98 protein-coding genes and 1 pseudogene are annotated in these 113,436 nt (G+C 72.2%); 49 read left to right on the top strand and 50 right to left on the bottom strand.

The genetic code is table 11. The features are described 5' to 3' along the window. On the top strand, positions 1–383 hold a 383-nt coding region (locus BL253_RS23965; protein WP_198946375.1), incomplete at its 5' end, for a transposase. Between the two features lie 50 nt (positions 384–433). On the opposite strand, the gene BL253_RS23960 is transcribed toward BL253_RS23965, so the two are convergent. The 3 genes from BL253_RS23960 to BL253_RS23950 form a co-directional block, all read right to left on the bottom strand. Next, positions 434–2,062 carry an LCP family protein gene (locus BL253_RS23960; RefSeq protein WP_198946374.1) on the bottom strand — a complete coding sequence of 543 codons (1,629 nt, stop codon included), beginning with the start codon at positions 2,060–2,062 and terminating at the stop codon, positions 434–436. A 187-nt stretch (positions 2,063–2,249) separates the two neighbouring features. Further along, positions 2,250–3,185, bottom strand: a complete 936-nt coding sequence (locus BL253_RS23955; protein ID WP_076819345.1) for a phytanoyl-CoA dioxygenase family protein — start codon at positions 3,183–3,185, stop codon at positions 2,250–2,252. A gap of 205 nt (positions 3,186–3,390) precedes the next feature. Next, on the bottom strand, positions 3,391–3,747 hold the full coding sequence (locus BL253_RS23950; protein WP_076819344.1) for a hypothetical protein: 357 nt from the start codon (positions 3,745–3,747) through the stop codon (positions 3,391–3,393). 136 nt (positions 3,748–3,883) lie between these two features. On the opposite strand from BL253_RS23950, the gene BL253_RS23945 reads away from it, so the two are divergent. After that, positions 3,884–4,723, top strand: coding sequence for an urease accessory protein UreF (locus BL253_RS23945; RefSeq protein ID WP_076819343.1), 840 nt, complete (start codon positions 3,884–3,886; stop codon positions 4,721–4,723). Here BL253_RS23945 and BL253_RS23940 read toward each other — a convergent pair. The 3 genes from BL253_RS23940 to BL253_RS23930 form a co-directional block, all read right to left on the bottom strand. Next, the gene (locus tag BL253_RS23940; RefSeq protein WP_076819370.1) at positions 4,713–5,417 is read right to left on the bottom strand and encodes a response regulator transcription factor; all 705 of its coding nucleotides are present in this window, start codon (positions 5,415–5,417) and stop codon (positions 4,713–4,715) included. The two genes, BL253_RS23945 and BL253_RS23940, sit on opposite strands and share 11 nt — an antisense overlap. Further along, a complete protein-coding gene (locus BL253_RS40435) occupies positions 5,386–7,134 on the bottom strand; it encodes an ATP-binding protein (RefSeq protein ID WP_076819369.1) in 1,749 nt (582 codons plus the stop codon). Before BL253_RS40435 ends, BL253_RS23940 begins: the two co-directional genes overlap by 32 nt. 156 nt (positions 7,135–7,290) lie before the next feature. Next, entirely contained in the window at positions 7,291–7,767 is a 477-nt protein-coding gene (locus BL253_RS23930) for a hypothetical protein (RefSeq protein WP_076819342.1), read from the bottom strand. A 209-nt stretch (positions 7,768–7,976) separates the two neighbouring features. On the opposite strand from BL253_RS23930, the gene BL253_RS23925 reads away from it, so the two are divergent. Both BL253_RS23925 and BL253_RS23920 read left to right on the top strand, forming a co-directional pair. Continuing rightward, a complete protein-coding gene (locus tag BL253_RS23925) occupies positions 7,977–8,426 on the top strand; it encodes a hypothetical protein (protein ID WP_076819341.1) in 450 nt (149 codons plus the stop codon). Continuing rightward, entirely contained in the window at positions 8,423–9,112 is a 690-nt protein-coding gene (locus BL253_RS23920; RefSeq protein ID WP_081438625.1) for a class F sortase, read from the top strand. Before BL253_RS23925 ends, BL253_RS23920 begins: the two co-directional genes overlap by 4 nt. A 16-nt stretch (positions 9,113–9,128) precedes the next feature. Here the strand turns inward: BL253_RS23920 and BL253_RS23915 are convergent, their stop codons facing one another. Both BL253_RS23915 and ureG read right to left on the bottom strand, forming a co-directional pair. After that, a complete protein-coding gene (locus BL253_RS23915; RefSeq protein ID WP_076819340.1) occupies positions 9,129–10,106 on the bottom strand; it encodes an urease accessory protein UreD in 978 nt (325 codons plus the stop codon). Beyond that, a complete protein-coding gene (ureG, locus tag BL253_RS23910) occupies positions 10,103–10,924 on the bottom strand; it encodes an urease accessory protein UreG (RefSeq protein WP_076819339.1) in 822 nt (273 codons plus the stop codon). Before ureG ends, BL253_RS23915 begins: the two co-directional genes overlap by 4 nt. Positions 10,925–11,471: 547 nt before the next feature. Here ureG and BL253_RS23905 point away from each other — a divergent pair. After that, complete coding sequence (locus BL253_RS23905; RefSeq protein ID WP_241835058.1) at positions 11,472–13,052, top strand: MFS transporter; 1,581 nt, start codon at positions 11,472–11,474, stop codon at positions 13,050–13,052. Positions 13,053–13,241: 189 nt separating this feature from the next. Then, positions 13,242–13,943 (top strand): TetR/AcrR family transcriptional regulator, encoded by a 702-nt coding sequence (locus BL253_RS23900; protein WP_076819338.1) that lies wholly within the window; start codon positions 13,242–13,244, stop codon positions 13,941–13,943. 197 nt (positions 13,944–14,140) lie between these two features. On the opposite strand, the gene hpnH is transcribed toward BL253_RS23900, so the two are convergent. After that, positions 14,141–15,142, bottom strand: coding sequence for an adenosyl-hopene transferase HpnH (hpnH, locus tag BL253_RS23895; protein ID WP_076819337.1), 1,002 nt, complete (start codon positions 15,140–15,142; stop codon positions 14,141–14,143). 625 nt (positions 15,143–15,767) lie between these two features. Here hpnH and BL253_RS23890 point away from each other — a divergent pair. After that, positions 15,768–16,328 carry a winged helix-turn-helix transcriptional regulator gene (locus BL253_RS23890; RefSeq protein WP_081438616.1) on the top strand — a complete coding sequence of 187 codons (561 nt, stop codon included), beginning with the start codon at positions 15,768–15,770 and terminating at the stop codon, positions 16,326–16,328. A gap of 196 nt (positions 16,329–16,524) precedes the next feature. Further along, positions 16,525–18,981 carry a protein kinase domain-containing protein gene (locus tag BL253_RS23885; protein ID WP_158230403.1) on the top strand — a complete coding sequence of 819 codons (2,457 nt, stop codon included), beginning with the start codon at positions 16,525–16,527 and terminating at the stop codon, positions 18,979–18,981. A gap of 145 nt (positions 18,982–19,126) precedes the next feature. Here the strand turns inward: BL253_RS23885 and ispH are convergent, their stop codons facing one another. From ispH to BL253_RS23840, 8 genes are all read right to left on the bottom strand, one after another. Then, positions 19,127–20,875 (bottom strand): 4-hydroxy-3-methylbut-2-enyl diphosphate reductase, encoded by a 1,749-nt coding sequence (ispH, locus tag BL253_RS23880; protein ID WP_081438615.1) that lies wholly within the window; start codon positions 20,873–20,875, stop codon positions 19,127–19,129. After that, positions 20,872–23,055, bottom strand: coding sequence for a squalene--hopene cyclase (gene shc, locus BL253_RS23870; RefSeq protein WP_096336072.1), 2,184 nt, complete (start codon positions 23,053–23,055; stop codon positions 20,872–20,874). Before shc ends, ispH begins: the two co-directional genes overlap by 4 nt. A gap of 84 nt (positions 23,056–23,139) precedes the next feature. Further along, positions 23,140–24,156: a polyprenyl synthetase family protein gene (locus BL253_RS23865; RefSeq protein WP_076819334.1), complete on the bottom strand. Its 1,017-nt coding sequence runs from the start codon at positions 24,154–24,156 to the stop codon at positions 23,140–23,142. Continuing rightward, positions 24,153–25,916 carry a hydroxysqualene dehydroxylase HpnE gene (gene hpnE / locus BL253_RS23860; protein ID WP_274535244.1) on the bottom strand — a complete coding sequence of 588 codons (1,764 nt, stop codon included), beginning with the start codon at positions 25,914–25,916 and terminating at the stop codon, positions 24,153–24,155. Before hpnE ends, BL253_RS23865 begins: the two co-directional genes overlap by 4 nt. Further along, the gene (gene hpnD, locus BL253_RS23855; RefSeq protein ID WP_076819333.1) at positions 25,913–26,812 is read right to left on the bottom strand and encodes a presqualene diphosphate synthase HpnD; all 900 of its coding nucleotides are present in this window, start codon (positions 26,810–26,812) and stop codon (positions 25,913–25,915) included. The genes hpnE and hpnD overlap by 4 nt, the downstream gene beginning before the upstream one ends. Further along, positions 26,809–28,149 (bottom strand): squalene synthase HpnC, encoded by a 1,341-nt coding sequence (hpnC, locus tag BL253_RS23850; protein WP_081438614.1) that lies wholly within the window; start codon positions 28,147–28,149, stop codon positions 26,809–26,811. The genes hpnD and hpnC overlap by 4 nt, the downstream gene beginning before the upstream one ends. 227 nt (positions 28,150–28,376) lie before the next feature. After that, the gene (locus BL253_RS23845) at positions 28,377–29,207 is read right to left on the bottom strand and encodes an SDR family NAD(P)-dependent oxidoreductase (RefSeq protein WP_076819332.1); all 831 of its coding nucleotides are present in this window, start codon (positions 29,205–29,207) and stop codon (positions 28,377–28,379) included. A 1,113-nt stretch (positions 29,208–30,320) separates the two neighbouring features. Beyond that, a complete protein-coding gene (locus BL253_RS23840; protein ID WP_241835056.1) occupies positions 30,321–31,343 on the bottom strand; it encodes a TetR/AcrR family transcriptional regulator in 1,023 nt (340 codons plus the stop codon). Between the two features lie 279 nt (positions 31,344–31,622). Here BL253_RS23840 and BL253_RS23835 point away from each other — a divergent pair, with 279 nt between their 5' ends. Next, complete coding sequence (locus BL253_RS23835) at positions 31,623–33,878, top strand: MMPL family transporter (protein WP_076819331.1); 2,256 nt, start codon at positions 31,623–31,625, stop codon at positions 33,876–33,878. 130 nt (positions 33,879–34,008) lie between these two features. Here BL253_RS23835 and BL253_RS23830 read toward each other — a convergent pair whose 3' ends face one another. Beyond that, positions 34,009–35,814 (bottom strand): DUF222 domain-containing protein, encoded by a 1,806-nt coding sequence (locus tag BL253_RS23830; protein ID WP_081438623.1) that lies wholly within the window; start codon positions 35,812–35,814, stop codon positions 34,009–34,011. 869 nt (positions 35,815–36,683) lie between these two features. On the opposite strand from BL253_RS23830, the gene BL253_RS23825 reads away from it, so the two are divergent. Next, complete coding sequence (locus BL253_RS23825) at positions 36,684–37,409, top strand: Clp protease N-terminal domain-containing protein (protein WP_158230402.1); 726 nt, start codon at positions 36,684–36,686, stop codon at positions 37,407–37,409. 320 nt (positions 37,410–37,729) lie between these two features. On the opposite strand, the gene BL253_RS23820 is transcribed toward BL253_RS23825, so the two are convergent. The 9 genes from BL253_RS23820 to BL253_RS23780 all read right to left on the bottom strand — a co-directional run bounded on the left by BL253_RS23820 (position 37,730) and on the right by BL253_RS23780 (position 49,348). Then, positions 37,730–39,073: an aspartate aminotransferase family protein gene (locus BL253_RS23820; RefSeq protein ID WP_076819328.1), complete on the bottom strand. Its 1,344-nt coding sequence runs from the start codon at positions 39,071–39,073 to the stop codon at positions 37,730–37,732. A 371-nt stretch (positions 39,074–39,444) separates the two neighbouring features. After that, positions 39,445–40,602 carry an ABC transporter substrate-binding protein gene (locus BL253_RS23815; RefSeq protein WP_076819327.1) on the bottom strand — a complete coding sequence of 386 codons (1,158 nt, stop codon included), beginning with the start codon at positions 40,600–40,602 and terminating at the stop codon, positions 39,445–39,447. Positions 40,603–40,896: 294 nt separating this feature from the next. Further along, a complete protein-coding gene (locus BL253_RS23810; protein WP_241835055.1) occupies positions 40,897–41,676 on the bottom strand; it encodes an ABC transporter permease in 780 nt (259 codons plus the stop codon). Between the two features lie 197 nt (positions 41,677–41,873). Beyond that, on the bottom strand, positions 41,874–43,025 hold the full coding sequence (locus BL253_RS23805) for an ABC transporter ATP-binding protein (protein WP_241835054.1): 1,152 nt from the start codon (positions 43,023–43,025) through the stop codon (positions 41,874–41,876). Further along, on the bottom strand, positions 43,022–44,053 hold the full coding sequence (locus BL253_RS23800; protein ID WP_076819326.1) for an ABC transporter permease: 1,032 nt from the start codon (positions 44,051–44,053) through the stop codon (positions 43,022–43,024). The genes BL253_RS23805 and BL253_RS23800 overlap by 4 nt, the downstream gene beginning before the upstream one ends. After that, on the bottom strand, positions 44,050–45,201 hold the full coding sequence (locus tag BL253_RS23795) for a TIGR03842 family LLM class F420-dependent oxidoreductase (RefSeq protein ID WP_241835053.1): 1,152 nt from the start codon (positions 45,199–45,201) through the stop codon (positions 44,050–44,052). Before BL253_RS23795 ends, BL253_RS23800 begins: the two co-directional genes overlap by 4 nt. Before the next feature lie 199 nt (positions 45,202–45,400). Continuing rightward, positions 45,401–46,891 carry a CoA-acylating methylmalonate-semialdehyde dehydrogenase gene (locus BL253_RS23790; protein ID WP_076819361.1) on the bottom strand — a complete coding sequence of 497 codons (1,491 nt, stop codon included), beginning with the start codon at positions 46,889–46,891 and terminating at the stop codon, positions 45,401–45,403. Positions 46,892–47,079: 188 nt separating this feature from the next. Continuing rightward, positions 47,080–48,492, bottom strand: coding sequence for a dihydropyrimidinase (hydA, locus tag BL253_RS23785; RefSeq protein ID WP_076819325.1), 1,413 nt, complete (start codon positions 48,490–48,492; stop codon positions 47,080–47,082). 16 nt (positions 48,493–48,508) lie between these two features. After that, complete coding sequence (locus BL253_RS23780) at positions 48,509–49,348, bottom strand: nitrilase-related carbon-nitrogen hydrolase (protein WP_076819324.1); 840 nt, start codon at positions 49,346–49,348, stop codon at positions 48,509–48,511. 267 nt (positions 49,349–49,615) lie between these two features. On the opposite strand from BL253_RS23780, the gene BL253_RS23775 reads away from it, so the two are divergent. Both BL253_RS23775 and BL253_RS23770 read left to right on the top strand, forming a co-directional pair. Beyond that, positions 49,616–50,962 (top strand): aminotransferase-like domain-containing protein, encoded by a 1,347-nt coding sequence (locus BL253_RS23775; RefSeq protein WP_076819323.1) that lies wholly within the window; start codon positions 49,616–49,618, stop codon positions 50,960–50,962. Between the two features lie 67 nt (positions 50,963–51,029). After that, the gene (locus tag BL253_RS23770; protein ID WP_076819322.1) at positions 51,030–51,491 is read left to right on the top strand and encodes a nitroreductase family deazaflavin-dependent oxidoreductase; all 462 of its coding nucleotides are present in this window, start codon (positions 51,030–51,032) and stop codon (positions 51,489–51,491) included. Between the two features lie 60 nt (positions 51,492–51,551). Here the strand turns inward: BL253_RS23770 and BL253_RS23765 are convergent, their stop codons facing one another. The 3 genes from BL253_RS23765 to BL253_RS23755 all read right to left on the bottom strand — a co-directional run bounded on the left by BL253_RS23765 (position 51,552) and on the right by BL253_RS23755 (position 55,842). Then, positions 51,552–52,379 (bottom strand): alpha/beta fold hydrolase, encoded by an 828-nt coding sequence (locus BL253_RS23765; RefSeq protein WP_076819321.1) that lies wholly within the window; start codon positions 52,377–52,379, stop codon positions 51,552–51,554. 110 nt (positions 52,380–52,489) lie between these two features. Further along, positions 52,490–53,995, bottom strand: a complete 1,506-nt coding sequence (locus BL253_RS23760) for an ATP-binding protein (protein WP_241835052.1) — start codon at positions 53,993–53,995, stop codon at positions 52,490–52,492. Further along, entirely contained in the window at positions 53,992–55,842 is a 1,851-nt protein-coding gene (locus BL253_RS23755) for an NAD(P)/FAD-dependent oxidoreductase (protein WP_476644121.1), read from the bottom strand. The genes BL253_RS23760 and BL253_RS23755 overlap by 4 nt, the downstream gene beginning before the upstream one ends. A gap of 570 nt (positions 55,843–56,412) precedes the next feature. Between BL253_RS23755 and BL253_RS23750 the strand changes: the two genes are divergently transcribed. Both BL253_RS23750 and recQ read left to right on the top strand, forming a co-directional pair. Beyond that, entirely contained in the window at positions 56,413–57,483 is a 1,071-nt protein-coding gene (locus tag BL253_RS23750; RefSeq protein WP_076819358.1) for an aquaporin, read from the top strand. A 162-nt stretch (positions 57,484–57,645) separates the two neighbouring features. Further along, positions 57,646–59,568, top strand: a complete 1,923-nt coding sequence (gene recQ / locus BL253_RS23745) for a DNA helicase RecQ (protein ID WP_081438612.1) — start codon at positions 57,646–57,648, stop codon at positions 59,566–59,568. Positions 59,569–59,611: 43 nt separating this feature from the next. On the opposite strand, the gene BL253_RS23740 is transcribed toward recQ, so the two are convergent. Then, positions 59,612–60,796, bottom strand: coding sequence for an FAD-dependent oxidoreductase (locus BL253_RS23740; RefSeq protein ID WP_076819320.1), 1,185 nt, complete (start codon positions 60,794–60,796; stop codon positions 59,612–59,614). 112 nt (positions 60,797–60,908) lie between these two features. Between BL253_RS23740 and BL253_RS23735 the strand changes: the two genes are divergently transcribed. The 10 genes from BL253_RS23735 (at position 60,909) to BL253_RS23690 (ending at position 72,460) form a co-directional block, all read left to right on the top strand. Further along, positions 60,909–61,748, top strand: coding sequence for a phosphonatase-like hydrolase (locus tag BL253_RS23735; RefSeq protein WP_241835051.1), 840 nt, complete (start codon positions 60,909–60,911; stop codon positions 61,746–61,748). Between the two features lie 148 nt (positions 61,749–61,896). Continuing rightward, positions 61,897–62,385 (top strand): VOC family protein, encoded by a 489-nt coding sequence (locus BL253_RS23730; RefSeq protein WP_076819355.1) that lies wholly within the window; start codon positions 61,897–61,899, stop codon positions 62,383–62,385. A 361-nt stretch (positions 62,386–62,746) separates the two neighbouring features. After that, on the top strand, positions 62,747–63,697 hold the full coding sequence (locus BL253_RS23725; protein ID WP_076819319.1) for an SDR family NAD(P)-dependent oxidoreductase: 951 nt from the start codon (positions 62,747–62,749) through the stop codon (positions 63,695–63,697). Next, positions 63,672–64,352, top strand: a complete 681-nt coding sequence (locus BL253_RS23720) for a 2'-5' RNA ligase family protein (RefSeq protein ID WP_081438611.1) — start codon at positions 63,672–63,674, stop codon at positions 64,350–64,352. Before BL253_RS23725 ends, BL253_RS23720 begins: the two co-directional genes overlap by 26 nt. 74 nt (positions 64,353–64,426) lie before the next feature. Continuing rightward, a complete protein-coding gene (locus tag BL253_RS23715; protein WP_241835050.1) occupies positions 64,427–65,326 on the top strand; it encodes an SDR family NAD(P)-dependent oxidoreductase in 900 nt (299 codons plus the stop codon). A 161-nt stretch (positions 65,327–65,487) separates the two neighbouring features. Then, positions 65,488–66,354, top strand: a complete 867-nt coding sequence (locus BL253_RS23710; RefSeq protein WP_241835049.1) for an ABC transporter ATP-binding protein — start codon at positions 65,488–65,490, stop codon at positions 66,352–66,354. Then, complete coding sequence (locus BL253_RS23705; RefSeq protein ID WP_076819318.1) at positions 66,351–68,951, top strand: FtsX-like permease family protein; 2,601 nt, start codon at positions 66,351–66,353, stop codon at positions 68,949–68,951. Before BL253_RS23710 ends, BL253_RS23705 begins: the two co-directional genes overlap by 4 nt. A gap of 102 nt (positions 68,952–69,053) precedes the next feature. Then, positions 69,054–70,439: an FAD-binding protein gene (locus BL253_RS23700; RefSeq protein ID WP_076819317.1), complete on the top strand. Its 1,386-nt coding sequence runs from the start codon at positions 69,054–69,056 to the stop codon at positions 70,437–70,439. A 429-nt stretch (positions 70,440–70,868) separates the two neighbouring features. Further along, complete coding sequence (locus tag BL253_RS23695; RefSeq protein WP_076819316.1) at positions 70,869–71,942, top strand: MHYT domain-containing protein; 1,074 nt, start codon at positions 70,869–70,871, stop codon at positions 71,940–71,942. 77 nt (positions 71,943–72,019) lie between these two features. After that, positions 72,020–72,460 carry a TIGR03618 family F420-dependent PPOX class oxidoreductase gene (locus tag BL253_RS23690; RefSeq protein ID WP_076819315.1) on the top strand — a complete coding sequence of 147 codons (441 nt, stop codon included), beginning with the start codon at positions 72,020–72,022 and terminating at the stop codon, positions 72,458–72,460. Between the two features lie 128 nt (positions 72,461–72,588). Here the strand turns inward: BL253_RS23690 and BL253_RS23685 are convergent, their stop codons facing one another. Then, positions 72,589–73,218 carry a TetR/AcrR family transcriptional regulator gene (locus BL253_RS23685; protein WP_081438610.1) on the bottom strand — a complete coding sequence of 210 codons (630 nt, stop codon included), beginning with the start codon at positions 73,216–73,218 and terminating at the stop codon, positions 72,589–72,591. Between the two features lie 65 nt (positions 73,219–73,283). Here BL253_RS23685 and BL253_RS23680 point away from each other — a divergent pair, with 65 nt between their 5' ends. The 8 genes from BL253_RS23680 (at position 73,284) to BL253_RS23645 (ending at position 81,038) form a co-directional block, all read left to right on the top strand. Beyond that, a complete protein-coding gene (locus tag BL253_RS23680) occupies positions 73,284–74,852 on the top strand; it encodes an MFS transporter (RefSeq protein ID WP_076819314.1) in 1,569 nt (522 codons plus the stop codon). A gap of 99 nt (positions 74,853–74,951) precedes the next feature. Then, positions 74,952–75,683, top strand: a complete 732-nt coding sequence (locus BL253_RS23675) for a response regulator transcription factor (protein ID WP_076819313.1) — start codon at positions 74,952–74,954, stop codon at positions 75,681–75,683. A 13-nt stretch (positions 75,684–75,696) separates the two neighbouring features. After that, positions 75,697–77,094: a sensor histidine kinase gene (locus tag BL253_RS23670; RefSeq protein WP_076819312.1), complete on the top strand. Its 1,398-nt coding sequence runs from the start codon at positions 75,697–75,699 to the stop codon at positions 77,092–77,094. Between the two features lie 199 nt (positions 77,095–77,293). Continuing rightward, positions 77,294–77,869 carry an LmeA family phospholipid-binding protein gene (locus BL253_RS42995; protein ID WP_198946373.1) on the top strand — a complete coding sequence of 192 codons (576 nt, stop codon included), beginning with the start codon at positions 77,294–77,296 and terminating at the stop codon, positions 77,867–77,869. A gap of 142 nt (positions 77,870–78,011) precedes the next feature. Continuing rightward, the gene (locus BL253_RS23660; protein WP_076819310.1) at positions 78,012–78,533 is read left to right on the top strand and encodes a histidine kinase; all 522 of its coding nucleotides are present in this window, start codon (positions 78,012–78,014) and stop codon (positions 78,531–78,533) included. A 121-nt stretch (positions 78,534–78,654) separates the two neighbouring features. Then, complete coding sequence (locus BL253_RS23655) at positions 78,655–80,109, top strand: cytochrome P450 (RefSeq protein ID WP_081438608.1); 1,455 nt, start codon at positions 78,655–78,657, stop codon at positions 80,107–80,109. Positions 80,110–80,386: 277 nt separating this feature from the next. Then, positions 80,387–80,677: a nucleotidyltransferase family protein gene (locus BL253_RS23650; protein WP_076819309.1), complete on the top strand. Its 291-nt coding sequence runs from the start codon at positions 80,387–80,389 to the stop codon at positions 80,675–80,677. Continuing rightward, positions 80,667–81,038, top strand: a complete 372-nt coding sequence (locus BL253_RS23645) for a HepT-like ribonuclease domain-containing protein (RefSeq protein ID WP_076819308.1) — start codon at positions 80,667–80,669, stop codon at positions 81,036–81,038. The genes BL253_RS23650 and BL253_RS23645 overlap by 11 nt, the downstream gene beginning before the upstream one ends. Here BL253_RS23645 and BL253_RS23640 read toward each other — a convergent pair. Beyond that, positions 81,032–81,748, bottom strand: a complete 717-nt coding sequence (locus tag BL253_RS23640) for a GNAT family N-acetyltransferase (protein WP_198946372.1) — start codon at positions 81,746–81,748, stop codon at positions 81,032–81,034. The two genes, BL253_RS23645 and BL253_RS23640, sit on opposite strands and share 7 nt — an antisense overlap. A gap of 290 nt (positions 81,749–82,038) precedes the next feature. Continuing rightward, the gene (locus BL253_RS23630; protein ID WP_076819305.1) at positions 82,039–82,635 is read right to left on the bottom strand and encodes a TIGR03086 family metal-binding protein; all 597 of its coding nucleotides are present in this window, start codon (positions 82,633–82,635) and stop codon (positions 82,039–82,041) included. Between the two features lie 176 nt (positions 82,636–82,811). On the opposite strand from BL253_RS23630, the gene BL253_RS23625 reads away from it, so the two are divergent. Next, the gene (locus tag BL253_RS23625; protein ID WP_076819304.1) at positions 82,812–83,699 is read left to right on the top strand and encodes a LysR family transcriptional regulator; all 888 of its coding nucleotides are present in this window, start codon (positions 82,812–82,814) and stop codon (positions 83,697–83,699) included. Between the two features lie 30 nt (positions 83,700–83,729). Continuing rightward, positions 83,730–83,975, top strand: coding sequence for a hypothetical protein (locus BL253_RS23620; protein WP_076819303.1), 246 nt, complete (start codon positions 83,730–83,732; stop codon positions 83,973–83,975). Between the two features lie 16 nt (positions 83,976–83,991). On the opposite strand, the gene BL253_RS23615 is transcribed toward BL253_RS23620, so the two are convergent. Further along, on the bottom strand, positions 83,992–84,957 hold the full coding sequence (locus BL253_RS23615; protein ID WP_076819302.1) for a zinc-binding dehydrogenase: 966 nt from the start codon (positions 84,955–84,957) through the stop codon (positions 83,992–83,994). Continuing rightward, a complete protein-coding gene (locus BL253_RS23610; RefSeq protein ID WP_076819301.1) occupies positions 84,945–86,435 on the bottom strand; it encodes a DHA2 family efflux MFS transporter permease subunit in 1,491 nt (496 codons plus the stop codon). Before BL253_RS23610 ends, BL253_RS23615 begins: the two co-directional genes overlap by 13 nt. 53 nt (positions 86,436–86,488) lie before the next feature. On the opposite strand from BL253_RS23610, the gene BL253_RS23605 reads away from it, so the two are divergent. The 5 genes from BL253_RS23605 to BL253_RS23585 all read left to right on the top strand — a co-directional run bounded on the left by BL253_RS23605 (position 86,489) and on the right by BL253_RS23585 (position 90,714). Continuing rightward, positions 86,489–86,989 carry a MarR family winged helix-turn-helix transcriptional regulator gene (locus tag BL253_RS23605; protein WP_241835048.1) on the top strand — a complete coding sequence of 167 codons (501 nt, stop codon included), beginning with the start codon at positions 86,489–86,491 and terminating at the stop codon, positions 86,987–86,989. Positions 86,990–87,218: 229 nt separating this feature from the next. Beyond that, positions 87,219–87,683, top strand: a complete 465-nt coding sequence (locus BL253_RS23600) for a MarR family transcriptional regulator (RefSeq protein ID WP_076819299.1) — start codon at positions 87,219–87,221, stop codon at positions 87,681–87,683. A 120-nt stretch (positions 87,684–87,803) separates the two neighbouring features. Further along, positions 87,804–88,745, top strand: a complete 942-nt coding sequence (locus BL253_RS23595; RefSeq protein WP_081438620.1) for an alpha/beta fold hydrolase — start codon at positions 87,804–87,806, stop codon at positions 88,743–88,745. A 271-nt stretch (positions 88,746–89,016) separates the two neighbouring features. Beyond that, a complete protein-coding gene (locus BL253_RS23590; RefSeq protein ID WP_076819297.1) occupies positions 89,017–90,024 on the top strand; it encodes an LLM class flavin-dependent oxidoreductase in 1,008 nt (335 codons plus the stop codon). A 72-nt stretch (positions 90,025–90,096) separates the two neighbouring features. Next, the gene (locus BL253_RS23585; protein ID WP_076819296.1) at positions 90,097–90,714 is read left to right on the top strand and encodes a class I SAM-dependent methyltransferase; all 618 of its coding nucleotides are present in this window, start codon (positions 90,097–90,099) and stop codon (positions 90,712–90,714) included. 13 nt (positions 90,715–90,727) lie between these two features. Here BL253_RS23585 and BL253_RS23580 read toward each other — a convergent pair whose 3' ends face one another. After that, the gene (locus BL253_RS23580; RefSeq protein WP_076819295.1) at positions 90,728–92,071 is read right to left on the bottom strand and encodes a UDP-N-acetylmuramoyl-tripeptide--D-alanyl-D-alanine ligase; all 1,344 of its coding nucleotides are present in this window, start codon (positions 92,069–92,071) and stop codon (positions 90,728–90,730) included. A gap of 89 nt (positions 92,072–92,160) precedes the next feature. Between BL253_RS23580 and BL253_RS23575 the strand changes: the two genes are divergently transcribed. Genes BL253_RS23575 through BL253_RS23560 form a run of 4 tightly spaced genes read left to right on the top strand, consistent with a single transcriptional unit; the run spans position 92,161 to position 95,997 of the window. After that, a complete protein-coding gene (locus tag BL253_RS23575; protein WP_076819294.1) occupies positions 92,161–93,207 on the top strand; it encodes an NAD(P)-dependent oxidoreductase in 1,047 nt (348 codons plus the stop codon). Next, positions 93,195–94,235: a D-alanine--(R)-lactate ligase VanA-Sc gene (gene vanA-Sc / locus BL253_RS23570; RefSeq protein WP_076819293.1), complete on the top strand. Its 1,041-nt coding sequence runs from the start codon at positions 93,195–93,197 to the stop codon at positions 94,233–94,235. The genes BL253_RS23575 and vanA-Sc overlap by 13 nt, the downstream gene beginning before the upstream one ends. Next, positions 94,232–94,840: a D-Ala-D-Ala dipeptidase VanX gene (vanX, locus tag BL253_RS23565; protein ID WP_076819292.1), complete on the top strand. Its 609-nt coding sequence runs from the start codon at positions 94,232–94,234 to the stop codon at positions 94,838–94,840. Before vanA-Sc ends, vanX begins: the two co-directional genes overlap by 4 nt. 47 nt (positions 94,841–94,887) lie before the next feature. Beyond that, entirely contained in the window at positions 94,888–95,997 is a 1,110-nt protein-coding gene (locus BL253_RS23560; protein ID WP_076819291.1) for a UDP-N-acetylglucosamine--N-acetylmuramyl-(pentapeptide) pyrophosphoryl-undecaprenol N-acetylglucosamine transferase, read from the top strand. A gap of 39 nt (positions 95,998–96,036) precedes the next feature. Here BL253_RS23560 and BL253_RS23555 read toward each other — a convergent pair whose 3' ends face one another. From BL253_RS23555 to BL253_RS23535, 5 genes are all read right to left on the bottom strand, one after another. Beyond that, entirely contained in the window at positions 96,037–97,140 is a 1,104-nt protein-coding gene (locus BL253_RS23555) for a sensor histidine kinase (RefSeq protein ID WP_274535242.1), read from the bottom strand. A gap of 10 nt (positions 97,141–97,150) precedes the next feature. Then, positions 97,151–97,846: a response regulator transcription factor gene (locus BL253_RS23550; RefSeq protein WP_076819289.1), complete on the bottom strand. Its 696-nt coding sequence runs from the start codon at positions 97,844–97,846 to the stop codon at positions 97,151–97,153. A 123-nt stretch (positions 97,847–97,969) separates the two neighbouring features. Further along, entirely contained in the window at positions 97,970–98,686 is a 717-nt protein-coding gene (locus tag BL253_RS23545; protein ID WP_076819288.1) for an ABC transporter permease, read from the bottom strand. Continuing rightward, the gene (locus tag BL253_RS23540) at positions 98,683–100,221 is read right to left on the bottom strand and encodes a DUF1349 domain-containing protein (protein WP_076819287.1); all 1,539 of its coding nucleotides are present in this window, start codon (positions 100,219–100,221) and stop codon (positions 98,683–98,685) included. The genes BL253_RS23545 and BL253_RS23540 overlap by 4 nt, the downstream gene beginning before the upstream one ends. Next, positions 100,218–101,177 (bottom strand): ABC transporter ATP-binding protein, encoded by a 960-nt coding sequence (locus tag BL253_RS23535; protein ID WP_076819286.1) that lies wholly within the window; start codon positions 101,175–101,177, stop codon positions 100,218–100,220. The genes BL253_RS23540 and BL253_RS23535 overlap by 4 nt, the downstream gene beginning before the upstream one ends. Before the next feature lie 87 nt (positions 101,178–101,264). Here BL253_RS23535 and BL253_RS23530 point away from each other — a divergent pair, with 87 nt between their 5' ends. After that, the gene (locus BL253_RS23530; protein ID WP_076819285.1) at positions 101,265–101,927 is read left to right on the top strand and encodes a response regulator transcription factor; all 663 of its coding nucleotides are present in this window, start codon (positions 101,265–101,267) and stop codon (positions 101,925–101,927) included. Next, positions 101,924–103,057 (top strand): sensor histidine kinase, encoded by a 1,134-nt coding sequence (locus BL253_RS23525; protein ID WP_081438605.1) that lies wholly within the window; start codon positions 101,924–101,926, stop codon positions 103,055–103,057. The genes BL253_RS23530 and BL253_RS23525 overlap by 4 nt, the downstream gene beginning before the upstream one ends. A 772-nt stretch (positions 103,058–103,829) precedes the next feature. Here BL253_RS23525 and BL253_RS42990 read toward each other — a convergent pair. The 3 genes from BL253_RS42990 to BL253_RS39505 all read right to left on the bottom strand — a co-directional run bounded on the left by BL253_RS42990 (position 103,830) and on the right by BL253_RS39505 (position 105,160). Next, positions 103,830–103,985: a hypothetical protein gene (locus BL253_RS42990; protein WP_198946371.1), complete on the bottom strand. Its 156-nt coding sequence runs from the start codon at positions 103,983–103,985 to the stop codon at positions 103,830–103,832. A gap of 78 nt (positions 103,986–104,063) precedes the next feature. Beyond that, entirely contained in the window at positions 104,064–104,483 is a 420-nt protein-coding gene (locus BL253_RS23520; protein ID WP_076819284.1) for an ATP-binding protein, read from the bottom strand. A gap of 278 nt (positions 104,484–104,761) precedes the next feature. Next, positions 104,762–105,160, bottom strand: a complete 399-nt coding sequence (locus BL253_RS39505) for a WhiB family transcriptional regulator (protein WP_241835046.1) — start codon at positions 105,158–105,160, stop codon at positions 104,762–104,764. Positions 105,161–105,522: 362 nt separating this feature from the next. On the opposite strand from BL253_RS39505, the gene BL253_RS23510 reads away from it, so the two are divergent. The 4 genes from BL253_RS23510 (at position 105,523) to BL253_RS23490 (ending at position 109,169) form a co-directional block, all read left to right on the top strand. Next, positions 105,523–105,993, top strand: a complete 471-nt coding sequence (locus BL253_RS23510; protein WP_076819283.1) for a response regulator — start codon at positions 105,523–105,525, stop codon at positions 105,991–105,993. A 952-nt stretch (positions 105,994–106,945) separates the two neighbouring features. Continuing rightward, the gene (locus BL253_RS23500; RefSeq protein ID WP_131831553.1) at positions 106,946–107,287 is read left to right on the top strand and encodes a hypothetical protein; all 342 of its coding nucleotides are present in this window, start codon (positions 106,946–106,948) and stop codon (positions 107,285–107,287) included. A gap of 77 nt (positions 107,288–107,364) precedes the next feature. Then, a complete protein-coding gene (locus BL253_RS23495; protein WP_076819280.1) occupies positions 107,365–107,847 on the top strand; it encodes a cation:proton antiporter regulatory subunit in 483 nt (160 codons plus the stop codon). Positions 107,848–107,870: 23 nt separating this feature from the next. Continuing rightward, positions 107,871–109,169 carry a cation:proton antiporter gene (locus tag BL253_RS23490; protein ID WP_081438619.1) on the top strand — a complete coding sequence of 433 codons (1,299 nt, stop codon included), beginning with the start codon at positions 107,871–107,873 and terminating at the stop codon, positions 109,167–109,169. Positions 109,170–109,303: 134 nt separating this feature from the next. Here BL253_RS23490 and BL253_RS23485 read toward each other — a convergent pair whose 3' ends face one another. The 5 genes and pseudogenes from BL253_RS23485 to BL253_RS23470 all read right to left on the bottom strand — a co-directional run. Then, positions 109,304–109,942: a hypothetical protein gene (locus BL253_RS23485; RefSeq protein WP_076819348.1), complete on the bottom strand. Its 639-nt coding sequence runs from the start codon at positions 109,940–109,942 to the stop codon at positions 109,304–109,306. A gap of 148 nt (positions 109,943–110,090) precedes the next feature. Next, on the bottom strand, positions 110,091–111,302 hold the full coding sequence (locus BL253_RS23480) for a PP2C family protein-serine/threonine phosphatase (protein ID WP_241835045.1): 1,212 nt from the start codon (positions 111,300–111,302) through the stop codon (positions 110,091–110,093). Positions 111,303–111,726: 424 nt separating this feature from the next. After that, positions 111,727–111,984 (bottom strand): Orn/Lys/Arg family decarboxylase, encoded by a 258-nt coding sequence (locus BL253_RS45900; RefSeq protein ID WP_274535245.1) that lies wholly within the window; start codon positions 111,982–111,984, stop codon positions 111,727–111,729. Positions 111,985–112,308: 324 nt separating this feature from the next. Beyond that, positions 112,309–113,025, bottom strand: a pseudogene (locus BL253_RS45895) (aminotransferase class I/II-fold pyridoxal phosphate-dependent enzyme); the annotation flags it as partial. 45 nt (positions 113,026–113,070) lie between these two features. After that, a partial coding sequence (locus BL253_RS23470; RefSeq protein ID WP_198946370.1) for a transposase occupies positions 113,071–113,436 on the bottom strand: 366 nt, incomplete at its 5' end.

Below are 113,436 nucleotides of genomic sequence, written 5' to 3'. Positions count from 1 at the left end.
CCCTGGCCGCCTTCCAGTCGATCCGAGCGGCCCGCCCCGACAACGCCCCGGTCTACGTCATCTGCGACAACCTGTCGGTCAACACCACCCCGAAGATCCTGCGCTGGGCGGCGCGCAACGACGTGCACCTGTGCCTGACCCCGACCTACGCCTCCTGGGCCAACCCGATCGAGGCCCAGTTCGGCCCGGTCCGGTCCTTCGTCATGAACAACTCCAACCACCCCAACCACCCCGCGCTGGCCCGCCACCTGCAGGCATACCTACGCTGGCGCAACACCCACGCCCGCGACCCCTCCGTCCTGGCCGCCCAACGCCGCGAACGCGCCCGCGTCCGCTCCGAACGCCAACAACGATGGGGACGACCACGACCACACGCCGCCTGACCCACCCCGGCACACGTTCGCGGTCAGCGCACTAGCTCGTGGTGCGGCGGCTAGTAGGTGCAGTTCGGAGCGGCGGGGGCCTGCGGGGCCGCCGCCGTGGGGGCTGGTGCCGGGCTGGAGGTGGCGCCGCCCGAGGCACCCCCGGCTCCAGCCATGACAGGAGCCACGACCTCGGTGAACTCCGAGCCGACGATGAGGTGGATCCCGGTGACGGTCGGGTCGGCGCGCAGGACGGAGCCGGGAACGGCTGCCTGTACCGTACGCGCGGCGTCATCCTTGCCCGCGCCATAGAGCACCCGAGACGCGGTGTAGGTAAGGGACTCGGCGGTGAGAGTGCCGGAGACGTGGAAGCCCTTTTCTGTCAGGTCCTTGGTGACCTGAGCCGCGAGCCCCGACCGGTGGGAGCCGTTGTAGACCGCGACGGTCACCTGCGACGGCGGGACCGTGACCGGGCCTGGGGCCGGCTCGGTGGTCGGGGACGCCGTGTCCTCGACGCCGTCGACATGACCGCCGAGCGGGGTGACGAGTCGGGCGAGGTCGACCGGGTTGTAGATCTGCACGGAGGTCTCGACGCCGTGCAGCATGATGTTGCCGCTGTTCCCGATCCCGCCCTCGGCCTTGGTGGGCGCGTGCGTCGGCAGGGTCTCCATGTGAATCGAGCCGGCGGCCACGCCGCGCAGCTGGGTGGCCAGGTCACGCAGGTCGTTGATGCTGGTCTTGTCGTCCAGGGTGAGCGCGGACGTGGCCGTGGAGAGCAGGCCCTGCAGCTTGACCGGGTTCGTCAGCACGTCGCCGGTCATCGCCTTGTGGAACACCGCTCCGATGAACTKCTGCTGGCGCTTGATGCGGTCGATGTCGCCGGTCGGCAGGCCGTGGCGCTGCCGGACGAACGCCAGGCCCTGGCTGCCGTTCACATGGATGTTCTCCCCGGGCCCGCCGCGCCAGCCACTCATCGGGTCGTTCGTGTTGGTGCTAACCCTCGGCCTGCCGTTGTCGTCCTTGAAGTGGTCCCGGAAGCTCGAGGCCAGGACGCAGACGTCGACGCCACCGATCGCGTCCGTGATCGCCTTGAAGCCCTCGAGGTCCATCGAGACGTAGTGGTCGACCCGGACGCCGGTCAGGTCCTCGATCATGTTCACCAGCAGCGACGGCCCGCCGTCGGAGATCGCCGAGTTGAACTTGTCCTTGTGTGCCGCGTGGTGCTTGCCGGCGGAGTCGGTGTACTCGGGGACCGTCACGAGAGTGTCGCGGGGGAAGGACACCATCGTCGTGGTGCCGTCCTCCGCGAGATGGACCAGGATCGTCGTGTCCGATCGCTGGCCGGGGGCGTTGCCGAACTCGCCGTCGGACCCCGCCCGGCTGTCCGTACCGACGACCAGGTAGTTCTCCACGCCGTGCTTCTCGCCCGGCCGGTCGTCACCCAGGTCGAGCCCGATCCGGTTGATGTTCCCGTTGGCGTAGGTGTACGTCACCCAGCCGCCCACACTCACCAGCAGCACCAGCGTCGACACCGTCCCGAGCAGCGCACGCAGCGCCCGGCGACCGCCCGAGGCAGGCTTCGCCCTCGGCCCACCCGGGCCGTCTGGACGTGGGTCCAGGTGGGGAGGAAGTGACGCCCGTGCCAAAGCCGCCCGCCTCCCTCGCAGCTGCCGCTCTCGCGGATCCGCTCGACGGGCCATGATAAATCGCGCTAATTCCGTCCAGCGACCCATGTCGGCGTCAACCGGCGGTGGCACCCTGACGATGAGTGAGCACGGAGCGCGTCCGGCCAGCTGCCCGGCTGGGAGCCGCGGAGCGGGCGCCACGTCTGATGAGCTCTCACCAGGCGAAGGGCGCAGATCAGACGGGCGAGACGGGCGAGACGGGTCAGCGGGCGGCGTTCTTGAGGAACTGGGGACGGTAGTTGGYCTCGTCGCCGCCGAAATAGCCGCCGCGGACGTGCCGGCGGATCCCGGCGTCGTCGGTGGCGCGCGACGCGGAGTGCCACAGGTAGCCGTCGTGCAGGATCACGTCGCCGCGCTCGGCGTAGACGGCGACCTCGCCGGGGACCTTGTCGAAGCCGAGCGGCATCGGGAACGGGGCCGGCGTGTCGGTGTAGCCCCCGGCGGGCCGGGCGTCCTCGGGCACCGCGACGTTGTTGACGTTGCGGTACGGCGCCGGGGTCGCCCAGTTGTGGCTGCCGGGGACGACGCGCAGGAAGCCGTTCGCCGGGCTGGTCGCGTCCAGGTGGAAGGTGAACGCGAGCCCCGGCCAGACGTCGACGCTGGGCATCGCCTGCCAGTCGGAGTGCCAGCCGATCCGGGTGTAGCCGGACTCGCGGCCGGGCCGGGAGTCCTGGTAGACGACGCCGGCCTTGTCGGACGAGTTGAGCCAGGCACCGTCACCGATCAGCCGGCGGATCACGGCGAGCAGCGGCGGCAGGGCGACCGCCTCCAGCACGGCCGGCGAGAGCTCCTGGACGTGCTCGACGTAGTTGACGAACCTCTCGGCCTTCTCGACGTCGTCCAGATACTTCGTCGACCCGTGCCGTTCCGGCACCCTGCCGGCGAGCACGTCGTCCTGGACGGCCGCGCACTCCGTCTCCATCCGCGCGGTCAGCTCGTCGCCAGCCAGCCCGCGCAGCAGTACGAAACCGAAGGCCCGGTAGAACTCCTCGATCTCGGCGAGCCCGGACAGCTCGCCGGCGGAGGCCGGCGTACGCGACGGCCAGTCGACCTCGGCCCAGTCGACGTCGAACACACCGAACGTCGCCGGTGTGACCAGCAGGGTCGCCGGCGTCGCCAGCACGGTGGCCGTCTGCATGCGGCTGCCCTCCCGCGTCTCGGTACCCGCCGGTGGCGCGGCGCGGCCGCGTTCCGTGGACGGATGGACAACCCCTGACGCTAGGTCGCTCCTGTTACCACCGCGTTGCCCGCCGCCGTGACCAGCGGCGACGTAAGTCGGATCACCAGCGTGGCCCGGACCCACCAGAGCGGCCTGGGCGCGTCGCCGCCGCGCGGACGCGCCGCTACTTCTTCTTTTTCCTCCCCGACGAACCGTCGGAGGAGCCGCCGCTGGACTTGGGCACGCACACCCACCGCTTCTCCTTGTCCGACCACTCCGCCTTGGAGTTGGCCGCGCAGGAGAAGTTGGCCGGCTTGGGCGGGTGCTTGTGCCCGCACGCGGTGAGCGAGCCGACCGCGAGGGCAGCGGCGATGGCCACGGCGGCCGCGCGGGACCGCCGCTGCCGCCCAGGGCCGGGCCGGGTGGTTGGCTGGGCGAACAGCCGCGCGGTCCGCGCCGCGTCCACGACGGTGCTAGGGCCGGCCTGCGCCGCCTCACCGCGGGCGGGCSGGTGCGCGAGGCTGGATAACTCCGTGGGCACGGGACTGCCTCCTCGGGGACCGCGGCTCTGGGGAACTGCGGCTCTAGGGGAACTGTGGCTCTGGGGGACCATGACCAGGCCGGGCTCTTGGGGACCATGACCAGGCCGGCGGCGACGCTAGCGCATCGGAGGGGCCGTGATCACAGGTTTGTCAGGCGAGCGACGGCCCGGAGCCCGCGCCGCGCTGCTGGTGCTGGCGGACGGTCGGCTGCCGGCCGGCGGGCACGCGCACTCAGGCGGCGTCGAGGCGGCCGTGGTGGACGGCGGCGTGACCGACCTGGACGACCTGGCCGCCTTCCTGCTCGGCCGGCTCGGCACCGCCGGCCTGGTGGCCGCGTCGTTCGCCGCCGCGGCCTGCCAGACCTGCCTGGTCGCCGTCACCGACCTGGCGGGAGCCCCGGGCACTCCGGCCGCTCCCGACACTCCGGACATCCCGGCGGCCGGGCAGGACCGCGCGGCCCGACTAGCGGCGCTGGACGCCGAGCTCGACGCCCGTACCCCGTCGCCGGCGCAGCGGGACGCGAGCCGGGCGCAGGGCCGGACGCTGCTGCGCGCGGGCCGCGCCGCCTGGGACCTGTCGAGGATCTTCCAACCCGACGGCCGGCGTCCGGACGGCCAGGGTCCGGCGGGCGGCGCCGAGCTGCCCGCCGCGCCCCATCACCCGATCGCGCTCGGCGTGGTCGCCGCCGCGGCCGGGCTCGAGCCGGCGGACGCGGCGCTCGCCGCCGTCTACGGCGCGGTCGGCGGCCCCGCCTCGGCCGCCACCCGGCTGCTCGGGCTCGACCCGCTCGCCGTCACCGGCCTGCAGGCCAGGCTCGCCGGCGCCATGGAGACCACCGCCGCCGACGCCTGGGCCGCGGCCGAGGCCGCGATGGCCGCGGGCAGGCCCGACCTGCTTCCCGCCCCGTCCGCCGTCCGCCTCGACCTGCTCGCCGAGCGCCACCGCGCGGCACCGGTCCGGATGTTCACATCGTGATCCCGGCGGCGTCGGCGGCAGGCGGCGTCGAGGCTTCCAGGCGATAGCCCATGCCACGGACCGTGCTGATGTGGGCGGCGCCCAGCTTGCGGCGCAGGTAGCCGACGTAGACGTCGACGATGTTGCTGCCGGGGTCGTAGTCGTAGCCCCAGACGGCGGAGAGCAGCTGCTCGCGGGCGAGCACCTGGCCGGGGTGGCGCAGGAACGTCTCGGCCAGGACGAACTCGCGCGCCGTCAGGTCGACCATCCGGTCGCCGACGTGTGCCCGGCGGGTACGCAGGTCGAGTGCGAGGTCGCCGCTGCGCAGCACGGTCGGCTCGGCGGTGGCCGGCCCGGKCCGCAGCCGTAGCCGGACGCGGGCCAGCAGCTCCTCGAACCGGAACGGCTTGCTCATGTAGTCGTCGGCCCCGCCTTCGAGGGCGGCGACCGTGTCGCGCACGCCGTCGCGGGCCGTCAGCACCACCACGGGGAGCCTCGATCCGGCGGCGCGCAGCCGGCGCAGCACCGCGAAGCCGTCCAGGTCCGGTAGTCCGATGTCGAGGACCAGCAGGTCGACCTCCCCGGACAGGGCCACCTCCAGCGCCGACTCGYCGTCGCTCACGCAGGTCGGGACGAATCCGTTGGAACGCAGACCCTTCGCGACGAACGAGGCGATCCGTCGCTCATCCTCGGCTATGAGCACCCGATTCGTCACCACCGCCTCCCCTCTCGGCACTCGGTTCGGCGCCGCCCGGTTCGGTACCGCGCGGCGTGGGACGACGCGGCTCGTGATCGCGAGCGCCCTGGTCCAGCAGGCCCAGCTCCAGGATGAAGGTCGCGCCCTCGCCGGGCTCACCACTCACCCGGACGGCACCGCCATGCGCCGTCGCGATCGCCCGCACGATCGCGAGCCCGAGCCCCGCGCCGCCGCCGGCCGCCGACGGTGGCCGCGTGGGGGCACCGCGGGCGAAGCGCTCGAAGATGCGCGCCCGGTCGGCCGGGGCCACGCCGGGACCGGAGTCGGTCACCCAGAAGCGCGCGATGTCGTCGTCCACCGCCGAACCGATCCCGATCGCGCCGCCGGCCCTGGTGTGCTGGGTCGCGTTCTGCGCGAGCTGCAGCAGCGCCTGCGTCAGCCGCTGCCGGTCGGCGAGCAGGCGGCCGTCGCCGGCCCCGTCCAGCCGCCACGCGCGCGGCGCCAGTGCCCGCGCCTTCACGAACAGGTCCGTGGTGAAGACGGCGAGATCCACCGGTTCACGGCGCAGGAAGTCGGGCTGCTCCGCTTTCGCGAGCACCAGCAGGTCGTCGACCATCCTGCTCATCCGGTCGAGCTCGTCGAGGACGAGGGGGACGGTCTCGGCGCGCTCGTCCGGGTCGTCGCCGAGCAGTTCCAGATGCCCGCGGATGATGGTGATCGGAGTGCGCAGCTCATGGCCGGCGTCGTCGACGAAGGCGCGCTGGGTCGCGAACGCCTGCTCCAGGCGGTCCAGCATGCCGTTGAACGTCCGCGCCAGCTCCGTGATCTCATCCCGACCGGTCCGGCGACGCCCGCGGGGCCCACCGCCACCCGACCCACCGCCACCCGACCCGCCGCCACCCGACCCGCCGGCACTCGGGTCGCTGGTACTCGGGTCGCCGGTACTTGACCCACCGCCGCTCGGGTCGCCGCCACCGCTCGGGTCGCGCGCGCCGTGGCCAGCACCGGTGGCGACKCGGCGTGGCCGACGGACTCCCCAGCCGCCGCCGATCGGGATGCGGCGCGACAGGTCCGTCTCCGTGATCGTCTGAGCGGTCCGGCGGACGATCCGCACCGGGGCGAGCACCCGCCCCGCGACCATCCACCCGGCGGCGCCGGCCACCGCCAGCGCGCCGAACCCGACGACGCCGAGCACCCTGACCACCTCGCCCACCTCGGCCCGCTCCCGGTCGACGAACACGGCCGACACGAAGACGCCTCGCGCTGGGCGGCCCTGCACGCTCACCGGGACGGCGACGTAGCGCACGACACCGGCCGGCGTCGTCACCAGCCCGTAGTGGGGCTGGCCGGCCGACGTCGAGGACACGAACGCCGCGATCGCGGCCCGGTCGTTCTCCAGCTGGTACGGCGGCGTCTCGGCGCTCCGATAGGCGGGCTCACCATCCACCAGGGCGAGCATCGTCTGGTTGCGGTCCGGGATCGCCCGTTCGAGGTATGCCTCCAGCAGCGCGCGCACGTCGGTGAACCGCGAGCGCCCGGTGACGGGGTCGCCGCTCCTGTCCACGAACCCGACGAACCGCCGCAGCTCGCTGACCTCCTTGGCCAGGCCCTGGTCGACCCGCTCATCGACCCGCGCGAGCAGCACCTGGCGGGCGGCCAGCACGGAGCCGGCCAGGGCGAGCGCCACGAGCAGCAGCTGCCAGCCGAGGATGCGCAGCCGCGCGGATCCCGCCACCACGCGGATCCTCACCAGGCCGTGCCCCAGCCCGCGGGCCCTCGGCCGCCCAGGCGCCATGCGCTCAAGCGTCCGGGCGCCACCGAAGCCACGGATGAGGACACGATGAGAAGGCTCTCATCCACCATCCGCCCGCGGCCGTCACCCACGGACTGCCTATGGCGCGGACCTCACGGCTGGCTCCGATGCCGGAGCCGACTCCGTGGCCGGTGCCGGTGCCGGTGCCGGCGCCGCCGTCCGAGGGGCGCGCGGACTGTCCGTCGTGGGGTCGATCGGCAGCGGCACCGGGCGGACGGGGACCGCCGTCGCCGCGCTCGACCGGTAGGGGCCACGGCGTTCGAGCCCCCCGGGAATCTGCGCCGGTGTCGGGGCTGGCATCTGCGACGGGGACGTGGAGGGCGCCGGCGCGGACGTGGACACCGGTCCCCTGGCCAGGATGGGGCCGCCCAGGTCCGGCGGGCGGGGCTCGCTCGAGGCCGACACGACCGCGGCGGCCAGCCCACCGACGACCGCCGCGAGCCCAAGCGCGGCCAGGCCGATCCGCCAGGTTCCTGTTCGGGCCTCCAGCTCCGGCGCCGCCCCGGCTCCGACCGCCACCCCCGGCGTGTCCGGGATACCCGGCTGATCCGCCATGGGAGCCATCGTAGGCGAACCCGCCCTGCCGCCCGATCCGCGCTCGCCCCAGTGGGCCACCTTGCGTGAGAGGCCTCTCACGGTCGTCTCACAGTCAGCCCACAGGCCGCCGACAGGCTCGGTCCTGGCCGGGAGACCAGTCCCGGCCGGCAACGCCAGCCACCGGTCCCGGTGGGCCTGGATGTCATGGACAGGATCGAGGCACCCCAGTGACGAACGCTCCCAAGCCTCCGGCTCAGGCCGCCCGGCGGCTTCTCACCACCTCCGCGCTCGCGGCCACACTGATCGGTGGCGTCGCCGCCGGCGTGGTGCTGCCGGCGACGGCCGCCGGCGCCGCGACCCCGGCGCCGATCCCGGCCACCGCCTCGGCCCCGCCCCCCGAGACCCGCGCGGCCGCACCGGCGCCGGCCCCCGGGAACCCGTCCGATCCCCGCACCGCCACCCCGGCCCCCGCGCAGGCCCCCGCCCGCTCGCTCCCCCCTCGCTCGACCGACGTGCCGGTCCAGCCGCGCGGCGGCGTGGACACGGGCCTCGGCGGCACCCAGCGGGCCGGCCACGACAACGATGCCGCTCTCCCGCTCACCGCCGGGGTCATCGGCGTGGGCGCGCTCGCCGGCTTCGGCGGGTGGCGGCGCCGGCGCGCGAGCGCGCGCGGATGACGACGAGCTCGGCGGCCGGCGGTCTCGCCGGCCGCCGGCGCGCCGCCGCGGCGCTGACGGTCCTGTTCGCGCTGGTACCGGCCGCGCTCACCGGCTGCGGTGCGGGGTCCGACGCCGATCAGCCGCCCGCGGCCAGCCCGGCCGCGGGGACCAGCACGCCCGGCTCGACGGGCATCGCGGGCGCCATTGAGGGCACGGCGGGCACGGCGGGTGGGCACAGCGGGCAGCCCGCGGCGGCGGGCAAGGCCGCGGATCCGGTGCGGCTGCGGGTGCCGGACATCTCCGTGACGGCGCCGGTCGTGCCGCTGGACCTGGACGGCGCGGGGCGGCTGATCCCCCCGACCGGGTTCACCGAGGTCGGCTGGAACCACGCCGGCCCGGAGCCGGGCGACGACGGCGTGGCCGTGATCGCCGGCCACGTCGACTCGAAGACCGGCCCGGCGGTCTTCTACCGGCTCGGCGGACTGCGCGCGGGCGCCACCGTCCTCGTCGACCGGGTGGACGGCACGACCGCGACGTTCGTCGTCGACAGACTGGCCGAGTACACGAAGGCCGACTTCCCGGACGAGCAGGTCTACCACTCGGGCGACGGCGCCCAGCTCCGCCTGATCACCTGCGGCGGTAGCTTCGACCACTCCACCGGCCACTACGTCGACAACGTCGTCGTCTTCGCCCATCTGGGCTGAGCCAGAGGCGGAGTCCTCAGGGGCCGAGGTGACGGCGCAGGGTGACGGCGTCGGCGGCCAGGGCGGTGACCAGCACGCCGGGGCCCGCCAGCGGCAGTACCGCCGCTCCGCCCGGGGTGCGGGCGCCGCCGGACGCGGCCGGCGCGGTGACGGACGCGGGCACGCCGAGCCCGGCCGGGCCAGGGCCCGAGGCCTGCTGGGAGAGGGCCGCGGGCGCGGCGATCAGGAGGGAGCCGACGGCGCGGGCGGAACCGAGGAGGGCGGCACCGGTCAGGCCGGGGACGTCGGGGCCGAGCAGCAACTGCTGGCGCAGCAGCGGCCGGTCGCCCACCAGCGGCCGCCGCTCGTCCGCCGGGACCGTCGGGTCTCCCGCCGGGAGCCTCGGGTCGTCGGCCGGGACGCGGATGTCGACGCGCAGGTCCGTCTCGACCTGGCCGGACGGCTCACCGAACCGGCCGAGCAGGACCTCCTCGCGCCAGCGCAGCCAGCCCCCGGCGGCCACCACGGCCCGCCCGACCATCCGGTGCCGGCAGCCGCGCACCGCGACCGTGGGCTCCGGCAGCAGATCGAGCGCCCCGCCCGCCGCGACGTCGGCGTGGATCTCCATGACGGACGGGCCGGGACCGTGCCCCGGCATCGCCAGCGTCGCGGCCACCGAGCGCAGCACCAGCCGGACCCCGGGCCCGACGCTGATGTCGAGCCGCAGCTGGTCGCCCGCGAGCGGCCCGGCGGCCGCCCCGACCAGGTGCATGGTCACGGTCGGCAACACCGGCGGCGTCAGATCCTGTACCCGCCTGGCCTCGTCTCGCTCCGGGGCAGCCCCGGATGGGGCCCGCCGCGGCACGGTGGTATCCGTGTGCCGCAGCACGAGCGGGATGGCCGAACGTGCCTCGACGACCCGCGCGGAGCCGTCCGGACCGGCCTCGACCCGCAGCACGGCGTGCGCGCGCACCTCGTGCGCGCGCACCACGCCGCGGTCGAGGCCGGCGCTCACCGAGCGCCGGGCAGGTCGACACCGACGGCCGCGAGCGGTGCCATGTTGGCCTCGTTCGCGCCGGCGCTGGCGGTGCGTGCCTCGACCAGCTGGGCCAGGACCCAGCGGGCGACGGCGGTCGCCTCGCGGTCCTCGACGAGGCTGGTGAACAGCACGGGGCGGCCGTGGCGCACCGCTTCGGCGTCGCGTGCCATCACGGCGAGATCCGCGCCGACCAGCGGGGCGAGGTCCGTCTTGTTGATGACGAGCAGGTCGCTGCTGGTCACGCCAGGGCCGCCCTTGCGCGGCACCTTGTCCCCGCCGGCGACGTCGACGACGAAGATCTGCCTGTCGACGAGGCCGTAGCTGAAGGTCGCCGTCAGGTTGTCCCCGCCCGACTCGACCAGGATCAGGTCGAGCGGGCCGAACGCCGCGTCGAGGTCCTCCACCGCGTCGAGGTTGACCGTGATGTCGTCGCGGATCGCGGTGTGGGGGCAGCAGCCGGTCTCGACGGCGCGGATCCTCGCCGGGTCGAGCACGCCGGCGCGACGCAGGAAGTCGGCGTCCTCGGTCGTGTAGATGTCGTTGGTCACGACGGCGAGGTCGACCTTGCCGGCCAGCGCCCGGCACAGCGCGGCGACCAGCGCGGTCTTGCCGCTGCCGACCGGTCCGCCGATGCCGACCCGCACCGCCCGCCCGGCCGGTACGGCACGCGGGGCCGCGGGTGTCAGCGGGGCCGTCGTCTGCCAGCCAACCGCCGTCACGGGCCCGCCGCCGATCGCGCCTCCGAGCGGCGACTGGCCATGCTCGTGCTGGCCATGATCGTGGTCGAGGTGCACGCCGCCTCCCGGGATGAGAACTCGTCTGCTCGCGGGGCTCACCGCGCGGCGACGTGGGCCGGCCCGGCACTGGGCCGCCGAACCACCTGGTCATCGCGCGGCATCCGCCGCCGCTGCCAGCCTAGGCCGCGCAGATGACCCTTCCGTAACTCTCCCCGCCTGGCCCGCCCGAGGGCCCTCCCGGCGGCTACGCCGAGGCCGCGCGCGACAGGCCGTATGCAGATTACTTTGTATTAACTAAACATTTGTCGCCGATCGGCGGGGCCGTGGGCTCCTCCGATCAGCGGAGCCCGGGGTTCCCGCCGGATCGGCGGCGGGGTTCCCGCCGGATCGGCGGCGGGGTTCCCGCCGGATCGGCGCGACGGTCCGGGAGGTCGGCCGTCGGGCAGGTCGGCCGGGAGGGCCGCATGACAACGTCCGCGGAACGCCCGGCGGCCAGCCGGACGACGCCGTTCGCCCAGCCGCCGCGGGCGGCGACGCCGAGGCCATGCCCAGGCCGGTCGCCGCGTCTTCGGCGCGACCGGGACCGCCGGGACCAGCGGTGTCGATGGCATTGGCGGGGCCGGCGGCGCCGACGCCGATGACGCCGGGAGAGATCAGGCGGGCGGTGTGGGCGCTCGTGCTGGGCCTGTTCGTCACCATGATCGCGGGAACGGTGGTGGCGAACGCGCTGCCGCGCATCATGGGCGACCTGCACGGCAGCTCGACTGACTACACCTGGGTGGTCGCGACGACGCTGCTGCTGATGACGGCGACGGTGCCGGTCTGGGGCAGGCTCGCCGACCTGCTGGACAAGAAGATGCTGCTCATGCTCGGCCTCGCGATCTTCACGGTCGGGTCGGCTCTGGCGGGGCTCGCGCATTCGACCACGTGGCTGATCGCCGCGCGGGCGGTGCAGGGCGTCGGCGCCGGCGGCACGAGCGCGCTGACGCAGGTCGCGCTCGCGGCGATGGTCCCGTCGAGGGAGCGGGCCCGCTACAACGGCTACGTCGGCTCGGCGTGGGCCATCTCGAACGTCTCCGGGCCGCTGGTCGGTGGCCTGATCGTCGACACGCCTGGGCTGGGCTGGCGCTGGTGCTTCTACCTGTGCGTGCCGCTCTCGGCGGTGGCCTTCGTGATGCTGGGGCGCACGCTGCGGATACCGAACGAGCGCCGGCCCGTGCGGATCGACTACCTCGGCGCCGCGCTCATCCCCGGCGGCGTCGGCCTGCTGCTGCTCTGGCTGACGCTGGGGGGCGACCTGGTCGGCTGGGTGTCCGGGACGGGGCTCGCTCTGCTCCTCGGCGGCGTGGCGGCGCTGGGACTCGCCGTCCTCGTCGAGACGCGGGTCGCGGAGCCAATCGTGCCGCCGCATCTGTTCCGTGAGCGGACCATCGTGCTCGCGGTGGTCGCGACCGTTGTCACGGGCGCCGTGTCGATCACCGTCCCGCTGCTGTTCAGCCAGTACTTCCAGCTCGGCCGCGGCTGCACGCCGACGGTGTCCGGCCTGTTGACCGCACCGATGGTCTGCGCCCTCGCGGTGTCGAGCAACATAGGCGGCCACGCCATCAGCCGCACCGGTCATTTCAAGGGGATCCTCGTCGGCGGCGCGATATGCCTGTGCGGCGGGATCGCGTTGTTCACGACCATCGGGGCACACACGCCGTTGCTCGCGGTCGGGGCTTACCTGGCGCTCGTCGGCGTCGGCCTGGGCATGACCGCGCAGAACCTGCTGGTCGTCGTCCAGAACGCCACGGCGCGCGGCGATCTCGGGGCCGCGAGCGGCACCGTCGCCTTCTTCCGCAGCCTCAGCTCGACCGCGAGCGTCACGGCGATCGGGGCGGTCTACGGCGATCGGGCGGCGCGTCTGGTCGGCACCGGCCTCGCTTCCGCCGGGCTGCCCGCGGGCAGCGTCGCCGACGCGCACAGCGTGCCGCGGCTCGCCGAACTGCCGGGGCCGGTCGCGGCGGTCGTGCGGCACGCGTACGGGAGCGCGTTGGGGCACGCCTGGCTGCTCGCGCTGCCGCTGACACTGGTCGGGCTCGCGGCCATCCTGGCCATCCCCGGGATCCGGCTGGGCACGGCGGGCGACCACGACATCGCCGCCGCTGGCGGGACGGGCGCGRCCAGCGCGCCGGTGGGCATCTGAAGCTCGCCCAGGAACCAGGCTCGCGCAAGGCGAGGAAACTCCGGCCGTCGACCGAACCGACGGGTGCTGGCACAGCCGGCCGATGGTGTCCACGGGCGACTCGGACGTCGTGGCCGGGACGGGTGTCATGCCTGGCCGCGCCCTTGGTTCGGCGTGATGGAACTGCCCGCCGTACACCATAATCGAGCGGTGACCAGGGCCCGCCGCGACGACAGGACGGCGGAAGCCAAAGCGGACACAAGGGCGGCGCTGGTGGCCGCCGCCCGCCGGCGGTTCGCCGAACAGGGTTACGCGGCCACCGGGACCGAGGAGATCGTCGCCGACGCGCGCGTGACCAGAGGGGCGCTTTATCACCATTTCCGGGACAAGGCGGACCTGTTCCAGGAGGTGATGAAGGAGGTCGCCAGCGAGGTCGCCGACGCACTTGTCGAGAGCGAGCTGACCCGTGAGGCGAGCGAGCCGAGTGACGCCTGGACCCAGCTGTGCACCGGTTTCCACTCGTTGCTGGACTTCTCCACCCGGACCGACACCGACTTCCAGCGGATCGTGCTGGTGGACGGCCCGGCCGTGCTCGGTAACGACGCCTGGAACACGCTGGTCGAGACGCACGGCTACCGGCTGCTGTCACAGTGGCTGGAGCGCGCGATCGCGGAGAACACCATCGACCCGATCCCGGTGGCGCCCCTGACCAGGCTGGTCGCGGCCCTGCTCGCCGAGGCGAGCCTCTACATCGCCAGGGCCGCTGATCCGCTGGCCGCCCGCCAGGAGACCGGCGTCGCGCTGGACCGCCTCATGTCCGGCCTCGTCCGCATCGGTTCACGGCCGTTGGAGACGATGGCCACCTGGCCGGCGAACCAGCCCACCGACGACACGACGCCGGCCGCCCAATGACCTGACCGCGTCACCCGCGTCACCCGCGTCACCCGCGTCACCCGCGTCACCCGCGTCAATCAAGGGTGAATACGAAAAGGCCCGCCCCTTTCGGGGCGGGCCTTCGCACGCCATGAGTCAACCCGCATCAGCTAAGGGACGCGAGACGTCCGACAGGCTGGTGCGGAACAGCTCGCAACGTCACATGCATACCGCGGTCACATGCGCATCGCGCGGACCTGCTCCTTCAGCGAGCCCATGGTCGCGAGCACCGCGGAGGTCTCATAGCCGCAGTGCGCCATGCAGTTCGCGCACCGCGGGTCCTTGCCACGGCCGTACTTGTCCCAGTCGGTCGTCTCCACGAGCTCCTTGTACGAGCCCACGTAGCCGTCGCTCATCAGGTAGCACGGCTTCTGCCAGCCGAAGAGCGAGTAGCTCGGGATGCCCCAGGCGGTGCAGGCGAGCTCGCGCTTGCCCTCGAGGAAGTCGAGGAAGATCGGCGAGTGGTTCAGCCGCCACTTCTTGCGCCGACCCTCGTCGAACACCTTCGAGAACATCTCCCGGGTCTCCTGGACCCCGAGGAAGTGCTCCTGGTCGGGCGCCTTCTCGTAGGCGTACCCGGGCGAGAGCTGGATCTGGTCGACCTTCAGATCGTCGTTCAGGAAGTTCAGGATGTCGATGACGTCCTGCGGGCTGTCGTTGTTGAAGAACGTCGAGTTCGTGCCGACCCGGAATCCGGCCGCCTTGGCGGCCTTGAACGCCTCGACGCACTCGTCGAACGTTCCCTCCTTCTCCACGATGGCGTCGTGCCGCTCACGCAGGCCGTCGATGTGGAGGACGAAGGTGAAGTACGGCGACGGAGTGAAGTTTTTCAGCTTCTTTTGCAGCAGGAGACCGTTCGTGCACAGGATGACGAACTTCTTGCGCTTGATCAGCGCATTCACGATCTCGTGGATCTGCGGGTGCATGAGCGGCTCGCCGCCGGCGATCGCGACCACCGGAGCGCCGCACTCCTTGACCGCCGCCAGTGCGTCCTCAACGTCCATCCGCTGCTTGAGCACGGAGGCCGGATGCTGGATCTTGCCACAGCCCGTGCAGGACAGGTTGCAGGCGAAGAGTGRCTCCAGCTCCAGGACGAGCGGGAAGAACTTCTTCCGCAACAGTTTCTGCTTGGCCAGGTAGGACCCGACACGGACTGAGTAGCGCCACTGAACCGCCACGGCAGATGTCCCCCTCTCGTCAGGYCGCCGGGTGGTGACCTGGGGTCGCCTGGGGATCACCATACAGCGAGTACGTACAGCCTGTATGTCGACCCCACCGGCAACATACAAGCTGTATGTCGAGCATGCATGTCGATCAGGTAAACCCAGGGAGACGCCTCGGATCGGGGCCACTCCGGGGGMRTTCCGCTACCGTCCGCGTCTATTTCTGGGAGGTGCCCCGGAGGTGAGCAGCATGCGGCGCGCACCTTTCACGGACAGCAACGTACGCGCAGTGTGCACGACCGCCCGGAATCTCGCCACTCGACGTGACTACTTGTCCCAGCCGAAGCCGCGACAAACCTGTAGAAGGTACCRCCATCGCCGCTCGATCTCCGCGGCCCAGCCCCCGCGCCCGCCCGGCGTCCGGCTCCAAGCCCGGCACCACCCCGCCGACGGCGCTCGCCAGGCACCRCGGGCATCGCCGCCAGCACCGCCGCCGCCAGCACCACCGCCGCCGGAACCGCTACCAGCAGACCTCACACAGCCAACACTCTTCTGAGTTCGGTCTGCGAACCTAGACGAGGGCGGCACTTAGACTAGCACCCATGGAGGCACCCGCGACCCCGCCAATCCGGGGTGCTGCATGACCTGGAACACGTCGGTCGATCAGACGTCGGTCGATCAGGCAGAACGCGGATCGGCGGGCACCCCGACGACCGCCACGACCGCCACGACCTCGACGACCCCATCGCTCCTGACGCAGCCACGCGTCTGTTCCATCGCCCGCGCGCTGGAGGTGGTGGGCGAACGGTGGTCACTCCTTGTCATCCGTGAGGTGAGCATCGGGGTACGCCGGTTCGACGCCATCCAGGCGGCGACAGGCGCGCCGCGCGCCGTGCTCACCGACCGACTCGCGGGCCTCGTGCGCGCGGGCGTGCTGGAACGGGTCACCTACCGGGAGGCGGGCGCGCGGACCAGGTGGGAGTACCGGCTCACCCCCGCCGGCCGGGAGCTCGCCCCGGTGCTGTCAGCCTTGCGACAGTGGGGCGACCGTCATCTGGCCGGCCAGGACGGCCCCCCGGCCACGTTCACGCACACCGGCTGCGGCGCTCCGGTTCGGGTCCAGCACATGTGCGAGGACGGGCATGTCATCGAGAACCCCAGGGAGATCTCMAGGAAGGCCCGGCCGCCCGTCACCTCCTGAACCTCCGGCCGCGGCCGGGATGCGATGATCGATCCTGGGCCATGTGCCGGATCGGCGCGCACGCGGGGCGGGAGACGGACGTGATACAGCGATGACCGGTGACGCCGGTTCGACGCCAGTCCCGCCCGGCCCGCGAGGCGGCCCRGGCGGCCCGGGCGCGCCGGCGACGGGCCCATGGGAGGCCTCGACGCCGCGCGTGCCCGCCCCGCCCCCGCGGTCCGCCCCGAGCTCGGGTGCCGCGGGCGCACCGCCGGGACCGCGACGCGATGGTCCGCCGCTGGGTTTCGGCGCCCCGAGCGGCGCGACCGGCGAGGGACGGCTGATCGCTGGCCGCTACCTGCTGCTGCACGCGCTGGGACGAGGCGGGATGGGCACCGTCTGGCTGGCGAACGACACCCTCCTCGGCGTCAACCGGGCGCTCAAGGAGATCCGCTTCGGCGACGACCCGACCGAGGCTGACCGGCACGACCGCGCCGAGCGGGCCCGCCGGGAGGCGCGCGCGGCCGCGCGGCTCGCCGGCCATCCCGGCGTCGTCGTCGTGCACGACCTGGTCGAGGAGCCGGACGCGCCCTGGATCGTCATGGAGCTGCTCGCGTCATCCCGCTCCCTCGACCAGGTGATCCGCCAGGACGGGACGCTCTCGCCGGCGGTCGCCGCCCGCGTCGGGCTGGCCGTGGTGGAGGCGCTCGACCACGGGCACCGCCACGACATCCTGCACCGCGACGTCAAGCCGGCCAACGTGCTCATCACCGCGGACGGCCGCGTCAAGCTCGCCGACTTCGGCATCGCCACCTACCTCGACCGGGCACCGCTGACCCAGGTCACCTCGATCTCGGGCACCCCCGTCTACATGGCGCCCGAGCGGCTGCGGAAGGAGAAGGCCGGCCCCGCCAGCGACCTGTTCTCCCTCGGCGCCACGCTCTACGCCGCCGTCGAGGGCCGGGCCCCGTTCCCGACCCCGACCGACGCTGTCCGGTACGCCTTCAACGCCCAGTTCCCGCCGCCGCGCCCCGTCCACGCCGGACCGCTGGGGCCGGTACTCGACGGCCTGATGACGCACGACCCGCGTGCGCGCCTGACCGCGGGCTCCGCCGCCCGCATGCTGCGCGACCTCGCCGGCGACGCCCGGACGCCCGGCCCCGCCCCGGAGACGACGACAGCCTTCCTCTCGCGGGTCTCCCCCGGCTCGCGGTTCTCCCCCGGCAACGACACGGGCGGTCTGTGGCCTGTGAGCACGCCAGCGGAGCCGGGGACCTCCAGGCCACGCCCGCCTGGGCCACCGGGAACGTCCGTACCGGGAACGTCCGTACCACCGGGAACCAACGTCCCGGTGGCCCGCGCCGGACCGGGCCGGCCGGCCGGAACGGCCGCCTCGCGCGCCGAAGCCACGCCGCGTGCCGAAGCCGCCCCACGCGCCGAAGCCGCCCCGCACGCCGAAGCCGCCCCGCACGCCGAGTCGGCGGCCGCCGGATTCCGATGGCACCCGCCGGCCACCCCCGGTTGGGCGCCCGAGCGGGCGGACGCCGCGTTCCCTTCCGCGGCCTCGACGCGCCAGACCAGGCGGCGTGATCTCACCCGGCGCGGCCTGATCGCCGGCGGTGTGGCTCTCGCCGCCGCCGGCGGCGGCACGGCGTTCGCGATCCGTCGCGACCGGCGGCGGGACAGGCCGGTCGCCGGTGCCGGCGGCCCGGCCTCGGGCGGCGCGTCCTCGCTGCGCGACGGGACGATCCCCGCGGACCTGCGGATGCAGCTGTCCTGGACACCGGACGTGGAGTTCGCCGGCTGCTACTTCGCCGACTCCCGGGGCTACTACCGCGACGCCGGCTTCAGGACCGCCACGCTGCTGCCCGGCGGCCCCGGCACGCTCGGCGCCGAGGAGGCGGTGACCACCGGCAAGGCGCTGCTCGGCTTCAGCGCCGTCGACGTGCTCGCCCGCGAGATCATCCGCGGCACCCCGGCCCGCGCCGTCGGCGCCCTCTACCAGCGCTATCCGTGGGTGATCGCGTCACCCGGCGACGTGGCGCTGCGCTCGCCGGCCGAACTTCACGGCAAGCGGATCTGGGTGGACAAAGGCGCCCAGCAGATCTGGGACACCTTCCTCGCCGCCAACGGCATCAGCATCGACACGATCACCCAGGTGAGCGACGGCTCGCCGGACGAGCTGCTCGCCGCCCGCGAGATCGACGGGCTGCTCTCGCATGTCTTCGACATCGCGCTGCGGCTGCGCCTCGCCGGCGTCGAGCTCGCGACGTTCCTGCTGGCCGACCACGGCTACCCGATCGTGTCGTCGGTGTACGTCGCCTCGGTCGAGGCCGTCACCCACAACCGGGCCGCGATCAGGGCGGCGCTGACCGCGGAGATCCGCGGCTGGCGCGACAACGTCAGGAGCGCCGCGGCCGGCGCCCGGCTGACGGTGACGAAGTACGCCACCAGCCTGGACGAGCGAACCCAGCTCGCGATGAACCAGATACAGAACACGCTGATCGTCAGCGATGACACCCGCCGGGGCGGCCTGCTGACCGTCACGCCCGACCTCGCCGAGAGGAACGTGCGCGCCCTGCTCAGCGCCGGCTACCGCGTCGACGTCGACGACCTGTTCGACATGTCCCTGCTTAGGGAGATCTACAGGGATCAACCTTCACTACTGCGCTGACCACAGGCCCGGGGTCCCCGACGATCTGCCTGCCACGCCTGACGAACACCAAAGGTACGGACGAGCACCAGGCCGGGTCTGGCAGATCGGTGGGGAGGCATTACAAGGACAATCCGTCGCTTCTGCGCTGAGCCCTCGCCCGGGGTCAGCCGCCCTGGGGGCGGCGGACCTCCTTCGGCAGGGTGAACGCGATCGACTCGGTGCCGATCGACCTCGTCGACACCGACGTCGCGCCGAGCCCGGCGAGCGCGTCGGACAGCGCCGCGACCAGGTCCGGCGGCGCCGAGGCGCCGGCGGAGATGCCGATGGTGTCGGCGCCGACGAGCCAGTCCAACCGGACCTCGTCGACGCTCTCGACCAGGTGCGACTCTGTGCCGTCGCGCCGCGAGACCTCGGCGAGCCGGCGCGAGTTGGCGCTGTTCTCCGACCCGACGACGAGCACCAGATCCGCCTCGGCCGCGACCCGGCGCACCGCGTTCTGCCGGTTCGACGTCGCGTAGCAGATGTCGGCCGAGCCGGGCCCGACGATCGCCGGGAACCGGTCCTTCAGCGCGTCGACGACCTCCTCGGCCTCGTCGACCGCGAGGGTTGTCTGCATGAGGTAGGTGACGCGCTCCGGGTCCTCGACCTCGATCGAGCCGACGGCCTCGGCCGACTCGACGAGCGTGATCCGCCCCGGGGCCTCGCCGAGCGTGCCGTCGACCTCCTCGTGCCCGGAGTGGCCGATGAGCAGGACCGTGTCGCCGCGCGCGGTGAACCGGCGCGCCTCGGCGTGYACCTTCTCGACCAGGGGGCAGGTCGCGTCGATGACCGACAGCTGCCGGTCGTTCGCGTGCGTGCGCACCATCGGGGCGACTCCGTGCGCGGAGAAGACGACGGTCGCCCCGGTCGGCACCTCGTCCAGCTCGTCGACGAAGACCGCCCCGCGGTTGGCCAGGTCGTTGACGACATGGGTGTTGTGCACGATCTGCTTGCGGACGTAGACCGGCGCGCCGTGGATCTCCAGCGCCCGCTCGACCACCTCGATCGCCCGCTCGACGCCGGCGCAGAACGCCCGCGGCTCGGCGAGCAGCACCCGGCGCTGCCCGACCGCGGCCGCCCAGGCGCCGAGCGGCTCGCCGAGCCGGCGCAGCGTGCGCAGCCCGGCGAGACCGCGGCGGGCGAGGTCGAGGCGGCCGAGCGGCTCGGCGGCGGTGTCGACGATCACCCGGATCACGGCGAACGGCCGGCCGGCGGCGCTTGGCGAGAGGTAGGCCGACTCCATGTCGACGGCGATCGCGCCGGTCGCGGCCAGCTCGGCCCGAGCCGTGCCGACCGCGAGCCGTGGCACCGACACGATCGGCCCGACGTGCACGGTGAGCCCGGCGCGACGCAGCTCGCCGGCCAGCAGTGGCGCGGACGGGCAGCGGCCGGTGACCGTGCCGTCGCCGGTCCGCACCTCGCTCGCGACGATGACGTCCCCGGGCCGTACCCGGGGCGCGAGCCCGCCGGCCACGCCCACCACGGCGACCGCGTCCGGCTTCGCCGCGCGCACGGCCTGGTTGGCGCGGCTGGCGCGCTCGGGGCCCATCCCGGTACGGATGACGACGGTGTCCGTCGGCAGGCCCGACCGGCTGGCTGCCATCGCCTCCACGCGCATCGGCGCGGCGACCACGAGCCGGGCGCGACGCGGCGGGCGGCCGGGCTTCCAGCTCGGGCCGGTGCCGACCGCCTGTGTCGGGATCAGCGGGATGGGCGGCGAGCCGGGCCGCGCGGCCGGCGTCTGGCCGGCCGGCGCGGGTGTCGCGGACTCCGCGCCACCGCGGGCCGACGGCGGCGCTGGTTCGCCGCCGGCCGCCCGTGCGCCGCCAGAATGACGATCGCCGGTGTTCTCGGATGCTGAGATGCTGCTCATGCCGCGGACCGCCCGGTGAGGGTCACGTACCGGCCGAGAGCCGCCAATGGAAACACCAGCCGGTACAAGTGGTAATTAATGGAGAAGTCCCAGGGGAAGCCCGTACCGGTGTAGTAGGGCTCGTCCCAGCCGCCATCGGGCCGCTGGGTCGCGCACAACCAGCGCACGCCCCGGTCGACCGCCTCGTTGGTCGGGTCGGCGGCGAGCAGCGCGAGCAGCGCCCACGCGGTCTGCGAGGGAGTCGGCTCGCCTCGGCCCACCCATGCCTCGTCCCGGTAGGACCGCAGGTCCTCGCCCCAGCCGCCGTCGGGCCGTTGGTGGGCGACGAGCCAGCGGACCGCCGCCCGGATCGCCGGATGGTCGGCCGCCACCCCGGCGGTGATCAGCGCGGGTACGGCCGCGCCGGTGCCGTAGATGTGGTTGACGCCCCAGCGCCCGAACCACGAACCGCCCGGCTCCTGGTTGTCCAGCAGCCAGCGCACCGCCCGCTGGGTCACCGGGTGGTCGGCCCGGCCCAGGTCGGCGAGCATCTCGACCATGTGCGCGGTGACGTCGGCGCTCGGCGGGTCGATCACCTCGCCGAAGTCACAGAAAGGGATCTTGGTCGCCAGCCGCTGGACGTTGTCCGCGTCGAAGGCCCCCCAGGCCCCGTTCGACGAGCGCATCCCGACCGACCAGTTGACYGCCCGCTCGACCGCGCCGCGCGCCTGCCCGGCCAGCGACGGGTCGGCGTCGTCGAGTCCGGTGTGCAGCAGCCGCTGCAGCGCGAGCACCACCTCGGCGGTGTCGTCGACGTCGGGGTAGACGTCGTTGGCGAACTCGAAGGCCCAGCCGCCCGGTTCCAGGTTCGGCCGGCGTACCCGCCAGTCGCCAGGGACGGTGACCTCCTCGCGGACCAGCCACTCCCCGGCCTTGTGCATCGCCGGGTGGCTCCCGGCGAGGCCCGCGTCGGCGAGCGCGACGACGGCGAGCGCGGTGTCCCACACCGGGGACTGGCACGCCTCCAGCCGGCGCACGACACCCTCGGGGGTCTGCTCCCGGGTGGTGAACGTCTCCAGCCCCTCGATCGCCGCGACCAGCACCGGGTGGTTCATCGGATAGCCCATCAGGTGCAGCGCCATGATCGAGTAGACCCAGGGCGGCTGGATGCCGCCCCAGCCGCCGTCGGCCTCCTGCCGGGCGACGACCCATTCGGTGGCCCGGCGCAGCGCCAGGTCGCGCAGCACCTTGACGGGGCGGCGCTGGTAACGGCGCAGCACCGCGTCCATCCGCTGGAAGGCTCCCTCCCAGCTGATCAGCGGCGCTCGCGCGGGCCGCGGGCCGGCGACCTTGAGCTCGTCGATGGTGAAGCCGAGCGACCGGACCGGCCGGAAATGCCCGACGATGGTCAGCGCGACCACCGTCTGGCGGGCCCAGCAGCCGAAGTCGTAGACGTTGAGCGGGACCCAGCTCGGCAGCAGCATCATCTCGGGCGGCAGCACCGGGACCTCGTCCCAGGGCCACTCACCGAACAGCGCCATCCAGATCCTGGTGAACACCCTCGTCGCCGCGAGACCACCGTGCGCTCGCACGAACGACGCGGCGGCGAGCATGTGCGGCGCGTCCGGCGCGTCGCCGGCCAGCCGCAGGCCGACGTAGGCCTCCAGCGTCGTCGACAGGTCGGCGGGGCCGCCGTGGAACGTCGCCCAGCCGCCGCCGGGCAGCTGGCGTGACCGGATCCACCGACCCGTCTCGGCCGCCAGCTGGGGCGTCAGGATGCCGAGGAACTGGCGGAGCATGAGATCCTCGGCGTCCATGGTGACGTTGGTCTCGAGCTCGCCCTTCCACCAGCCCTCGTCGGACTGCAGGGAAAGGAGATAGTCCCGGGCCCGCGCCGTCGCGACGGCGGCCTGCTCGGCCACCCCGGTCGCGGACGGAGCCAGCATCGCGGCCAGCGCGGGCGTGATCACGTCACTCACGCCACGCGCGTCCTTCACGTCGCTCGCGGCCGGTTCGGCCACGGGCGGCGCGAAGTCGGGAGCGGCCCCGCCAGGACGCAAACCGGGTCGGGTGGTCACCAGCAGAGGCCCGGCGACGGCGGACCTCCCGGATCGGCTTCGCCGATCCGGGAGGAATCCCGGCCGCGCGGACGTCGGCTGCGTCGTCGGCGTCGCCGGGGACGGGTCCGAGGTCAGGCTCATAGCCGAATCTCCTCCGGGTCCGGATGGGGGAGCCATGCGTCGAGGGCCTCGGCGAGGCCCAGGCGTGCGCTCGCCTCACCCTTCTCAGCAGTCGCGTTCGGTCACGAATCGTGCGAGGGCCAGCAGTTCGGCCTCAGCCAGCGGGGGCAGCGACAGCGAGCGGAGCACGGCCCCGGCCGTCTTGAGCTGCCGGTCCGCCTCGTCTGTGGTCCAGTCACGCCCGCCGGCCCGCTCGATCAGGGCGGCGACGCGCTCCAGTTCCTCGGTCGGCCGGTCGCCCTCGCTGACCAGGAACGCCCGCAGCTCGTCCGCGTCCGCGCCGCCGGCTTCCAGGGCGACGACAACCGGAACGGACTTCTTGCGCGACTGCAGGTCGGACAGCACCGGCTTGCCGGTGACCGCGGGGTCACCCCAGATGCCGAGCAGGTCGTCGATCAGCTGGAAGGCGGTGCCCAGGCGGGAGCCGAACTCGGCGAGCCCGTCGACGACCTTCTGCGGGGCACCCGCGAGCACCGCGCCAAGCGACGCGGAGCAGGCCAGCAACGCGCCGGTCTTGCCGTCCTCCATGGACAGCGTCTCGGCGACCGTCACGTCCGAGCGGTTCTCGAACAGCAGGTCCTCGGCCTGGCCGCGGACCAGGTCATGCACGCCGGCGCCGAGGATCGTCGCGGCCTGCCGGCCCGGCTCACCCTCGACCTCCAGCAGAACCTGCGTCGCCAGGCTCAGCAGGGCGTCTCCGGCCAGGATGGCGCCGTCGATGCCGAAGACCGTCCAGGCGGTCGGCCGGTGGCGACGCTCGGTGTCGCCGTCCATCACGTCGTCGTGCAGCAGCGAGAAGTCGTGCACCAGCTCGACGGCCACGGCCGCCGGCAGACCCACCTCGGCCGGGGCACCGGCCGCCTCGGCGGACAGCAGCGCCAGCGCGGGCCGCACCAGCTTGCCGCCGCCGCCGGACTGCGGGTTGCCATCGGCGTCGACCCAGCCGCGGTGGTACTCCACAACATGGCGCAGCCTCGGGTGCAGCCTCGTGACCGTCTCGCGCAGGGCGGGAATCGTCAGCGTCCGGCCACGCTCGATGGCTTCCGGAACCGTCATCGTCATGCCGGGCTACTCCCTGTCGAAATGGCGTTCGGCTCGGGGTCGCTGGCGCGACCGTCGCCGCCCTGCCTGTCGGGCACTGGGGCGCCCTCCGGGCTGGTTCCTGGTCGGTCTGAGATACCGGGGCCCACCTGGTCACGGGCCGAGGCGTTGGCTGGATCGGTCTCGCCCGCCGCGACGTCGCCGGTCGCGACGTCGCCGGTCGCGACGTCACTGGCTGTGACAACAGTGGCGGGGGTCGGGACGGGCGGCGGGGGCTGCGCCGGGACTCCCGGGCTCGCTGGTGGGACGTCTGACCTGGCCCGCGTGGTCCTCAGCCGCGGCCAGGCGACATCCCCCGAAGCCGTCTCCAGCTCCCCTACGTGCACCCCCACGCTGGCCAGCGTCTCACGGGCAGCAGTGAGCCCGCTACGCACAGCTCCCTCCATGGTCGCCGGCCAGCCGGTGTCGGTCCACGCGCCGGCCAGGGCGAACCCGGGCAGACCGGTCTTCGCCACCGCGCGCAGCGCCAGCGATCCGGGGGCCTGCTGGAAGGTCGCGGTGCGCTCCCTCGTCACGAAGACCTCGACCAGCTCCGCGTCACGCGCGGCCGGGAGAATGCGGCGCGTCTCGGCTACGAACTCGGCGCCGAGCTCCGCCGCGGGCCGGTCCACCCAGGGCGCGGCGGCCGACTGGGAGAGCGCCAGGTACTGCGACCCGGGTGGGGCGGCGCCGGAGCCGGCGAGGCCGGAGGGACCGGTCCGGTCGAAGATCCACTGGACGGGCGAACCGGTGGCCGCGAGGAACGGGCGATCCATCACCTGACGGTCGAAGATCATGTGAATGTTGACGATCGGGGAGGCGCCGAGGCCCTCCAGGCTCGCCGGATCGGGGTGGGCGCCCGGCGGCAGCAGCGCCGCCGCGGCCGGCGGCGGCACGGCGAGCACGACGGCGTCGGCCATCAGTACGTCCGAGTCCCCGCGCCCCGTCCCGCCGGAGGTGATCGAGAGCTCGTAGCCGGCGTCGGTCCTCGTGATCTGGCGGACCTTCACGCTGGTACGCACGTCCGCGCCAAGGTCGGCGAGCGCCTTGGCCGCGGCCTCGCCATGCAGCTGCTGCAGCGGCACGTCGGCCCAGCCGATGTCGGCGGCGTCGGCCCGCTCGAGCAGACCGGAGCGCACGACCTTGGCGGCCAGCGCCAGCGACGCCTCGGCGGCCGGGGCGTTGAGCGTGGCCACGGTGAGCAGCTCCCACAGCGCCTCGGTGGCGACGGCGCCCTGGCGGTGCGCGGTGAGCCAGTCACCGAACGAGGCACCGTCGACCTTCGGCGAGCGCTGGTCGAGCCGGCCGATCTGGAACGCGGCCAGCGCCGCGGAGACCCGCTGGCCCACCGGCAGCGCCTTGTAGCCGAGCAGGGCGGGCGCGAGGTGCAGCGGCGCCGGCAGCCGCGTCTTCGTGCGGCGCAGCCGGGCGCGCTCACCCGGGCGGTCGCCCAGCAGCACCTCGACGTCGAGCCGCGGCTGCAGCGTGGTCAGGTGCTCCACGCCGAGACGCCCCAGGAAACCCCGGTAGGCGGTGCAGCAGCGCATGAACACGTGCTGGCCGGTGTCCACCCACAGGCCCTTGCGGTCGAACGACGCCGTGGCGCCGCCGAGACGCGGCCTGGTCTCCAGCAGCACCACCTCGGCCCCGCCGTCGGCGGCCAGCAGCGCGGCCGCGAGCCCCGCGAGCCCACCGCCGACGACCGCGACCCGCGGCCGGGCACTGCCCCCCTCGCCCGTCATCGAGCCACACCCTCGGGGCGGCCGGCCAGGTTGCGCACCGCGACCAGTGCCTTCTCCCGGCCCGGCAGCGACAGCCGCTGCGTCAGCACGGCCGTCGGGTCGGTCCGGATACGGCGGTYGAGGCGCAGGTAGATGCCGGCCATGGCGCCGCAGCACGCGGCGCTGCGCCGGTCGAGCAGCCCCAGCAGGGCCAGGCCCCGGTCGTACCACTCGTCGGCCCGCGCCGCGCTGGTGCGCAGGTAGCCGACCAGGGCGTCCTCGGGCGCGCCAAGCCGGCCATCCGCGTCGACGGAGAGCTTCACCCCGGCCGCCGCGAGCTCGGCCTGCGGCAGGTAGACCCGCCCGTTCAGCAGGTCCTCGCGCACGTCGCGCAGGATGTTGGTCTGCTGCAGGGCGACGCCGAGGGCGTCGGCGATCGCGGGAGCGTCGCCGCGGCCCGCGGCCTCCTTCGTCCCGAAGATCCCGAGCGAGAGCCGGCCGATCGTGCCCGCGACCAGGCGGCAGTACCCGACCATGTCGTCGAACGTCTCGTACGTGCTGGGCTCGATGTCGCTCTCGACGCCGTCCGCCAGCTCGATGAACGCCTCGAGCGGGATCGGGAAGCGCCGCGACGCGTCGGCGAGCGCGACGATCACCGGGTCTGAGCTGTCCGGGTCCAGGCCTCGGATGTCCGCGCGCGCCTTCGCCAGGCCCTCGGCCTTCTGCTCGTCCGGCAGGTCGCCGTCGCCGATGTCGTCGAGCCGGCGGGAGAAGGCGTAGACGGCGGACAGCGCGGCCCGTCGATCGGCCGGCAGCAGCCGGATGCCCCAGGAGAAGTTCCTCGCCGCCTGCTTGGTGATCTCCTCGCAGGCGGCATAGGCCTCAGCGACGGTCGGCCGGGGCGTGGCGGCGGTCATCGAGCACCCCCCTCGTCCGTCGGCCGCGCCTCGGCCGCGGCTCCTGCCTCCAGCGCCGCTTCTGCCCCGCTCACGACCCCCGTTCCGGTCACGTCCTCGGCGACGTCACCGACCACGGCGTCCCCGACTGGGGTATCCCCAGCGGCGGGGCCGCTGCTCGCGCCGGCCGACATGGCGGGCGCCACGCTCGGTGCCCCCACCGAGGCGGCGGCGCTCACCGAGGTGACAGCGCCAGCCGCGGTGACGGCGCTGGCCGCGTCCGGGCCCACAGCTGGAATCGACGACGGGGCCGGGGGCTCACACAGCGGCGACAGGCTGTTCGCGCCGGCCGCGGCGGCACGCGCGGAGGGGGCGTAGGACCGGGTGGTTACCCACAGTGTTGCGGCGAACACCCGCGGCTTGTTCGCCTTCGGCGCACCCCCGAGCACGTCGTAGCCGGACTGCCGGACGGCGTGCAGCGCCGCTCGCCCGCCGCCGACGAAGCCCGCGATCGCCAGCCGCATCCGGCCGCGCAGCAGGCTCGCCAGGGGGGCGCCCTGGTCAAGGATCGTGGTCGCCCTGGCGACCTGGAAGGCCATGAGGTTGCGCAGCGCCGGCGACGCGGTCGAGGCGGCGAGGTCGCTCTCGGTGACGCCGAAGGTATCCATGTCCTCCAGCGGCAGGTAGATCCGGCCGGCGGCGTAGTCCTCGGCGACGTCCTGCAGGTGCTCGGCGAGCTGCAGCGCGGTGCACACCCGGTCGGAGAGGATCAGCCGGTCCGGCGTGGCCTGGCCGAGCACGCCCAGCACCATCCGTCCGATCGGGTCGGCCGAGAGCGTGCAGTAGCGCAGCAGGTCGTCGAACGTGTCGTACCGGGTCACCCGCTGGTCCATCCGGTTGGCCTCGACCAGCCGGAGGAACGRCTCAGCGGGCAGGTCGCAGGCCCGGACGGTGCCGGCCAGCCGCTGATGAACGGGCAGGTGCGGTTCGCCGGTCCAGATCAGCTCCAGATCGGCGCCGAGCCGGTCGAGCAGGGCGAGCCGGTCGCCGGGTGCCTCGTCGCCGATGTCGTCGACGAGCCGGGCGAAGCCATAGAGCGACTTGAAGTGCTCGCGGATGCCGGCGGGCAGCACCATGGGCGAGACCGGGAWGTTCTCCCCGTAGGCGGCGCGCAGCACCTCGTCGGTCGTCGTCGCGAGGTCGGTGACCCCCGCCGGCTCGGCTCGCCGCGGCCGGCCGTGCTGGGCCTGCTCGGAGGCCTGCGGACGCGGGGCGTCGTCGGTCTCCTCACCGGTCCGCGCCAGCGGGTCATGGGGGGAGCCACTACCGTCCTGTGACCGGATGTCGGTGGTGGTCATGCGCCTCTCCTTCGGGGGCGATCTGCGCGCACGGCGCGGGCGAAGCTGGTCGGGCTCGGGACCAGGCCGGCCGCTGGAGACACGATCAGGCTGTTCGGTCGCATCTGGAGCGGCGTTCTCCTGGAGTCTCGGGGCTCACGGCGGCTGCCGGCTGCTCTGCTCGGGCTTCAGTCCTCGCCGCCGGCGGTCTCCGCCGCCGGCGGGTGCTCGCTGTCGGCGGGCCCTCACTATCCGAACACGTTGGCCAGCCGTCGGTAGATCGGTGGCGCGGCTCCGTGCACGCGCGCCGCCAGGGACATCCACCCGGGCACCCAGACCTCGGCGTCCCCGCGTCCGGCCGCCGCCAGCATCCGTTCAGCGACCAGGCCAGGGGGTATCGGCTTGGGCCAGCGACGGACGTAGGGAGCGCCTCGACGGCGGAAGAACGGCGTGTCCACCGCACCTGGTAAAACCAGCGTGACCGTGACGCCCCGACCGGCGACCTCGGCGCGCAGCGCGTCCGCGAACCCGATCAGCGCCGCCTTGCTCGCCGAGTACCCCACCTCCCCGCGCACACCGAGCGCGCCCGCGACGCTGCCGACCAGCAGGATCCGGCCCTCGCCACGCTCGAGCATCGCGGGCAGGACCGCGCGGACCAGCATCATCGGCGACAGCACGTTGACGGCGACCAGGTTGCGCAGGGCGGTCGACGACATGGCCTCGAACGGCCCGGCCGCGCCGACACCCGCCGAGCAGACCAGCAGGTCGATGTCGCCAAGAATCTCGACGGCGCGGGACGCGACGGCGTTCTCCGAGCCGACGACGGCGAGGTCGGTGGCGAACCGGTGGCCGCCGGTGGCCGCCGCCACCTCGTCGAGGGCGACGCCGTTACGCCCGACCAGCAGCACCCGGGTGTCCTCGTGGGCGAGCTGGAGCGCGGCGGCTCGGCCGATTCCGCTGGACGCACCCGTGACAAGCGCGGTGCGCGGTGGCCAGGGAGCGGACGTGGCCGCCCGGGCCCTGCTGATCACCGGCCGGGAAGCCCGGTCCTGGACAGCGGGACGGGAGCGGGTGCTCACGCCTCAGACACCTCCGGTCGCGTCGGCTGTCATGGCCGGCACGGCGCCGGTCATGGTGGGGGCGGTCGCCCCCGGAGGGGCAGACATCATGCGCCAGACCACCGGGAACCTGCCAGACGACAGCGAACACGATGAACCAGCCCAGTGTGTCGGCCCGGATCCGTCGAGTGGCAGGCTAGATGAACATGCGGAGGCGTCCCCATATCCTCCACATCCCAACTGCCCGGCAACGTCCCGACAGCCATCAACTGAGCTGAACGTGCCCAGTGCTACAGCGGCAAGGTTGTGCGTCCGCGTTGACGCTGAGCCCGCCAAGGGCAGCCCCATCATTTCACCGCCCCCCGGCGATCCCGTCCATGGTCAGATGGATGACATCACGCACCCAGCCCCGTCGGCGCGACAGATACTCGTCCACCGAAGGGTACGGAACGATTACCCAGAGCGCATCTTGCCGGCGCCCGGCCAACTATTCATTCGATTTACGTCTGTGAATCAGGTTGGAATGACACACCGGCGACATGCGGTAGACATGATGGGGACATCTGGCGGAACACGGCCGTGACGCCGTTGTGACACACGTTGCCCACCGGTAGCGACATTGCCTGCCGTCCAGTCGGCCTGTCACGCTCGGCCGATGGTCACCGGGTCACCCGCGCACACGGTCGTGAAGCCACCCGCGGGCACCTTCACCGTCAGCGCATAGAGACCCCTCGCGTCGTGGAGCGGGCACGACCCTATGTCACCGCCCAGACACGGAACCATCTCCCACACAGACACAACCCTACCGTCTCAGACAAACATGATCTAAAGGGGTGTCCGTGCGCGGTCAATACGGAACGACCGTGATGCCCGGCAACGTGACCTGGTGATCGTGCCCAGGATCCGCCGAACACGGCGATGCCCAACAGGCCAGTAAAAACCCCCGCCAACACGCGCGCCGGGCGGACCGGGCGGACCGGGCGGACCGGGCGGACCGATGGGACCGGGCGGACCGGGCGGCGCGCACCGCCGCGCCGCCGCACCGCCGGTGCCTCCGGTACCGGCCGGCACTCGCCGTGCCAGTCCGCATCGGCAACGCCCAGCGCCCAGCGCCCAGCGCCTAGCGCCTAGCGCCTAGCGCGTGCCGACGCCGGCGAGGCCGCCCTGGCTCGCGCCCGGCGCCGACGGGCCGGGTGGGGCCGCCGGGCGCCCGCCACCCAGCGCCGCCATCGCGGCATCCACGATCACAGACCGCACGTCCTCCGTGATGATCGAATGCGGCGGCCAGCTCACCGGCGCTCCGAACGCGTTCTCGACCTTGGTCTCAGCCTCGGTCTCAGCCTTGGACTCGATCTCGGCCTTGGACCTGGTCCCGTTCCCGGACCCGGTCCCGGCCTTGGTTCCGGTCTTGGCGTCACCGGCGGCGGCGGTCTCGGCGGCGGCGGTCTCGGCGGGCACGGCCATGAGCGCCCCGCGCCCGCAGGTCCCCCCAGCGCCGGCCGTCCCGCCGCCAGGGGCGCGCAGCCGACTGAAGGCGGCGCCCAGGATGCCGCTCTGCACCGCGCCGAGCGCGCAGCGCGCGCGCAGCAACGCGGTGGGCGTCGGGTCCGATCCGGCCAGCGCGCGGACAACCTCCTCTGAAAAGGAGAAGACGTCCTCTTCACCGATCTTGCGGTGAAGTACCGACGGGTCGTTGACGAACGCGCAGAGGATACTGCCCGGACCGGCGAGCAGGCCGGCCATCAGCTCGATGATCGCCTTGGGTTCCGGCGGAGGAGCTTCCCTGACCAATTCCACGATTCGGGTGAGTTCGGTCACGAAGGGATCGAGCAGGGCATCGAGAATCGTCTCTTTTGACGGGAAGTGGTAGTACAGCGCGGCTTTGGTKAGCCCAAGGCGTTCGGCGATGTCCCGCACGGAGGTACCGGCATAGCCACGCTCACCGAACAGGGAGACGGCGGCGTCGAGAATCCTGCCTCGGGTGTCGGTCCCACGGACGCCAGCGGCCTCGGGGAACCGATCGGCGGGGCCCGCTGGTGCGGCGCGGCCCGCCAGCGCGGGCCGGTGGGCGCGCCGGACCTGCTGGACCGGCTCAGCCGATCCAGCGGGAACCCCGGACGGCGAAGCCTCACGCGCCCGGAGGCCTTCACCAGACACAGGTCCACCCTCCCGTGCGGGAGTTACCCCAGACGCGCGGGCACACGCGCCCCGGCGCCTCCCCGGTTGCTCGAAACAGTGATGTTAGCCTCCCGCTGACCTACCGAACGACCGGTAAGCTACCCCGTAACCGACCGATCGGTAAGGCCCGGCTGAGCGGACCCCATAGCCGTCGAGTTCACCTAGTACGCACACGGGCGATCACCCAGCGCGTCCACAGCAACGACATCCACAGCGACACCCGTCGACCCAGCCACGCCTGTCGACTCGAGGAGAACCGTGACAGCGCTCGCCCGCTGGTGCTTCCAGCACCGCTGGATCGTCCTGATCGCCTGGCTGGTGGCCTTCATCGGCCTCGGCGGCGCCGCGCGTGCCATCGGCGACGACTACAAGGACGCCTTCTCCCTGCCAGGCACCGACTCCCAGGCAGCGTATGACCTGCTGGCCAGCGAGTTCCCGGCGGCTTCAGGCGAGAGCGCGTCGATCGTRCTGCACGCCCGGACGGGCACGCTCACCGATCCCGCTCTGCGGACACCCGCCGCGTCGATGCTCGACTCGCTGGCGAAACTGCCGCATGTCGCCAGCGTCGCCAGCCCCTATGACGCCAAGGGCGCGTCGCAGATCAGCGAGGACGGCCGGACGGCCTTCGCGACCCTCACGGTCGACGGCCAGGTCACGGACCTCACCGCGGACGACGTCAAGAAGATCGTCGACACGGCGCGCGCCGCCGACAACGACCCACTGCAGGTGGAGGCGACCGGCAACATCGTCTCGGTCGCCGAGCAGCCCGGGCAGAGTTACAGCGAACTGATCGGCATCATCGCCGCGGCGATCATCCTGTTCTTCGCGTTCGGCTCGCTGCTGTCGATAACCCTGCCGCTGATCACCGCGCTGGTCGCTCTCGGCATCGCGACCAGCATCATCCCGTTGCTGTCGCATGCCTGGACCTTCTCGGAGGTCAGCCTGACGCTGACCACACTGATCGGGCTCGKCGTCGGCATCGACTACGCGTTGTTCATCGTCAACCGGCACCGGATCGCGCTGCGGGCGGGCAAGAGCCCGCAGGAAGCCGCGGTGAACGCGGTCAACACCTCGGGCCGCGCGGTGCTGTTCGCCGGAGTCACGGTGTGCATCGCCCTGCTCGGCATGTTTGCCCTCGGCGTCACCTTCCTCTACGGCGTGGCGATCGCCGCCGCCCTCGGCGTGGCCCTCACCATGGCGACCTCGGTCACGTTGCTGCCCGCACTGCTTGGCTTCTACGGGCAGAAGGTGCTCAGCCGCCGCGAACGGCGCCGGATCGCCGAGCGTGGCCCGGAGCCGGAGCGGCCCAGCGGCTTCTGGTGGCGCTGGTCGAAGATCGTGGAGGCGAGGCCGAAGGGGCTCGCCGTCCTGGCCGCCGCGTTCATCGTCGTGATCGCGCTGCCGTTCTTCTCGCTGCGCCTCGGCTCGTCCGACCAGGGCAACGGCGCGGACACGAAGACCTCCAAGCGCGGCTACGACCTGCTCGCCGAGGGCTTCGGTCCCGGTTTCAACGGCCCGTTCCTGATCGCGGCACGCACCGGCAGCGATGCCGACAAGACGACGGTCTCGCGGCTCGCCGACACCCTGGCCAACACTCCTGGCGTCGCGTCGGTCAGCGAGCCGCGGTACAGCCCGACCGGGAGCGCGGCGACAGTCACCCTGTTCCCGACCACCAGCCCGCAGGCCGTCGAGACGTCGAAGCTTCTTGACCGGCTGCGCGACGACGTCGTACCGAAGGTCGTCGCGGACTCGGGCACCCAGGTCTACATCGGCGGCTCCACGGCGACCGGCGACGACTTCTCCAGCGTGCTGCAGAGCAAGCTGCCGCTGTTCATAGGCATCGTCGTGGTCCTCGCGTTCCTGCTGCTGGTGGCGGTGTTCCGCAGCCTGCTGATCCCGCTGACCGCGTCCGTGATGAACCTGTTCGCGGTCGGCGCCGCGTTCGGCGTGATCGTCTCGATCTTCCAGTGGGGCTGGTTCGGCAGCCTGATCGGGATCAGCGGCGGCCCGGTCGAGGCGTTCATCCCGGTGATCCTGTTCGCCGTGCTGTTCGGCCTGTCGATGGACTACGAGGTGTTCCTGGTCAGCCGGATGCACGAGGAGTGGAGCGCACGGCGCGACAACCGGCTCGCCGTCTCCCTCGGCCAGGCCGAGACCGGCCGCGTCATCTCCGCCGCCGGCGCGATCATGACCCTGGTGTTCGCGTCCTTCGTCCTCGGCGACGAGCGTGTCCTGAAGCTCTTCGGCCTGGGCCTGGCGATGGCCGTCCTGATCGACGCCTTCGTGATCCGCACCGTGCTGGTTCCCGCCCTGATGCACATCTTCGGCAGGGCCAACTGGTGGCTCCCCCGCGCTCTCGACCGGCGGCTTCCCCACCTGTCCGTCGAACCGACGGCCGAGGAGCTGGACGAGATCGTTCCCCAGGCGGCCAAGGCCCCGGCGGGCGGTTCCACCATTCCCGGCCAGTCGACGGGCCCGAGAACCTCGTTCGACAAGCCCGCCGGCCGGCACTGATCCACCTGGCCTGGTCCGCCTGGTCCGCCGCCGAACCAGAGCCGCCGCCTCCGCCAGAGCCGTTGGCCCGGCCAGAGCCGCCGCCGCCGTCCCCCGGCCACTCCGGGGCCGGCGGCGGCGGCTCGCCGCGTCAGCCGCTGGCCACTGGCGTAGGCCAGCGAGGCCGGCGGCGGGTCCGATGCCTGCTGCTTCCGCCGGGTCGGCCGCCGGGTCGATCCCCATGAGCACCTTCGGGCATGCTCGGCCGACTTTGGGTGCTCCGTGCTTTCGGCCCACCGGATTGCTCGTTCGCTGGGACCTCGCCTTCAGCCGGGCAGGTCCCCCGCCCGGCTGTCTCCTCGTTTCTGACGACTTTCCTTTTAGCGGCCTCGTTCCAGCGGTGTTGGGTCAGCACGAGCATCGAGTCAGCAAGATGCAGTCGGCCGCCGTCGTGAGTGGTGATCGCGTTGTCGCCGAGATGATCGGTCGCGGCGGCGAAGCTCTCGTCGAGCCCGCAGCCGGCATCGACAGTGGGCGCGGCCCGCAGAGTCCGACCATCGGCCAGGATCGCGATGATCGTGCCGTCGCCGGATCGCCTCAGGATGATGTTCTCGTCGTGGACCGTGTGATGGTGCGTGGCACAGATCAGGGTGAGCGTCTCGATGTTCGTCTCTCCGCCGTCAGCGGACCACGCGTCGAGATGGTGGATCTGCAGCCAGCGGGTGTGCTCGCACCCCGGATAGGTGCAGGTGCCGTGGTCTCGGGCATAGACCGCGTCACGGAGCCGTCGACTCGGGAATCGACGCCGCCGGCCGAGGCTCAGCGGGTTGCCGTCGGCGTCGGATAGCAGCACCCGGATCAGCCCGTCGCAGCCGAGCCGGCGTAGCACCGATGCCGGCAGCCCGATCCCAGGCTCGACGTCCGCCCGGATCAGCCGCCGCCGGGCGTCATCAGGCGCCCCGACGACGCCTGACCCGGGAAAGGGCCGAGTACCGCCTCGGGGACTGCCTGGCGGGCGCCCCGCCCGAGCGGCGGACAGGCCAGGACGAGGTCGCGGGGCCACCTCCTGGTCGACAGAGCTGTCGACCAGGTCGGCGGCGGTATCGGCCCTGGTTGGCGCCGGCCCGGCTGTGGTCTGGTCGGGGTGATCGGCATGCAGCAGCGTATCGACGTCAACGTGGACGGTCACCGTGTGCGACGGGAGGAGGAGGCCGGGGACAGGCCGGTCGAGGAAACCCGCCGCGAGCGCGACAAGGGCGTCCGCATCGGCTCGCCGGTCACGCGGCGCCGCCACGATCTCTCCGTCCGCCGGTACCGGCTCGGGTTCGCCTGGCTCCGGCCCCGGAGTCGAGTCCTCCAGGCTCGCGCGGGCGGTGTCGATCGCCGCGACCAGTTGGGCACCCTCGTCCGCGGGCAGTACCGCGGTCAGCCGCAGCATTCCGTCCTGGTCTGTACGCCATGACACCCGCCGGGCCGCCCGCCGGGCGGGGTGTTCCCCGGTCAGGCGTTCGTAGGTCGACGCGAGCCGTTCCAGCTGGGCAGCGGTGCAGCACAGGGCATGGTTGAGCCAGGATGCCTCGCTCGCCGGCTCGGCGACCCTTGCGACCGCCCGGACCTTCGAGTAGGACAGCCGCCCGCCCGCGAACGCCTCCCTCACCGCGGGCAGCCGCTCCAGCGCATGCCCGACAGCCAGATGCTCCCGGCCGGTACGCACCGCCAGCCCGCACCGCCACGCCAGCCAGTGCGCGCAGGTGGCGAACCCCTGCCCGCGCCAGCCGTCCCGGCGGTCGAACGCGGCCACCAACCCCAGCCAACCGCACGTGKCCGCGGCCAGCCGCCCCGCCCACGCCACGATCCGTCCTTCGAGCTCCGCCAGCGAGACCGTCTCCACGTCCACCGCCAGCGGAGAGCCTGCTCCGGACTCGACGGACTCGGACTCGAACTCAGATTCGGACATCGCCATCACCAACCCAGGGTCAGGGCCACCGACGCGGTCAGCGTCCCACTCGCCACCGACAGTTTTTCGATGTCCCCCCAGCTCAACGCCATGATCGCTAAAAATGATCATGAAGGTGTCGGGAGGCGCCGCCGCCGAGACCGGCCGCCAGCGGTCGGGCGTGCCACCAAAAGCAGTGGCGCCCGAAGCATCGGCGGCCAGACGGCCATGGCGGTTCCGCGGAACCACGTCAGGTACCAGAACACAGGTCTCGACGCGCCCATCGATCGGCCGGGACGAAGCCGCGAGCGGGGCCCTCGACAGGCGCCACTGCCCGGCGCGGACTACCACTACGGCCACGGTGACGCACGGCCACGGCTGTGGTGGCGCACGGCCACGGCCCATGGTGGCGAAGGATCGCGGTCAGGATCGCATCGCGCACRCCAAGCCGCACGGCCGAGTCGCGCACGCCAAGTCGTGCACCGCCACAGTCGAGGTGGCGCACGGTCACGGTCGAAAACCAACCGTCCGCGGTTGGCCGGCACCACCAGACACGAGGCACAGCCGAAACATGTCCACCCGGTCGGCCTCGTCGCCCGGTCGCGCCCGGTCGGCGGCAGGCCCGACCACACCAGCCTGACTCTCACGTCGGCTGTCGACACGCGGTTCCGCGGAACCGCGTGTCGCCGTCGCGCCAGCGAAGCGGACGGACTGGCACTTCGGCACGTCGGCACGTCGGCACGTCGGCACGTCGGGACGTCGGGACGTCGGGACGTCGATGTTTTGATGGGCGACGAGGAGATCAAAGATAGTCACCGTGCGTTATCGGTCGTCATGTGGCGGGCGCGAAGCTGGTCACGTATGACGCCTCTGGCGTGATAATGCCCGCTATGAAGGATGATCCGACGAGCAAGATGATCGTCTCTAAGGCGGCGCGGATCGCGGCGCTTCGGAAGGCGCCCGACTACGTGGGCACGAACGACGTATTGTGCTCCCTCACGGCGGAGCCATCTGCCATCCGAGATCTGCTGGGCGATCTCGGCGTGACCGCGGAACGGATCGAGGAGGCACTCGCCGCCCGCGCGGAGATGAGGCGGGCGTGGCATGCGGAAATCAGCTTCCCCGACCTCAGCGAGGACGAGCGGTACAACACGAAGCCCCTCATGGTCGGGCCCGCCGTGCACGAGTGCATGGCCCGCGCCGAAGGGATCGCGCTGGCCTGGGGACTGGCACAGACCGCTCTGGAGCACTGGCTACTCGCTCTGTTGTACGCCGACCCAGATATCTCGGAGCAGGGACTGCTTGACGAGCTGGGTGCGCCRGCCGACGTGATCCTCACCCAGATGCRCCAGCGCGGAATGCGGACACCGGACGTCGATCCACCGCGACGCCGGCACGCGCGGAGTCAGCCGCCGCTCGTCATCACCAATTCAGAACTGCAGCCGCTCGTCGACGTACTCACAAGACGACATCCGCCGGGTTCGAAGCTGCGATGGGGCTTCAACCACTACCCGAACCCCGATGAGCGCTGCTACGTCATCGCCGACGAAGGAATCGATCTGACGTCAGCACTCGCCGAATTGAAGACGGTGCCAGTTGAAGGCAGCGTCAGTTGAAGAAGATGCCAGTTGAAAACGATGCCAACCGATGCCTCGGCCTCACCAGCGAGCTCTGCGACTTCTGACCGTTCGCCAACGGTTTGTCGGGATCAACCTGTTCCACAACGTTCCACAACATCGTGCCGTTCTACAGCATCCTGCAATTCTGCGGCACCGTGCTGTTCTACGGCACCGTGCTGTTCTACGGCACCGTGCTGTTCTACGGCACCGTGCTGTTCTGCGGCATCACTCCGTTTCACAGCATCGTGCCGTTCCCGCTGCATCGACCTACCGGCGGCGGCCGGCACCCGTCACCGGTAGGTCGACGGCACCGCGGGTCAGGCGCCGGTGACGTAGCCGTCCGCGACGGTCAGGGCGTCGTCGAGGATGGCCAGGCCTTCCCGGAGATCGTCCGCGGTGATCGTGCACGGCGGGACGACGTGGACGCGGTTGAAGTGGGTGAAGGGCCAGAGGCCGCGTTCCCTGCACGCGGCGGCGATGGCGCCCATGGGGGCGGCGTCGGGGCCGGCGGCGTTGAACGGGACCAGCGGMTCGCGGGTTTCCCGGTCGCGGACAAGCTCGATCGCCCAGAACACGCCGAGACCTCGGACCTCGCCGATGCTCGGGTGGTTCGCGGCGAGCTTCTCGAGTTCCGGGCCGATGATGTCCGTTCCGAGCGCCCGGGCGTGTTCGACGATGCCTTCCTCCTCGAAGGCCCGAATCGAGCCGACGGCGGCGGCACAGGCGAGCGGGTGGCCGGAGTAGGTGAGGCCGCCGGGGTAGGGACGGGTCGCGAACGCGTCGGCGACCCGCGGGCCCATGATGACGCCGCCCAACGGGATGTAGCCCGAGTTGACGCCCTTGGCGAAGCAGATCAGGTCGGGGACGACGTTCCAGCGGTCGACGGCGAACCATTCGCCACAGCGGCCGAAGCCGGACATGACCTCGTCGACGATCAACAGGATGCCGTGCTGGTCGCACAGCTCGCGCACGCCGGCGAGGTAGCCGTCCGGCGGGACGAGGATGCCGTTCGTGCCGACGACCGTCTCCAGCAGCACCGCGGCGATCGTCGACGGGCCTTCCATGGCGATCACGTCGGCGAGGTGGGCGAGGGCGCGTTCGCCCTCCTGCTCGGCGCTCTCGGCGTAGAACGGCGAGCGGTACGGGTAGGGGCCGAAGAAGTGGACGACGCCGGGGATGCCCGGTTCGCTGGCCCAGCGGCGCGGCTCGCCGGTCAGGACGATCGAGCCGCCGGTGGCACCGTGGTACGAGCGGTAGGTCGTGAGGATCTTGTGCCGGCCGGTGACGAGGCGGGCCATGCGGACGGCATTCTCGGTCGCCTCGGCGCCGCCGTTGGTGAAGAAGACCTTGTCGAGGRCACCGGGCGCGTGCGAGGCGATGAGCCGGGCCGCCTCGGAGCGGGCCTCGTTCGCGTGGAACGGGGCGATGGTGGTCAGTTTCTGGGCCTGCTCGACGATGGCCGCGATGACCTTGGGGTGCTGGTGGCCGATGTTGGCGTTGACCAGCTGGGAGGAGAAGTCCAGGTAACGCCTGCCGGACTCGTCCCAGAAGCAGCTGCCCTCGGCCCGGTTGACCACCAGTGGGGTTAGGGCCGCCTGCGCCGACCACGAGTGAAAGACGTGCTTGCGGTCGTCCTCGTACGTCTTGCTGTTCGTCCCCATGGAACCCGCTGCCTCCTCGCCGCCAGGGCTTACCGCTCGCTGCTGTACTGACCTGCTATCGCGCTGCCTCGCTGACCTGCTACCGCGCTGCCTCGCTACCGCGCTGACTTGCCACCGCGCTGACTTGCCACCGCGCCAACTCGCCACCGCGCCACACCGCCAACTCACAGGCCTCGGTGCCTCGGCCTCGCTGCCGGGCCACCATTCCACCCGCGGCTATCCCTCAGGAAACCCCGAGGCCGGGCCCGGACGCGAGCAGACGCCGAGCCGGCTCGCCCGCGGCGCGGGTGGGGTGTGCGCCGCGGGGCGAGCCGGTGGATCAGTTGGTTACTCCATTCGGGTGGCTACTCCACTCAGGTGGTCGCCCGAGCTCAGGCGCCGCCCGCTTCCAGGGTGACGGTCGCCGGCTTGAAGCCGCTGCCGGTGACGTCGACGCCCTGACCCTTAAGGTCGGCCAGTGCCTTGTCGACGTAGTCGTTCGTGTAGGCGAGACCCTCGGGGTCGCCCTTCAGAACGGTGTCACCGTCGGCGTTCTTGGTGCCCTTGGCGATGGTGACGGTCTGGTCCCACTTCGCCTTGTCGATCAGGCCGATGCCGTCCGGCGACGGCCAGATCAGCTTGTTGATCTCGTTGACCTGCCAGAGCTGGTGGCTCTTGCCGAGCTTCGAACCGGCGGCGACGACCAGGTCGCGGCAGTCCTCCGGGTTGTCGCGGCAGTAGACCCAGCCCTTGATCGACGCGGTGACGAACTTCGTCGTCGTGTCCTGGTAGGTCTTGTCGTTCTGCAGCTTGTCGGTATCCGCCCAGATGGCGTCCTGCAGCATCGCGGTGCCGACGTCGTTCCAGTTCATGGTGTTGAAGTCGCTCGGCTGGTAGAGCTTGCCCGTCGTCGGGTTCTCGGCCTCGAGCACCTGGGCGTACTCGTTGTAGCTCATCGCCTGGGCAGCGTCGATGTCGCCGGACAGCAGGCCCTTCATGTCGAACTGCTGCTGGACCAGCGTGATGTCCTTGGACGGGTCGACCCCGGCCTTGGTCATCCCGGCGAACAGCTCGTACTCGTTGCMGAAGCCCCAGTCGCCGACCTTCTTGCCCTTCAGGTCGGCCGGGGTGGTGATGTTCTTGTCCTTGAAGCTGACCTGCAGCGTGCCGGACCGCTGGAAGATCTGCGCGACGTCGGTGATCGCCGCGCCCTGCTCACGCGACGCCAGCGCCTTCGGCACCCAGGCGATCGCGTAGTCGGCCTTACCCTGGGCGAGCACCGTCTGCGGGACGATGTCGGTGCCGCCCTCGAGGATCGAGACGTCGAGGCCCGCGTCCTTGTAGTAGCCCTTCTCCTTCGCCGCGATGTAGCCGGCGAACTGCGCCTGGGTGAACCACTGCAGCTGCAGCTTCACCGGCGTGAGCCCAGCGGCCGAGCTCGCGCCGCCGCCGGGCGTCGCCGTCTCGTCGTCGTCGCTGGAGCTACACGCCGCGAGCGCCAGCGTCACGGCAAGTGCCGCCGCCAGCCCTCCGGCCAACCGTCGTTTCATGTCCCCTCCACCTGCTCAGGCCGTCGCGGAACCGGGAACGACGCCCAGGCCCCTCTCGTCTGGTCGTCCGGACTCCGGAGTCCGTCGTGTTCAGTCCGTCGTGTTCGTCAGCGGGCCGCACCGCCCGCGCATCGCCTCGGATCCACCGGGCCACGCCGCCCGCCGACGAACCGGATGTCCACGGGCCACGCCGCCCGCCCGGCGGCCCGGTTCGCCGCTCGCCTGCCGCCTACGTCTTGGTTGGCCTACCTACCGGTGGCCCACGCCTTGGTGTTGATCTAGGTGTTGGCTCACCTAGGTTCTGGCCGTCGACCCTGGCCCTGACCCCGAACCCGACCCTCGGCGCCACGGGGTGGCGAGCCATTCGAGCAGGCCGGCGATGAGGTAGACGGCGATCCCGAGCACGCACGCGGCGAGGACGAACGCCCATGCCCGCGGGTATGCCGTGTTCGCCGCGGCCGAGGTGATCCGTGAGCCGAGTCCGTTCTGCCGGCCGCCGAAGTACTCGGCGACGACGGCCGCGATCACCGCCAGCGACGACGCCACCCGGAATCCGGTGAAAAGGTACGGGATCGCGCCCGGCAGCTGCACCGTGCGGGCGAACCGCCACCGCCCGACGGCCAGCGAGCGCATCAGCTCCCGCTGCACGTCGGGCACCTGCCGCAGGCCGCGCACCGTGTTCACGTAGACCGGGAAGAACACGACGATCGCGACGACGAGGCGTCGTGGCACCGCTGACGTCGTCGAGAACATCGAGTTGAACAGCGGCGCGAGCGCGATGATCGGGATCGCGTTCATCGCCGCCGCGATCGGCGCGAGCAGCCCGTCGACGATCTTCGAGCTGGCGGCGACGAGCGCGGCCAGCAGCCCGGTCACCAGGCCGACGGCAAGCCCTACCAGGGCATTTGAGCCGGTCGCCTTGGACGTGTCGACGATGACGCGGAAGCTGTGCCGGAACTGCGTCCAGATCTCCGACGGCGCGGGCAGCAGATACGGCTTGATGTCGTACGCCTGGACGTAGGCCTCCCACAGCGCGACGACGACGATCCCGAAGACGATCGGCGGGAGGACCACGGCCAGCCTCGCCCGCGCGCGGGCACCCCTGACCCCTCGGGCGCCGCTGACCCCTCGGGTACCGCCGGCACCTCGGGTACCGCCGGCACCTCGGGTACCGCCGGCACCTCGGGCGCCGCTGACCCCTCGGGCGCCGCCGGCACCTCGGGTCGGTCGCGGGCCTGAGTCCTGGCCCGTCAGGCCTGGGTCCGCGCTCGTCATGAGCCGCCTCCGGCGCGCAGGGCCTCGCGCACGGCGGTGACGGCCTGGAAGAAGGCCGCCTGCTCGCGGACGTCCTCGGCCTCCGCGACGGCCTCCTCCAGCGCGGGCGCGTCTCCGCTCTCCCCCGGCGCGGGAAGCCGGCCGGGCACGTCGATGTCGATGATCTGGGTGATCCGGCCAGGCCGGGGCGACATGACGGCGACCCGGTCGGAGAGGAACACCGCCTCGGGGATCGAGTGGGTGACCAGGATGACGGTCGTCGACGTCTCCAGGCGGATCCGGGCGAGCTCGGCCTGCATCCGCTCCCGGGTCATCTCGTCGAGGGCGCCGAACGGCTCGTCGAGCAGCAGCAGCGGCGGGCGCTCCGCGAGCGCACGGGCGATCGCGACCCGCTGCTGCATGCCGCCGGAGAGCTGCGCCGGCCAGTGGCCCGCGAAGTCGGCGAGGCCGACGAGCTCGAGCAGCTCGCGGGCCCGCTCGCGCCGTTCCTTCTTCTTGACGCCGTGGACCTGCAGCGGCAGCTCGACGTTGCCGGCGACGGTGCGCCACTCGAGCAGCCCGGCCTGCTGGAACGCGATCCCGTAGCGCTGGGACTGGCGGGCCGCCCGCGCCGGCTCGCCGAAGACGCGCACCTCGCCGCCGGTCGGTTCGACGAGGTCGCCGACGAGACGCAGCAGCGTCGACTTGCCGCAACCGGACGGGCCGATCAGCGAGACGAACTCGCCCGGCGCGACGGTCAGGTCGATGCCGGTGAGCGCGACGGTCGCCCCGCCGCCGGAGGTGGGGAACACCTTGTCGACGCCGGCGATGTCCACCGCCGGCACGGTTGCGGCGGTGCTCTCCGACTCCACGGCCCCATCCGGGTTCGCGGCGCTGTCCGGGTTCGCGGCGCTGTCCGGGTTCGCGGCGCTGTCCGGGTTCGCGGCGCTGTCCGGGTTCGCGGCGCTGTCCGGGTTCGCGGCGCTGTCCGGGTTCGCGGCGCTGTCCGGGTTCGCGGCGCTGTCCGGGTTCGCGGCGCCCCTCGGCTTCGCCATGCCGGCCGGCTTCGGGGCGGCCGGCTCCACGAAGGTGGCCGGCTCCACGGCGGTGGCTGGCTCCACGGCGGTGGCCGGGTCCACGGCCGGGATGTGCGGCGGCGTCGAGGTCATGTGCGCACCTTCTGGGTCTTCGAGGTCAAGGCGCCCCGGCCCCCGCCCGGCCGCGCGGGGCGAGCCCTGCGCGCGCCCAGCGCGAGCTCGACGAGCGAGATCAGCCCGGCGACGAGCAGGCCGGTGACTGCGGCGCCGAGCACCGCGTCGTAGAGCTTCGTCGCGTCGCTGGTGGCGGACTGCGAGTAGGCGATGATCAGGCGGCCGACGCCACCGGCCGTGCCGGTGGAGATCTCCGCGACGATCGCGCCGATCACGGCCGAGGCGGCGGCCAGCCGCAGCGCCGGCAGCAGGAACGGGACGGAGGCGGGCAGCCGCAGCCGCAGCAGCGTCTGCCACCAGGAGGCGGCGTAGCTGCGCATCAGCTCGACGGCGTTCGCCCCCGGCGACTGCAGGCCGCGCAGCATGCCGATCGCGACGGGGAAGAACGCGAGGTAGGCCGCGATCAGCGAGACCGTCATCCAGTCCGCCCATTCGAGCGTGCCGACCTTCAGCTTGCCGCCCCAGCCGGCGACGAGCGGCGCCAGCGCGATCAGCGGCACCGTCTGGCTGGCGATGATGTACGGCAGCAGCCCGCGCTCGACGAGCTTGAGGCGCGCCATCAGGACGGCGAGCAGCACCCCGACGACGACGCCGGCGACGAGGCCCACGAGCGCCACGCGCAGGGTGAACCAGATCCCCTTGAGCACCGCGACGCCGACCGTCTGGCTGTCGGCGGTGTTGACCTCCTTGTGCCCGAGCTGCGCGAGCACCGACCAGATGTGCGGCATCGACGTGTCGTCGTTGCGGGGCAGCACCGGCACCCCGAGCAGCCGGCCGCCGTGCGGCGAGCCGACCAGCTTGTAGAGCTCCCACACCGCGCACACCAGCACCACGGCGACGATGGCCAGCCCCACGCGCCGCAGCCGCTCCCCCCAGCCGCCGGCGGCCGCGGGCCCCGACCCGGGGGCCGGGGCGGGACCAGTGTCGTCGCCGCCTGCCGGGGCGGGCCGTCCGGACGCCGGCTGGTCGACGGTGGTCACGGTCACGGCGCCTCGCCTGCCGCGCCGCCGTCGCTGCCGCTGCCGCTGCCGCCGCCGCCGCTGCCGCTGCCGCTGCCGCCCAGCGTGCCGTCGGCCAGCGTGCTCTCGGCCGGCTCCTTGGCGCGGACCGTCTCGGCGATCGCCGGGATCACCCGCTCGCCGTACGCCTCGAGGGTCGCCATCTTGGCGTCGTGCTGCAGGTAGATCGAGAACTGGTCGACGCCGAGCGCGGCGAGCTCGGTCAGCCGGCGCACGTGCGCCTCGGCTGGGCCGAGCAGGCAGAACCGGTCGACGATCTCGTCCGGGACGAACGTGGTGTGGGTGTTGCCCGCGCGGCCGTGCTCGTTGTAGTCGTAGTCGGTGCGGCCCTTGATGTAGTCGGTCAGCGCCGCGGGGACCGCGGAACCGCCGCCCGCGGATCCGGCCCCGTAGCGGGCGACCAGGTCCGCGACGTGATTGCCGACCATGCCGCCGAACCAGCGGCACTGGTCGCGCTGATGGGCCATCGAGGCGTCGTCGTCCGGGCCGACGTAGGCGGGCGCGGCGACGCAGATCTTCACCGACGCCGGGTCGCGGCCGGCGACGGCCGCCGCGGTGCGCACGGCGTCGATCGTCCAGGCGGTGATGTCCGGGTCGGCGAGCTGCAGGATGAAGCCGTCGCCGACCTCACCCGCGAGCGCCAGCGCCTTCGGGCCGTAGCCGGCGACCCAGACGTCGAGCCGGCTCTCGGCGCCCCAGGGGAAACGCAGCCTGGTGCCGTTCACCTCGGCCTCGCGGCCGTTCGCCAGCTCGCGGACGACGCCGATGCAGTCGCGCAGGGTCGCGATCGTGGTCGGCTTGCCGTTCAGGACGCGGACGGCGGAGTCACCGCGGCCGATGCCGCAGATCGTCCGGTTGCCGTACATCTCGTTGAGGGTCGCGAACAGCGAGGCGGTGACCGTCCAGTCCCTGGTCGCCGGGTTCGTGACCATCGGGCCGACCACCACCTTGCGGGTGGCGGCGAGGATCTGGCTGTAGATGACGAACGGCTCCTCCCAGAGCAGGTGGGAGTCGAACGTCCACACGTGCGAGAAGCCGAGCGTCTCMGCCTGGCGGGCCAGCTCCACCACCCGGGAGGCGGGCGGGTTCGTCTGCAAAACGACGCCGATTTCCACGAGCTCGCCTCCCGATCGCTGCCTGGGTACGGCTGTCTACCTGAGTACGGCTGTCTACCTGAGTACCGCTGTTGCCGAGTACCGCTGTCACCTGAGTACGTCTGTTGCCTGAGTACGTCGCTGTTGCCTGAGTACGTCGTCCCGTCCGTGGCCGCCGCGCCTGTTCGACGCGGCGGCCGGGGACGTTGGTGCCGCCGGCTTACCGCGTGCGTGGGAAGCCGAGCTCCACCGAGCTGGTGGCCGGGTCCGGCCAGCGGGTCGTGACGACCTTGGTCTTCGTGTAGAAGCGGATGCCGTCCGGGCCGTACATGTGCAGGTCACCGAACAGCGACGCCTTCCAGCCGCCGAAGCTGTAGTAGGCGACCGGCACCGGGATCGGCACGTTGACGCCGACCATGCCGGCCTGGACGTCGAACGTGAACCGGCGGGCCGCGCCGCCGTCGCGGGTGAAGATCGTCACGCCGTTGYCGTACGGGTTGTCATCGACGAGCTTCACCGCCTCGGTGTARGTCTCACAGCGGACGACCCCAAGCACCGGGCCGAAGATCTCGTCGGTGTAGACCTTGCTGGTCGTCGACACGTTGTCGACCAGGCTCGGCGCCAGGAAGAAGCCAGGGCCGGAGTAGATCGGGTCCTYGCGGCCGTCGACGACGACGGTGGCACCGTCCGCCTGGGCCGTGTCCAGGTAGCCGGCGATCCTGTCGCGGGCCTCCCGGCTGATGATCGGGCCCATCTCGCTGTCCGGGTCGGCGCCGGGGCCGACCTTGATCTTGCGGACCCGCTCGGCGATCGCCTCGACCAGTGGGTCGGCCGCGTCGCCGACGGCGGCGATGACGGCGACCGCCATGCAGCGTTCGCCGGCCGAGCCGTAGCCCGCGGAGACCGCCGCGTCGGCCGCCGCGGCGATGTCCGCGTCCGGCAGCACGATCATGTGGTTCTTCGCGCCGCCGAGCGCCTGCACCCGCTTGCCGGCCGCCGTCCCCGTCTCGTAGACGTAACGCGCGATCGGCGTCGAGCCGACGAAGCTGACGGCCTCGACGTCCGGGTGCGTGAGCAGCGTGTCGACGGCGAGCTTGTCGCCCTGCAGGACGGTGAACACGCCCTCAGGCAGGCCCGCCTGCGCCAGCAGGTCGGCCAGCAGCAGCGACGCCGACGGGTCACGCTCGCTCGGCTTGAGGATGAAGGCGTTGCCGCAGACCAGCGCGTTGGACAGCATCCACAGCGGGACCATCGCCGGGAAGTTGAACGGCGTGATGCCCGCGACGACGCCCAGCGGCTGGCGGATCTCGTGGACGTCGACGCCGGTCGACACCTGCTCGGAGAAGCCGCCGCGCAGCAGGCTCGGCGCGCCGCAGGCGAACTCGACGTTCTCCAGGCCGCGGGCGAGCTCGCCGAGGGCGTCGTCGACGGTCTTGCCGTGCTCGGCCGTGATGAGCTTCGCGAGCTCCGTCCGGTTCGCGTGGAGCAGCTCGCGGAAGCGGAACATCACCTCCGCGCGCCGGCCGAGACCGCTCCGCCGCCAGCCGGGGAACGCCGCTCTGGCGCTCGCGACGGCCGCGTTGATCTCCTCCAGGCTGGCCAGGCTCACCTGCGCGGCCTGCTCACCGGTCGCCGGGTTCCACACCGGCCCGAACCGGCCCGAGGTGCCCGCCACCGCCTTGCCATCGATCCAGTGCCCGATTTCCCGCATCGCGTCCCTCTCCCGGTCCATCCGTCCGCCGCGCCCGTTCCGCCGGCGGTCTCCACCACCGTACGAACTGAGCGCTTACTCAGCACTCTTCGTATCCGCTGCGGGGCTGGCGCGCAGCGGCGGGGTCCCTACCGGATCGCGAAGCGATCTGGTAGGTCCGGTGACGCGCCACCCGATGGCGGGATGCGTCAACGCAGGTACTGGGTCAGGCCGCGACGCAGGTACTGACCGTGGCCGGCGCGGCCGTGGAAGGCACCGCCGGCGACGATCTCGGTCCCCCGGGAGAACACGGTGTCGACCTTGCCGGCGATCTCGAAGCCCTCCCAGGCCGAGTGGTCCAGGTTCATGTGGTGGGTCGCCGCGCCGATCATGGTCTTCGCGTTCGGGTCGTAGAGGACGATGTCCGCGTCCGACCCCGGGGCGATCACGCCCTTCTTCGGGTAGAGGCCGAACATCCGGGCCGGYGTCGTCGAGCAGGTCTCCACCCAGCGCTCGAGCGACAGCCTGCCGGTGGCCACGCCCTGGTAGACGAGGTCCATCCGGTGCTCCACGGTGCCGATCCCGTTCGGGATCTTCGTGAAGTCGCCGCGGCCGAGCTCCTTCTGGTCCTTGAAACAGAAGGGGCAGTGGTCGGTGGAGACGACCGCGAGGTCGTCGGTCCGCAGCCCGCGCCACAGGTCGTCGCGGTGCGGCTCGTCACGCGGGCGCAGCGGCGGGGAGGCGACCCACTTGGCCCCCTCGAAGCCCGGGGCGCCGAGCTGGTCCTCCAGGGTCAGGTAGAGGTACTGCGGGCAGGTCTCCGCGAACACGTTGCGCCCGGCGCCGCGGGCCGCCGAGACGTGCGCGAGCGCCTCGGACGCCGACATGTGCACGAAGTAGAGCGGGGTGTTGCCGGCCACCTGGGCGAGCACGGTCGCCCGGTGCGTGGCCTCGCCCTCCAGCGCCGACGGGCGGGTGATGCCGTGGAACACCGGGTCCGTGTCGCCGCGGGCGACCGCCTGGGCGGCGAGCACGTCGATCGCGATRCCGTTCTCCGCGTGCATCATGATCAGCGCGCCGTTGTCGGACGCCTTCTGCATCGCCCGCAGGATCTGGCCGTCGTCGCTGTAGAAGACGCCGGGATAGGCCATGAACAGCTTGAAGCTGGTGATCCCCTCGTGCTCGACGAGGTAGTCCATCGCCTTGAGCGCCTCGTCGTCGATCCCGCCCATGATCATGTGGAAGCCGTAGTCGATCGCGCAGTTGCCGTCCGCCAGCGCGTGCCAGGCGGCGAGCCCGTCCTGGACGACCTCCCCGGTGCGCTGTACGGCGAAGTCGATGATCGTGGTCGTGCCGCCCCAGGCGGCGGCCCTCGTCCCCGACTCGAAGTCGTCCGACGCGAACGTGCCGCCGAACGGCAGCTTCATGTGGGTGTGGACGTCCACCCCGCCAGGCACGACGTACTTCCCGGCGGCGTCGACGACCTTGTCGGCGGTGACACCACTCGCGGCCGCGACGCCAGGGGCGTAGAGAGCGGCGATGGTCTCGCCGTCGATCAGGACGTCCGTCGGCGTCGCGCCGAGCGGACCGACAACGGTCCCGCCGGTGATCAGCGTCGTCATCGAGGCTCCTCGGGCGTCAGGGGGCGGTCAGGTCGCCGTACTGGTCGGGGCGGCGGTCGCGGTAGAAGGCCCAGCGGTTGCGTACCTCGGTCAGGAGGTCCAGGTCGAGGTCGCGGACCATCAGCTCCGGCTCGTGCGCGTCGCCCGTACCGTCGACGAACTTGCCCTCCGGGTCGACGAAGTAGGACGTGCCGTAGAAGTCGTCGTCGCCGAGGTCCTCGACGCCGACCCGGTTGATCGCGCCGATGAAGTACTCGTTCGCGACGGCGGCGGCCGGCTGCTCCAGCTTCCAGAGGTAGTTCGACAGGCCGCGCGAGGTCGCCGACGGGTTGAACACCAGCTCGGCGCCGTTCAGCCCGAGCGCGCGCCAGCCCTCCGGGAAGTGCCGGTCGTAGCAGATGTAGACGCCGACCCGGCCGACCGCGGTGTCGAACACCGGGTAGCCCAGGTTTCCCGGGCGGAAGTAGAACTTCTCCCAGAAGCCCTGCACGTGCGGAATGTGGGTCTTGCGGTACTTGCCGAGGTACTTCCCGTCGGCGTCGAGGACCGCCGCAGTGTTGTAGAGGACGCCCGGCTGCTCCTGCTCGTAGACCGGCAGCACCAGCACCATGCCGAGCTCCGCGGCCAGCGCCTGGAAGCGTTCGACGGTCGGGCCGGGCACCGACTCGGCGTACGCGTAGTACTCCGGGTCCTGCACCTGGCAGAAGTACGGGCCGTAGAACAGCTCCTGGAAGCACATGACCTTGGCGCCCTGCTCGGCCGCCGACCGGGCGTACTCCTCGTGCGCCTTGATCATGGATTCCTTGTCGCCCGTCCATTTCGCCTGGACGAGCGCCGCACGGATAACCCTGCCCATCGCCTTCGCTCTCCTCCCGCGCCGCGCCGCGCCACCCGTCGGGCGGGCGGTCGTCCTGCGCCGCCGCGGCGGGCGGCGCGGCCCTCGTCCGACAGGACCACCGAACCCGCCACCGCGCCAGTCCACCGGCCGGCGGGCGTTTGTGGTGCTCGCAGACTACTGTCACACTCTTGCCCGGACAATTCTCGATTTGTTTCTTCTTGTTACAGGCTCTGTTGCGAGCAGGTCTACTACCAGCAGGGTCGACTACCAGCAAGGAGCGGCGGCATGATCGACGTGATCGTCTCGACGATCGACGACCGCTCCGCGCGCGGCATCGCGGGCGCCGTCAGTCGCCTGGTCATGTCGGGTGCCCTGCCGGCCGGCACCCGGCTGCCCACCGTCCGCGAGCTCGCCACCGAGCTCGGCATCAGTCCCACCACCGTGAGCCAGGCATGGCGCACCCTCGCCCGCGCCGGCGTGATCTCGCCGCGCGGCCGCGCCGGGACGTTCGTGCTGGCCGGTCCCCCCGCGAGCGCGGACCCGCGCCGCTACCGCCGGATCACCCGCAGCCCCGGCCGCCTCCCGCACGACTACTCGACCGGTACCCCGGACGTGGCGCTGCTGCCCGACCTCGCCCCGGTGCTCGCCCGGGTGGCCCGCGGCGGCAACCTGACCGCCAGCTACCTGGACGACCCGGTGCTGCCCGCCCTGGAGAAGGCGCTGCGCGTCCGCTGGCCGTTCCCGCCCGCCGCGCTGACCGTCGTCGACGGCGCGCTCGACGCGCTGGACCGGGTGACCGGCGTGCTGGTCGGCTTCGGCAGCCGGGTGCTGGTCGAGAACCCGTGCTTCCCCCCGCTGCTGGACCTGTTCGAGGCCGTCGGCGCCGAGGTGGTCGCGCTGCCGCTCGACGACGAGGGCATCCGGCCGGACGCCCTGCGCGCGGCGCTGTCCGCCGCCACCCCGGCCGGCGCCGAGCCGGTGGCGCTCTACCTGCAGCCGCGCGCGCACAACCCGGCCGGCGTGAGCATGACGCCCCGGCGCGCCAGGGCGCTGGCGGCGTTGCTCGCGGGGCGCGGGGTGACGGTCGTCGAGGACGACCACGTCGGCGACGTGGCCGCCGCGGCGCCGCTCAGCCTCGGGACGTACCTGCCGGAGGCGACCGTGCACATCCGCAGCTTCTCCAAGAGCCACGGTCCCGACCTGCGGCTCGCGGCCGTCGGCGGGGTCGAGTCGGTGGTGAACGGGCTGGTCAGCCGCCGGATGCTGGGACCCGGCTGGTCGAGCCGCCTGCTGCAGGCCGTGCTCGCCGAGCTCCTCGACGACGACGAGACCGAGCGGACGCTGGCCCGTGCCCGCGAGGTCTACGCGGGCCGGCGCGAGCGGATGACGGCCGCGCTGGCGGCCCGCGGCGTGCGTGCCCAGGCCGGCGACGGCATCAACCTGTGGATGGACGTCGCCGACGAGCAGGTCGCGCTCGTGTCGCTCGCCGCCCGTGGCATCGGCGCCGCCCCCGGCACCCCCTTCGAGGCCGCGCCCCTGGGCGCCGCCCACCTGCGCGTCACCGTGGGCCTCATCCCCGACGACCGCATCGACGACGTGGCCGCCCTCCTGGCCGAGGCCGCCCACGGCTGACGCGCGCCCCACCACAACGGGCCGGGCGATCACCGTTTGAGGCGGGGATCCCGGGGAGGATGGGGTCATGAGCGAGTCGACGACACCGACGGACAGCCCGAACAAGTGGGTCGCGGACCACACGCGCGCGTATCTGGACAGCGGCGGCGAGGAGGGGCACCTCTGGTACGGCCCGGACGGGAAGCTGGCCGAGGGCGTGCCGACGCTGCTGCTGACGACGATCGGCCGGCGGTCCGGCCAGCCCCGGCGCACCGCGCTGATCTACGGCCAGGACGGCGACGACTACCTGATCGTCGCGTCGAAGGGTGGTGCGCCGGCAGATCCGCTCTGGTACCGCAACCTGGTCGACAACCCCGAGGTCGAGCTGCAGGTGAAGGCGGACACGTTCAAGGCGACCGCGCGCACCGCGACCCCCGAGGAGAAGGCCCGGCTCTGGCCGAAGATGGTCGAGGTCTGGCCGCCGTACACCGGCTACCAGGAGCGCACCGACCGGGACATCCCCGTCGTCATCCTCACCCGCGCCTCCTGACCGGCGCGCCGCGGCCGCGAACCGGGAACACCCTGGTTCGCGACCGCAGGCACGGATCCGTCAGCTCCTGATGAAGGCGACCAGATCCTTGGAGAACTCGTCGCTGTGGTCGCCGCACAGGCCGTGCGGCGCGCCAGGGTAGACCTTGAGCGTCGCGTCCTTGACGAGCTTCGCGGTCCGGTACGCCGAGGCGACGATCGGGACGATCTGGTCGTCGTCGCCGTGCGCGACCAGCGTCGGGATGTCGAACTTCGCCAGATCGTCGGTGAAGTCGGTCTCGGAGAACTGCTTGACGCAGTCGTACGCCGCCTTGAGGCCCGCCTGCATGCTCATCAGCCAGAACGCGTCGATGACGCCCTGGGACACGGCCGCGCCCGGCCGGTTGAAGCCGTAGAAGGGCGTGGCGAGGTCTCGATAGAACTGCGACCGATCCGCGAGCACGCCAGCCCGGATGCCGTCGAAGGCGTCGATGGGCAGGCCCTCCGGGTTGGCCTCGGTCTTCAGCATCAGCGGCGGGACGGCCCCGAGCAGGACCGCCTTCGCCACCCGGAAGGTCCCGTGCCGGCCAAGGTAGCGGGCGACCTCGCCGCCGCCGGTGGAGTGGCCGACGTGCACGGCGTCGTGCAGGTCGAGCGCTGTCACCAGTTCGGCCAGGTCGTCGGCGTAGGTGTCCATGTCGTTGCCGGTCCAGGTCTGGGTGGACCTGCCGTGCCCGCGCCGGTCGTGCGCGATCGCGCGGAACCCGGCGTCGGCGACGGCCATCAGCTGGGAGTCCCAGGCGTCCGCGTTCAGCGGCCAGCCGTGGCTGAAGACCACCGGCCGCGCCGAGGGCGCGCCCCAGTCCTTGTAGAAGATCTCGGCGCCGTCGCTGGTCGTGATGAAGGGCATGATCTTCCTCCCCGGGATTGCGTGGAGATCGGCCGGGCACGCCTCACTGGCGACGTCGAGGTATCTGCCCGCTCCGTCTCAGGCGGCAACCCCCGCCCGGCCCATCCCTCTCAGACCGGGGGGCCGAGGGGTTCCGGCTGGGCGCGCGGGAGGGTGACCTGGAAACGGGTGTCGCCGGGCCGCGAGCTGACGACGCGCAGGTCGCCGTGGTGCTTGTTGACGACGATCCGCCAGGAGATGTCCAGCCCGAGGCCGGTGCCCTCGCCGACGGGCTTCGTGGTGAAGAAGGGCTCGAAGATGCGGGTGACGATGTCGGCCGGGATACCGGGGCCGGTGTCGCCGATCTCGACGGTGATCGACTCGCCGTCGCCCCAGGTGCGCAGCGTGAGCGTGCCGGTGCCGCCCATCGCCGAGACGGCGTTGTCGATCAGGTTCGTCCAGACCTGGTTCAGCTCGGCGGCGTAGACCGCGATCGGTGCCAGCGTCCGGTCGAAGTCCTTCACGACCTGGACGCCGTCCCCGATCTTGCGCCCGAGCATCACGAGCGTGCTCTTGAGCAGGTCGTGGATGTCGACGGTCTGGAACGGGGCCCGGTCGAGCTGGGAGTACTGCTTGGCCGCGCCCACGAGCGTGGACACCCGGGTCGTCGAGTCCTCGATCTCGTTCATGAGCAGCTCGGTCTCGACGGTGTAGCCGAGCCAGCGCACGGCGCTGCCCAGGTACTCACCACCCACCAGCTCGGTGACCTGGTCGAGCCAGCCGATGTCGATGCCCGCCTGCACGAACACCGGCGCCACGTCCCAGCCGGACTCGACGCCGTGCTCGTCGAACCAGTCGCCCAGCTCGTCCTCGCGGTCGCTCGCCTCCAGCGGCGACAGCGTCGGCGCCTTGGCGACCCGTTCCGCCGCCTCCTCCTGCAGCCGGATGAGGGTGCTCAGCACCGCCTTGTCGTAGAGGCCGTCGGCGATGAGGCTGAGCTTGTGCCGCATTCCGGCGACCCGCTCGCGCAGGGCCGCCGTCGCCCGCACGGCGGCGGCCGCCGGGTTGTTGAGCTCGTGCGTCAGGCCCGCCGACAGCGCGCCGAGGGCGAGCAGCCGTTCGCGCTGCCCGACCGTCTCCTGCACGTTGCGCAGCCCGAAGAACAGGCCCTCCAGCAGGTGCACCGCCATCGGGAACCAGTCGCGCATGAGGAACGAGAACTGGTCGGCGTCGAGCACGAAGAACCGCGACGCCCGGACCGCCCGCAGGGACTGCGGGTAGGTCTGCGGGACCCGCTCGCCCAGGTACGCGTTCCAGGCGCCGCCGTAGACGCCCCGGTGGTCGGTCCGGCTGATCTCGACGTCCACGCCCTGGACTCGCTTGATGACGGAGACCTCGCCGTCAAGCAGCACGAGGAACAGCTCCGCCGGCTCGCCCTCGACGATCACCATTCCCGACTCGGCCTCGATGACCCGGCCCCGCTCGCACAGCCAGGTGAGCTGGTCGTCGGTGAGCTTCTCGAACAGGAACAGCGTCCGCAGCTCCTCCGCGCTGCAGGGCAGGCTGCCAGCGACCGACGTGCCCTGGGGCAGGACGCCCCGGGGCGTGGTGCCCTGGGGAGCCGCGTCCGCGCTCATGCGAGGTACCGGTRCACGAGCGCGATGGCCATCGCGCCCTCGCCCACCGCCGAGGCGACTCGTTTCACTGACTCCGACCGTGCGTCTCCGGCCACGAACACCCCCGGCAGGCTGGTTTCCAGGTGATATGGGTCCCGGTCGAGCGTCCAGCCGCGCGGGCGCCGCCCGTCTACGACGAGATCCGGACCGGTGACGACGAAGCCGTGCCGGTCGCGCTCGACGGTGCCGTCGAGCCAGTCGGTGCGCGGCTCGGCGCCGATGAAGACGAACAGCCGGCTGGCCGGGACCGTCTCGGTCGCGCCCGTCGCGCTGTCGCGAAGCGTGAGGGTGCCCAGGTGCTCGTCGCCCTCGCCGCCGATCACCTCCATGCAGTTGCGCACGGTGATGTTCGCGATCCCGGCGATCTGCTCGACCAGGTAGTGCGACATCGAGGCCTGCAGGGACCGGCCCCGCACGAGCATCGTCACCGACCGGGCATGCCGCGCGAGGTAGACCGCCGCCTGCCCGGCCGAGTTCGCCCCGCCGACGATGTAGACGTCCTCGCCGGCGCAGCCGGCCGCCTCCGTGAGCGCGGAGCCGTAGAACACCCCGCGGCCGGTCAGCCGCTCGAGCCCGGATGCCGGCAGCTGACGGTAGGCGACGCCGGTGGCCAGGACGACGGTGTGCGCGCCGACCTCCCCGCCGTCGGCGAAGCGGACCATGCGGGTGTTGCCCGCCGTCCGCAGCCCGACGACCTCTCGGGCCGTGATCACCTCTGCCTGGAACTTGACGGCCTGGCGGCGCGCCCGGTCGGTGAGCTGCGCGCCGGACACGCCGTCGGGGAAGCCCAAATAGTTCTCGATCCGCGAGCTCTGCCCGGCCTGCCCGCCGGTGGCCGTGCGCTCGATGAGCACGGTCTTGAGGCCCTCGGACGCCGCGTACACCGCCGAGCCGAGCCCGGCCGGCCCGCCGCCGATGATGATGACGTCGTAGAAGTCCTCGCACGGGGTGGTGCTCAGTCCGACCTCGGCGGCGATCTGGGCGTCTGTCGGGTTGAGGAGCGCCGTCCCGCCTGGTGTCACGACCACCGGCAGCGCGAGCGTGCGGCCACTCGCCGGCGCCGCGCCGTTCGGGTGCCCGCTCCCGAGCGCGTCGATGTCATCGAGGGCGTCGGAGCCCGCGAGGATGTCGATGTTCGCGGGGACGTCGGTACTCGCGGGGACGTCGGTGTTCGCGGTCGCGGCGGCGAGCAGGCGGCGGCCCTCCGGCTCGTCCGCGAGGTACCACCGGTAGGGCACCTGGTTACGGGCGAGGAACTCTCGGACCTCGTAGGACCGGGAGGACCACCGGTCGCCGACGACCCGGGTCTCCAGCACCGGCCGCCGCTCCGAACGGTTCCAGGAGTCCAGCAGYGCGTCGATGACCGGGTAGAGCTTCTCCTCCGGCGGGTTCCACGGCTTGAGCAGGTAGTAGTCGAGATCGACGACGTTGATGGCCTCGATCGCGGCGTTGGTGTCCGCGTAGGCGGTCAGCAGCACCCGCTTGGCTTCGGGGTAGAGGTCCATCGCCTGCTCGAGGAACTGGATGCCGTCGAGCTGGGGCATCCGGTAGTCGGCGACCAGCACGGCGACGTGGTCACCGCGCAGCTTCATCTCCCGCAGCGTGTCGAGCGCCTGCGGGCCGGACTCCGCCCGCACGATCCGGCACTGCTCGCCGTAGCGGCGGCGCAGGTCACGGGCGACCGCGCGGGAGACGCTCGGGTCGTCGTCGACGGTCAGGATCGCCGGCCGGCTCGCGGCGCCCGGCGCCGGCTGGGGGGCGCCGGCCGTGGCCGGCCGCCGCTCGGCGATGGAGGTGGTCTCGGTCACGATCGGCGCCCCTGGCGAAGCTGGTCGAGGCCGGTGGCCGCGGCCGAGCGCGCCTGGCCGCGAACCGCCCGGCCGGCGGCGGCGTCGCTGAGCACGGGACCGGAAGGCACGGGACCGGAAGGCACAGAACCGGAAGGCACAGAACCGGAAGACATGTATGGAGATCCTGAGGGGCCTGGAAGGTTGGGACTGCCTGGCACTCGCGGGACGCTGGTCACGGTCGACTCCCTGCTCGGGCCGGCCGCCGGAGGCAGAGGCTCCGGGGGGACGCCCCAGCTCACTGCTCCCGGACCGGCGGAAAACAACCCGGCGCCTCAAGCATAGGTATTCAGCGGCCGGGCGACCCGGCTGTGCGCATCCCGCGACCCTCCGGCCGGGTCCTGGCTCGCCGCGTCGTCCGGCCGGATCGCGCCCCGCGTCGGCCGTGCGCGCCGGGCCCGATATCCGCGGTCCAGCCGTGCGATTGGCGGAACGGGGTTGTCCGCCCACGTCCGGGTACCTCGGCCAGGAACTCAGTCGGTAGCGCAGCGTTGCGACCCGGATACGGCGGGACGAAGGGGGCGAATGGATGTGAGCGCGATCGCGCGGACGACGGCGACGGCGACGGCGACGGGCAGGCAGGCGAAACCAGACCAGGCCGTACAAACGTGGTTGAGGCCCTGCGTCGCGGAGGGGATCGGCTCGTTCTTCCTGGTCCTCGGCGGCGTCGGGACGGCCGTGCTGGCGGGCGGCTTCATGGGAGCGCTCGGGGTCGCGCTCGCCTTCGGCCTCACCCTGGTCGTACTCGTCTATGTGATCGGCCCGGTCTCCGGCTGCCATGTGAACCCGGCGGTGACGGTCGGCCTGTGCGTGGCGCGCAAGATCGCGCCCAAGCTCGCCGGCGCCTACATCGTCGCGCAGTGCCTCGGCGCGATCCTCGCCGCGGCGACGGTCTGGCTGATCGCCGACTCCGGGCCGTTCGGCTACTCGGCGGGGGCGCAGGGCCTGGGCGCGAACGGGTACGGCACGCACTCGCCGATCGGCTTCGGCCTCGGCGGGGCGTTCCTCGCGGAGCTGGTCCTCACCGGCCTGCTCGTGTTCACCGTGCTCGGGGCGACCCACATCCAGGCGCCGCCCGGTTTCGCCGGCATCGCGATCGGCTTCGTGCTCGCCGTCGGCAACCTGGTCGCGATCCCGGTCGACAACGCGTCGATCAACCCCGCCCGCAGCCTGGGCCCGGCGGTGTTCGCCGGCGGCTGGGCGCTCAGCCAGCTGTGGCTGTTCATCGTCGCGCCGATCGTCGGGGCGCTGCTCGCGGCGGCCGTGCACCTCGCGTTGCGGGCCGGGCCGCAGGTCCGCGCCTCGACGGCGTTCCGCGCCCTGCCGGAGGAGTCCGCGCTCCGGCTCGCGCAGGAGGCCGCCCGGCTTGAGGGCGTGCGGCTGTCGCTGGAGGACCTGCTCCGGATGCCCGTCGGTGCCCCGAGCCGGCCGGACGGGCGGCGCGAGCCCGCCGGGTCGACGGCGCGCTCCAACGGGGCTTCCCCGGATCCCTATCCGGACGACCAGCCCAGGAGCGACGCACGCCAGCCCCGCGCCGACCGCGCCGGCACGGATCGGGCCAGCATGGATCGGGCCAGCACGGATCGGGCCGGGGGACGCTAGGGACGCCAGGCCAGGCACTGGCCCGCGTGGCCGGGCACCGGTCTCCGGAGCCCGGTCACGCCTTGAGAGGTACTCACGCCGCGGTCGACGGCCCACGCCCGGCTTGTCCACAGAGAGGACGGCGCGGGCGACGATGTCGCAGGGGGCTCCTACAGTAGCCGGGTGACCTTGCCTGTGACCGAGACCGCGGGCGCCTCCGTCCAGGCGCCGAGCCCACCCCCGCCGGGACCGGTGGACGCCGCCGAGCCGGTGAGCGCCGCCCGGCAGGTGCTGCGGCGGGTGTTCGGGTACGAGTCGTTCCGCGGCGAGCAGCAGGACATCATCGAGCACGTCATCGGCGGCGGCGACGCGCTCGTGCTGATGCCGACGGGCGCGGGGAAGAGCCTCTGCTACCAGATCCCAGCGCTCGTCCGGCCCGGCACCGGAATCGTGATCTCGCCGCTGATCGCCCTCATGCAGGACCAGGTCGACGCGCTGCGGGCGCTCGGCGCGCGGGCCGACTTCATCAACTCCACCCAGGACCCCGACCAGCGCAGGACGGTCGAGGCGCTCTACCTGGCCGGCGAGCTGGACATGCTCTACCTGGCGCCCGAGCGGCTGCGGCTGCCGTCGACGATGGACCTGCTCGACCGGGGCAGGATCGCGCTCTTCGCGATCGACGAGGCGCACTGCGTCGCGCAGTGGGGTCACGACTTCCGGCCCGACTATCTCGCGCTGTCGGCGCTGCACGAGCGCTGGCCGGACGTGCCGCGGGTCGCGCTCACCGCGACCGCGACCCCGGCGACGCACCAGGAGATCACCGGCCGGCTCGGCCTGGAGAACGCCCGCCACTTCGTCGCCGACTTCGACCGGCCGAACATCTCCTACCGCATCGTCCCGAAGAAGGAGCCGAAGAAGCAGCTGCTCGATCTGCTGCGCTCGGAGCACGCCGGCGACGCGGGCATTGTCTACTGCCTGTCACGGGCGTCCGTCGAACAGACCGCCGACTTCCTGGTCACGAACGGGATCGCCGCGCTGCCGTACCACGCGGGCCTGGACGCACGGGTCCGGGCCAGGAACCAGGCGCGGTTCCTGCGCGAGGACGGCCTGGTCATGGTCGCGACCATCGCCTTCGGCATGGGCATCGACAAGCCGGACGTGCGCTTCGTCGCCCACCTGGACCTGCCGAAGTCGGTCGAGGGCTACTACCAGGAGACCGGCCGCGCCGGCCGCGACGGCCTGCCGTCCACGGCCTGGCTCGCCTACGGCCTGCAGGACGTCGTCCAGCTCCGCAAGATGATCAATTCATCGGACGGCGACGCGGCGCACCGGCGTCGCCAGGGCGTCCACCTGGACGCGATGCTGTCGCTGTGCGAGACGGTCGAGTGYCGTCGTACCGGCCTGCTCGCCTACTTCGGCCAGGAGCGCGCCGGCTCCTGCGGCAACTGCGACACCTGCCTGAACAAGCCCGAGACCTGGGACGGAACGGTCGCCGCGCAGAAGCTGCTCTCCACGGTGCTGCGGCTGGCCAAGGAACGCCGGCAGAAGTTCGGCGCCGGCCACGTCACCGACATCCTGCTCGGCCGCACCACCCCGAAGGTGACTCAGCACGAGCACCAGACGCTGACCGTCTTCGGCGTCGGCGCCGAGCTGAACGAGTCGCAGTGGCGCGGTGTCGTCCGCCAGCTGCTGGCGCAGGGGCTGCTCACCGTCGAGGGTGAGCACGGCACTCTCGTGCTCACCGACGCGAGTGCCGACGTGCTGCGCGGGACACGCAAGGTCCCGATGCGCCGCGACCCGGAACGCCCCGCGAAGACCGCCGGCTCCCGCGGCGCCGGATCGGCGGACGGCAAGGCCAAGCGCGCCGTCGCGGTCGTGGACCTGTCGGCCGAGGCCGCCGCCGTCTTCGAGCGGCTACGCGCCTGGCGCGGCGCCACCGCCAAGGAACAGAGCGTCCCGGCCTACGTCATCTTCCATGACGCCACCCTGCGCGAGATCGCGAGCCGGGCCCCGTCCACGCTCGCGGAGCTGGCCACCATCAGCGGCGTCGGCGAGAACAAGCTCGCCAAGTACGGCCAGCAGGTTCTCGACGCCCTGGCCGCCTGACCCGGAAACAGCCGGGAGCCGGGCGAAGGCCTTCAGCGACCGTTCACGGAACGAGGTCCGCGAGGACCTCGGCCGCGAGACCGTGCGACGTCGTCATTCCTATGCCGGTCGTGACGACGACGACCCGCACGCCAGGGCACGGCGTCGAGATCAGGAACTCGCGGTCGGGGGCGCTCGCGTAGTAGCCGCGCCAGCGCTCGCGGACCACGAGCTCGGCCACCGGCACGCCGAGCAGCTCGGCGGTCTCGGCCAGTACCAGGTCGTCGACCCGTTCGGCCTGGAACGGGTGATGCGTGACGGCGCGCTCGTGGGTGTCGCCGATGATCAGATCGCCGTCCGGGAGCTGGGTGAACATCAGGTTCATGTCGACGGCGAGCAGGTCGGGCCGCTCGGCCTCGAAGCGGGCACGCAGCGCCGGCAGGGACGGACAGCCCTCGAAGGCGGCGTAACGCAGCATCGACAGCCCGGTCAGCACGCCGGGGCGGAAACGCGCGCCACCCGTGCTGTTTCCCCCCTCGCCGCCACTCCCGGTGCCGGCGCCCTCGCCGCCGCCGGCGGGGGCGCTGACTCGGAGCATCTGGAGCGCGCAGCGGCGCAGGCCGGCCTCCTCGGCGAGGTCCGGGAGCAGCCAGTCGAGGTCGTGGCCGGTGGCCAGCACGATCGCGGGCGCGGCGAGGTCACCGCGGCTGGTGCGCAGCAGGCCCTCCTCGACGCCGGTCGCGGCGGTCCGCCAGAGGAACGTCACACCCTGGCCGGCGAGCCAACGGGCCAGCGCCCCGACGGCCTCGCGCGGGTTCACCCGGACGTCCAGGGGCAGCCAGGCACCACCGAGCAGCGTCGGCGCGCGCGACGGCACCCGGGCACGCACCCCGTCCGCGTCGAGGAGCTCGACAGGATCCGGTCCCGCGGCGGCGAACTCGCCCAGCACGGCGAGCTCCTCCTCGGAGCGGGCGACCACCACCGAGCCGGTGGGCTCGGCGAAGAAACCGGCGAGCCGGCCGAGCTCGAGCCAGCGCTCACGCGCCACCCGCGCGTAGCCCAGCGCGACGCCCGCCTGGCCGCTCACGCAGCCGTGGCCGAAGTTGCGCACGGACGCCCCGCGCGCGAACTCGTCCCGCTCGACGACGGCCACCCGCAACCCGCGCCGCACCCCTTCGGCCGCGTGGGCCAGCCCGATGATCCCCGCGCCCACCACGACCACGTCGAACCGCTCGCGAGCAAACCGCATGGGTCGAGCATTTCGGCGGGCGAAACAGCTGGTCAACGGCAGGGAGAGGAGTTGGCTGCCTGTTCATGTTGTGCCCATCCGTCGACCAACCTCGTCCTGGGAAGGTGAACCTGTGGCCGCTGACTCCGCCGACTCCCCCACATCCGTGCTCGCGCCGCTCGCGCCGGACCCCGCCGCCACCGCGCCAGACCCCACCGTCACCGTCACCGCCGCTGGCACGACCAGCACCGCCGCCGGGGACGCGAACCGCCCGCGCGTCGACCTGGCGGTGTTCGACATCGCCGGCACCACCGTCGAGGAGCACGGCGCCGTGTACCAGGCGCTGCGGCGAGCCGTCGAGGCCGCCGGCGCCACCCCGGGCGACGACGACATCGAGCGCTGGATGGGCGCCGACAAGCGGGCCGCGATCCGCGCGCTGCTGGCCAGCGCCCCGGCCCGTGCCGGCGAGGACCCGGCGGGCATCGACGCGGCGGAGGTCGAGCAGATCTTCCTTGACTTCCGAGACCGGCTCGAGGCCGCCTACCAGGCGCGGCCGCCCATGCCCATACCCGGCGTGGTCGAGGCGTTCGGCACGCTGCGGGCCCGCGGCATCCGGATCGCGCTGACCACCGGCTTCGACCGGTCGGTCGTCGGCCCGCTGCTCGCCTCCCTCGGCTGGGATGGCGGCCTGCTCGACGCGGTCGTGTGCGCGGACGACGTCCCGGCCGGTCGGCCCGCTCCTTACATGATCTTCCGGGCGATGGAGCTGACGGGTGCCACCGCCGTGGCCCGGGTGCTCGTCGCCGGCGACACCGTCCGTGACCTGCGGGCCGGGACGAACGCGGGCGCCGGCATCGTCGTGGGGGTGCTGACCGGCCAGGTCGGCGCGTCCGTGCTCGGCGCGGTCCGCCACACCCACCTGCTCGCCAGCGTCGCCGACATCCCCGCCCTCGTCACCGGCCCCACCTGCTGAGCCGTCTCGGCCACCCCGCCGTCGGCTTCGCCGACGGGACCGATGAGTTCGGCGCGTGGAGGCGGTCATTCCCTGGACGGCCGCCGGAAGTCGGCGGCGCCCGTCGACGGGGGGCATCTCACCGCCGACGACCTGGGAGGTTGCCACCATGCCGAAGACGACGCCGTGCCTGTGGTTCGACGGCCAGGCCGAGCAGGCCGCCGAGTTCTACGTCTCCCTGTTCCCGAACTCGAAGATCCTGGACGTGTCGCGCTACGGGCCGGACACGCCGGGTACCGAGGGCGCCGTGATGACGGTGGGCTTCTCGCTGGACGGGCAGGAGTACGTCGGGCTCAACGGCGGGCCGCAGTTCCCGTTCACCGAGGCGATCTCTTTCATGATCTCCTGCGGGTCGCAGGAGGAGGTCGACCACTACTGGTACGGGCTGATCGCGGGCGGCGGCGAGGAGAGCCAGTGTGGCTGGCTGAAGGACCGCTTCGGCGTCTCCTGGCAGGTCGTTCCCACCGCGTTGTACGAGCTGCTCGGCGACCCTGACCCGCGGCGGGCGCACCGGGCCACCCAGGCGATGCTGAGGATGAGCCGGCTCGACATCGCCGAGCTGCGCCGGGCCGCGGACGAGACCCCGGCCGCCGGCTGACGGCGCCGCCGACCCGCTCCTCGGCGCGCCGCGCCCACCCGGACACCGGATACCTCGGATCTCGATGGCGGCGCGCCGAGGGCCAGCCGGCCTGGCTGCACGCCGCCAGCGCGGCGGTGCAGGCGGCGATCGTTCGCCCGGCGCACCCCGCCGAATCTGCCGCTCGCCGGCCGGCCGACGCGGCGTCGAGCCACCGCCGGTGGGACGAACGCCGCGCCTCGGGCGGCCGACCGCGGCTAGTCTCCCGCTGGGTGCGAGCCGCGTTCTCGGCCGCGGGCGAGAACCGACCGGCCGAGAACGGGCGAGCAGGTCACGGGCAGGCGGGCGGCACGGCGACGACCGTGAGTTGAGGAGTGGTGCTGTGACGGTGACGGGTGGGTTCGAGCTGGGGCTGACGGGCAAGGCCGCGGTGGTCACGGGCGCGGGCGCCGGCCTCGGGCAGGCGATCGCTCTCGGGCTGGCCAGGGCCGGGGTGCTGGTCGGCCTGGTGGAGATCGACCCGACCAGGGCGACCGCCACCGCCGAGCTGATCGAGAAGGACGGCGGGAGGGCGCTGCCGCTGCCGGCGAACGTGATGGACACCGCCGCGCTCGCCGAGGCGATCACCGCCACGCACGCCGAGTTCGGCCGGCTTGACATCCTCGTGAACAACGCCGGCGGGGTGAAGGGCTCCCGGTTCCTCGACCAGAGCGAGCGCAGCTGGCGGCGTCACATCGACATCAACCTCGTCAGCATGCTCGCGGCGACGTCGGCCGCCGCGCCGCTGATCGCCCAGACCGTCGCCGCCTCGGGCAGCCCAGCCGGCACCGGTGGCAACGGCCGCGGCGGCGGTTCGATCGTCAACATCACCAGCATCGAGGGCATGCGAGCCGCGCCCATGTACGCCGTCTACGCCGCCTGCAAGGCCGGAATGATCAATTTCACCCGGACGATGGCCGTGGAGCTCGCGGAGCAGGGCGTCCGGATCAACGCGATCGCCCCGGACATGACCGGGACCGCCGGCCTGCGCGGCATCATGCGCGGCCCGGTCGACCCGGACGAGCTGCCGCCCGTTCCACCCGAGCGCCTGCCCGGGATCGAGCGCTACGTCCCGCTCGGCCGGGAGGGCGTCGCCAGCGAGGTCGCCGACGCCGCCGTCTTCCTCTGCTCCGACCGTGCCAGCTACATCACGGGCACCACCCTCAGCGTCGACGGCGGCACCGCCGCCTCCGGCGGCTGGCTCCGCGCGGGCGACGGCTGGACCCTCCAGGGCGCCCCCGCGCCGTCTGGCTTCCTCGGTGGGCAGAGTGACGGGCGCCCGGACGGGGCGTGATATCCCGCAGCGGGCACGGTTCGGCGCGCTGCGTGCCGCCGAGTCGTGGCGGCTGCGCCGCGGGCCGGCCATTCCCTGGCGGGCCGACGAGGGGCCCCGAGCCTTCCTGACCACCGTCGTCCGCGTGCCGGAGACGATGGGCGACCGGCTGCGCGAGGCGGCGCGGCCGGCCGCCGAGGCCGGCGGCCACCACCTCTACCCGGCGGCGAGCCTGCACGTGACGCTCATCAATCTCGATCGTCACGCGGACGTTCGGATGGCGCGGCTCGAACAGGCACTGGCGGACTGCGTCGCGGCCGCCCCGCCGGTCGTGTTCGACCTGTGCGGGCTGGCCGTGGCGCGCAGCACCCTCTATGTCCAGGCGTACGCCCGCCCGGGACGGGCGGTTCCGTCGCTGCGCGCGTCGATCCTGCGCCGGCTGGACCCGGCCGGCCGGGAAAGCCCACCGATGGGGGCGGGCCTGGCGTTCAGCAACGTCGTCCGGTTCCGGTCGACCGACATCGCCGCGGCCCGGGAGGTCGCCCGCGCGCGTCGGGCGGACCGCTTCGGCTCGTTCTCCCTGGAGGCGGTCGAGCTGGTCAGGACCGACAAGGTGATGTCGGCGGCGGGAACGGAGATCCTCGCCGTCTTCCCCGCGCGGCGGCGGCCACGCTGACCCGCGGCCCCGGATGATCCGACGCCGGACTAGAACCCGTTGCATGTCGGAGCGCGTCGCGGCACGGTAGCCGGGTGGGCGGCGACGGCGACGCGGGTGAGCCCGTCGTTCTCGACGCTGGCTCGGGTGAGCCCGTCGTCCTCGACGGTGACGCCGGCTCCCGGCCAGGCCTCGCCGCCCCGGCGGTGGGGGCGGCGGGCGGGGGGCGGGACTTCGCCCGCCTGCCCGGAGTGGCGGTCGTCGCCGGCGGAAGCGGCGGGATCGGCGCGGCGGTCTGCCGGCTGCTCGCCGAGCGCGGCAGCGACGTCGTCCTCACCTACCACCGCAACGCCGACGCGGCGGCGGCGACCACGGCGGCGGTCGAGGCCGCCGGGCGCCGCGGCGAGGCCCGCCAGCTCGAGCTCGAGGACGAGGCGGAGACGGCCGCGTTCGTCGCCGACGCCGCCGCCCGGTTCGGCGCGGTGCACACCCTGGTGGTCGCCTCCGGCCCGCACGTCCCGCAGCGGCACCTGTCGACGGTGAGCCCGGCCATGTTCCGCCGCCAGGTGGAGGGCGAGGTGGTGGCGTTCTTCAACCTCGTCCAGCCGGCGCTGCCGGCGCTGCGGGCCGCCCGGGGCAGCGTCGTGGCGGTCACCACGGCGGCGACCCGCCGCTACCCGGTCCGCGACGGCCTGTCCGCCGGCCCGAAGGGGGCGGTCGAGTCGGTGGTGCGCGCCCTCGCGGCCGAGGAGGGCCGGTTCGGGGTGCGGCTGAACTGCGTCGGCCCAGGCATGCTGACCGACGGGATGGCCGAGCGGCTGATCAGCGCCGGCGCCTACGCGGACGGCGCGCTCGACGTCGCCCGCCGCAACATCCCGCTGCGCCGCTTCGGCGCGGCGACCGACGTCGCCGAGGCCGTCTGCTTCCTCGCGTCGCCACGCGCCGCCTACGTCACCGGCGTCATGCTCGACGTCGACGGCGGCTACCACCTCTGACGGCCCACCCCACCGCCCACCGCCGGCCCGTCACCCGCCATCGGCCATCAGCCACCGGCCACCGCGGGCGGCGCGCCCCTCCGGGTGGCACCGGCTAGCCCCACCAGGGCTCGGGGCGCAGCACCAGTGTGCCCAGGGCGCCGCGCTGGTGAGCTGATCTCATGGAAAAGCTCGAGCAAAGGGCGCGGGGCGGCGACGAGGTCCTGCCCGCGCCGAGCGCCCCCGACAGCAGCGCGGTGGCGCTGCGCGACGTCCGCAAGGTCTACGGGCGGCGGGCGGCGGCCGTGACCGCCCTGGACGGCGTGACCCTCGACATCGACCGGGGCACGTTCGTCGCGGTGATGGGGCCGTCCGGCTCGGGCAAGTCGACGCTGCTGCAGTGCGCGGCGGGGCTCGACCGGCCGAGTGCCGGCGAGGTGTTCCTCGACGGGGTGGACCTGCGCCGGCTGAGCGAGAACGAGCTGACGATGCTGCGCCGGGAGCGGATCGGCTTCGTCTTCCAGTCGTTCAACCTCGTTCCGGCGCTGTCCGCCGAGCTGAACGTGGCGCTGCCGCTGCGGCTGGCCGGCCGCCGGCCGCGGCGGCGGGAGGTGCGGGACGTGCTCGCCGCCGTCGGGCTCGCCGGGCGCGGCCGGCACCGGCCGGCCGAGCTGTCCGGCGGCCAGCAGCAGCGGGTCGCCATCGCGCGGGCGCTGGTCACCCGGCCGGCGGTGCTCTTCGCCGACGAGCCGACCGGGGCGCTGGACACCCGGACCGGCCGCGATGTGCTGACGCTGCTGCGCGAACTGGTCGACGTCGACGGCCAGACGATCGTGATGGTCACCCACGACCCGGTCGCCGCCTCCTACGCCGACCGGGTCGCGTTCCTCGTCGACGGCCGGGCCGCCGGCGAGCTGCTCGACCCGGACCCGGCCACCGTCGCCGCCCGGCTCGCGGGCCTCGAGCCCGACCGTCACGAGGCCGATCGCCACGAGCCCGATGGTCACGAGCCTGTTGGCCTCGAGCCCGGTGGGGAGAAGCTGAGATGACCGGGCTCGTCTGGCACATCGTCCGGGCCCGCATGAGCAGCCTGCTGGGGACGTTCCTCGCGCTGGCGCTCGGTGTCGCGCTGCTGGCGGCGATGACGCTGACGCTGGTCAGCACCGTCGGCGGCTCGGGGCGCGCCCCGCGCTGGTACACCGCGCCCGACGTCGTCGTCGCCGGCGCCGGCAAGGTCAGCATCACGAGCGGCTCCGGCGAGGACCGGGAGACGTCCTCGACCAGGACGATCCGCACCCGCGCGCTGCCGGCCGGGCTCGCCGACCGGCTCCAGGCCGCCCTGGGCGGCGAGGCGGCGGTGGTCGTCGACGTCGCCGGCTACGCGGCCGCCGACGGCGCGCCGGGTGACACCGTCCACCCGTGGTCCGCCGCGGCCCTGCATCCCTACTCCTGGGTCGCGGGGGGTGCGCCGCGGGCGGCCGGGGACGTCGTGCTCAGCGCGCCCACCGGCCACCGCCCCGGCGACCGCGTCACCGTGGCGACCGCGCATGGCACTCGCGTGTTCACGGTGAGCGGGGTGCTGCGCACCGACGCGCCGGGGGCGTTCTACGCGACTGATCCCGTCGCCATGGAGCTGGCGGACGGCCGGGTCACGGCGGTGGCGCTGGCGGTCCGTCCGGCCACGACCGGCGCCGGCACCAGCACCAGCACCGGCGGCGCGGCCGGCGACCCCGCGCGGCCGCGCGACGCGGCGGCGCTCGCGGCGGCGGCGCGGGCCGTCATCCACGACGCGCGCGCCGACGACGGCTCCGTCAGGGTGCTCACCGGCAACAGCCGCCGGGCCGGCGAACCCGACCCGGACGGCGAGCGCCGCACGGTCGCGATCGCCCTGCTCGGCACCACCACCGGCCTCGGCGGCTTCGTGTCGGTCTTCGTCGTCGCCGGGACGTTCGCCTACGCCGTCGCGGCCCGCCGGCGCGAGTTCGGCCTGCTGCGCGCCGCCGGAGCCACGCCGCGTCAGGTGTTCCGGCTCGTGCTCGGCGAGGCGCTCGCGGTCGGCCTGCTGGCCTCCCTCTCGGGCGTGCTGCTGGGCACGCTGCTCGCCCCGGCGTTCGCCGAGGTACTGGTCCGTACCGGGTTCGCGCCCAGCGACTTCACGGCCCATTTCGTCTTCTGGGCGGTGACCCCGGCGTTCGGCACGGGCCTGCTGGTCGCGCTGGGGGGCGCCTGGGCGGCGGCGTGGCGCGCCGGCCGAATCCGGCCGGTCGAGGCGCTGCGGGAGGCGGCGGTGGACCGGCGGGCGATGACCGTGGGCCGCACCGTCATCGGCCTGCTCGCGTTCGGCGGCTCCGTTCCGCTCATCGCGGTGTTGATGGTGAGCCCCTCGGCGAGCGCCGTGGCATTGATCATCGTCGCCGCGATGCTGCTGATCGTGGGGTTCGCGCTGTTCGCGCCACTGATCATCCCGCCGCTGGCGTGGCTGCTCACCGCGCCGCTGGCCGCCTCGCCGGGGGCGGTCGGGCTGCTCGCCCGCCATGGCGCCCGCGGCGCCGTCCGGCGCACGGCGGCGACGGCGGCGCCGATCCTGGTGACGCTCGGCATCGCCGGCGCGACGCTCACCGGCTTCGGCACGCTGCAGGCGGCGACCGACAGCGCCGCCCGCGACCAGATCACCGCGGACGCGCTGGTCGTGCCGGCCGTCGGCGCCGGCCTGCCCGACGCCGCCGTCCAGGCGCTGCGCGCTGTCCCCGGCGTGCGGGCCGCCGTGCCCGTCGGCGACGCCTCCGTCTACGTCCGCGACGACGAGGATCTCGAGCCCTGGGCCGCCCGCTACGCCACCGGCGCGGATCTCGCCGGCATGCTCGACATCCCGGTGACCGCCGGCCGGCTGGCCGACCTCACCGGCACCGACACGGTCGCCGTGCCGGCCGGCAGCCGGTGGAAGCTGGGCGAGCGGGCCGAGCTGTGGCTCGCCGACTCGACGCCGGCGCGGCCACGGGTGGTCGCCGTGCTCGACCGGCGGCTCGACCTCGACGAGACCTTCCTGCTGCCGGCGGCGCTGCGCACCGGGCACGAGCCGGCGCTCGCGACGGTCGTCTACCTGCGCCTCACGCCGGAGGCGGCGCGGTCGGCGGCCGACCGGGCCGGCGTCGCCGCCGCCGTGGCGACGGCCACCGGTGGCGTCGGGAAGACGGTCGGCACCGACGAGTACCTGTCCGCGGCGAACGCGGAGCAGGCCAGGGCCAACCGGCAGGCGTCGGTGGTGGTGCTCGGCATGGCGCTCGTCTACACCGCGATCGCGATCGCGAACACGCTGGTCATGGCCACCCGGGACCGGACCCGCGAGTTCGCCACCGTCCGCCTGGCCGGCGCGACCCGCCGGCAGGTGCTGGCCGTCGTCGGTACCGAGGCTGTCGTGGTGACCGGCGTCGGCGCGGCGCTGGCCGCCGCGGTCACCGGGATCACCGCCTGGGGCGCCCAGTACGGCCTGGCGGATCTCGCGCCGTCCGTGCCGATCGTCATTCCCTGGGGCCCGCTCGGCGCGATCGCCGCGACCTGCCTCGCCATCGCCCTGCTGGCCAGCGTCATCCCCGCGTCCCTGCTGCTGCGCCGCGACCCCGCCGACCTGGCCGCCGTCCAGGAGTGACCGGGACCGTCCCCACGAGAAGACCAGCAGCGATGGGTGCGACACTCGTCGCCTGGTTCGGCGGAAAGGGCGACGAGGGCGGACGGACGGAGGAACGGCGGCGTGAAGGGCGGCGGCGACGACAGGGATGACCGCGGGGACGACGGCGGGCGCACCTCGGAGCGCAACTGGGCGGAGAACGTGACGTTCGCGGCGGCCCGCGTCGTCACCCCGACGTCGGTCGCCGAGCTCGCGCGGGCCGTGACCGGCGGCGGCGCGGTGCGCCCGCTCGGCACCCGGCACTCGTTCAACCGGATCGCCGACACGGACGGCACGCTGATCTCGACCGCCGGGTTGCCACGCCTCGTCCGCCTCGACCCCGCCGCGCGGGAGGTGACGGTGAGCGCCGGCACCCGCTACGGCGACCTGGGCCGGGAGCTCGACGCGGCGGGCTGGGCGCTGCGCAACCTCGGGTCGCTGCCGCACATCTCGATCGCCGGGGCGTGCGCGACGGCGACGCACGGCTCGGGCGAGCGCAACGGCAACCTGGCGACCTCCGTCGTCGCTCTCGACCTGGTCACCTCGTCGGGAGAGCTCGTGACCGTGAGGCGGGGCGTCGACGAGGACTTCGACGGCCACGTGGTCGCCCTGGGCGCGCTCGGCGTCGTCGTCGCGCTGACCCTGGAGGTCGTCCCGACGTTCCAGGTCAGCCAGCACGTCTACGAGGGCCTGACGCGCGGGAGCCTGCTGGCGGGCGTCGACGAGATCCTCGGCGCGGCCTACAGCGTCAGCGTGTTCACCACCTGGGACCCGGACGCCGGCTCGCAGGTGTGGCTCAAGCGGCGTCTCGGCGAAGGCCGTGAGGCTGGCGAAGACCGCGAAGACCGCGAAGACCGCGAAGACCGCGAAGGCGGCGCGGGCACAGCCGCGCCGGCGCCGGCGGAGCTGTGCGGCGCCCGGCCGGCCACGCGCCCGCTGCACCCGATCCCCGGGGTCGACCCGGTGCACACGACCCAGCAGCTCGGCGCCCCCGGGCCCTGGTTCGAGCGGTTGCCCCACTTCCGCCTGGGCTTCACCCCGAGCGCCGGCGACGAGCTCCAGTCCGAGTACTTCGTTCCCCGCGACCGCGCCGCCGCGGCTATCGAGGCCGTCTACAAGGTCAGCGGCGACATCCGCGGCGCGCTCCAGATCGGCGAGCTGCGCACGGTCGCCGCGGACGGTCTCTGGCTGAGCCCCGCCTACCGCCGCGACGCTCTCGCGCTGCACTTCACCTGGCTACCCGACGAGTCCGCCGTTGCCCGCGCGGTCGCCGCCGTCGAGCGAGCACTCGCCCCGTTCGACCCCCGTCCGCACTGGGGGAAGGTCTTCGCGATGGATCCCGGGCAGGTGCGGGCCGGGTACCCCCGGATGGCGGACTTCGCCCGGCTGGCGACCCGTTATGATCCGTCCGGCGTCTTCCGCAACGACTTCCTCGACGCCTACCTTGACCCCTACCCGCGGCTCGGCTGACGGCGCGGCCCCGGCGGCCCGCCCCGGGAGTCCGGCGGTGATGGCACCAATGGGGCTTGCCTCGGGGAAACCGCCTGATCGCCCATTCGGGCGATCAACGGCGCCGTTGATGTGATGGCATCCGGTTGACCACATCGGACGCTCGTCCGCATGACTTCGAGTGGCCGACCACATGCAGAAGACGCCCGTCGGCGACAGCACCACCACTCATGTCCAACGGAGCCACGATTATGCCCGTCGGCAACTTATCCGGCCACGTTCCGCAGTATTCGGCGAATCCGGTTCGACCGCTACGTCGCAAGCGCCACATTGCTATCGTCTGTATCGTTCCAATCGGTCGTACGGAACATCGCCTGCCACGCTTGATCTCATTGCCGGACCGCCCCGCGCCCGCGAGCCCGGCCAGCGTCTCATATATGCGGGGGAAATGTGATCACCGCCCAGGCGGCGCATGAGCACGCCAGCAGCGACACCATTTTCGTCGCGAGTTCCATCGGTCTCGCCTTGATCGGCTCGTTCGCCGCGCTGGTGAGCGCTCTGCGCATCCCGTCCGCCCAGGGCGCCGCCCGGCGCAGGTGGATCGCCGCGTCCGCGGTCTCCCTCGGGGGCGGCGCGATCTGGTCCATGCATTTCATGGGAATGCTCGGATACCACGTCGACAATCGGCAGCTTGCTTACAACCTCCCGCTGACCGCTCTTTCTCTGCTGATCGCCATCGGTGTTTCGGCGATCGGGCTGTCCATCGTCGGAAGCAACCCGAGAAGCGTCGGCCGTCTCGTCGTCGGCGGGGTCATCGCGGGGCTCGGCGTGGCGGCCATGCACTACACCGGCATGGCCGCGATGCAGGCGGGCAGCACCGTCACCTATAACACGAAGCTGGCCGGCGCCTCCGTCGTCATCGCCGTGGTGGCGGCGCTGGCCGCTCTCTGGCTGGCCTTCCGGGTGCGCACCACCGCGCACGTCGTCACCGCGTCCGTCGTCATGGCCGGCGCCGTCTGCGGAATGCACTACACCGCCATGGCGGCCACCCAGATCGCCCAGACCGACCACCTGGACCAGATCGGCGGCGCCGATCCCATCGTGCTGAGCTTCCCCGTCATGYTGATCGCCTTCATGGTGCTGGCGCTCATCATCTTCGCGGCGCTGGGCGGCTTCGCCGACTCCGGTATGATATCGCTCAGCATCGGCGAGCGGAACGGCCGGCATTCGGCCGCCCCGGTCCCCGCCTCCGCCGACCGGCAGAGCTCCGGTCCGCTTGGCCCGCACCAGTCGGCATCGGGTACGGATGCCCGGGACGCGGCCGGGCGARCCGCCTTCGGTGACCAGCCTGGGCGCGACCGCTTCGACCAGACGGCGCCCGCCGGGCAGGACTGGGCGAACTATCCTTCCCGGCAGCCCACGGCGCCGGCCCGGCAGCCCACGGTGCCGGCCCGGCAGCCCACGGTGCCGGCGCCCGCGCCGGCGTTCCCGGAAGACGACCGGCAGACGCCGCTGTACCGATAGGGTCGACCCGCGCTGTGTGGCGGCCGAGCCATGTGGCGGCCGTGTAGTCCCAGTCTCAGGCAGAGGATGCTGGCCGGATGACGACCCTCGACGACCTGGCCGCTCTCGGGCGCGAGGAGCACGGGCTGGCGGTCGTCTCGACCGTGCGGGGCGACCAGACAATCCAGTCGTCGGTCGTCAACGCGGGCGTGCTGGCGCATCCGTTCACCGGCGAGGCCGTGCTCGGTTTCGTCACCTACGGCAGGGTGAAGCTGGCGAACCTGCGTGCCCGCCCCCAGGTGACGGCCACGGTCCGGTCCGGCTGGCGGTGGGCGACGGTCGAGGGGCGCGCGGAGCTGATCGGCCCCGACGACCCGCGTCCGGACGTCGACGCCGAGCGCCTGCGGCTGCTGCTGCGTGAGGTGTTCACCGCGGCGGGCGGCACCCATGACGACTGGGACGAGTACGACCGCGTCATGGCCGAACAGCGGCGCACGGCCGTCTTCGTCCGGCCCGACCGGGTCTACAGCAACGGCTGAAAACCCGCGGCGACCGGCGCTGCCCCTCGGGGGTTTCGCCCTGTTCAGCCGTGGCCGTGATCGCGGTTCGGCCTTCCCGTGGCTGTGACCGCGGCCGTCTCACGACCACCGGAGGACCCAACCGGCGATCACGCCTGTGGGCCGACGCGTCGCCGGGCGGTGGGCGCGTACAGCGCGGCGCGCAGGCCGGGCGCGAGGTGCCGCACCAATTCATCAGCCGGCATGCTCGCGATGGGTTCCAGCTCGAGCACGTAGCGGGTGAAGATGGTGCCGGCCACCTGCGCGGTGAACGCCGCGGCGCGGTACGGGGCGTCCGCGCCGCCGACATACTCGGCCAGCCGGCCCACCATCTCCCGCTCCAGCACCTCCCGGAACAGCCGGGTCAGCTCGGGCTCCTGCACGATCGCCGCGATCATCAGCCGAAGCTGGCTGCCGCGGTCGGAGTCGTCCCAGGTGGCGACGACGGTGCGAAGCACCCGCTCCGGTAGCGTCGCCCGGTCGCCCGGCAGCGCGGCGGACAGCAGCTCGGGCGGGTTGGCGAGCAGGCCGAGCGTCGCGCCGAACAGGCCCTTCTTGGAGCCGAAGAAGTAGCTGATCAGGGCCACGTCCACCCCGGCCTCGGCGGCGATCGAGCGCAGCGTCACGGTCCGGTAGCCGTCCGACAGAAAGCGGCGGCGCGCGACCTCGAGGATCTCGCTCCGGGTGTCCGGGCTGCCGGCCCGCCGGCCGCGCGCGCTCCCCTCGGTCTTATTCATCATGGTTGAAATTGTGCCGGGAGCGGGCGACCTTGGCCAGGGATCACACCCCAGGCTGGAGGCCCACGATGACCATCACCACGGCGACCCCCGCGTCGCCGGCAGACCGGCAGGGCGGCCCGCACCGCGCGGTACTCCCGGTCGTCATGCTCGCCCTCGCCACCGTCGTCGCCGCCGTCGCGTCGCTGAACGTGGCGCTTCCCTCGATCGCCCGCGACACCCACGCGGACCAGACGCAGCTGTCCTGGATCATCGACGCCTACGCCCTCCCCTTCGCGGCGCTGCTGCTCCTCGGCGGCGCCATCGGCGACCGGTACGGGCGGCGGCGCGCACTGATCGTCGGCCTCGCGGTCTTCGGGGCCGGCTCGCTCGCGGCCATGACCGTCAGCGATCCGGGCTGGCTCATCGCGATGCGCGCCGTGCTCGGCGCCGGCGCCGCCCTGGTCATGCCGGCGACGCTGTCGACGATCACCGCCACCTTCCCGCCCGAGCAGCGGTCGCGCGCCGTCGGAGCCTGGGCCGGCGTCGCCGGGGCGAGCGCCCTGCTGGGAGTGCTCGCCTCCGGTCTGCTCCTGGAGGTCTGGTCGTGGCGCTCGGTGTTCGGGCTGAACGTCGTCCTCGCGCTGGTGGCCCTCGCCGCCACCCTGCGGGTGATCCCCGAGTCGGCGGATCCCGGCGCCGGGCGGCTTGACGTGATCGGCGCGCTGCTCACGGTCGCCGGGCTGGGCGTGGCGGTCTACTCGATCATCGAGGCGCCCACCGAGGGGTGGAGCAGCCCCCGGACGCTGATCGGCATCGCCGCCGGCGTCGTCATCCTCGTCGGTTTCGTCCTCTGGGAGCTGCGCCACCCGAACCCGCTGCTGGACCCTCGCCTGTTCGCCCACCGCGCCTTCACCGCCGGCACCCTGTCGATCACGTTGCAGTTCTTCGCGTTCTTCGGGTTCATCTTCCTGCTCCTGCAGTACCTGCAGCTGGTCCGCGGCGACGGCCCGCTCGTCGCGGCGGTGAGCCTGATACCGATGAGCCTGACGATCATGCCCGCCGCGCGCGTGGTCGCGCCCCGCATGACCAGCCGGCTCGGCGCCCGCCCGGTCGTCGTCCTCGGGCTCACCCTGGTCACCGCGGGCCTGCTGGTGCTGTCGCGCCTGGACGCTGACAGCGGCTACTGGCTGCTGCTGGCCGGCCTGCTGCCGCTCGGCGCCGGCATGGGCCTGGCCATGACGCCCGCGACCACCGCGATCACCGACGCACTGCCGGCGGCGAAGCAGGGCGTCGGCTCGGCGACGAACGACCTCGCCCGCGAGCTGGGCGGCGCCCTGGGGATCGCCGTGCTGGGCAGCATCCTGCAGTCGACCTACCGCGACCACCTGCACCCCGCCGGCCTGCCGGCCCCGCTCGCCGAATCCGCCCGGTCCTCGCTCGCCCTCGCCACCCGGCTGGGCCCGGCCGTCGCGCGGCAGGCGGAGACCGCCTTTGTCGATGGCATGCGGACCGCGCTGACCTGCGCCGCCATCGTGGTCGCCGCCGCGGCCGTCGCCGTCGGGATCCTGCTCCGCCCCGCCCCGGCGCGGGACGACGCTCACGAGGCGGCCGAGGCCGCCCACGACCAGCGGTCCCCGCATCCCGCCTCGTCGTAGGCGGCTCCACCCCGAGCCCGGCGGTTCGAACCGAACTCATATGTTCGCCAGATGGAATGGTCCGTGGACGGCACCGCGGCGGAGGGTCGGGGGTGAACGATGGAGGAAACCGGGCCACGACTGCTGGTCGTCGATGACGAGCCGAACATCGTCGACATGCTCCGGATGGCGCTGCGCTTCCACGGGTTCGACGTGGTCACCGCACGGTCCGGGCGGCAGGCCATGGCGGCGGTGGCCGCGCGGCGCCCGGACCTGCTCGTGCTGGACATCATGCTGCCCGACGGCGACGGCCTGGAACTGTGCCGGCAGTGGCGGGAGCAGGGCGTGGACGTGCCGGTCGTGTTCCTCACCGCGCGCGACCGGCACACCGACAAGATCGCCGGGCTGACGTACGGCGGCGACGACTACGTCACCAAGCCGTTCTCGATCGACGAACTGGTCGCCCGGATCAGGGCCGTGCTGCGCCGCACGCGGCGGGAGCCACCCGCCGCGTGCACGCCAGCGCTGACCTTCGCCGACGTCCGGCTGGACGAGGACACGCACGGCGTCACCCGCGCGGGCCAACCCGTCGAGCTGGCCCCCACCGAGTTCAAACTGCTGCGATACCTCATGACCAACCCGAACAAGGTGCTCTCCCGGGAACAGATCCTCGACGCCGTGTGGAGCGAGGACTACCGCGGCGGCACCACCGTCGTCGACCAGTACGTCAGCTACCTGCGACGCAAGCTCGCGCCCTACGGACCGCCGCTGATCCACACCCAGCGGGGCTTCGGCTACGCCCTGCGTGAGGACATCCCGCCGGTCCGGCAGTCGGACACCGGCGAGGCGTGACCGAGATCCCGCCGTGACGCTGCGCGTCCGCCTGATGCTCGGGCTGCTGGCGCTGCTCGCGGTCTGCCTGGCCGTCGCCGGGACGGCGAGCGCCCTGGCTCTGCGGTCACACCTGGTCGACGAGACGGACAACCAGCTGCGCGGAGCCCAGAACCTGATCAGTACCCGCGGCGTCACGGTGCTGACCCGGCTCGCCCCGCTGTTCGGCGGCGTCGGGCTGCAGCGCGCCGTGGCCCCGACCGAGTTCGTGATCGAGCTGCGCCAGCCCGACGGCTCGATGATGACCCTCACCGGCGGGACCGACCAGCCGGCGGCCGGCGGCCGGCTCCTGGCCGGCGTCACCGACCTGGACCGCCGGATCGCGGCGGGCTCGCCGTTCACCATCGAGGCGGTGGACGGCCGCTACCGAGCGCTGGTCACGGTGCTCCCCGGCGGCGTCACCGACCTTGTCGCGCTGCCCATGCGGCCGGCCGAGGACACCATCGGCCGGCTCCTGCTGGTCGAGACAGTCGCCGCCGCCGCCGTGCTCGCGCTTGGTGGCGGCTGCGCCTGGCTGCTGCTCGGCCGCGGCCTGCGCCCTCTGCGCGACATCACCAGCACCGCGGCCGCGATCGCCGACGGCGATCTGGAACGCCGGGTGCCGCATGGCCGGTCGCGTACCGAGACCGACCGCCTCGCCGCCGCCCTCAACGTCATGCTCACGCAGATTCAGACCGCCTTCGAGGGCCGTAGGCGCTCGCAGGAGCGCCTACGGCAGTTCGTCGCCGACGCCTCGCACGAGCTGCGCACCCCGCTGACCTCGGTACGCGGCTACGTCGACATGCTGCGCCAGGGCATCGTGCCGCCGTCCGGCACGGACGACGCGCTCCGCCGCGTGCAGGACGAGACCCGCCGGATGAGCACCCTCGTCGACGACATGCTCTACCTCGCCCATCTCGACGAGGCCCGGCCGCTCGAACACGCCGCCGTAGACCTTGCCGCCATCGTCCGGGACGCCGCCACCGACGCCGCCGCGGTCGAGCCGGACCGGCCGCTGTCCGTGCGGGTGCCGCCGGAATGCCTTGTCGTCGGGGACGCCGACGCGCTGCGGCAGGTGATCGGGAATTTGCTGACCAACGTCCGCGTCCATACCCCGCCCGGCACGCCCGCTCAGGTCGCCCTCGACACGACGACCAGCGGCGAGATCCTGCTCGAGGTCCGCGATGAGGGGCCGGGCGTGCATGCGGCCGACCTGGACCGGATCTTCGACCGCTTCTACCGGTCCGCCGCCGGCCGGGACCGTGGCCGCGGCGGCAGCGGCCTGGGGATGGCCATCGTCGCCGCCATCGCCGCCGCCCACGGCGGCCGGGCCGAGATCGTGAGCGCGCCCGGGCAGGGGCTGGCCGTCCGAGTCACGTTGCCCGGCCCCTGAACAGAAACGCGTCAAATCCGTATGCCGCTCGCCTCCGGCTCACATCTCGTCCGCATGAACGGGCCGTCTGCTAGGTGTCATGCGGAAACCGGTGGCTTGGCTCGGATCGCCAACCCGTCCACTCGCGCGACGGGTGGTCATCGTGGGCGGCCGAGCCAGGTGGCCGGGCAGGTGGCGGTGGATCGCCGCGGCGCCGCTCGTGGTCTCGGCCGCCCTCCTGCTGACCGATCGTCTGCTGGTTCGCGTCGCCGAGCACCGCCTGGCCAGCCGGCTGGGCTGCATGGGCACGCTGACGGGAACCCGATCTGTGCACATCGGCGGATTCCCCTTCCTGACACAGCTCGCCGCCGGTCATTTTCGGACCGTGACGGTCACAGCCGACGGGCTTGACCGAACCGACCGGCTGACCGACCTCGCCGTGACGTTTCGCGATGTCCACGTCCCGGGCTGGTCGGCCATCCTCGGCCATCCGGCGCCAGGTTCCCTCACGGTTGGCTCGGTCTCGTTGACGGCCGTTCTGCGCCTTGGCCCCGACGGGCCGGGCAGCCGGTTAGCGCGCCTGCTCGGGCCTGGGCCGCTGGCGACCGGCCGCCCGGCCGTGGCGGTGGCGGTGGCGGTGGCGGTCGCCGGGCGTCCGTCAGCCGCCGTCCTGCCGCCGGGCGCGCACCTCGACGGCGTCGAACCGGTGCCCGGCGGGCTGCGACTCGCGGTCACGATGCCCGGAGCCGCGCTGGCCGGTCTGGACCGCGTGGACGGAGGGACGTGCCGTGGCTGACGCGCGACGACCCGGCACCGCGACATCGGGCCTCCCGACACCCGGTCTTGTGACGCCTGCCCCCACCACACCACGCCCCACGGCCACAGCACCATGCCCCGAGGCGCCACGCGTCGGCTGGCGGCTCGGCGGCCGACGCGGCATGTCCGTGCGCGACCGCGGCACCAGGCTGCTCATGGTCCTCACCGCGCTGGTCGTCCTGCGCGGCGTCCAGGCCGCCGTCGCCGGGCTGACCGTGCTGGCCGTGACGGTGTCGCGGCTTGAGCACCCGGCCCCCACGCTCCATCTGGCCCGGCTCGCCGAGGTCGAGCTCGCGCCGGCGACCGCCGTCACCGCGCTGACCATGATCGTGGTCTCCACGGGTCTCGCCGCCGCTCTGTTGCCCCGCCGCCAGCCGCTCGCGGCGTTCGCCGGGATCAAGGCGTTCGCGCTGATCGCCGCGTCGGCGCTCGCTGTTCTGTTCACGGCCGAGCCGGTCAGTATCCGGGCCGCCGTCGCCGGCTGCGGCGTCGGCATCGTCGCCCTGTTCTGGCCGGCGGCAAGGGACGCGGCCGGGCGGGTACTGGCCGCGATGGGCCTGCCTCACCCGCACGGCCGAGCCGGTGACCTCGTCCTCGCCGTGAAGATCGCGCTGCTGGTGGCGTTCGTCGCCCTTCCCGTCTGACAGCGCGCGGCACACGACGCCCGGCCGTCGTCCGCGCCCCGCGCCAGCCTTGATCCAGGTCCGCCCTCGGCGCACCCGAAGACGTCATGAGACCACCACTCAGCCAAGGAGACAGCGCACGATGCACCCCACGGCTTCCTCTCCCGCGTCCGTTCCCTCGCCCGTCTCTCCGCTGTCGACCGGGGGTGTCCCAACGACCACGCCGCGCGGCGTGCACGAGGTTCCCGGGCCGCCCGGCGGCGTGATGGCGACCGTGCGACGGCTGCGCGCCGATCCGTTGGCACGGTTCCCCGAGCTCCGCCGCGATTACGGGCCGCTGGTCCGGCTGGCCAGTTGGCCGGTGTCCGCCTTTCTCGTGTCCGACCCGGACGCGATCGCCGACGCGCTGGTGGGAAGCCACCGCCTGTACGCCAAGGGGGCCGTGGTCCGCGGCCCCGGCTCGCGCTCGACCGTCACGCAGCCGCTGACGTACCTGCTCGGCCAGGGTCTGTTGACCAGCGCCGGCGATACGCACCTCCGCCAGCGGCGGCTGATCCAGCCGCTGTTCCACAAGCAGCGGATCGCCGGCTACGGCGAGCAGTTCGTCGCCCTGGCCGACGCCGCCGCCGCGACCTGGCGGGACGGCCAGCGGCTGGACCTGCACGCGGAGATGACCGAGATGACGCTGGCGATCGTCGCCAGGACGCTGTTCGACGTGGATGTCGACGACCGCGTCATTGACGTGGTGCGGACCGCCGTCGGCGAGAACATGCCGGCCGCGCGCCGGGCCAGCCTGCCCGGCTTCCAGCGGCTGGAGCGGCTCCCACTACGGGCGGCGCAGCGGCGCCAGGACGCCCGCGCCGCGCTCGACAACGCCGTGTACGAGATGATCGCCGCCCGCCGCGCCGCCGGTGCCACCGGCACTGACCTGCTGTCCCTGCTGCTGGCCGCCCAGGACGCCGACACCGGCGAGCGGATGGACGACACCCAGATCCGCGACGAGGCGATGACCCTTCTGCTCGCCGGCCACGAGACGACCGCGAACGCGCTGGCGTGGACGTTCCACCTGCTCGGCAGCGAGCCGGCGGTGGCCGCGAGGCTGCACGAGGAGGTCGACGCGGTTCTCGGCGGCCGGCCACCCACGATCGACGACCTGCCCCAGCTGGCCTACACCAACGCGGTGTTCTCCGAGTCCATGCGGCTCTACCCGCCGGTCTGGGCGATGGGCCGCCATCTCGTCGCCGACCGCGAGGTGGCCGGATACCTGTTGCCCGCCGGGTCGACTCTGGTCTTCAGCCAGTGGGTGATGCACCGGGACGAGCGCTGGTGGCCGGACCCCGACCGCTTCGACCCGAACCGCTGGCTCGACAAGGCGACGGCGCACGACCGGCCCCGCTTCGCCTACTTCCCGTTCGGCGCCGGATCTCGCCAGTGCATCGGCAACAGCTTCGCGGTCGCCGAGGGTGTCCTGACGCTGGCCGCGATCGCCCGCCGCTGGTCGTTCACCCCGGCATCCGACACGCCGGTCGTGCCCGAGCCGCTGGTCACCCTGCGGCCCAAGGGCGGTCTGCCGATGGTGCCCCACCGGCGCCGGTGACGCAGAAGTCTCACGTGCCGCATCGGAACGCGTTTTCGGCCGATAGCGGCTTCTCCACCCGCTCGGCGTCCGACACCGCTGCGGTCGCCCGCGCCGCCATCCAACCACCCGCGCCTCACGGAAGGCTGGGCCGGCGTCGCCATCGTGGTCGCCGCGCGGCCGTCGGCGTCGGAGCCCACCTCCGCCCCGCCCCGGGCGCGCCAGCCTCGTCGCTCCCCTCGATTCGAGCTCGTGCGGCGGCACGTCCACGAGGCTTCGTCCGGGTGATAATGGGCATGTGACGGTCGATCTCCACGACAGCCGTATCGCCGAGATATGCCGGCGATACGGCGTAGCCGAGCTGTCGGTCTTCGGATCGGTGGCCCGCGGCGATGACTCCGCCGGATCAGATGTGGATCTCCTGTACGTGTTGGAGCCCGGTTCACGGTTGGGCTGGGAGATCGTCGACCTGCGCGATGAGCTCGAGATGATCCTCGGACGCCGGGTAGATCTGGTGCCGAAATCCCGACTGAAGTGGGTCATCCGTGACCAGGTGCTCGYGGAGGCGCAGATCCTGTATGCGGCGTGACGAGCTCTACCTGGTCGACATGATCGAGGCCGTGAAGGCCGCGACAACGTTCATCCGGGGAAGCGACGAGGCCACCTTCCTGGACAGTGATCTTCTGCAGAGCGCGGTACTCCAGAAGCTGCTGGTGATCGGCGAGGCGGGCRGCCGGGTGTCAGCGGAGATCCGGCAGCGATGGCCGCTACTGCCGTGGCGGTCGGTGATCGGCTTCCGGAACATCGCCGTGCATGCGTACTTCGAGGTCGACTGGTCGATCGTCTGGCGGATCACCACAACATCCCTGCCCGAACTTCGCGACCAGCTGACGGAACTTCTCACAGCAGAGTTCCCTCTCGTCGCCGACCAGCTCGACAGACCTCACTGAGGTAACAGTCGGCTCCCACGTAAGCGCTCAACCGCCTCGGAGACCGATCGCGGCCCACTGTGGCACTCCACCTGGTCCTTCCAGCCGAGCACGGCGGCGACCTCGCGCAACCACCAGTCTTCGACCACGTGCGGCAGCAGGATCATCGAGGGACGGGAACCGCAGAATGCGGCCAGGCACGAATAGTGGTCCGGCTCGACGCCGCCTCGTGTGCGGGTGAACTGACTGTTGAACTCGGCGACGTTGCCGACCTGGACGGTGCGCCTGCCGCCGCTCCAGGCCACCGACCACGACGGCTCCGGCCGGGGCGGCCAGGCGAGGAACACAGGCAAAGCATCGCCGGGCTCGCCACCAACGCCCCGTGAACGCCCTGGTTGCCATGGCTCCGCTCCCATGGCGAGGTAGAAGCCACCGGCGTGCGGATCGGACCTGACCGTCACCTGCACGAATCCCAGCTGACCTGCCTGCGCCAGGATCTCCTTCCAAAGCCGGCCTCCCACCCCAGTGCCGATCATCTCGGGTTCGACGAAGAGCAGGCCCAGCTCGCCATGCGGCGGCTCACCTTCCAGCGTTGCCACGCCCAGCAGTGAGCCATCTCGTTCCGCGACGATCGCGCGCCGGGCCGTGACATCCTCCGGCGCGATCCGTAGCTCGTTCTGGYAGGCGGCAAGGAATGCCTCGTCGTATCCCCACGATGCTTTGGACCGCATGACCAGGTCGCTMAGAACACCGGCCTCGCCCGGACGTGYCGCCCGCAGCCGCATACCTCCGCCTGTCTCATCATTCGACGACGCGTCTCAGTAGACCGAGTAGACCTCGGCCACCCACATGCTTCGCGGTCGCCGAGGGCGTCCTGACGCTGGCCGCGATCGCCCGGCACTGGTCGTTCACCCCAGCCACGGACGCCCCGATCGTGCCCGGATCACTGGTCACCCTGCGCACCAAGGGCGGCCTGCCGATGGTGGCCCACCAGCGCCGGTGAGAACCGCCGGTCCGCTCGTCACCGAGCCGGGTCGGAGCGCGGTGTCCGGCCGAGAAATGCCATCAGCCGCTGCGTCGGGTTCGCGTCCGCGGGAGCCGGGACCTCTGGCTGGAACAGGCTGTGGTCGTCGCCGGCACGCAACGCCGGGACGTATCGGCGGGCGACGTGGTCGGCGTGCGCGAACAGGTCGTCGGGCAGCTCAAGGACCGGCCTGCGAGTGGCCAGCGCGAGGTCCCAGCCGTGCACGATGGTCGCGAAAGCGCTGATGGCTAGCATCTCGACGGCGGGCAGCGGGCCGAGGATCGTGGTCAGCTCCCGCTCCGGGTCGGCGAGGTCGGCCCAGGCCGCCTGCGACCGGGTGATAGCCCGCTTCGCCGCCGCGGCCGGGTCGTCGCCCAGCAGGTTGGTACCAGAGAACATCATCTCGGCCGTCGGCGCCGCGCCGTCGTCGACCGCGGAGGCGAAGATCTCGATCCCGGCGAGGGTGTGGCTGAGTAGGGCACCGACGTCCCAGCCCGCGCACGGCGTCGGAAGGGCGAGCTCCTCGAAGGTGAACGACCCGACCAGGTCGACCAACTGGCGCTCGGCATCCACGAGGACGTCATAAGGGTTCACGTCAGCTCCTAAGCCATAGGCGATGGTTTTCTCCCGCGACCCGCGGACCTACGCTGGACCGGATCGCGGAGCCAGTCCCGAGAAACCGGCTGGCCAGCAGTGAAGCTAGGTCCTGCCGGCCGGAGCGGGTAGCCGCGACCTTGGAATGGAGCCATAACCATCATGAATGATCCACTGTGAACGTCGCGCACCTGCGGTATGCCAGGGCGGTCGTCCGAGAGGGGTCGTTCAGCGCCGCCGCGCGGGCCTGCGCGGTTACCCAGCCAGCGCTGTCCAACGGCATCGCCGTCCTGGAACGGACACTCGGCGGCCGGCTGTTCGACCGCACCACCCGCGGTGTGACCCTGACCCCGTTCGGGGAGCGGATGCTGCCRCTCGTCGAGACCGCCACCCGGGCGCTGGACACCGTCCGGGCGGAGGYCCGGCTGGCGGCGGCGGCGGGACCTCGGCCGCTGCGGATCGGAGTGTCGACATTGGTGGACCGCGATCTGCTGGGCCGCACCGTCGAGGTCGCCGGGACGGAGCTGATGCTGCGGGCGGCCCCCATGGCGCGACTGCACCGCGAACTCGCCGACTCCGCGCTCGACCTGGTCCTGGTTCCGGCGGTCAGCCCACCTGGCCTGGCCGCGCCGGACGCCGCCCGGGCCACGGTGGCCCGGGTGCCGATCGTGTTCCTGCCATCCGCCGGCCGCGCGGGCCACGGCTCAGGCGGAACGATCGAGCTGCGGGAGACCGCCACATCGCCGCTCATCCTGCCGACGGACAGCTGCGGACTGGCACCCTTCACCCGCCAGCTGTTCACCATGGCCGACATTCCGCTGCCGCGCTACCCGGGCGAGGCGGAGGACTGCCGCGTCGTCCAGGACTGGGTCGCGCTCGGTCTGGGCTCCGCGCTACTGCCGGGAAGCAAGGTGACGGACAGCGTCCCGGCACGGCCAGTGGTGCTCGACGGCACGCCGATCAGCATCGCCTACGAGGCGCGCTGGCTGCCCAGTTCTCCACCTCACGCCGAGATCACGCGCGTCGTCCGAGCACTCGCCGACCCAGCGGCCGGCAAGTCCTGACACAGCGTCCGCCGGGTCGGGTTCCGGGTCATGGACTCGAATCCTGAACTCGCCCACCGGGCCGACGCGACCCACACGGTTCTCATGCTCGCGCCGCTCCCCGCCACAGCGATCGCCCTCGCCGTCCTCGGCCAGGTCCCGACCTACCGCGACCTGGCCGGCGTCGCCCTCGTCATCGCCGGCGTCGTTCTCCATCAGCCGGCTGCGAACCCGCCTGTCCCGGCGTCACGCCCAGCAGCCAACGAAACCAAGATTCGTCATGTCAGGGTTGAATGATCAAAGATCTGGCGGATCAGGGCAGCAGGAGGGTCTTCCCGATCGTGCTACGGGTGTCTATGGCGGCGTGGGCGGCGGCCGCGTCCTCTAGCGGGAAGGTCTGCCTGATGGTGGTCCGGATGGCTCCTCCGGCGGCGAGGTCGAGCGCGCGTTCGGTGAGCGTGAACAGGTCGTCGGCGGTGGCCCCGATCGCGGCGAGGGGAATGGTGGTCACTCCGCGTTTGGACGCCGCTTCGGCATCGATCAAGCCCCAGCTTCCGCCTGCCGCTCCATGAGAGAGGTAACGGCCATCGGGTCGTACCCGAGGGAAAAGGACGGCGGTGATGTCCGCGCCGATCCCGTCGAAGACGACATCCACGCCGCCCGGCGCGGCCGCGTCGAGGCCGGCGGCCCAGTCCTCGTCGCGGTAGCTCACGGTGGCGTCGGCGCCGAGGCCGCGAGCGTGGTCGAGTTTGCTGGTGCTGCCCGCGAGGGCGATCACCCGCGCGCCCGACGCCTTCGCGAGTTGGACGAGGATGCCGCCGACGCCACCGGCCGCCGCGGTGACCACGGCGACCTCGCCTGGTTGGATGCTCGCGGCCCGGTGCAGGCCGACGGCGGTGCGGCCGTCGGCGAGCAGCGCGGTCGCTTCGGGAACGGTGAGCTCGCGGGGAACGCGGTGCAGGTCCGCCACCCGTGCGAGGGCGAGACTGGCGTAGCCGCCGGCGCCTCCCGTGGTCGTGACGATGCGGCTACCAAGCCAGGCCGGGTCCACGTCCGGCCCGACCCGGTCGACGACCCCGCCGACGCCGTTGCCGAGGACCGCGGGGAAGGCGGCCGGCGGGCCGATGGGGCTTCCGGCGCGGATCAGGGTGTCGATGAAGGTGATCGCCGCGGCCTCGACCGCGACGCGGACCTGCCCGGTGGCGGGTTCCGGGTCGGGCAGCGTGACCGGGCACAGCACGTCGGGGCCGCCGGCGCGATCAGCGACTATGGCTCGCATGTCATGGACCTCGATGCTGGGTTCGGGGTATCGGATGATGTCTGGGGACGGGGTGGCTTCAGAGGCAGGAGGAGGACGACGGGGAGAGTGGCGGCGACGAAGCCGAGTGCCCACGCGAAGGTGTGCGCGAACGCCCTGGCGACGGCGCTGTGGTCGGTGGCCGTGTCGACCGCGCCGGCCGCGCCGGCCGCGCCGGCCGCGCCGAGTCGGTGATGGAGGATGAGCGCGATGACGACGGTGCCGAAGGAGGCGCCGATGCGCTGCACGACGTTCAGCAGACTTGTCGCCCGCGGGATCGCGGCCGGGTCGACATCTCGGTAGCTRGTCGCCCAGACGGCCACCCCGATCGCGCCGAGCCCGGCTCCGAGAGCCACGAGTCCCGCGGAAAGGACAAGGACGGGCGCGGCGGCGGCGACGACGAACACCGCGACGCCGGCCCCGGCCAGGAACACGCCCGCGACGGCCACGACCCGCGGGCCGGCCTGATCCACCGAACGCCCGGAAGCCCACAACGAGGCCATCATCCCGAGGCCCTGCGGGGCCAGGAGCAGCCCGGCCTCGGTCGCGGTGAGACCTCGCGCCTGCTGGTAGAACAGCGGCAGGAGCAGCATGGGGCCGTACAGGCACGCCCCCGAGAGGAACATCAGCGCTGTCGCGGCGGAGAACGACCGATGTCGGAGCAGCCTCAGGTCGATGAGCGCGCGATCGCCCGCGCGTAGGGCGTGCAGCGCGAAGCCGGCGAGGAGGACCGCCCCGCCGGTGAGCAGCACGATCGGACGCGCCGGCGCGGTCCCCCACCCGCTCGTCGCGGACAGCCCAGCCAAGATCGCTACGACCGCCGGCACCAGCAGTAACGCACCGGGAAGGTCCAGCCGCGCGCCGTCCCGGCGCTCGGCCGCGCGCAGGTGCCGAGAGGCCAGCAGGAGCGCGGCCAGGCAGACGGGGACGTTGACGAGGAAGATCCACCGCCAGCCGAGCGAGTCGAGGATGACCCCACCCAGCACCGGGCCGAGGATCGGGGCGAGCTGCCCAGGAATGCCGATCAGTCCCATGGCCCGGCCGATCCGCCGCGGTCCCGCCGCGCGAGCCAGGATGGCCTGAACCAGCGGCAGGACCAGTCCCCCGCCGAGTCCCTGGACGACCCGGAAGACGATCAGGCTCTCGATCGACCACGCCGCCGCGCACAGGACCGAGCCCAGCAGGAACAGCCACAGGGTCGTCAGCCACACCCGGCTGGCGCCCCACCGGTCGGTCAGCCAGCCCATCATCGGGATCGCCGCGGCCATCGCCAGCAGATATCCCGTCGTGGCCCACTGCGCGGTCGCGACTGAGGTGCCGAACGCCGCCGCCAGGTCGTCGATGGCGACGATGACGATCGTCGTGTCGAGCAGGGCCGCGGCGGCGCCGACCAGCAGCACGCCCATGAGCAGGAGCAGATCGCGGTCCATCCGCTCCGGCTCGTCCGATATTGCTGGCATGCCAACTACCGTACACGTAGTTGGCATGCCAGCAATATCGGTACGATCAGGCCGTGGGGAATTCGCCGAACGACGACCGGGCCGCCCAGGGCACCACGCCACCGAGGCACGTCGGCACCAGCATCGACGGCGCGCCCGTCGGCTCGTTGCTGCTGCAGGTCCTGCGCGCCCACGCGCGGGTGGGTACCGAACTTCTCACCGAGGCCGGCGTCACCCCGCCCCATGAGATCGTGCTGCTCTACCTCGATGGCCGCGGCCCGGTACCGCAGACCGAGCTCGTCCACTATCTGGGCCGCGACCGCTCCACCGTCACCGCCACCCTCCAGGCGATGGAGCGCGCCGGCCTGGTGGCACGCCAGCCATCGCCTGACGACGGACGCGCCATGATCGTCGAACTCACCGAAAAGGGCACCGCCGTTGTGCCGCGGGCGCGGGCCGCCTGGCACGAGCTCGAACGCCGCACGACGCACTCCCTCAGCCCGTCACAGCAGGCGGATCTGCTCATCGCGCTCAGGACCATCCGAGACGCTCTCAACGCGAGCCCCCACGCCTGAGGCTCGCCCTCCTCACACGGTTCCTTACGGGCTTCGAAAGCGTGCTTGTCGACGCGAGATCGTCCCAAGGACCCAGGACGTCGTCACACCTGTCGACGGCGTCCACGACCTCCCGCGGCCGATCACCTTGACTTCAACCTCAGTAGAGGTTCTAGCGTGATCGCGAGTTCGAAATGGTGCCGTACGGCGCCGGGACACGCGACACCGTCCCGGAGGAAGAGGGATAATTATGGTCACGGGCCTTACGGAGTACCCGGACGAGGTGCTGGCGGCGCAGCCGATCGGGTACTGGAGCGGCGAGGCCTACCGCCGGGTCGTCGGCCGGATCCGCGCGGATCTGGCAACCGAGGGACTCACCCAGCCACACTGGTGGATCCTCAACCACGTCGCGGGCGACCCCGCGGGGTGGGACCGCGCACGCCTCATCCACCGACTTGCCCGGTTCGACGATCTCGACATCGATTTCGACGGTGTCATCGACGATCTGCTCAACCGCGGCTGGATGACGCAGTCACCGGTCGATACCTTCGTCATCACCGAGGCGGGCGAGGCGGGGCGGACCCGCGCCGCCGACCGCGCCCGGCAGGCGCAGGCTCAGATCCACGCCGGCATCGCCCCGCACGAGTACGTGGCCGCGCTCAACGTGCTGCGACGCATGATCGCGAACCTCGACGGAGACGCGGATCTACCCTGAAGCGGATTCCTTTACCTCCCCGGCTGGACCTGTCAGCGTGGACGCGTGCGGGCGCTGATCAAATACTGTGCGACACCGGCCGGCTCTGTCGCCTATTCGACAATGGGGTCGGGGCCGGCGTTGTTGTGCGACTCGGGCTGGATCACCCATCTGCGTGGGCAGCTGGACCTTTTTTCCTTTGGCGCGTTTCTCGAGCGTCTGGCGCGGCATTTCACGGTGATCCGCTTCGACAAGCCCGGCTGCGGCCTGTCGGATCGGGACGGCGTCGATCTCTCGTTCGACGGGCAGGTGGCCGCGGCGCTGGCGGTGGCCGACGCGGTGGGCACGCGCCGTTTCCGCCTGTTCGGCGCCTCGCAGGGCGGTCAGCTCGCGGCCACGATCGCGGCGCGGCACCCGGAACGGGTCGAGGCGCTCGTGGTCTACGGCATGTGCGCCAGCGGCCGGGATCTGGCGCCCGCCGACGTCAGGACCTCGGTCGTGGCCCTGGTACGGGCGCACTGGGGCATGGGGATACAGGCGCTGACACACGCCTTCGTCACCGATCCCACCGCCGACGAGATGGCGGCGTTCGTCCGGTTCCAGCGAACGAGCGCCTCCGCCACCGTGGCCGCCCAGCTGCTCGAGGTGTACTACGACACGGACATCCGAGGGCTGCTCCCCATGGTCCGGACGCCGACCGCGGTCCTGCACCGCGAAGGCGACCGAGGTACCAGGTTCGACCTGGGCCGCGAGGTGGCCGCCGGTATCGCCGGGGCCACGCTGATCCCGCTGCCAGGCTCCAGCCATCTCTACTACCACGGCGAATGGGAGGCGGTCCTGGACGCGGTACTCACCTTTCTGGCCCAGCCGTCGCGCAGGGGGCAACGGCTGACGGACCGCGAGTTCGAGATCGCCGAGCTCGTGACCGAGGGACTCACCAACCATGCCATCGCCGGCCGGCTGTCCGTCGCCCCGCGAACGATCGAGACGCACGTGGAGAACATCCGGCGGAAGCTGCGGGTGAGCTCACGCGCCCAGATCGCGGCCTGGACCACCGAGCAGCGGCTGCGCCAGCACCTCTGAGGGATGGAGGGGCCAAGAGATCKAGGGATCGAGGGATCGGTTGAACACCCGATAGCCGCGCCCGCCATCCGTGCCCGCACCGCGGCGAAGGGGCACTGTGCCGGTAGTTCACCCGATGGGCGGCCCGGCGCGGCGGTCCTAGCGTCGACCTCATGTCACACGCTTCGATCCCGACGCCCCCAGCAGCCGTCGGGAGACAGCCACCGCGCGCGGCGCCGCCCACTCCGACGGTCCCGTCCCGATTCCGTGGTCCGGCCGAGAGGGCCGTGTGATGACGGTGCGGCGCGGGGTGGGGCTCACACCCATGGAGACCCGGCGGGACGTCATCGTCCGGGCCGCGGTGCTGGCCGAGGAGCTGGGTTACGAGAGCTTCGCGGTACCCGAGGGCTGGGGTCTGGACTCCACCCCGGTCGTCACCGAGATCGCGCTGCGCACCACCCGTATCCGGCTCGCGTCGGGCGTCCTGTCGGTGTGGGGGCGTACCCCGGCGACGCTGGCGATGACCGCCGCCACCCTGCACCAGATCTGCGCGGGGCGCTATCTGCTCGGCCTGGGCGCCAGCACGAAGGCACTGGTCGAGGGATTCCACGACACCCCGTTCGAGCGTCCGGCCGCCAGACTGCGCGACGTCGTCACCCAGGTCCGCGCGCTGCTCGCCGGCGAGCCAGCCCAGCTACGCCGCCTCCCCAGCGCGCACCCGCTGCGACTGGGCCAGCCACCCACCTCCGAGGTGCCCATCTGGGTCGCGGCGCTCGGCCCGCGCGCGATCCAGGTGGCCGCCGAGGTCGGCGACGGCTGGATCCCCGCGTTGATGGCCCGGGACCGCCTCGCCGCCGCGGCGGAACAGCTCGATAAGACGCGCGCGACCGTCGCCGCGCACCGGACGGCCCTCACCGTGGCCACCGGGCCGATCACGGTCGCCGACGAGAACCCCGACACGGCCAGGGACATCGCCGCCACGTGCACCGCCTGGTACCTGACCGCCATGGGCGGCGTCTACGCCCGGTCGGTGTCCGATCAGGGCTACGCCGAGGAGGTCAACGCGATCATGGCCGCCAACCCGCGGCCGAGCCCGCGACGCGGGATAGTCCCGGCCTCCGCCCAGCCCGTACTCGACCAGCTCGCCGCCTACGGAACCGGCGATCAGGTCGCGGAGCAGCTCAAGGCGTGGGACCAGGCGGCCGACGTCGTCACCATCCTGTTGCCACCCGGCCTGCCCTGGGCCACCATCGAGGCCACTCTCGTCGCCGCGGCACCACCGGCCGGGTTGAAGGACTGAGCGCCGCCTTGCGTCACACAGCCGCCGTCCAGATCCTCAGGTTCTGTCCAGGTCTTCCGATGAGGAGTCGTGATGGGCTTCTATGACGACCAGGTGCTGCCCCGGATTACCGACCTCGCCCTCGGCAGGCCGATGGAGCAGACCCGGGCGCGCGTCACGACCGGGCTGTCCGGCGAGGTCCTGGAGATCGGTTTCGGGTCGGGACGTAACATTCCGCATCTTCCGGTGGGCGTCACTCGCCTGCTGGCGGTGGAGCCCGCCGTCGTCGGACACAGGCTCGCGGCGTCTCGCATCGCCGCGGCGCCCTTCACGGTCGAGTTCGTCGGCGACGATGGCCAGGCGTTGCTCCTTCCGGACGCGTCGGTCGACCATGTGCTCACGACCTGGACACTGTGCACCATCCCCGACGCCGAACAGGCGCTGCGCGAGATCCATCGAGTACTGCGGCCCGGCGGCACGATGCACTTCACCGAGCACGGCCACTCACCCAGACCCGGAGTAGCCCGCTGGCAGGACCGGCTCACGCCTGGCTGGGGCAGGATCGCCGGAGGCTGCCACCTCAACCGCCGCATCGACGACCTGATCGAGAAGTCCGGACTGACCCTGGAGTCGGTAAGGACGTACCAGATGGGCGGAACGGCGCGGCTCGGCTTCGCCTACGAGGGCGTCGCGTCGAAGCGGATCCTCTGACTCGCCCGTCGAACTACGCGAGCGCGGCGGCGACCTCGTCAAGGCGCGCGCCGCGGGAGGCCTTGACGAGTGCCACCTCGCCGGCAGCGAGGTGGCCGCGCAGCCAGTCGACGGCCGCGTCGTTGTCGGCCAGCGCCACCGCCCGCTCTCCCGCGCCGTCGGCGATCGGCCGGGCGGCCTCGCCGACCGCGACCACCACGTCGGCCCGGGAGGCGGCGTACTCCCCGACGGCGCGGTGCTCGGCCTCGCTGACGTCGCCGAGCTCGCGCATCTCGCCGAGCACGGCGAAGCGGCGGCCGCCCTCGATCGCCGCCAGTGCGTCCAGGGCGGCGCGGACCGAGTCTGGGTTGGCGTTGTAGGAGTCGTTGAGCAGCGTCGCGCCGCAGGCGAGGTCACGCGGCTCCATGCGCCACTTCGACAGCGAGACGGTGGCCAGCGCCGCCGCGGCGACGTCGAGGGGCACGCCGGCCGCCAGCCCCGCCGCCACGGCGGCCGACGAGTTGAGCGCCTGGTGGCCGCCCACGAGCGGCAGTGCGACATGAGCCGAGACATCGGCGGCCCGCAGCGTGAAGGACGGCCGGCCGCGCCGGTCCAGCACCAGGTCAAGCACCCGTACGTCGGCGTGCCCGGACCGGCCGAAGGTCAGTACCGGACCGTCGGTGAGCGAGCGCATCGCTACCACTCGGGGATCATCCGCGTTGAGGACGGCGGTGCCGCCCGGTGCCAGCCCCCGCACCAGCTCGCCCTTGGCCCTGGCGATGGCCTCGCGTGACCCGAACTCGCCGAGGTGGGCCTTGCCGACGTTGAGGACGACGGCGAGGTCGGGCGCGACCAGGCCGGTGAGCGCGGCGATGTCGCCGACGTGGCGGGCGCCCATCTCAAGGACGAGGAACCGGGTGGTCGCGGCGGCGCGCAGCATGGTGAGCGGTACGCCGAGCTCGTTGTTGAGCGAGCCGATCGTGGCGATCGTCGGCGCGGCGCTCGACAGCACCGCCGCCAGCAGGTCCTTGGTGCTGGTCTTGCCCTGGGAGCCGGTCAGCCCGACAACGGTCAGCCCGTCACGCAGCCGGGCCACGAGGTGGGAGGCGAGCGCCCGCAGCGCGGCCTGGGCGTCCTCGACGACGACGGTGGGCAGCTCCGTGGGCCGGGAGCCAAGCACGGCCACCGCACCGGACCGGCCGGCCTGGCTGGCGTGGTCATGGCCGTCGGTGTGCTCACCGGCGAAGGCGACGAAGAGGCCGCCCGGCTCGGCCTGCCGGCCGTCAAGCACGGCCGGGGCGTTCACCGTCACGGTGTCGTCGCCCTCGACCGTCCCACCGGCGACCGCGGCGATCTCGGCGAGGCTGAGCGGGATCATGGCTCGGGACGCTACCGACAAGCGGCATATCGTCGGCGTATCGAAAACCGCATACGCGTCGGCAACACCACGCTGCCTTGACTGGGGGCATGACCCACAGCGAGCCAGCACGAACAGCGGCCCGCCGCACCCGATCACCGGCGTCCTCGCCCTCCCCAGCCGCCCCAGAAACGGGAATCACAATATATGGGTGCGGGCAGGACGAGGCCGCCTTGTTCCGGGAGCTGGCGCCTCGCTTCGGCGTTGTGCCGACCATCACGGGAGCCGCGGTATCCGCGAAAAACATCGAACTTGCTTTCGAGAACCGATGCGTCAGCGTGGACCACAGGACTCGGATCGCGAATTCGGTTCTTCGCGCCCTGAGTCGGGCCGGTGTCACGTACATCTCCACACGAAGTGTCGGGCTCGACCATATTGACATCAAATACGCGGAGAGCGTCGGCCTCACAGTCGGAAACGTCGCCTATTCGCCGGGCGGCGTCGCCGACTACACGCTGATGCTGATGCTGATGGCGGTTCGAGACGCGAAGTCCATCATCCGCCGCGCCGAGACCCGTGACTACAGGCTGAATGATGTACGCGGGAGAGAACTGCGCGATCTGACGATCGGGGTGATCGGAACGGGGCGCATCGGCACGGCGGTCATGGACAGGCTACGGGGCTTCGCCTGCCGAATACTCGCTCATGACAGCCGCCCGAAATCGTCCGCCCACCATGTTCCTMTCGCCGAGCTGCTGCGGCAGAGCGACATCGTCACGCTCCATACTCCGCTCGACGTGGACACACACCACCTCCTGAACCGCCGACGTATCGAGCAGATGAAGCGCGGCGCGATCATCATCAACACCGGACGCGGCGCGCTTCTCGATACCGAGGCCCTTGTCGCGGCGCTGGAAAGCGGCAGGCTGGGCGGCGCGGCGCTGGACGTCCTCGAAGGAGAGGAGGGAATATTCTACGTCGACTGCCGGGACAGCCTCGTCGAGAACAAGGCGCTGTCGCGGCTACGACAACTGCCGAATGTTTTCATCAGTCCCCACACCGCCTATTACACCGACCGCGCTCTGGCCGACACGGTCGAGAACAGTCTCATCAACTGCCTCGAGTTCGGGAGGAGGAAATCGGCATGGACAGGCTGAGGGTCGGGATCATATTCGGGGGCTGTTCCGAGGAACACCCCATCTCCGTCAAGTCCGCACAGGAGGTCGCGAAGAACCTCGACGTCGAAAAGTATGAGCCGTTCTATATCGGGATCACGAAAAGCGGTGCCTGGAAGCTCTGTGACGGCCCGGACGCGGCCTGGGAGAACGGCAGTTGCCGTCCGGCCGTGCTGTCGCCGGACAGAAGCGTGCACGGCCTGCTTGTCCTGGAACAGCACCGGTACGAGATGATCCGTCTCGATGTGGTTTTCCCCGTCCTGCATGGCAGGCTCGGCGAGGACGGCGCGACGCAGGGCTTGCTGGAGCTCTCCGGCATCCCCTACGTGGGCTGCGACGTCCAGAGTTCCGCCCTGTGCATGGACAAGTCCCTTGCCTACGTCGTCGCCGGACACGCGGGAATCGCCACGCCGAACTACCGGACGGTCACGGCGGACGAGAAGGTCGACCCCGGCAGCCTCACCTATCCCGTCTTCGTGAAGCCGGCCCGTTCGGGTTCGTCCTTCGGCGTCAGCAAGGTCTCTCGAAAAGAAGAACTGCCGAGCGCGCTGGAGACCGCGCGGCGGTACGACTCGAAGGTGCTGATCGAGGACGCCGTCGTCGGCAGCGAGGTGGGCTGCGCGATACTGGGGGAAAGGTTCGGACTGGTCGCGGGCGAGGTGGACCGGATTTCTCTGTCTCACGGCTTCTTCAGGATCCATCAGGAGAGTGCGCCTGAGACCGGTTCCGAGAACTCGACGGCGATCGTTCCCGCCGACATCACGACCCAGGCGCGCTCGCTCGTTCAGGAGACGGCGAAGGCCATATATCGCGCCCTGGGATGCAGGGGACTCGCGCGGGTGGACATGTTCCTGACGGAGGACGGGACCGTGGTACTCAACGAGGTCAACACCCTGCCCGGCCTGACCTCATACAGCCGCTATCCGAGAATGATGGCCGCCGCGGGTCTGCCGCTCCCTGAAGTGATCGACCGGATCGTGTCACTGACGCTGCACGGGAAAAGGCGATGAAAAGCGACTTCGTCTTTGTGGACGAATTTGTGCCCGGAATACGCTGGGATGCGAAGTACGCCACCTGGGACAACTTCACCGGCAAGCCGGTGGACGGATATCAGGCAAATCGAATCGTCGGCACGAGGGCGCTCTGCGCGGCCCTGGAGAGAGCGCGGGAGAAGGCCGCCTCCTCCGGCTTCGGCCTCTTTCTCTGGGATGGCTACCGCCCGCAACGCGCCGTGGATTGTTTCCTGCGCTGGTCAGAAAAGCCGGAGGATGGCCGGACGAAACCAAGGCACTATCCGAACATCGACAGGCCCGAGATGTTCGACAGGGGATACGTGGCCGCCAGGTCGGGCCACAGCCGGGGCGGCACGGTTGACCTGACTCTTTATCATCTGGCTACCGGTGAACTCGCCCAGATGGGCGGTGACCATGATCTGATGGACCCGGTCTCCCACCACGGCGCGAGGGAGATCACGCCGGTCGAAGCCGGGAACCGCCAGTACCTCCTCTCCGTCATGGGGTCCTGCGGATTCGATTCATACGATCGCGAGTGGTGGCACTACACGCTGAAGAACGAGCCCTACCCGAACACCTATTTCGACTTTCCCATCACATAGCCGATCCGGCCAGAGAGATCACCAGGGCGTTGAACGCATTGACAGGTATGACGGCACCGCGCGTCGTCGCCGCCGGCGGCCATTCGGCCGGGCACATCGAACCCATGATGAACTTCGCCGACGCGCTGCGCCGGCTGGAGCCCACGGCCGAGATCACCGCCCTCGGCACCGTGCGCGGTCTGGACACCACGCTCATCCCGGCCCGCGGCTACCCGCTCGAGCTCATTCCGCCGGTGCCGCTGGAACGCGGGCTGAACCGGGCTCTGCTGGGGACGCCGGGCCGGCTGCGCGAGTCGGTGCGGGCGGCCGGGGCGGTGCTCCACCGCGTGCGGGCCGAGGTCGTGGTGGGCTTTGGCGGCTACGTGGCCGTGCCGGCCTACCTCGCCGCCCGCGGGCAGGGCCTGCCGATCGTCGTCCACGAGGCGAACGCCCGGCCCGGAGTGGCCAACCGGCTGGCGGCCCGGATGACGACCCACGTGTTCACCGCCGCGCCGAGTGTGCGGCTGGCGCACGCCACCGCCATCGGTATCCCGCTGCGGCCGGCGATCACCGGGCTCGACCGACCGGCGCTGCGCGACGCCGCCCGGCGGCGGTTCGGCCTGCGTCCCGACGGGCCGGTGCTGATGGTCACCGGCGGTTCGCAGGGCGCACGGACGATCAATGCCGCGATGTCCGGCGCGGCCGCGGCGCTACGGGCGACCGGGGTGCAGGTGCTGCACATCACCGGGCCGCGGCACGCGGTCGACGTGCCGGGCGGCGGCCCCGCCGACCCGGCCTACGTCGTCGTCCCCTACGTCGACGAGATGCGGTACGCCTACGCCGCGGCCGACTTCGTGATCTGCCGTTCGGGGGCGATGACGTGCGCCGAGCTGGCCGCTGTCGGACTGCCGGCCGCGTACGTCCCGCTGCCGCTGCGCGGCGGTGAGCAGCGGCTCAACGCCGAGCCGGTCGTCGCGGCCGGCGGGGCGCTGCTCGTCGATGACGCCGACCTCAGCCCGGCCTGGATCGAGGCCACCCTGATCCCGGTGCTCACCCATCCCGAGCGGGTCGCGGCGATGTCGGCCCGCGCGTCGTCGGCCGGCGCGCCCGACGCGGGCGTCGTCCTGGCCCGGCACGTGCTCGCCGCGGCCGCGGAGCGACGAGGGCTCGCCTCATGAGGACCACCGGTCGGAGTGGCGCGGCGATCCCGCTGATCGTCATCTGCCCGTGTGCGGTGGCGCGACGGGCAGTCGCACGGTGACGCACAGCCCGCCGGCGGCCCCGGGGGTGAGGGTGAGTAATCCGTCGTGCGCCTGGGTGATGCTCTTGACGATCGCCAGGCCGAGGCCGACACCCGCATGGTCACCGCGTACGCGTTCGGTACCGCGCTGAAACGGTTCGGTGAGTGTCGAGACCAGCCGTGGAGTGAGCGTGGCGCCGGAGTTCTCGACGGTGAGCATGACGGACTCCGGGCGCAGGGCGGTGTGTACCCGCACGGTGYCGTCCTCGGGGAGGTTATGGACGATCGCATTGTGCAGGAGGTTCGTGGCCATCTGCAGCAGCAGCGCGCGCGAGCCGATGGTGGGGGTGATGTCCCCGGATGTCTGAACGGTGACGCCGCGCTTCTCCGCGAGGGGAAGAAGTATTTCGGCGGCTTCTTCCGCCACCAGGGAAAGGTCTACGTGCTCCCGGGCGAAAGATCGCTGGTCGGCGCGGCTGAGCAGGAGCAACGCCTCGGTGAGGTCGATCGCTCGGGCGTTGACGACCCGGAGGCGTTCGACGAGTTCGCCGCTGTCGCGGTCCGGGTCGTTGCGGGCCACGTCGAGCAGGGTCTGCGTGATCGCCAGCGGGGTGCGCAGTTCGTGGGAGGCATTGGCCGCGAACCTCCGCTGTTCGGCGTCGTGCGCCTCGAGCCGGGCGAGCATGGAGTCGAAGGCGTCGGCGAGTTCGCGGAACTCGTCCCGGCGGCCTTCCATCTGGATCCGGTGGGAGAGTGATCCGTTCGCGGTCAGGCGGGTCGCGTTGGTGATACGCGTCAGGGGCGCGAGCATGCTGCCCGCGAGGATCCACCCTCCCAGCAGGCTGAAAACCAGCAGGAAAGCCAGCATCGCGGCCGCCTTCGGGACGAAGGCCTGAACCAGGTCCGAGYGGTCGGGAATGAACATCAGCGGGCCGGACCGCGATTGCATTCCAGGAGGAACTGTGTAGATCGTCTCGGGTACGTAACGCAGCAGGAACACCCAGACGACCGCGAGCAGCAAGACACATACAAACATGAGGAAGCCGGCATAGCTGAGGGTGAGTTTGAGGCGAACGCTCAAACCGGGCGCCCTATCCACGGCTCCCTCTCTCACGCCCGGCGCTGGGTGCCGTGTCGATGCGGTATCCGACGCCGGGCACGGTGGCGATGATCCAGGGTTCGCCGAGGCGTTTGCGCAGGGCCGACACCGTGATGCGCACGGCGTTGGTGAAAGGGTCGGCGTTCTCGTCCCAGGCCCGTTMCAGGAGGTCCTCGGTGCTGACGACACCGCCTTCGGCGGCGACGAGAACTTCGAGCACGGCGAACTGCTTCCTGGTCAGCGCGACGTAGCGGCCGTCCCGGTAGACCTCGCGGCGGAAAGGATCAAGACGCAGGCCCGCGATCTCGCGTACCGGCGGCCTGCTGTATGTACGCCTCCGGTCGAGGGCTCGGAGCCTGAGCACGAGCTCTCTCAGCTCGAACGGCTTGGTGAGGTAGTCGTCGGCGCCGAGCTCGAAACCGGACGCCTTGTCGTCAAGGCGGTCCGCGGCAGTCAGCATCAGGATCGGCATGCCGCTGCCGGCGGCGACGATGCTTTCGGCGATCTCGTCACCGGAAGGCCCGGGAATGTCGCGGTCGAGGACGGCGAGATCGTAGACGTTGATGCTCAGCAGTTCCAGAGCGGTGTCACCGTCACCGGCGATGTCGGCCGCGATGGCCTCCAGGCGCAGCCCATCGCGGATGGCCTCTGCCATATAGGGTTCGTCCTCGACGACCAACACACGCACGCTCTCGATGCTACGAGCGGCGCATATCGTCGGCATATCGAAAACCACCTGCGTGCCGGCGGCACACAACCCGTCCACCCCGGCGGCCGCACCGACGCACCGCGGCACCGCGGCACCGGGCCGTCAGGCGTCACGGCGTTCGAGGAGCACCGCGGCGGCCAGCAGCGCGCCCGCCGCCCACAGCGCCAGGACACCGAGGCCCTTCCACGGCCCGATGGCGACGTCGCCGGAGGTGGCCTGCACCGCCAGTCCGGCGCTGGCCGGCTCGATCCGCAGCAGGCGTCGCTGCCAGGCCGGGTCGGCCACCGCGGCGTTGACGATCGGCAGCGCGTACAGGAGCGCGAGGACGACACCGATCCCGGCTGCCGGGCTACGGACACCCGTCGCGATCCCGAGGCTCAGCAGGGCGATGAGGACCAGGTACAGCACCGAGCCGATCGCCGGGCGCGCGGCCAGGGTGTATGTGGGCAGCAGAAGCCGGCCCACGACAACGGAGGCCGCCACGGCGGCCGTGGCCACGACGGCCACCACCATGGCCACGACCAGCGCCTTGGCGGCCAGGACCCGGCTCCGGCGCGGCATCGCCGTGAACGTCACCGCGGTCATGCCGCTCGCGTACTCGTCACCGATCGCCAGCACGGCGAGGACCGCCACGATCGCCTGGCCGAGCTGCACCCCGGTGAGGCTCAGCCTCGGCAGGTCCGCGCCGGGGAGCGGGTCCGAGAACCCGGCCGCGGCCGCGCTGACCGCGACCGTGCCGGCGACAACCCCGACCAGCAGCGCGCACGTGCCCGGCGACGTCCGCAGCTTGGTCCACTCGGCGCGCAACACGCACCTCATGCGTCCCGCCGGCGTTGCGTCACGGCGGCGGCGGCGAGGGCGACGGCGGCCCAGGCGGTGAGGACGGCGAAGCCGGCCCAGGGTGCCAGGGGGAAGTATCCGTCGGCCGGGGTGTAGAGGTTCGCGACCTGGGGGTACTCCGGCGAGGCCTGCTGCAGCGCGAACGCCGCCGCCGGGCTGACCCGCAGCAGCCAGCGCGCCGCGTCGCCCGTCAGGACGGTCATGGCCAGCAGGTACGGCAGGACGATCACGAGGACCGCGGTGGTGACCGCCGTGACGCCGCGGCGCAGCAGTGCGCCGAGGCCGAGGCCGAGGATCGCGGCGACGGCGAGCAGGACCGCGGTGCCGACGACGACGCGCACCTCGGTGCCGGCCGGGGCGGAATGGACGTACACGCCGTTGCCGCGCAGCACGCGCTGCCCGAACACGACCGTGGCCGCCGCCGCGGCGAGGCCGGTGACGAACATGACCCCGCCGACGACGGTGGCCTTCGCGGCGAGCACCCGCAGCCGGCCCGGACTGGCCGCGAAGGTCGTCCGGACGAGTCCGCGACGGTACTCCGCGGTGACGAACACGGTGCCCACGACGACGGCCAGGATCAGGCCGACGAAGGTGCCGACGAGCGTCTGCGTGATGGACACCCCGAGGCCCCCGGAGCCGGATACGGCCGGCGCGATATCGCCGGAACCGGTCAGGCGCATGGCGTCGCCCACCTGCTCGACCCCCGAGGCGGGGGCGGGCGGGCCCTCGGCGCCCGGGGCACCGTTCGCCGGTCCGTCGGCGTGTCCGATGACGTCCGGATGCCAGGCCGCGCCGGTCCAGCCGTCCCGGGCGGCGAGGTGGTCGAACGTGCCGGTCACCTGGGTCGGTCCGCCCATGGCGCCGGACATCAGCCCGGTGTGAAGCTCCTCGGAGTGTTGCGGGGACGTGGCGAACAGCCCGACCTCGACGGTCGGCGGCAGGCCGCGCAGCCGGGCGGTGCCGACGGTCGTCCACCGGTCGCCGTCGACGGACTCGGCGGCGGTGACGGTGTCCCCGGCGCGGGTCAGGCGCAGCCAGCGGGGAACGGCGGCGGTGACCCCGTCGGGGCTGCCGGCGACGTCATGGGTGTAGTCGTACTGCATCCGTACCCCGTGGCCGCCGGTGACCATGACCGCCGCGTAGGACGAGCCCTGGTCGGTGGCCGCCCTGATGATGAGGCCGGCCTTGGCCCACGGCTCGACGGTGTGGTTCGGCTTGTCCGGGTCTTCTCCGGTCGCTATGCCGGTCATGCCGGCGACCCGGGCGATGACCTCGCCGTCCCCGGTGAGCGCCTGGTGGAGGAACGTGAAGGTGTCGGTGACCTCCTCGCCACCGGGGCCGACCGGCAGCGAGCACTCGGAGCCCGGGCCGTTCTTGCCGCAGCTCCCCTGCATCCCCGGCATGAGCCCGAACGCCACGATGACGCCGACGATGGCGACGGTGCCGATGACCCAGCCGCGGATGGTCCGGAACTTCGTCCACTCGGCGCGCAGCGTGTCCACGAACGCGCTCACCGCGCCTCCCCCGGGGTGTGCGTCGACGCGGTGGCGGCCGACGCGGCGGCCGGCTCGGCGGCGCGGTACTCCACGGAGTCGCGGGTGAGCTCCAGGTAGGCGTCCTCGAGCGTCGCCCGGTGGGCGGCGAGCTCGGAGAACGGCACGCCGTCGCGGCTGAGCAGCGCGGCGATCGCCTCGGCCGGCAGGCCGGTCACGACGAGCGTGCCGTCCCCGGTGGCCGTCACGGACCCGCCGCCGCCCGCCAGGACCGCCGTCGCGCGCGTGGCGGCGGCGGAGCGCACCGTGACCCGGCCGTCCGACACGGCGGCCAGCAGCTGGGTGACGCTCGCGTCGGCGAGGACCCTGCCGCGGCCGGCGACCACCACGTGGTCGGCGATGTCCTGCAGCTGGCTCATCAGGTGGCTGGAGACCAGGACCGCCCGTCCCTCGGCGGCCAGCTCCCGCGTGAGGCGGCGCATCCAGATGATCCCTTCGGGATCCATGCCGTTGAACGGCTCGTCGAGCAGGAGCGTGTGCGGGTCGCCGAGCAGCGCGGCGGCGATGCCGAGGCGTTGCCGCATGCCGAGCGAGAACCCGCCGGCCCGGCGGCGGGCGACGGACGTGAGCCCGACGGTCTCGAGAACCTCGTCGACCCTGCTGGATCCAAGCCCCTGGGAGTGCGCGAGCCACAGCAGGTGGTTGCGGGCGGTGCGGCCGGGTGAGACGGCGGCGGCGTCCAGGAGCGAGCCGACGTGCCGCAGCGGGTGGCGCAGGGAGCGGTACGGGTGTCCCTCGACGAGGGCGTCGCCGTCGTCGGCGGCGTCGAGGCCGAGGACGACCCGCATGGTGGTCGATTTGCCGGCGCCGTTCGGCCCGACGAAGCCGGTGACCTGCCCCGGCTGGACGGTGAACGTCATCCCGTCGAGGGCGGTGGTCGCGCCGAACCGTTTCCGCAGTCCGTTCACGGTGATCATAGGTCGGGTTTCTAGCCGTCCGCCGGTGTCAGCCCGGTGCCGTCCGATGACACCTGGCTGCCACCGCCGGCCTGGGATGGTTGAGCGATGCGCGTCCTGGTGGTGGAGGATTTCGAGATCCTGGCCCGCACGGTCCGGACCGGGCTGCGCCGGGAGGGGATGGCGGTCGACGTCGCGCTCGACGGTGACGACGCGCTGGCGCGCCTGGCGGCCACCCGGTACGACGTGGTGGTGCTCGACCGGGACCTGCCCGGCACGCACGGCGACGAGGTGTGCCGGCGGATCGTCGCCGCGTACCCGTGCAGCCGGGTCCTCATGCTGACCGCGTCGAGCACGGTCAGGGACCGGGTCGACGGGCTTGGCCTGGGCGCCGACGACTACCTGCCCAAGCCGTTCGACTTCGCCGAGCTGGTCGCCAGGGTCCGGGCGCTCGCCCGCCGGCCGACCGCCCTGGTGCCACCGGTCCTGGAGCACGGGGACCTGACCCTCGACCCGGGCCGGCGGGTCGCGTCCCGGGGCGGGCGGCGCCTCGACCTCAGCCCGAAGGAGTTCGGGGTGCTCGAATGCCTGCTCGCCGTGCCGGGCCGGCCGGTGCCGGCCGAGGAGCTGCTCGAACGGGTGTGGGACGAGGCGGCGGACCCGTTCACGACCGCGGTGAAGACGACGATCCGACGGCTGCGCGCCAAGCTGGGCGAGCCGCCGGTGGTGTTCACCGTGCGCGAGGGTGGCTACCGGATCGGCGAGCGGTGACCCCCCGCCGGCGTCCGCTGCGCAGGCTGCGGACGCAGCTGATGCTGCTCTACGCCGTGCCCTTCTTCGTCTCGGGCACGGTGTTGCTGGCCGCGGCGCTGGTCGGGACGAAGGTGTCCTCGCCGGCCGGCTCCGTGCCTGTCGGCACCGGGCCTGGGGTGGCGCCGACGACGACGACGCAGTTCCCGTTCCTCACCTGGTCGGTGTGCGTGGCCGTGCTGCTGCTGGTGTCGGTGGGGCTGGGTTGGCTCGTGACCGTCCGGTTCCTGCGGCCGCTGCGGACCATCACGGCGACGGCGCGGGACATCTCGGCGAGCAACCTGCACCGCCGGCTGGGACCGACCGGCCGGACCGACGAGTTCGCGGAGCTCGCGGCGACCCTCGACGACCTCTTCGGCCGGCTGGAGGCGGCGTTCGCGTCGCAGCGGCGCTTCGTGGCGAACGCGTCGCACGAGCTGCGCACGCCTTTGACCGCGCAGCGAGCCATCCTGCAGGTCGCCCTCGCCGACCCCGACGCGACGGTAGAGGCGCTGCGGGTGGCCTGCGGGGAGGTGCTCGAGCTGGGCGCGACGCAGGGGCATCTGATCGAGGCACTGCTCACCCTGGCCAGCGGCGAGCAGGGAGTGGACCGACGGGAGCCGTTCGACCTGGCCGACGTCGCACGGCGGGTCCTGTCGAACCGCCCGCCGGCCCGGTCCGCCGGCGTGGCCGTCGAGGCGGCCCTCGGCGCGGCGCCCGCCTCGGGGGACCCGCTGCTCGTCGAGAGCCTGGTGGCGAACCTGGTCGACAACGCGACCCGCTACAACGTGGCCGGCGGCCGGGTCGAGGTGACGACGTCGGCCACCGCCGACGGGGCGCGGCTGTCCGTCCGCAACTCGGGACCGGTCGTCCAGCCGGCGGAGGTCGAACGGCTCTTCGAGCCGTTCCAGCAGCTGGACGGGCGGCGTGTCCGGCACGGCGAGGGCCACGGGCTGGGCCTCGCGATCGTCCGGGCGATCGCCGACGCGCATGGCGCCCGGCTCGCCGCCGCGGCCCGGCCGGCCGGTGGGCTGGACATCGAGGTCACGTTTCCGCGGGGATCAACAGACCGCCTGGTGGCGGCCGCGGGCGGCGGGCCCGGTCACCGATGAGCTCCGGTGCGGCGGGCTGCCCCGGCGGGCTGCCCCGGCGGCCGCGAGGATCCCGCAGGGGCGGCCCAGGGCTAGGAGAACTGGACGTTGCGGATGACGCAGCGCAGATCGTCTTCCTTGCCGGACGCGCCGAGGCCGGATTCCGTGGCTTGTCCGACGAGCCCGACGAGCACGCGGTCACCGCTCCCCGGCCAGCACGGCGGCGGTCACCAACGGCACCATCCACCGTCGCGGCGCCGGTGTAGCCCTCATGCCCTGCTCAGGTTCGGCCGACGGTCGACGGCGCCGAGGTCACCGGCGAACCGACCTCCGGCGCACCACTCGCGGTCGCGCTGTTCTCCACCGCCGGAGTCCACGTCGGCCTGTGACGTCCTGTACGTCGCCGTACACGACGTCGCCGCCCGCTGTGAACGACCGCGAGGAGCAGGCGGGCCGGATTGGAGGATTCGCGCGGCCAGTGACCCTGGTGCCACATCCGGCAACATTCACGCGTTCCGGATCGGCCTCTCAGGATTGGTCGGAGGTCGCGCATCACCGGTGACGCGCGCTCCGACCAATCCTGATTTCGCTGATGCCAGCGACGGGTGAGCACTCGCCGGGCTGGCGCTAGAACGCGGCACGCGAGGCCTCGGCGAGTGGGGCGGCCGTACCTATCCGGCCGACTCATCCGACCTCGGCGAGAACCTGTCGTCGCATGGCCGCGAGAGAACCCGCGGCTCGAGAGATCATATGCCACAGGTATCTCGCCCTTTAGTCCGTTACGGGCGTACTACTACAGCCTCGATCGGCCGCCTCGGCCGATGCCACGACGACCCACGAGCCAGAGCACGGCGGCAATAACTATCACCCACAGCACAGGATGAACGGTCAGCCCCAGCGCGGCGGCGATCGCGACGATGATGATCGCAACCAAGATGTCAATAAGCATAGAAGTCTCATACCCCTGAGGACCGCGCTAAACCGGACGGACTCGGCCCGCGCCCGGCGCTGGTTTGCTCGTGCGCTGTCAGGCGCGCTGTCGTGGCAGGGCGAACCAGACGATCTTTCCGTCGCCGGCGATCGGTACGGTGCCCCAAGCGTGCGCGAGCGTGTCGACCAGGTAGAGGCCCCGCCCACCGAGTGCGCCGCCGTCCGCGGACTGAACGTGTGGGACGCGGCTATCGGGGTCTTTGACGCCGACCCAGACCTGACCCTCGGAGGCTCGGACCTCGACGGTCGGATCGCCTCGGCCGTGCACGACCGCGTTGGTGACTAGTTCGCTCGTCAGCAGAAGGGCAACGTCGGCGGTTTCCCCTTCGACGCCGACATTGCGCAGGAGCGGGGCGAGCCACTGCCGGGCATACCGAGGCGAGTAGGTGGCCRCAGGCAGGATGAAGCTTTCCACCACGCGCCCCCGCGGCTTCTCCGTCTCCAGCCGTAGCGTCATGCAGGCGACCTGCTCAGCGCCGGAGCACTTAAACCGGCTGGGCCGGCCGTGGCACGTCTGGGGGTATGAGCATCTGGGCGTGTCCCKGCCGCGGGCGCGTTTGTCGCACGGTGGATACCGCATCCGTATCCGCGGGGCGCGGCTCTGGGCCGCGGCAGCTGACCAAGCCGGTGAGACTCCCGCTGCTGGCGCCCGGCAGACAGCGTATGAGCACGATACCGGTCACCGGACCTACGACCGGCCTTTCAACGCCGGGYCGCCCGGTCGGCTCTACGTACTCACGCGGCATTCAGCCGGAGAAGCGGCGCGTCGGCGTTCGTGAACCTTTCGGCCGGGGTGGTGCCGCCCCAGATCCCGTGCCGATCCCCGGTGACCACCGCGGACAGCAGGCACGGCACGCGGACCGGGCACCCGGCGCAGATCTCCTTGGCGGCCGCCTCTCGCCGACGCCGTTCCTGCCCGTCGACGCCCTCCGGCGGGAAGAAGATCTCGACCTCGGCTGATCCACAGGCAGCGCCGACCCGCCAGTCGATGAGGTCCACGTCGAGGTCCCCCTCGTCGGCGTACGCCTCGGCATGGAGATCGCCCCCGATCGCCTCAGGCACCGGGGGAACGTCGAGCGCTGGCGACGCGTCGTCGACCTCGCCGCGCGGCTGGTGGCCGACCATCCGACGCATGGAGGCGTCTTCCGCCGGGCGGGTGAGCTGAGGGCGATCAGTGGGAGCGGCGTGCGGGGGACGCGTCGGCATCGAACCTCGCTCAGAGTTGTGAACGGCAACCGCGAGACCCATTCCCTCGTAGACCAGCGCAAACCTCGCCTTCCCGCCAAGGTGCGCTACCGCGTCACGCGACCCCTGACGCGTCGCGCCGCCGAGCGTATGGAAGCAGCGCATTGCGCGGCCGCAAAGCCAGGTAACCTGCCCAGCTGAGGGCGAGCCGTAGTCGACGCGAGYCCGGTCAAGGTGGTGCTGCCTCGCCGGCGGCGCCAGGCACAGGACGTGCGGGGTGTGTCCCGGATCGCCGCACACGAAGGAGCAGCGTGCCCAATCCGCTTTCCGAACCCGTGGTGCCGATCGAGGTCCTGCTCGTCGAGGACGACCCAGGCGACGTGCTGATGACCCGGGAGGCGTTCGCGGACTACAAGGTCAAGAACAACCTGCACGTCGTCGGTGACGGGGTCCAGGCGCTGCGCTTCCTGCGCGGCGAGGGCGAGTACAGCGCCAGCCCCCGGCCGGACATCGTCCTGCTCGACCTGAACCTCCCGCTCAAGGACGGCCACCAGGTGCTGGCCGAGGTCAAGTCCGACAGCACGCTGCGGCATATTCCGGTGGTCGTGCTGACCACGTCCGAGGCCGAGGAGGACGTGCTGCGCAGCTACGACCTGCACGCCAACGCCTACATCACCAAACCCGTCGACTTCGAAAGGTTCGTMGAGGTCGTCCGACACATCGACGAGTTCTTCGTCAGCGTCGTCCGCCTTCCCCGGCCATTGACCGCCGAACGGTTCTGACGTCCGGGGCAGTGGTGGCGGCCCGGGAATGGGCGCTGCGCGCCGGGGCCAGGCGGCACGCCTCCTGAGCGCCGGTCCGCCTTCTCGAAGCTGATCAGACGACTGACGTCGTGTGGCTGAGCTCACCGGTGCCCGGTGTGCGCGCGGAATCAGTCCGCGCCCGCGTGCCGGGCATTGGTTACTCTGGGCACGTGGTCACCATCCGGCGCCGGAGCTTCAGCGCCGTCTGGATGGTGGCGCTACTGGTGATCGGCCTGTTGGGTGCCGGCGCCAGCGTCGGCGGTTCTGGTGCGGAGGCATCGAGCCGAGCGCTGGCCGCCGTGTCCTCGGCCGTCTCTCCCGCCGCCCACGCGGATGTGGTCCTTCCTCGCCTTGATGGCCGCGCAGCGGTCTCGGTGAAGCTGACCTCCGATCACCCGGGTGACCTGGCCGTCGCGGCGGCTCTCCTCGCGCTGGCGCTGCCGGGTGTCGTCTGGTGGCGGCGAGCCGCTGGTCGCGGCGACCGCCCCGACAGGCGTGCCGGCGTGCGCGGTGCCCGTGGCCCACCATGCGGGCGGGTAACGCCGTAGTAGAACCCTCGGCCGCTGCTCGCTGATCGGCGAGCGCGCAGGATCGCGGAAATCCGGCCGTTCTGACCGGGCGCCACGTTGTGGGCGGCCCGGCGGCGAAGGCGGGCAGTCGTCTGCCGACCGCCCGGCCCTCCCGGTCGACCTGCCGGACGTCCGGCCGTGCCCCGATGTCCGTGAGCACGGCGGCGCGACCTTGTTGGACGCTGCCGGTGATCTGCCACCGGGATAACGCTTCTTCGCCATGCGTCTCTTCGCCACTCCCAAGCCCGGCGTTCTTTCGCCGTGTTTGTGACGACGCGGCTGGGGTCTTCACGCACGCCCTGCCTGGCGCCGCCCGCCCGCCGCGGACCGCGCCCAGGAAACATCGTCATGGAGAGAAATCTGTGCATTCAGGACTCGACTGGGGCCGCGTGCTGCTCGTGGTCCCACTACTCGGCTTCATGTTCATCGCACCGGCGATCACTGTCTGGTGGGATCTGCGTAGAGACCGTCGCCGGTTCGGCCTGGACGCGCTGTCGCGGCCCGTTCGCTACGCCGCGGACGGCGAGCCCTACCGGGAGGGGCTACCGCCGCCTCCCGCCAGCGGTATTGGCGCCGGCCAGGTGGCCGGCGTGGACGGCGTGGACGGCGTGGACGTGGACGTGCCGTTGAAGGGGCAGCGCGTCCGCGCCGGAGCCGCTCTCGGACCGACCGCCGACCCCGAAGCGTCCGCGACGGGTCGATGACCTCCACGCCAGTCGCGCCCACCAACCCGGCAAGCCGACAGTCGGCGACTGTCGAGAGCCAACGAGAGGCCGCATCCATGGAGATCGAGGAGACCGCGCTGCCCGGGATCGGGCTGCGGCACGAGTTCACCACCCGCGGCAGGCGCCGGGTCGGCGTCGTCGCGCATCACAAGGGCCGGCGCGAGCTGGTGATCTACGACGCGGACGACCCGGACGCCGTCGCCGAGTCGCTGATGCTCACCGCCGAGGAGGGCGACGTGCTCTCCGAACTGCTCGGCGCGCCGCACATCGTCGAGAAGCTGGCCAACCTGAACAAGATGTTCGCCGGCCTGGTCGGCGAACGGATCCGGATCTCGTCGGACTCCCCGTACACGGGCCGGCTGCTCGGCGAGACCCAGGCCCGCACCCGCACCGGCGCGTCGATCGTCGCGGTCGTGCGCGACCAGGAGGTCCTCGCCTCGCCGCGGCCGGACTTCCGGTTCGCCGCCGAGGACGTCGTCGTGGTGGTCGGAACCCCGGAGAACACCGCCGCCGTCGCCGAGCTGTTCCGCACCGGCTGACCAGACAGGAGGTGGGTGACGGCGTGCATGACACGGCATCGGTCTTCATCGAGCTCGGCGGGGTGCTGTTCTGCCTCGGGATTCTGGGACACGTCGCTTCCAGGGTCGGGATCTCCCCGATCCCGTTCTATCTGCTCGCCGGGCTGGCGTTCGGCCACGGCGGACTGCTCCCGCTCGGGGCCAGCGAGGAGTTCATCAAGACGGGCGCCGAGATCGGTGTCGTCCTCCTGTTRCTCACCCTTGGCCTGGAGTACACCGCCAGCGAGCTGATCCACGGGCTGCGCCGCCAGGCCTCGGCCGGCGGCCTCGACCTCGTGCTGAACGCGGCTCCAGGCGTCGTCGCCGCGCTGCTGCTCGGCTGGGGCGCGCTCGCGGCGGTGGTCATGGGTGGGGTGACCGCGATCTCGTCGTCCGGGATCATCGCGAAGGTCCTCGGCGACCTGCACCGCCTCGGAAACCGGGAGACGCCGGTGGTGCTGTCGGTGCTGGTGCTCGAGGACCTGGCGATGGCGGTGTACCTGCCGGTCGTGACGGCGCTGCTGGCGCACCAGACCATCGCCCGCGGCTCGCTGACGGTGGCGGTCGCGCTCGGCGCGCTGGTCGGGGTGCTGATCGTGGCGCTGCGGCACGGCGCCAAGGTCACCCTGCTGGTGTTCAACCCGAAGTCCGACCGCAACGACGAGATCCTGCTGCTGCGGGCGCTCGGGCTCGCGCTGCTCGTCGCGGGCGTCGCGCAGCGCCTGGACGTGTCCGCCGCGGTCGGCGCGTTCCTGGTGGGCATCGCGCTGTCCGGCCCGGTCGCCGAGAGCGCCACCGAGGTCCTGACTCCGCTGCGGGACCTGTTCGCCGCCGTGTTCTTCGTCTTCTTCGGGCTGCAGACCGACCCGTCGGCGATCCCACCGGTGCTGGGCGCGGCGTCGCTGCTCGCGCTGGCCGGGGTCGCGACGAAGGTACTGACCGGCTGGTGGGCGGCCCGGCGGGCGGGAATCGCGACGCTCGGGCGGTTCCGCGCCGGGGCGGCGCTGGTCGCCCGCGGCGAGTTCTCGATCGTCATCGCCGGCCTCGCCGTGGCCGCCGGCGTGAACCCGAAGCTGGGCCCGCTGGCGGCCAGCTACGTACTGCTGATGGCGATCCTGGGCCCGCTCGCCGCCCGGTTCGTCGAACCCATCACCCGCGCCGCACTGCGGCGCCGGGGCCGCAAGCCCCCGGCGGCGGCCACCGCCAGTCCCGTCCGGCCCCCTGACCAGACCTCGACCGACGCCGCCGCCACGGACGATGTCAGCTCCCCACCGCCGGCGACCACGGCGCCGAGTGGCACCTAAGGTTGCGCCGGGTAGCCGCATGTCCCGAGGTCGACCTCGGCGCGGGAAGTGAAGCACGAGCCATGTCGCTCACCCTCCCCGCGGCGGCCACAGCTCAATCGCGGACCCGCGATCTACGGGGAAGGCGTGCGCCATCAGGCGGGCTCCGCGACGGGCTCGACGCCGCGGCGCCGCCGCCGGGCTCGGGCACAGCGCCACAGCTCCTCCCCGTACGGCAGGACGACCCCCAGGCTCGCGACCACTCCCATTGCCACGAGATATCCGCGCCCTACCGCGGGGCGCTTCGCCCGCAGCCCCCAGTTCTCCCACCCCCCGTCGCCGCGGGTGAGCGCGCGGACCGCGTCGACGTGCAGACAGGAAACCATCGTCAACRCCGTAAACGGCAGGGTCTCCAGAAAACTGTGGATGTGCTGCTCGATCGGCCGTACCTCGCGCGGGCTGGCGGTCGCGAGGCGCACGTCCCACATCGCGGTGGCCTCGTGCCCGACGGCCGCGGCAGCCATCAGCGTCAGGACCAGCGGATTGATCTCGCAGAGCAGCGCCAGCAGCATCGGCGCGCCGACCTCGGCCATCATCGCCGCGTGCAGCAACGACTCCGCCACGCCCGCCGTGCCCTCGATGTCCGTCCGGCGATGCATCAGATAGTCGAGAACGCCGGGAACGGCCCACGCCGGTAGCAACCCGTACATCAGCGTTCTCAGCGTGGCGTCCGCGGTCTCCCGCTCGGTGGCACCGAGYCGCCGAACAAGCTGACCCGGGGATGCCGCAGGCATCGGAAGGCGCATCCGTATCCGCATGCCCGCTCTCTGTCCCACTCCGCCGCTCCACAAACAGCTCGGATCACGTCGGGATCGCATGGCCGGTCAGCGAAGCGAGGCCGCATCCAGGCAGAGGACGACGTCGGCGGGTAGCRGTGGCCGCTCAGATCCTGGTGTTGGCGCGGTGGGGTCCGGGCCACTCGAGGAAGAGGACGGTCGCGTCGTCCTGGAGCCGGCCACGATGATGGTCGATCAGGGCGCGCATGAGGCGGCGCAGAGTTTCGGGGACCGTCAGACCGTCGGCGTGGTGGCGGATAACGAAGTCCACGAACCGGGACAGCCCAAACTCGCGACCATTCGCGTCGCGCGCTTCGGTGACGCCGTCGGTATAGAGCAGCAGCCGGTCGCCGGGTTCGAGCTGCTCACGGCACAGGGTCACGCTCAGTCCAAGGTCAGTACCCAACGGATGGGCGGGAGGGCACGGCAGCGAGCTGACCCACCGGCCGCCGCGGACAACGACGGGCGGGTGGTGGCCGTAGTTGACCCAGGTGAGCAGGCCGCTGCGCGTGTCGAGGTCGGCCAGGATCGCGGTGACATAACGAGCGGAGTCGAACTGTTCGACGAGGGCCCGCTCGATCTGCTGACCGATGGTGATCAGGTCGGCGTTCTGCCTGCGGTTGCTACGACAGGCCGCCATCGACAGGTTGGCTGCCAGCCCGGCGGCGGTGTCGTGCCCCATCGCGTCGAAGACCGCGGCGTGGACCGTGTCGCCGGCGATCGCGTAGTCGAAGGCGTCGCCGCCGACCTCGTACGCCGGCTCCATCGCCGCGGCGATCACGACGTGCTGGTTGGCGAACGACGTCGGTGGCATCAGCTGCCACTGCATCTCCGCCGCGATCGTCATCGGCTGGCTGCGTACCAGCCGGGCATGGGAGTCGCTTGCCGCCCGTTTGCTCACCAGGAGGAGACCCACCAGCGCCGCGAGCTCCCGCAACGCCGTCTGCCCGGCGTCGTCCCCCGGAACGGGGATGGCGCGCAGCACGCCCAGACGCTCGGTCCCGTCCAGGACCGGCGCCCAGTACACGAGTCGGCCATCGGCCTCGGGCGTCCGGCTGGTCAGAGTGCGCACATCACGGAACGCACGTCCAGGCAATGAACTGTCGACACCGAACTCCTGCCCGTCCTGTCCGGCGTCAAGTCCCCGACCAGTCACCTCCCGAAGCACCACGCCCCGCAGATCGGCGACATACAGCCGGACCTGATCGAGACCCACCTCGGCGGCATGCTCGGCGACCAGCTTCGGCAACTCGTCGAAGGCGGCCAACCGCCCCAGGTCCAACAAGCCGCCGAGCATGCGATTCTTCGGATCGGACACCACACCACCTGTTGGACGGACGACGCGTTTCGCGGCCGGATCGCACCGCCCGATGGGTGAGCTCCACCCGACAACCGCGCTCTTCTCCGGGCCTACCCGACTAGTCAGCGCCTCGAACGCGCGCCGTCCCGGCATCCTCGGTGGCCAGCTGGACCTCTCGCGGCTGATCGCCCTCGTCGAAGACGCGGTCGTGCTCACGCTCGCCGTCCCGGCCAGCAGGCGACCCAGCCCACCGGTACCTCGCCGGGGACCCGGACGTGGCCATTGGACGTGACACTGACTGGCCCTGCCACACACCGCTGGCGCGACGTTCCTGATCTCGATGTTCTGCCGCCGCGGCTGGCGAACGTCGTGATGGACGGGGCGGGACAGAGTGGGCGGCGGGTAGGGCCCGCTGCGTGCACGGCTGTGGGCGCCGGTTGCCCTAGCTCTGGGTCCGCTCGGCGCCCGACGCCACGACGCGGATCGTCTCAAGCTGGGAGTCGGCCGCGTCCGGTAGTTCCATTCCCGCTTCCAGTCCGGAACGCAGGTAGTGYAGGACGCTCTCGTCCAGCCGCTCCCCCGGCACGACGACCGGGATGCCGGGCGGATACGGGGTGATCTGCTCCGCCGCTACCCTACCGGCTGCCTTCTCGATCTTGATGTCCTCTACCGGGCCGAAGAAGGCGTCGCGGGGCAGCATGACCGTCTCCAGCTCCAGCTCGCCGAGGTTCGGCAGGATGACCGGCGTCGGCTGGGGCAGCGAGGAAGCCGCGCGGACCAGGTCCCGCAGACCGGCCAGCAGGCGCTCGACCGTCGTGAAGTCATCGGCGAACGACAGCTGGACGCCGATGCGGCGATGATCGCTCTCGCCCACGTCCAGCCGGGGATTGTCCCGCAGCCAGTCGGCGGCCTGGTATCCGCTGATACCCAGCTCCGAGACGTCGACCAGCAGCTGAAGGAGGTCCAGGTCGTGCGATGCCTGCACRCCGAGCAACTCGTCGTGCAGGACATGCAGGCCGTCGACGGACTCGATCTCGTCCCGCGCCCAGCGCGCCAGCCGGAGGGCCGCCGCGAGCTGGCCGTGCCCGCGCGAGACCATTTGTCGTCGCCACCCGTCCATCGCCGCATAGATCAGGACGTTCGGGCTGGTCGTTGACAGCAGGTCCGCGCAGGCCGACAGCCGTGCCGAGTCGATCCGGTCGCCCTGCAGGTGGAACACCGAGCCCTGTTCGAATCCGGCCCCGGCCTTGTGGATGCTCACCACGCAGAGATCCGCGCCGGCGTCCATAGCCCACGTCGGAAGGTCATCGTGGAACGGCAGGTGCGCGCCCCACGCCTCGTCGACGATCAGCGGTCTGYCTCGTCGGTGGCAGATCTCGGCGATCGACGCCAGGTCGGCGCAGGTTCCGTATGGCGTCGGGCTCACGATCAACGCGCCCGCGCTGTCGGGATACCGTTCCCACGCCCGCTCGACGGCTTCCGGCGACGGCGGGTGTGCCAGGTGCAGCTCATTGTCATAGCGGGGTTGGACCCATCGGGGCCGCAGACCGGAGAAGATCAGGCCGCCGACGACCGACTTGTGCGCGTCGCGGGAGAGGATCAGCTCGCCTCCGGTTCCACTCGGGCCGCCGACCCCACCGACGCCGGCGACCGCGAGCATGGCCGCCTTGACCGACAGCGAACTGCCGCAGGTCGAGAAGAACGCGTGCTCGGCGCCGACCGCCTCAGCCATCAGCTTCTGCGCCGTCTCTAGTGCAGCTCCGCGTAAGTCTTGCTGGGGTTGTCATCAGGCGGCTTTCAGGGGCTCGCCGGTGTAGGTCCAGCGGTATGGCTTGGCAGTGCGGTCGTGGACTTCGATGAAGTGGAGGATCTTGTTGGCGAGGTTGTCGCGGGAGGTGAAGTCGCCGCGGCGCAGGAGCTGGCGGGTGAGGGTGGAGAAGAAGATCTCGACCATGTTCAGCCAGCTGGCGTGCTTCGGGGTGTAGGTCACGACGAACCGGGGGTGGGCCGCGAGCCACCGCCGGGTCGCGTGCGCGGTGTGGCTCGACCCGTTGTCCATCACCAGGTAGATCTTCAGTGTCGGGTCGATCGCCTCGGCGAGCCTGGTCAGGAACCAGGTGAAGTTCGCCGAGTTGTTCTTCCCGGGGATGAT

Origin of the sequence: Pseudofrankia asymbiotica, from assembly GCF_001983105.1 — a bacterium.
Taxonomy (GTDB): Bacteria; Actinomycetota; Actinomycetes; order Frankiales; family Frankiaceae; genus Pseudofrankia; species Pseudofrankia asymbiotica.
This window is presented reverse-complemented; position numbering and strand designations above follow the sequence as displayed.

What these genes read in the sequence shown, in the direction of transcription:
- BL253_RS23710 (WP_241835049.1), top strand. Translation starts at nt 65,488, where the DNA reads ATGGAAAAGCTCGAGCAAAGGGCGCGGGGCGGCGACGAGGTCCTGCCC.
- BL253_RS23765 (WP_076819321.1), bottom strand. Translation starts at nt 52,379, where the DNA reads ATGCCCTTCATCACGACCAGCGACGGCGCCGAGATCTTCTACAAGGAC.
- BL253_RS23930 (WP_076819342.1), bottom strand. Translation starts at nt 7,767, where the DNA reads ATGGCGGATCAGCCGGGTATCCCGGACACGCCGGGGGTGGCGGTCGGA.
- BL253_RS23780 (WP_076819324.1), bottom strand. Translation starts at nt 49,348, where the DNA reads ATGGGCAGGGTTATCCGTGCGGCGCTCGTCCAGGCGAAATGGACGGGC.
- hpnE (WP_274535244.1), bottom strand. Translation starts at nt 25,916, where the DNA reads ATGACGGGCGAGGGGGGCAGTGCCCGGCCGCGGGTCGCGGTCGTCGGC.
- BL253_RS23770 (WP_076819322.1), top strand. Translation starts at nt 51,030, where the DNA reads ATGAGCGAGTCGACGACACCGACGGACAGCCCGAACAAGTGGGTCGCG.
- BL253_RS23775 (WP_076819323.1), top strand. Translation starts at nt 49,616, where the DNA reads ATGATCGACGTGATCGTCTCGACGATCGACGACCGCTCCGCGCGCGGC.
- BL253_RS23685 (WP_081438610.1), bottom strand. Translation starts at nt 73,218, where the DNA reads ATGATGAATAAGACCGAGGGGAGCGCGCGCGGCCGGCGGGCCGGCAGC.
- BL253_RS23660 (WP_076819310.1), top strand. Translation starts at nt 78,012, where the DNA reads ATGTCCGTGCGCGACCGCGGCACCAGGCTGCTCATGGTCCTCACCGCG.
- BL253_RS23920 (WP_081438625.1), top strand. Translation starts at nt 8,423, where the DNA reads ATGACGACGAGCTCGGCGGCCGGCGGTCTCGCCGGCCGCCGGCGCGCC.
- BL253_RS23600 (WP_076819299.1), top strand. Translation starts at nt 87,219, where the DNA reads ATGGTCACGGGCCTTACGGAGTACCCGGACGAGGTGCTGGCGGCGCAG.
- BL253_RS23535 (WP_076819286.1), bottom strand. Translation starts at nt 101,177, where the DNA reads ATGATCACCGTGAACGGACTGCGGAAACGGTTCGGCGCGACCACCGCC.
- BL253_RS23580 (WP_076819295.1), bottom strand. Translation starts at nt 92,071, where the DNA reads ATGATCCCGCTCAGCCTCGCCGAGATCGCCGCGGTCGCCGGTGGGACG.
- BL253_RS23590 (WP_076819297.1), top strand. Translation starts at nt 89,017, where the DNA reads ATGACGGTGCGGCGCGGGGTGGGGCTCACACCCATGGAGACCCGGCGG.
- BL253_RS23545 (WP_076819288.1), bottom strand. Translation starts at nt 98,686, where the DNA reads ATGAGGTGCGTGTTGCGCGCCGAGTGGACCAAGCTGCGGACGTCGCCG.
- BL253_RS23690 (WP_076819315.1), top strand. Translation starts at nt 72,020, where the DNA reads ATGACGACCCTCGACGACCTGGCCGCTCTCGGGCGCGAGGAGCACGGG.
- BL253_RS23760 (WP_241835052.1), bottom strand. Translation starts at nt 53,995, where the DNA reads ATGAGCGCGGACGCGGCTCCCCAGGGCACCACGCCCCGGGGCGTCCTG.
- BL253_RS23675 (WP_076819313.1), top strand. Translation starts at nt 74,952, where the DNA reads ATGGAGGAAACCGGGCCACGACTGCTGGTCGTCGATGACGAGCCGAAC.
- BL253_RS42990 (WP_198946371.1), bottom strand. Translation starts at nt 103,985, where the DNA reads ATGCTTATTGACATCTTGGTTGCGATCATCATCGTCGCGATCGCCGCC.
- BL253_RS23615 (WP_076819302.1), bottom strand. Translation starts at nt 84,957, where the DNA reads ATGCGAGCCATAGTCGCTGATCGCGCCGGCGGCCCCGACGTGCTGTGC.
- BL253_RS39505 (WP_241835046.1), bottom strand. Translation starts at nt 105,160, where the DNA reads ATGCGTCGGATGGTCGGCCACCAGCCGCGCGGCGAGGTCGACGACGCG.
- BL253_RS23655 (WP_081438608.1), top strand. Translation starts at nt 78,655, where the DNA reads ATGCACCCCACGGCTTCCTCTCCCGCGTCCGTTCCCTCGCCCGTCTCT.
- BL253_RS23495 (WP_076819280.1), top strand. Translation starts at nt 107,365, where the DNA reads ATGGAGATCGAGGAGACCGCGCTGCCCGGGATCGGGCTGCGGCACGAG.
- BL253_RS23585 (WP_076819296.1), top strand. Translation starts at nt 90,097, where the DNA reads ATGGGCTTCTATGACGACCAGGTGCTGCCCCGGATTACCGACCTCGCC.
- vanX (WP_076819292.1), top strand. Translation starts at nt 94,232, where the DNA reads ATGAAAAGCGACTTCGTCTTTGTGGACGAATTTGTGCCCGGAATACGC.
- BL253_RS23730 (WP_076819355.1), top strand. Translation starts at nt 61,897, where the DNA reads ATGCCGAAGACGACGCCGTGCCTGTGGTTCGACGGCCAGGCCGAGCAG.
- vanA-Sc (WP_076819293.1), top strand. Translation starts at nt 93,195, where the DNA reads ATGGACAGGCTGAGGGTCGGGATCATATTCGGGGGCTGTTCCGAGGAA.
- BL253_RS23705 (WP_076819318.1), top strand. Translation starts at nt 66,351, where the DNA reads ATGACCGGGCTCGTCTGGCACATCGTCCGGGCCCGCATGAGCAGCCTG.
- BL253_RS23805 (WP_241835054.1), bottom strand. Translation starts at nt 43,025, where the DNA reads ATGACCTCGACGCCGCCGCACATCCCGGCCGTGGACCCGGCCACCGCC.
- BL253_RS23740 (WP_076819320.1), bottom strand. Translation starts at nt 60,796, where the DNA reads ATGCGGTTTGCTCGCGAGCGGTTCGACGTGGTCGTGGTGGGCGCGGGG.
- BL253_RS23530 (WP_076819285.1), top strand. Translation starts at nt 101,265, where the DNA reads ATGCGCGTCCTGGTGGTGGAGGATTTCGAGATCCTGGCCCGCACGGTC.
- BL253_RS23620 (WP_076819303.1), top strand. Translation starts at nt 83,730, where the DNA reads ATGGACTCGAATCCTGAACTCGCCCACCGGGCCGACGCGACCCACACG.
- BL253_RS23865 (WP_076819334.1), bottom strand. Translation starts at nt 24,156, where the DNA reads ATGACGATGACGGTTCCGGAAGCCATCGAGCGTGGCCGGACGCTGACG.
- BL253_RS23680 (WP_076819314.1), top strand. Translation starts at nt 73,284, where the DNA reads ATGACCATCACCACGGCGACCCCCGCGTCGCCGGCAGACCGGCAGGGC.
- BL253_RS23560 (WP_076819291.1), top strand. Translation starts at nt 94,888, where the DNA reads ATGACGGCACCGCGCGTCGTCGCCGCCGGCGGCCATTCGGCCGGGCAC.